This window comes from Shewanella psychromarinicola (genome assembly GCF_003855155.1).
Lineage (GTDB): Bacteria > Pseudomonadota > Gammaproteobacteria > Enterobacterales > Shewanellaceae > Shewanella > Shewanella psychromarinicola.
In genome coordinates, this window is the sequence record NZ_CP034073.1 from 4,671,391 (window position 1) to 4,786,733 (window position 115,343).

Genomic DNA, 115,343 nt, shown 5'->3' on the forward strand with positions numbered 1-115,343 from the left:
TTGGTAAGAAATCACGCGTAAATTGGGAATAGTGTATTTAACAAATCGTGACAGCGTTGACCTGAGCATGCCAGATGTCAATAAAATGGCTGGTTGTCCTACCATTTCTTGCTTCTGTGCAGCGTCTAATAATGACTGTTGCATACGCTCTGCAAGACCCGGTTCAATATTAGGACCTTCACCGCCGGTCGCCTGCATAGACTTATGCAACATCTGTTCCAACTCTGGCGCCAATGTAATGACGGGGATTTCAAGTTCTGGTCCAGAGATTTCTTGCACTATCATACGTTTTAGCGCAATCCGCACTGCTGCGGTTAATACTTCGGTGTCATTACTCTTGGTGCCGTATTCTAACAAGGTTTGCACTATGGTGCGTAAATCACGTACCGATACCCCTTCATTGAGTAGGTTTTGCATCACTTTAACCACAGATCCCAGCGGCATAATATCGGGAACAAAACCATCGACTAATTTAGGTGAGTTTTTGCCCAACATGTCTATTAACTGCTGCACTTCTTCATAACCTAACAGCTTGGCCGCATTATTACTGAGTAATTGGCTGATATGTGTCGCCACAACCGTTGCGGTATCGACGACGGTATAGCCTAATGTTTGTGCCTGTTCACGTTGCTCTGGGGCTATCCATACCGCCTCTAAACCAAAAGCGGGGTCGTGAGTTTCAATGCCATCAAGCTTACCGTAAACTTGGCCTGGATTAATCGCTAACTCGCAATCATGTCTCACTTCTGCCTCACCGACCACCACGCCCATTAACGAAATGCGATACGCATTAGGGGATAAATCCAAATTGTCACGAATATGCACCGCTGGCACTAAAAAACCTAACTCTTGTGACAATTTCTTACGTACGCCTTTGATCCTGCCTAATAATTCACCACCTTGAGACTTGTCGACTAATGGAATTAGGCGATAACCAACCTCAAGCCCTATGGTATCAACATGGCGTACATCGTCCCAACTTAACTCTTTAGGTTCTTTATTCTTAGTCTCAACCGGCCCTTTTGTGGCTAAGGTAAGTGCAGCTTGTTTATTGTCAACATTACGCTTGTAAACAAAGTACGCGGCAGCTGCGGTAATGGCTGCGAAAGTCAAAAACGCAAAATGAGGCATACCTGGCACAACACCCATGACAAATAATAATCCAGCAGCAATGGCTAATGATTTATGACTGTCAAACATCTGACTGAACATCATTTGGCCCATATCGCCTGACTCGTTTTGACGAGTCACCAATAAAGCCGCGGCAATGGATAATAATAAACCGGGGATCTGCGCGACTAAACCATCACCAATGGTTAATAACGTATAAATTTCTACGGCGCTAGAAAAATCGAGATCGTGCTGCACAATACCAATAATAAAGCCACCTAAGATATTGATGACTAAGATCATAATACCGGCGATAGCATCACCTTTTACAAATTTTGACGCCCCGTCCATCGCACCATAAAAGTCAGCTTCTCGGGTCACTTCTTCACGGCGAATACCGGCTTGTTCTTGGGTCAGCGTACCGGCATTTAAATCGGCATCAATGGCCATTTGCTTACCTGGCATGGCATCTAAGGTAAAGCGAGCGCTTACCTCAGAAATACGCCCCGCACCTTTGGTCACTACCGCAAAGTTAATGATGATCAAGATAAGGAATACCACTAAACCGACAGCATAGTTACCCCCAATCACCACTGAGCCGAACGCTTCGATCACTTTACCAGCGGCATCACCACCATTATGGCCTTCGAGCAATACAATCCGGGTAGAGGCAACGTTAAGGGCAAGCCTTAATAACGTAGCCACCAGTAATACGGTAGGAAATGCAGCAAAATCAAGAGGTCTATCCGTATAAATGGCAACGAGTAGTACGACTAAAGCTAAAGCAATATTGAATGAAAATAGGATGTCGAGCAAAAAAGCTGGAATGGGCAACACCACCATTCCAAGCGCCGCGAGCACGATTAAAGGCGTACCAATGCCCTTAAATGTCGACGGTCTTATTTGTTTAAATTGCCCGAAAGCGGCTTTTGCATCCATTGAGGTCAACCCTTCATGTAGTCTATTGCGAAATAATGTACTGTTATTTGACGCTAATAGACTGACGAAGCAAAAACTAAGCCAAAACTAAGACAGAGGGAGTCATTTAACGACATAAGCGAATTGAGTGGCGATTAATGCTTCAAATCATCAGGAATGGGCTGACTAAGTGGGATAGCTTTAGGACGACGACCTTTACCTTTTTGATATTGCCTAAGCTGAAATACATAGGCAAGTACTTGTGCGACCGCGGTAAATAAGCCTTCTGGCACTTGTTGATCAATCTTAGTGGTGTGGTAAATAGCACGAGCTAATGGCGGGGCCGATACAATAGCAACATTATGTTCGCGAGCAATTTCACGTATTCTAAAGGCAACGTCATCGACACCTTTGGCGATTAAAAATGGCGCAGAAGAGCGACTTACATCGTATTTTACCGCCACAGCATAATGCTCTGGGTTAACCACAATCACATCAGCGTTAGGCACTTCGGTCATCATACGCCGTTGCGCCATCTCCTGCTGCATTTGTCTAATTTTGCCTTTAACTTCAGGCTTACCTTCAGAATCTTTATACTCATCTTTAATTTCTTGCTTGGTCATTTTTAATTGTTTCTTGTGATTCCAAATTTGAAATGGCACATCAATAATAACAATCAATAACATCGAACTGCACAGTACGATAAACATCCAAATGAGCAACTCTAAAGAATGATAGACATTGCCAGGTAAGTGATCGCTAGACAGGGTCAAAATATCAATGAAATAAAATCTTAGTAGGAAGTAAGCGGATAATGCCACCACCGCAAATTTAGCAATACCTTTAGTCAGTTCAACCAATGCTTGGGTACCAAACATACGCTTAAAACCGTTCATGGGGTTTAACTTACTGCCTTTAGGCATAAAGGCTTTGACTGAAAAAGAGATCCCACCTAAAACAATATTGCCCAAAAAAGCCACAAATGCCAGTAAAGCAATAAAGCTAATTAACGGCCCAGCAAGCTCGTTCCCCACTACGCCCCATACACGAAACATGGAGTTGGTATCAAAAATTTGGTCGCGTTCCATGGTAAATAGTTGTTTCATTATGGTATGGATACCTTTGGCAATAGCCGGTCCTGTCATCGAAAATCCAACCGATGCGGCCAATAATACTGCTGCGGTACCTAATTCTTTAGAACGGGCGACTTGGCCTTTTTCACGGGCTTGTTCAAGTCGCTTCTCGGTGGGTTCTTCATCGCGTTCTTGACTACTGTCATTTTCTGCCATCTGTGCCCCCTAAAATACCACTGAGCCATCACGTTGACATTCAAGCTGCAGCACATCACACATAAGTAGTTGCGCAGCCGACCAAACTTCATCAAAATGCGCCATAATCGGTCCCAATGTTAACCACAAAATCAGCAAACCACAGACCATGGTAACTGGGAAACCAATAGAGAAAATATTCAACTGCGGCGATGCGCGAGTCATTACACCAAAGGATAAGTTAATTAATAACAAGGCAGTAATAGCTGAGATTGACATTGTCAGCGCAGCGCCAAACATGAAACCGCCCCAATCGGCAAGGGCGCGATAATTGGCGATTGATATACCTTGATTTGATATCGGAATGGTTTCAAAACTCGCCACCAGCATCCGAAACATCAATAAATGGCCGTCAACAGCCAAAAAGATAAGCGTTGCCAATAACAAAAATAAGTTACCCACTACGGGTGTTTGCGCCCCAGAACCAGGATCAACCATTGAAGCAAAACCTAAACTGGTCTGCATACCAATAATTTGCCCTGTTAACACAAAGGTTTGCATGGCCATTAAGGTCACAAAACCCATTGTCACCCCAATTAATATTTGCTGAACAATCACAAAAACGGAACTTAATGCCAGTAATTCGACATTTACAACTGGGGGTAAAATAGGTGCAACAGCCACGGTAATGGCCACGGATAACAAGAGTCGAACCCTAGCCGGCGTGGTATTTGCGCCAAAGACCACCATCACCATGAGCATGGATGAAATACGAAAAAACGGCAAAAGATAAGCAGCAATTGTTTGACTGATTTCATCAAACAAAATATCCATAACTTACCCTATCACTTGTGGAATGAGATTCACCATCTCGAAAAAGAAATCCATCATGGTTTGCACCAGCCAATGGCCTAAGTACATCAACGCGAATAACGTCATCATTAAACGCGGTAAAAAGCTTAAGGTTTGCTCGTTAATGGAGGTCGCGGCCTGAAACACCGCCACAATTAAACCGACAAATAAGCCGGGCAAAATAATCGCTGCCACGATCAGTACGATAACGGACAATGCTTCTCGAAAAACATCAACTAGCGATTCTGGAGACATAACTTTAGCGCCTTATATTCCAAAGCTGTTCGCTAAAGTCCCCATGACAAGACCCCAACCATCAACGAGTACAAACAACATAATTTTAAACGGTAATGACACGATCATCGGTGACAACATCATCATACCCATAGCCATCAAAATACTGGCGACAACCAAATCGAGGACTAAAAAGGGCACAAACAACATAAAACCTATTTGAAATGCCGTTTTAAGCTCGCTGGTGATAAATGCAGGGATCACCACACTAATAGGCGTTTGTTCTGGAGATTGAATATCTTTATATCCGGATATTTCGATGAAGGTTTGTAAATCGGTGGTCCTAACTTGCGACAGCATAAATGATTTAATAGGCTCTTTTCCAACATCATAAGCCTGAGTTAATGTTAACGTTTCATTAATATAAGGCTCTACAGCTTCAGCATAAATTTTATCGAATACCGGCGCCATAATAAAGAAAGTCATAAACAAACTAATCCCAATCAGCACTTGATTCGACGGTGTTTGCTGTAACCCTAAAGCTTGTCTTAATATCGATAACACCACAATAATACGGGTAAAGGAGGTGAGCATTATCACCATCGCAGGGATAAAACTCATTGCTGTCATTAGCAATAAAATCTGCATGGTTACCGAATATTCAGTTGTTCCATCTGCAGCTGTGGTGACCGTTAACGCAGGTAACACCCCGTCTTGTGCCATTGCTGAGGGCGATAAAACCAATGCCACTAGCGCCATTACCGCCAACACCAACACGCTTGTGTACTTATTCATTATTGCTGTTCCTTGGCTTGTTTTAGGCGACTGGCAAACGAAGAAATAGGAACATCGACGGAGGTGGCTAACTTATCAATAATATTAATTTGTTGCGAGGTCACACCAAGAAGATATTGTTGGCCGTTGACCTCCACCAGTACGACTTTCTCACGCTGGCCTATAGGGGTAACGGCAATTGTTTTAATCACACCGCCATTTGAAGGCACTAATTTAAGCCGTTTGACAATGTAAGCTAACAAAAAGATAAGCGCTAATACGGCAATTAACCCACCAACCATATTGGCTAATGTTGCGGCATTAGACACTTCAGAGGGATGAGCTAACGGGTTATTCGTTAGAGTGCTAGACACTTCAGGGGCGCTCAATGCCTCACTCATGACGCTGAGCATTAGTATCACATTAGCCACTGCTATTCCTTGTAATGTGTAACCAAATCAGCAAAGATCAACACTATCCCAACCTTTGCTATATTATTGTTTTATTTAGTTAATCGAGTTATTTAAGTTTTTTGATCCGTTCTGTCTGGCTAATAACATCCGTCAAACGGATACCAAACTTATCATTAACGACCACCACTTCACCATGGGCAATCAAGGTTCCATTGACCATCACGTCCAGTGGCTCACCCGCTACACGGTCAAGTTCGACCACCGAACCTTGATTCAGCTGAAGTAGATTACGGATGCTGATAAAACTGCGTCCCACTTCCATAGAAATGGTCACCGGAATATCTAATATGCCATCTAACTTTGCCGCTTCTTCTTTAGAAATAGGTTTGGAATCATCGACTAACTCATCAAGCTCAACTTGTTCCGCTTCTTCTATAGCCTGCTCAGCCATTGCGGCAGCCCAGTCATCGCCTGTATCTTCTGTGCTCATTTACTTCACCTTATAACTCTGAAATATCACGCGACTTGCCTTTGCGAGTCACTAATTGCAGCTCTGTTTTAACCGTTTCTGGCCGTGGGATTTTTTCACTGATTTTTACCGCTAAATTATCGCGCGATTTACCCATTTTACAACGATAAGTCGGCAAATCCTCAATTTTCATCATAATGTGTTCAGGTAATTCAATCGGGATTATATCGCCCGCTTTAAAGCCCATAACATCGCGTAATGTCACTTCATGTTCAACAACATTGACATCAATGCCCACTTTCACGTCCATGATTTCATCACGTAATGCTTGCGACCAGCGCATATCCGTATCTTGTTTATCACTTTGAACACCGGCATCGAGTAATTCACGGATTGGCTCAATCATTGAATACGGCATTGTGATATGAAAATCACCGCCACCACCGTCAACTTCGATGTGAAATGAGTTAATCACCACCACTTCGGTCGGACTGACAATGTTCGCCATCGCAGGGTTCACTTCAGAGTCGAGGTATTCAAACTCCACATCCATTACCGGCGACCATGCTTCTTTGTAATCTTCAAAAATGATTTTGAGCAATAACTGTACAATTCGACGTTCTGTTGGGGTAAATTCACGGCCTTCAATTTTGGCATGAAAACGACCATCGCCACCAAAGAAGTTATCGACAAGAATAAAGACTAATCTTGCTTCCATGGTGATTAACGCGGTGCCTTTAAGTGGACTAAAACGCACCATATTTAAACTGGTTGGCACAAATAGAGTATGCACGTACTCGCCAAACTTAAGCATTTGTACGCCATTGATCGACACTTCGGCCGCACGGCGCATCATGTTAAACATACTGATGCGTAAATGTCGTGCAAATCGTTCATTAACGATTTCAAGCGTAGGCATACGGCCACGCACAATTCGGTCTTGAGATGAGAAATCATAAGACTGCGCATCAGCACTATTTTGTTCTATTTCATCATCATCGACATCATCAACACCATGTAATAGCGCATCAATTTCATCTTGGCTTAATAAATCACTCACATCATCGCCTTAGCAGTTAATGTTTTTTTGGTTATTGGTTATTGCATTACAAAGCCAGTAAACAGGACTTTTTCAACGACTGTCCCCCCTGTTACTGGTTGCAATGTATTTTGAACATTAAGTAACGCTAACTGACGTAACTCATCTTTACCGGCTTGGGTACTCAGTTTTTGCACATCTGCGGCACTAAAAGTGGTTAATAATGCATCCTCAATCAATGGGATATGTTTTTTTATAAGCACGCTATCATCTTCGCCACGCACCATTAATTGGACTTTAATTTCAACCAGCCTCGCGCGATCAACACCCGGTAAATTAAACAGAAAAGGTCTTGGCATGCCAACATATTCAGCTCCTGCACTTACTGTTGGTGCTTTTGTTTCAGTAGCGGTATCTGCGGGAGAGGCAGGCTCGCTTGAACCCATAAAAAACCACAATCCGCCCCCAATGAGCAAAACCAACACTAAACCAATACCACCAAAGATGATCAGCTTATTGGATTTGTTACCGCCTTCTGGGACTTCGTTTAATTCTAATTCTTGTTCAGCCATCATGGTCCCAAATCAACATTGTGATTAACATTATAATTAACATTATAATTAACATTATAATTAACATTATAATTAACATTATAATTTAGCTAAATAACTCGCTATTGTTACGAAGTCATATTGTTGCCATAGGTTACCTGCTTAAGCATAATAATCTATAGCTGAATGTAAACTCCTTGATGGATTTGTCAGCAAGCTGACCTCTTGTGTTGAAATTTCATCCAATTGGCGGCCTTCCCCACTATGATCTCCTGATTGTTCATGCTGCTGTTCGCTACCGCCATCGCCTTGGGACACATGACTGTCGGTCAATTGTAATCCTTCTTGCGCAAGCATCTCACGTAATCGTGGCATAGCTTGCTCAACGATATCTCGGGTTTGCGACTGGGCAACATGAAACTGCACTTGAGTTTGATCGCCTTGGATTTGAATTTTAATCGTTAAATGTCCAAGTTCGGCTGGATCAAGCCGAATTTCAGCTTGTTGAACACCATTACTTACCATAGTGATTAACTGCTGTTTCATCACCGGAGAAAAACGCTGGATCATCTCTTGCATCTGAGCGCCAGCTTCTCCTTGCGGTCTTATCGATAACTGGAATTGCGGCACATCACTTTTATTGACCGAGGTAAAGCTATTATGATTTTGTAAGGTCTTATTATCAGTTTCACTGACATCAGCCACAGCATCTAAGCCAAAATTAGCTGGGGTTAAGTGGGTTGAAGGCTCACCGGAGGCGCGCTTTATCGCTAAGGAGTCTAATACCACTGAAAAATCAGCTTTTGCCAGTACTTTGGCATTATCAGTATCTACTTGAACATTGCTATTAATGCGATCGTTATCACCTAAAATAGTCTTGGGATCGACGTTCATCGCTGAAGTCGCTTCAACTGAAGCGGCAGAGCGACTAAGCCCAGAGCTAAAAGGACCCGTCATATCTGATTTAACGGCTGCAGAATTAAGTGCAGAGTTAACATCGGTAGCACTCGCTTTACCTTGAATCACCACGCTGGTGGCGACTGATTTATCAATTTGGTTTTGTTGTTCACTATTAAGCTTTCTGTCTATATCAGCCTCCACCATAGCTAAAATAGACTCATCAATAACCGGTGCTTGTAGATTAAAATCACTAATTAATACGTTTAAAGCTTGAGGGTCTAACGCTTGTAAATCTTTTACCGATAAATCAGCAAATGCCATTAAGTTGTCTAGTTCTTCAGCGCTAAGCTGAGAAAGAGCCTCTTTGGCATTGATAGAATCTGCCGGTAAATCAATAGTATCAGTAAATAACTCACTAACACCGACATCATTATTGGTCTTTTCAACAACAGCACTGTTTGGCGCTTCTGCCGAAAATGTTGTGTCAAAATAAACCTCAGATTGTTCGACATGTGGTAATTCTTTTCCGCCAGAGGAATGACGTTTATTGATTGAATCCGCCATATTAAGTTGAGCAAAAATCATTTCAACATCAGCATTTTCGTCTGTAGACAGCTCACTTGCGATGCCAGCATTTGCTTTCCCCGCTTCAGCATCAAACGACACCTGCGCCGTATTAGCGTTACGCCGTAAAATAAGACCGGATTCGCTCGCTTGATTAAAAGCAGATAAAAATGTTTTATTTTCAACACCTTGCACGTTTACTTTCGTGCTCGCATCGGCAGGTTTACTGCTATTGCCAAGTAAGATATTGTTCATCTGCTGCATAATCTGCTCCACTCAATTAAACAAGGTTAGGTGATATATCGTCTAAAAACAGCTAGGTCATCACCCTCTATACGACACATATTTGTCTGTTCAATTATATGTATAAGGTGATTGCAAAAGCCTCGTAATAAGCTCGCCACCGTCGCTTCACTGACGATTTTTATTTCAATTAATAATATTAAGCAATTTAAGTGCCAACACATGGTGGTTCGATGATCTTTGCATAATAGACAACCAAGCAAAACATCAGCGAACCAGCAAGCGCATCATGATATTTTGATGTGAGCAGATCGCGACTTGTCAAACTTGCCATTTCTTGCAACTAAGGCGTCTTCACGAGTTAATAGGAGCGTCAATAGTGAGTCTATTGCAAGTCGATAAATGGTCATTAACAAGGTCATTAGCAAGGTCATTAGCAAGGTCATTAGCAAGGTCATTAGCAAGGTCATTAGCAAGGTCATTAGCAAGGTCATTAGCAAGGTCATTAGCAAGGTCATTAGCAAGGTCATTAGCAAGTCGATAAATGGTCATTAACAAGATTGTTAGCAAGATCATTAGCAAGGTCATTAGCAAGGTCATTAGCAAGGTCATTAGCAAGGTCATTAGCAAGTCGATAAATGGTCATTAACAAGATTGTTAGCAAGGTCATTAGCAAGACAAAGGGTTATTTAAGTTTTCGGCGAAAATACTGTTGCATCGCAAATTCATCTGAGTTTTTTTGTTCAAGTTTAGCTTCTATTGCCATAGCCTTCTTGGCTTTTTGCTTTAATAACATGTCGACCGCTTTACGTTTTTGTTGTGTTTCTTGCCAATGAACTTGACGATAGCCAACTTGTTTTTCGGCATCTTGAACCGCGCCAACCTGCTGTGTTATTGCATTATCTACTTGACGAATAAATTGATGGAATTGATGGTATTGGTTTGCGCGTAACGTGGTTCCTGTGTGTCCTTCCATCTGTTTCATATAATCTAAGCGATAGTTGTTTAATGCATCCAGCTGACCTTGGCGTTTTTGCTTCTCAAATTGAGCCGACTTAAGCTGTAAAGCAGCTTGATCTTCGGCAGAAGTGGCTAACTTCAATACCGTCAATAGTGGATCAGTTCGAGTCATTTACGTTATCCCTGACACTGCGCGGCTATTTGAGTCAACATGACTCGACTCTCTTCAAACGTCACTGGTTCTTTAAATCCCTGACGCAAAAAGGCATTCATTGCAGGTTGTAAGCGGATCGCATTATCAATCCTAGGATCGCTGCCCTGAGAGTAGGCACCAATTGAAATAAGGTCTCGATTCTGTTGATACAGAGAATACATCTGTTTAACTCTGCGCATGGCTTCTAGGTGTTCATCACTGATCACCATGGGTGCTACGCGGCTAATCGATGCTTCCACATCGATGGCAGGATAATGACCCGAATCGGCAAGTTGACGAGATAACACAATGTGGCCATCTAAAATAGCGCGAGAAGCATCAGCAATGGGATCTTGTTGATCATCACCTTCAGTTAAAACAGTGTAAAAAGCCGTAATAGAACCTTGCCCAGCACCGCCATTACCCGCCCGTTCAACCAAACGCGGTAACTTAGCGAATACGGAAGGGGGATATCCTTTGGTTGCTGGCGGCTCTCCTACCGCAAGAGCCACTTCGCGTTGTGCTTGTGCATAACGCGTCAAACTGTCCATTAGCAACAAAACATCGTAACCTAAATCTCTGAAATACTCAGCAATACGAGTGGATGTTTCACAAGCCCGTAAGCGCATTAAGGGAGACGTATCTGCCGGTGCGGCCACAACAACTGCGCGCGCACGACCTTCTTTACCCAAAATTTCTTCAATAAATTCTTTAACTTCACGACCACGTTCGCCCACTAAACCCACCACAATAATGTCGGCTTTAGAACCTCGCGTCATCATGCCAAGCAGCACACTTTTACCCACACCAGAACCGGCAAACAAGCCCATACGCTGGCCTTTACCGACCGTTAACATCGAATTGATTGCACGAACGCCGACATCTAAAGGTTCGGTAATCGCTCGTCGAGATAATGGGTTAATATAAGGGCCATGACGTGAAGCATATTGATCAGTATTAAGCGGTCCTAAACCGTCTAATGGCAAGCCACTACCGTCTAACACTCTGCCTAATAATGATAAGCCAACATTTAATCCAGATTGTTCACCTAACGGCTTAACGCGCGCGCCGGGCAACACCCCTCTGAGTTCTTCAATAGGCATTAAGTACAGTAATGTGTCATCAAACCCGATAACCTCTGCCACCAAATCACCCACCATGGTTTCGATAGAGCATAAACTACCAATAGGTGCACGACATCCGGTCGCCTCGAGCGTTAAACCAACAACCCTAACTAACTGCCCGCTTGCCACTGGTCGCAGCGGTAATACGTGTTTATGATGCACAGCAAATTTGTTAAGTAGTCGATGTTGACGAGTGCTCATCGGTATTTCCTTGGGATAGGTCTTTCGTCTGTTGCGAAGTATCATCCGCTTTATCTGTTGGGACAGTATCAGCTTGTACACTTGTGTCGAGCGTTGCACTTGTCTGTGGATCCACAATGGGATCCGGCGCATCAATGTGTTGAGTCACCGGTTCAGCATCCGTATCAACAGTATGACTTTGGCTATTCTGGTCATTATCAGCACGGTTTGTACTGTCGATGGTGTCGGTAAGCTCAGGGGGTTGTTGATGTTCACTCAAATTATCGACTGAAGTGGTTTGATATTGTGGATGAGTTGCTTTTTGTTGTTGCACATTCTTAGCTAACTGATTCGACTGGGCGTCTAATTCACTAAACACTTGGTTAATACGTTGCTCAACACGTAAATCGACAGATGAACGCACACTTTCAATGATACAGTCACCATTTGATAATGACGGATCGATATCAATTTGCCACTGATTTTTGTCCAGTTGTTCCGCACTGTAACATTGGTTAACGATTTCAGCATCGGCTTGATTCAAGCGCAATTTAACCCGTTGTTCTTTCAGTGGCAGCGCATCAACACCTTGACGTAATGCCAATAATATATGTTCTGGATGCGTCTTAAGTTCATGGCCAATCACCGACTTGGCTAAGCTTATTGTCATTGCCAACAGTTCAGCTTCAATTTCGTTATCTAATATAGAGAGTGGCCGCTCAAATTGGTTAATAATTTGATTAAGTTGCTCAACAAGTTCATTAACTTTCGTTTGCCCGGCCTCCAATCCTTGCTGCTCGCCTTGAGCGAACCCTTGTTGGTGACCTTGCTCCAGTCCCTCTAAGCGCCCTTGCTCTAATCCTTGTTGATGGCCTTCTTGTTTGCCTTGCTCAAGCCCTTCTTGCTCCGCGGCTGCGCGAATGTCTTCAATTTGCGCCATGGTCGGTGGTGCCATGGACTTCTCGGCACCAGCAACTGGAGTAGGCGTGTGCGCCTCAGAAAACTTACCAAACATGTTTGACGGTTCTAAACTACTATCTTTAGTCATATCAGGTAATTGCCAATGCCTAAATGCTTGCTCATCATCCGTATTGAGCGTATTTTTAGGCGATTTTGATTCTGGCATAATTCATCACTTATGTTGTTGAAAACATTGTTCAAAAGCAAGGTTCAAGGACCTAGGGCGGACTGCGTCCTTCGAGGGCGCTTCGCTGCTAGATTCTATAAAATCTTAGTAGCGAAGCGTCCTAGCAGCAAAGCGTCCTAGCAGCGAAGCGTCCTAGCAGCAAAGCGTCCTAGCAGCAAAGCGTCCTAGCAGCAAAGCGTCCTAGCAGCAAAGCGTCCTAGCAGCAAAGCGTCCTAGCAGCAAAGCGTCCTAGCAGCGAAGCGTCCTAGCAGCGAAGCGTCCTAGCAGCGAAGCAGCGCTCTCGGTAATGGCTTGGATATAGATACTGAGTTATAAGAACTCGTCGCCACCAGTTCCGCCTAACATGATTTCACCGCTGTCACTGAGGCGCCGAGCAATAGCCAGAATCTCTTTTTGTGCCACTTCTACTTCACTAATACGAATTGGCCCCATGGCTTCTAAGTCGTCACGAAGTAATTCTGCTGCACGTTTAGACATATTACCCAGAATTTTCTCTTTCAAACCTTCATCAGCACCTTTAAGTGCTTTCATCAGAATATCTTGCTGCACTTCACGTAACAAGGCTTGAACGCCACGGTCATCAACGTCAATTAAGTTCTCAAATACAAACATCATGTCTTGTATTTGTTGCGCCATTTCTTCGTCAGACTCACGCATGGTTTCCATTATCTGGCTCTCAACACCCGTATCGAGATAGTTCATAATATTGGCAGCCGCTTTTAGGCCGCCCATTTTGGCTGCTTGCGTTCCACCTTGACCCGCGAATTGTTTTTCCATAATGTCATTCAACTCTTGCAAAGCCGCTGGCTGAACCTCTTCAAGGTTAGCAATACGCATCATCAAATCTAAACGGGTATTTTCTGGAAACTGGCTAAAAATCTCAGCGGCTTGATCTGGGTCTAAATATGACAACACAATGGTTTGAATTTGCGGATGTTCGTTTTGGATAATCGTCGCCACTTGGCGGGCATCCATCCATTTTAACGAATCAAGCCCTTTAGCCCCGCTGCCCATGATAATTTGTTCAATCAAGTTGCCCGCTTTATCTTCACCTAACGCCGCGGTTAACGCTTTACGGACGAATTCTTCGCTGTTAAAGCCAATTGACGAGAATTTTTGGATATCATCTAAGAATAACTTGTGAACCCCAATGACTTTATCTTGACCAAACTCATCCATCGCCGCCATCGCCATACCCACTTTTTGCACCTGCTTAGGTTCTAAGTGTTTTAAAATTGACGCCGCATCCGCTTCATTCAAACTGAGCAGTAAAATGGCAGTTTTCTCAACACCAGTAACCGAATCCAGGTCAAATCCCGTAGCTTTTTCTGCTTTTTCTACGCTTTCTTTTTTTTCATTAGCCATTGTCTTGTAACCAGTTCTTAATTACTTGCGTGGAAAGCTCTGGCTCATTGGCCACGATTGCTCTAATTGCTTTAATCATATCATCATCTTTATGCAGATTAGGTATATGAATTGACCCATCATCGGCATAACTGTATTCCGCCTCTTTAGTATTAAGCATACCTAAGGTATCGGCTGCATACTGATCTTCAATTTCAGCTAATTCATGTCCAGGATGAACATCATCGGGCATCTTAATCCCATTAGGATTGGTTAGCTTCTTCAGCATAGGTCGAACCACGGCCAGAATGAGCACTAAAATAACAATCGCACCTAAAGCCAGTCTAATCGCACGCCAAAACCAAGGCTGCTCCCACATATCCGGTTCTGGTAACGCTTCAATTAACTGATCCATAAAGGGAACCGTTACCACTTCAAGCACATCACCGCGTTGGGTGCTAAAGCCTACCGCGCCTTCTAAAAGACGACGAATATTGGTTAATTCTTGTTCTGTTCTCGGCACGCGAGTGACCTGACCATTGTCGTCCATTTGCCCAGGTTTAAAGTTAATCGCAACTGACACACTGACGCGGCGAACCACACCAATTTGCTGACGAGTGTGACTAATCGTGGTGTCTAACTCATAATTACGCGTGGCTTCTTTTGAAAAATTACCTGACACAGTTGAGCTTGTCGCCTCACCCGCCACTTGCGGAATATCGGACTCCGTCGGCGGTTGATTGCTTAACGCACCAGGAATACCGCCAGAGCTTTGACCCGATGAGTTTCGCTCAATGGTCATTTCGCTGCGAACAGCGGGTAAGTCAGGAGAATAGCGCTTTGCAGTTTGCTCTACTGCGGTAAAGTTCATATTGACATCGACTTGAGAAGTAAAGTTCTCAGGTCCTAAAATAGGCATCAATATTGATTCAATTTTTTTACGGTATTCTGCTTCTTGTTGTTGCACGAGATCTTGTTCACGACGGGCTCGAGCAGAGGTACCATCTTGACTACCAGAATTCAGTAAACGACCATTTGAGTCCGTCACCGTCACGCGAGAAGGCACCAGTCCTTGCACCGCCGAGCCAACAATATCAACAATCGCATCGATCTCTTCTTGGCCTAATCCACCACGACGAACGCTCACCACCACGGTTGCACTTGGTTTAGAGGCATTACGAGCAAAAACGTTTTGTTTTGGTAGCGCTAGAATAACTTTGGCACGACTAATACTTTTTAATTCTTCGATAGCCCGAGCCAAGTTTAATTCTTGGCTGAGTTTTAAGCGAGCTTGCTCCATGCGTTGGCTGACACCAAATCCGCTATCTTGGCTTAAGTAATCATTAGCTTGGGTGTTACTTTGAACACCTGCTCGGCTGAGTAATAACTTAACATCTTGATATTTGTCTTCAGGCACTTTCACCACATCGACATTTATTTGATAATCGATTTGATTTTTATCAAGTACATCCAAGACTTGGATCATCTCAGTTGTTTCCATTTTACCCAGTGGACGATACTCAGGCTCTTGGGCCCACATCATCACAAAAACAGCCATAGCAAGACATATCGCTAATGCCAAGATCATGATCACTTGGCGCATCATATCGGCGCCACCAATGCCGCCAAGAAGCCCAGACGGGTTCTCTTGTCGTACGCCGGTATCAGCGGTTGAATTTGAACCTACCATTAAGTCTGTGCTCACAATACTTACCTGCTATATCTGATGTTGTTATTTTATTTGATCTGCGACTAAACAGGCATATTCATGATTTCTTTATAAGCATCGACAAGTTTATTACGTACCTGCACCGTTGCTTCAAAGGCAACGCCAGCTTTTTCACGCGCAATAACCGTATCAGACAAGCTAACCGTGGTGTCACCCATATCTAAACGCGAGGCTAAACTTGACGAGGCTTGTTGTAGTTCATTGACGCTACCCACCGCCTGAGACAGCAACTGGCTGAAATCAGCACCGGTAGTGTTATTGACTTGCTGGGATAAATTAGGACGAATTGATGAACCAATAGAAGGGGCTATTTCGCCACGAAGTGACTGCATTTCTTGCATTAATGGATTTGCGCTAATCTGCACGATGTAACTCCCTTTCGTCGACTTTTTGACGACAACAATAACTGATAATAATTTATAGCAATTTAGATGCCAATATTACAATTAGTAGGCGATAGGTATAAAACAATTAGAAAACAATTAGAAAATAGGCAGGCAAAAGGCAACAATAGGCAGGCAAAAGTAACCTATTTACCATATAAAATAGGTCACTTTTTGTCTTAATTATAAAATAAAACTTTAAAATCAATCAATTAAATAAGCTTGAACAAATAATCAATTAGCACAGGCATTGGCACTAAGCAGGTAATTGGATCCCCATATCGCGCATTTTTGCCATTTTATAACGTAACGTACGAGCACTGATCCCGAGTTTTTCAGCGACCATTTTCCGACTACCCTGACATTGATTTAGGGTTTCTAAAATAATCACATGCTCTTGGGCTTTTAATTCGCCACCTAAGCCTTCTAATTCGGCAGACTTATCAGTGTCAACATATTCTGGTGCCACTAACGCCACATCGCCAGAGTCTAAAATAATATCATTAACGCCAATATCATCATTAACCCGCAATATCAGTGCCCGTTGAATAACATTGTCTAACTCTCGCACATTACCCGGCCAGCGATGGGTTAATAAACGCCGAGTAGCACCGTCATCCAGCTGTGGCACTGAGGTCATATTAAGTGCTTTAGCATGTTTAATAATTAAATGCCGCGCCAGCGGTAAAATATCGGCAGGGCGTTGATGCAGCGCAGGCCACGTTAACGGGAATACATTAATTCGGTAATATAAATCTTCTCTAAACTCACCCGAGGTGGCCAGCGCTTTAAGATCGCGGTTTGAGGTTGCCAGTACGCGAACATTCAGTTTAATGGTTTTACGGCCACCTAAACGCTCAACCTCACGTTCTTGTAACACCCGCAATAACTTAGCTTGTAACCCCAGCTCCATCTCAGATATTTCATCAAGTAATATGGTGCCACCTTGGGCTTGTTCAAACTTACCAGGGCATGCCTGATAAGCCCCAGTAAACGCGCCTTTTTCATAACCAAACAAGGTCGCTTCTAACATATTCTCGGGTATTGCAGCGCAATTAATCGCAATAAACGGCTGGTCATGGCGTTGGCTATGTTGGTGAATATAGCGCGCCAGCACTTCTTTACCTGAGCCACTCGGCCCCATGATCATTACCGATGCATCAGATACTGCCACACGCTGAGCCAGCGACAACAAGGCTAAACTTTTCTCATCGGCAACCACAGGCTTATCGTGGTTTTGCTTTAAGGGTAAATAGCGTGACACCTGATTCAACAACACTTCAGGCGCAAATGGTTTAGCAAGGTAATCCACCGCGCCTAATTTCATTGCACTAACCGCACTGTTAATAGTGGCATAAGCGGTCATTAATAATACCGGCAGTTTAGGTTGGTGCTGCTGCAAATAACCCAGCAACCCCATGCCACCAATACCGTCCATTTGCACATCGCTAATCACCATATCAAAATGGGTTACTTTTAAGGCCAAAATAGCCTCTTCAGCACTGCCAACATCAACACAGTCGTAATGGGCGAGCATTAGCGTATCGAGTAATGCCTCACGTAAATCAGCATCATCTTCAACTAATAAAATATTGGCTTCAGCCACGCATCACCTCCTGATCACTTGCTTTGCTAATGTGCGGAAAGCTCAATCGAATATGACAACCCATTCCAGGTTTACACGACAACTGTATTTGTCCGCCATGGTTATGCACTACCGACTGAACAACCGCTAAGCCCAATCCTGTACCTTGACTTTTAGTGGTAAAAAAAGGTTCAAGTATTTGTTGTTGCATTGACGGTTCGAGCCCTTTGCCATTATCGATAACATCGAGTAATAGTCCATCAGCGGTTTCACTGGCGCTGACTTTTATTTTTGTTGCGCCCGCTTCAATGCTATTCATCACCAAATTGTTCACTGCTGAACTGAGTGCATTAGCATTGGCAAGCATCAATGAATTTGAGGTGTCTTCAGCCACAAGCTGACAGTGTTTTTTATCTGCAATAGGCTCGCAATTGGCCATAACCTGTCCAATAATCTCATCCATTGTAACCGATTCAGCCATTCCCTCTTGACGTCCCTTTGCCATGAGTAACATGTCATTTACTTGACGCTCTAGCTCATTTAATCGGTCAACCAATTTAGATTGAAACTTACTTCGTGCTGAGTCTGATAATTTGGAACTGCCAAGATTAGAGGCATACAGCAAAGCCGCAGATAATGGGGTGCGCACCTGATGTGCTAATGTCGCCACCATTTTGCCTAACGCCGATAAACGTTGTAAATGAGATAAGTTTTTCTGCAATAAGCGGGTTTCGGTTAGATCGGTTAATACAATCAACTGCCCCGGCTCTGGCGCTAATGGGGTAATGGCTAATTTTACCCTGCGACCATTTTTAAGCGACACTTCATGGCCGTCATCATCTTGTGGCGCAAATGCACGATGGATAATATCAAACCAACGCGAACCTTGCAGCGGTCGCCCGAGAAGTTCGGTTGCAACAGGATTAGCAAGCGTTACCACGCCGTCGCCATCAATGATCACCACGCCAGATGGCATGGCTTGAAGAATATGCGCCATTTGATTAGACATATTAGCGGCCTTACTAGAATAAGGGCTGATAACAGGAGTAGCAATAGCCGCGCTAGAATGGGCAACGCCTTTACGAAGCACACTAGTTTTTCGTTGTAGCACTGAATAAGCGCCAATAGCAGACGATTGAATCTCTGCATCAGTTGTGATGCTAGACGAAGCTGACGCAGACAATCCAAAATCTGGATTATCTGTATGTGTTAACGCTCGTGCTGAATACATGGTCGCTCCGTCAAAAGAATAACATTTAACTAGCTTAATGCATTTACTGTGCCAAACAATTTATTTGCTGATTACTGATAAATAGTGTGTGAATACTGAAAAAATCTGAACTGACATTAACCTAACAATAAAACCTAACAATAAAAACAAAAAAACACACTCAATGGTGTGTTTTTATGATTTAGGTCAATGGTATAGTGTTGGTAATTGTTTTTAGCTATGGTTTTTAGCTATGGTTTTTAGTTATGGTTTTCAGCTATGGTTCTCAGCTATCGTTTCTAGTAATAGCGTTTAATAATAGCGTTTCTAGAAATAGCGTTTAGTTAGTCTTTACCTAAACCATATTTACGCATTTTTTCAACTAATGTGGTACGACGAATACCCAACATTTCAGCCGCTCTTGCTACAACACTGTCTTGCTGCTCAAGTGCTTGACGGATCATGTCAATTTCTAATTCCGCCAGTAAGTCTTTTAAATTAACCCCTTCAGGCGGCAATTCACTCGGAAACCGCGTTTCAGGTATTTCTACAGGCTCTTCATCACTGAATATCGACGCTAACGCATCCCGCTCTAACTGCTCTTCACTGACTTCTACACAGTATTCTGGTACATCAATATAACGATACTTATGCGGTAAATCGTTAACATCGACCAATCCGCCAGGAAACAAAATCGTTAACCGCTCAATCAAGTTCGATAATTCACGCACATTACCAGACCAATTATGTTCTTTTAGCGATTCAATGGCTCGTTGGGTGAAACGAACCTTACCACGCCCCTCATTAAATACTCGACTGACTAACTCATGAAGTAATAAGGGCACATCATCACGTCGCTCGCTTAGTGCAGGCATCTCAATTGGGAACACATTGAGTCGATAATATAAATCTTCACGAAATGAGTTGTCTATAATCATGGTTTCAAGATCGCGATGCGTCGCCGCAATAATGCGAACATCAGCGGCAATCGTTTTGCTACCACCCACACGTTCAAAAACGCGCTCTTGTAATACCCGTAATAATTTCACTTGCATTTGCAGTGGCATATCACCTACTTCATCTAGAAATAGCGTGCCACCTTCAGCTAATTCAAAACGGCCTTTACGGGCTGATATAGCACCTGTAAAAGAGCCCTTTTCATGGCCGAATAATTCGCTTTCAAGTAACTCAGCAGGGATAGCACCACAATTAACCGGAATAAATGGCCCATCACGTCGTTCAGATAAATAATGGATATTACGCGCCACCACTTCTTTACCTGTACCCGATTGACCCAGCACGATGACGGTCGCATCAGAACTTGACACCTGGTTAATCAAATGGCGAACTTTAGCAATGCCTTCACTGCGGCCCACTAAGCTGCGAAATAACTTGGTTTGATTACCACTGGTTAAGGTGTGTTGTCTTTTTGCTTGGCCAAACACTTGACAGAAATGCAGCAGCTCAGTCAATTGTGGATAATTTATCGGTTCTTCGATAGTCCCGAGCAGATTTGATAAACTTGCATCGGTATCACCCAGTAACAACATAGGTTGCCAAGGCACAATGGCGGCAATATTTTTGATCCTGTCTGAGACAATGTCATCCGTCAAAATAACAACGGCGCGATAGCGAGATTGCTCGATTAAGGTTGTAAAAGATTCATTAGAGACAATTTCACACTGCTCGCCTAAAAATTCGAAAATGCAGCACAAACGAGTCACGCGCTCTGATGGGGTACCGACAATTAAAATACTTTGTTCTATTTGCATCATTCAGAAGGCCAAAAGCTCTTGTTATAGGTATTTATTCGGGATGATTATGCCGCACACAGCAACAAAAACCAAAGTACATTGTTGCCATAAATACTGACAACAATACTGGCAAAAATTACAACACTGGGGCTATTCTAGCATTTTTCCTAAAACAGGATCGTTAATCTGTTAAATACAGTTAAGAAAAACGAACTCGGTCATAAATATTGTATTATCAGCTCAGCATAAGCAAGCATCAGTGACATTTTATCTACAACAGATAGCATTTTCAGCTAAGAGTGATGATTTTTTAGCCAAAATTAATTTTAGACCACGTTAAAATAACCAATATGATAAACATAAACCCACTAAACGTTAACGCGTTCATTTTTCCCACACAACAAAAAAGACGCTAAGCGTCTTTTTTAGTTTGATGCAGCATTATAGCCATTTTTAACTGGCTTCAGAGGTTAACTCATGCATGTCTTGCGGAATGGCATCCCAGCCTTCTTTAATTGTTCTGAGTAAAGCAGAAACCTCTTCGAGCATATCCACATCATTAGCCACATTAGCCTCAGATAATCGTCTCAACATATATTCATAAAGTGAGTCTAGATTAGCAGATATTTCGGTGCCAGCATCCATATCTAAGCTACCACTCAGTCCAGCAATAATACTAATTGCTTTACCGATATTTTCTCCTTTTTGCGCATGACTTTTCTGCTGAATGGCATATTTAGCTTGTGCAATACGCTGCAATGCGCCTTCAAACATCATTTGTATAATGCGATGCGGTGAAGCCACCGCAATTTCGCTTTCTAGCGAAACTTTTCGATATGACCGTAGCGAGCTTCTCATAAATACCTACCTATCTGAATCTATACTTTTATAAACATCAAGTTGACGTTGGTTTTTCTTTCCTAGATGTATCTCAGAATGCAAACTATTCATGACTAACTTTGCTTTCACCTCAAGACTCAATGTCAGCTCTAATTGGTGTTCCAAATAATCTCTTTGCGTAAACGAATAGTCGGCAATCAAAACATTCAATAAGTTTTGACGCTTAACAACCAATTCTTGCAAATTTAATACCAACTCATCAAACTCTTCTAGGTCATTTTTGCTTTTTAACCTGTTCAATACCGTCTTGCATTGTTCGCTAATGGCATCCAAATTATCAATTAACACTTGTTGTTCTGTGGTCGTCATATAATTGTCAACTCGCTGTTCTCTTTTAAACAGATTGATTAAACCGGTAGCATTCGATTAAACATTGGATTAATCATTTTGTCTCACAAGCCCAGGGAGAGAATCCAATCGCGATTGTAAATTGTCACTTTGGGTGCTCAATTGACCGACAATCAAATCCATATAGTTATACTGTTTAAATAAGCGGTCTTCAAATGCTGACATTTTTCGGGCAAATGCTTCTCGCTGATCGCTCAAGCGATCTAAGCGATTATCAAGGGAGGTATCACGGCTATCAATAATAGATCCAGTGCCAACATACGAATCAAGGTAACCGTCTAACTTTGCCGCCACCCCGGTATCTTCAGTGGTAAACATTTCTTTAATGCCAGCAACATTATTTTTCAACGCTTCGGTTAAAATATCATCATTAATTTCTAAAGTGCCGCTGCGCGTCGTGGTAATGCCGATGGAGGCCAGAGACAAATTACCATTAGAGGTAGAAAATGCCGATGAAATCACCCCTCTTAACTGGCTTTGGATCCCGCGAGGCAAGGAGTCTCCTTGTAAAGCTGCCGCTTGCTCGGTAGCGGCATTATAACTGGTCAAATCAGCAATAGTTTTTGACATGGCATTATATGACTCAACAAATGCTTTTATACCTGTTTTGACTGAACTGGTGCTTTGGGCAACCGTCAATGTGGTTAACTTAGCAATATCGGCATCTTTTAGATTAAGGGTCACCCCATCAATCGCATTATCAACGGTATTACTACTGGAGGTGAGTTTTAAGCCATCGATATAGATAATCGAATCTTTAGCGGGTTGTAGTTCGGTCATGACAAAAGTATCGGCAAGCACTGTGCCCGCGCCAGTATCGGTTGCGGTGACACTCATATTATTAGCGGTGCCGGTTTTGTTAGAGGTGAGGACTAACTGGGCGCCGGCATCACTGTTCACTATGGTGGCGGTCACGCCAACATTGTCGTCAGCAGCATTTATTTTAGTCACCAGCGATTGCAGGGTATCGTCTGTGGTCACCGCAATATCAAAGCTTTCACCATCAACGGCAAAGTTTAACGAGCCTTCATCTAAAGGCGCAGTTACATCAGTTACGGCTAAAGAGCCAACTTTTTGACTTTGGGCTAGTTGCTCAACGGCAACATTATAGCTGCCTGACACAGCATCATTACTCACAGAGGCACTTAAATAAGTACTTTGTGAAAGTTTCACGCTCTGACTGTCGAATGAATCTGTTTTGGACAGAAAACTTAAGCTATCTTGAAATTCCGACAACACGCTTTTTAATGAGCCCAAGGCTGATATTTCAGCAGTAATGGCACCCTCTGTGGAGTCAAATCGTGCCACCTTAGGAGCCTGCTCTGAGGTAACTAAAGCGGATACAATACCGTTAATGTCAAGACCCGATCCCAGTCCAACCGATGTTAACCCCATATTTACCTCAATTTATCTCATAAAAAGCGTAGTCAAATTTTCAAGTTAATTAGCGAATAAGCGAATTAGCTATCATTTAGGCTTGAGTTTTCAGCAACAAGCCCTTTACATCTTGCAATTTTTGCGCCAACTCCAAAGCTTCTTCGCTGGGAATTTGGCGTATAATGTCACCGGTGTCAATATCCATCACTTTAACAATCGCGGAGCCGGAATCTTCGTCAACCGAAAATGCGAGGCCTTTATTCATTAATGTCACCACCTCAGACAACTGCTCAACCACTTCAGCCAATACTTCAGCCTCGGATTGTTGGTCTTTATCCGCAACGGATTGTTCAGTTTCAATTACCGTTTCAGTTTCCGCCTTGGCCAGCGCCACTTTGTCGGCTTCTGCAACATAAGTGTTTTTTTCAACCGTTAACGGCGCAGCAACACTTGTATCAGAGGTATCAGATGTAGCATCTAATCCGGTTTCATGTCTATTGAGTGCAACTACAGGCCTATTTGTTGCAGAGGGGCTTACAGGTGAATGTGTAATACCCAGTAAATTATTATCCATAACATCCTCTCTCATCATTGTACTCCCTCTAACGTGTTTCACGTTGGGACTACTTGGTCAACAAAGCAACATTACCCCTTCACAAGAGTTACCACCCTATATAGCTCTATTAATTTATGTGCATATGTAATTTATATGCGTAAGTAACAAAAAGGAAGATCCAACAGTGTGAATCTTCCTTTTCCATTTGACGCTATGTTACTGATCCACTCAGTCAATTACTATCAAGCTGCTATTCACTCACTGAGTGATTAAAGTAGCGACAATGCCACTTGTGGTAACTGATTCGCCTGCGCAAGCATTGAAGATGAGGCTTGCGATAGAATTTGCTGCTTACTGAGTTCAGCACTTTCTGAGGCAAAGTCGACATCTTGAATACGGCTACGTGCGTCAGACACGTTATTTTGAATACTACTTAAGTTATTAAGAGTAAAGTCCATGCGGTTTTGCACAGCACCTAACTCGGCGCGCTGACTATCAATCCCAGCAATGGCGCCATCAATAATGTCAATGGCACTTTGCGCGCCGGATGCAGTACCAATATCAACCGTGCTAACACCCGCAAATACACCTGCCGCTTCACCGGTTATTTCAGCTGGACCAGCTGTACCTGTTAGCGTAAAGCTGTCAGCTGAACTTAATGTAATGGCACCTGCCGCGGTTGCTACAACACCGGCGGTGGTTACGTCAGTAGCTGCTGATGCTGTACCGTCTGCAGCAACGTTCTTTAACTCCAATGCACCTGATGTATTTGATGCCAGCGATGTAAAGTTAATATCGGCACCGGTAGAACTGGTGATAGTCAGGGTACCGTTATCCAAATTTGCAGTTACGCCAGTATCACCAGAGGTATCATTTATCGCGGTTGCAAGTGCTTCATTAGAGCTAATACCGGTTAAATCTAAAGAAGCTGTTTTCCCTGCACCACCATCAACATTCATGATTAACGAAGTATCAAATGAAGCAGTTAAATTAGCCTGAACATTGGTTTGAGCAGAAGCGGTTACGCCCGTTCCGGCTTGGTTGATTTTGGCAACCAGCTCAGTGGCAGTATCTTCATCTACTGACGTTATTTTCGTAGCGCTAGTACCTTGAGTAATAGTTAACTCTTCACCCGTTGAACCATTGGTGCCAGCCGCGGCGGCAACAAGCCCTCCACCAAATAGACTACCTTTTGCATCACTTTGATATGCCCCAATACTGGTGGCAGATACCGATTTTAGTGACACATTAATGGTTTGGTTGGCTTCAGAACCGACTTGAAATGCTTGCGTACCATAAGAGCCATCGAGTAAGTTTTGGCCACCAAATGAGGTAGTTTCAGCAATACGGGTTAACTCAGCTTGTAATGAATTCACTTCTTTTTGCATAGCTGCACGGTCATCAGATGAGTTTGAACCGTTGGCAGACTGCAAAGACAAGTCACGCATCCGCTGTAAAATGTTGGTTGACTCACCCATGGCACCTTCGGCGGTTTGTGCAATCGAAATACCATCGTTAGCGTTACGCATGGCCACACCAATACCATTAATTTGGCTGGTCATACGATTGGCAATTTGCATACCGGCAGCATCATCTTTGGCGCTGTTGATGCGTAGACCTGAAGCAAGGCGTTCCATCGATGTAGAAGTAGCACTTTGCGCTTGATTTAAATTGCCCTGGGCTTTCATTGAAGTGACGTTAGTATTTACTGAAATAGCCATGATTTAATTCCTCGTATTCCTGACTGTAGACATTGCCTGTCTGTATTAAGCCAGGCGGATCATATTGGTTACACTTATGCTAACGGCAATAAACGGAGGAACTTTAGTTTTTTTGACAACATTTTTATTTTACAGTAACAAAAAGAAAATAGGCCCCTTAACAAAGGGGCCTATTTAACTATAGAAAATACTATTTTACTCATTAACCACCGAGTAAAGATAACGCGACCTGTGGCAATTGATTGGCCTGCGCCAACATAGACGATGAGGCTTGCGATAGAATTTGCTGCTTACTGAGTTCAGCACTTTCTGAAGCAAAGTCAACATCTTGAATACGACTACGCGCATCGGTGACGTTATTTTGAATACTACTCAGATTGTTAATGGTAAAGTCCATTCGGTTTTGCACTGCACCTAAGCCAGCACGAGAACTGTCAATCCCGGCAATGGCGCCATCAATGATGTCAATGGCACTTTGCGCGCCGGATGCAGTACCTATATTAACTGTGCTAACACCCGCAAATACACCTGCCGCTTCACCGGTTATTTCAGCTGGACCCGCTGTACCTGTTAGCGTAAAGCTGTCAGCTGAACTTAATGTAATGGCACCTGCCGCGGTTGCTACAACACCGGCGGTGGTTACGTCAGTAGCTGCTGATGCTGTACCGTCTGCAGCAACGTTCTTTAACTCCAATGCACCTGTTGTATTTGATGCCAGCGATGTGAAGTTAATATCGGCACCGGTAGAACTGGTGATAGTCAGGGTACCGTTATCCAAATTTGCAGTTACGCCAGTATCACCAGAGGTATCATTTATCGCGGTTGCAAGGTCAGCGTTAGAGCTAATACCGGTTAAATTTAAAGACGCTGTTTTCCCGCTACCACCATCAACATTCATGATTAACGAAGTATCAAATGCAGCAGTTAAATTAGCTTGGACTGTCGTTTCAGCAGAAGCGGTTACGCCCGTTCCGGCTTGGTTAATTTTGGAGACCAACTCAGTGGCAGTATCTTCATCTACTGACACTATATTCGTAGTGCTAGTACCTTGAGTAATGGTTAACGTTTCACCCGTTGAACCATTTGTGCCAGCCGCGGCGGCAACAAGCCCTCCACCAAATAGACTACCTGCAGCGTTACTTTGATACGCCCCAATACTGGTGGCAGATACCGATTTCAGTGACACATCAATGGTTTGATTGGCATCAGAACCGACCTGAAATGACTGAGTACCATAAGAACCATCGAGTAAATTCTGGCCACCAAATGAGGTAGTTTCAGCAATACGGGTTAACTCAGCTTGTAATGAATTCACTTCTTTTTGCATAGCTGCACGGTCATCAGATGAGTTTGAACCGTTGGCAGATTGCAATGATAAGTCACGCATCCGTTGCAATATATTGGTCGACTCATTCATGGCGCCTTCAGCAGTTTGTGCAATCGAAATACCATCGTTGGCATTACGAATGGCGACGCCAATACCGTTAATCTGACTGGTCATACGATTGGCGATTTGCATACCAGCAGCATCATCTTTAGCGCTGTTGATGCGCAGACCTGACGCTAAACGCTCCATGGAGGTTGAAGTAGCGGTTTGCGCTTTATTTAAATTGCCCTGGGCTTTCATGGATGTAACGTTGGTATTAACTGAAATAGCCATAATATTGAATCCTCTTCTTAGTTGAACGCCAAGACTCGGAGCTTGGCTAAACGGTTAATCATGCAAACTGTTTAAGGTGTATGAACTTATCGATAGATACTGACTTAAGGCCAAGCAAAACTGACCAAGCATAAGAACCTATCTACATTATGTTTATATATAATCAAATAAACTGGTCGAGCTGATTTTACTGAACACACTCGATACGGCATTGAGCGCTAATTGTTGCTTTTCAAATTCGGTAATGGCCGAGGCAAGATCTAAATCTTCTAGTCTTGATAATGCCGAGGTGTTAATCAATTTTTCATCAGTATGATTGTCGCTATACTGTTGCAGCGCTTTAAGGCTGTTGCCCGTAACGCTGCGTTGCTGACTCATTTGATTGACGCCACTATCAATGTTATTCAATAGTTGTGCCAACTCTGATTTACCGGCAGGGGTTTGGGCGTCATCGCCGCTTTCAAATAATGCGATAGCCTTGCTGAAGGTCTCGAAAATACTGACTTGTGGCTGTTCTTTAATGCTGAAACTATCGTTTGCTTTAGGCTCGCCGTCTATTTTGACTGCCATGCCGTTAACGCTGACCGGCACAGATGCATCAAAAGCCGTTACCGTAGTAACCGGGGGGGCCGCGCTGTCGGTTACTGAAACATTAAGCCCGCCTGCACCGTCGTCGGCGAAGCTAAAGCTATAAGAACCAGTAGTATAGGTTGTCGAGTCAGTAACCTTGGCGCTAGTTACGACAAAATCACCTTGCTGGGTTGACGAATAATTGACGCCGTAATCGCCCATGGCATTGGCGGCGTTCATAAATGCCGCATCGCCTGACACATTGGTATTAACTTGCACCCCTGCGGCAATATTGCTTTTACGAGTACCTGAGTCACCGCTGTACACCACTTGATCGTTATTATCCAAAGCAAACGGCGTACTGTTGGTTTTATTACCGGCAAAGATATAATTACCTGATTCATCTTTGGTGTTGGCAATGGACATTAATTGCTCAAGACTTTGACGCATGTCATCGGCAATCACTTGCCGCTCGGCAGTCGTCATGCTGCCGTTGGCGCCGCGGAGCACTAACTCTTTCATGCTGCCAGCCAAGGTATCGGCTTGGCCTAACTGGCTTTCGGCTTGTTGAATATGACTGGTGGCGTAATCAATGTTTTTTACAAACTGGTCTACCAAAGCATTTTTTTGCTTTAAGTTATCAATACCAATGGCAGCGACAGGGTCATCGCCGGCGGTGTTAACCCTTTTGCCGCTGGAAATTTGCGCCATGATGGTGTTGGTGGCAGATTGTTTTTCTAAAATGCTATTGGTGTTTTGTTGAAACATTTGTCCGGTAGAAATTCTCATGATTTATCTCCTAGCGAACCGAGCTGAATAAAGTATCGAAAATGGTTTGGGCTGTTGTCATAATTCTGGCGGAGGCTTGATAAGATTGTTGGAAGCGCATTAAGTTTGCGGCTTCTTCATCAAGGTTGACACCTGACTCACTTTGAACACGGTTGCTAGCTTGTTGATATATGGCCGTGGCGGAGCTAACGCGCACTTCAGCAGATTTAGTTTGGCTGCCGATATCGAGTTTAGTATTTTCAAATACGCTGGTTAATGTGCCCGTGCCGTTATTCATTAGTTTGCTATTTGATAAGCTCGCCATTGCTACCGCATTGCTGTTGTCACCTTCGGCCAATGACAAATCAAACGTAAAGCTGTCGGCGGTAGCGGTACCATTACGGGTAATATCGAAATCCATACCAAAAGCGTTGATATTGTTATTTGTGATAGCGCCTGTGCCTAATGAGGCACCAGCGGCATTAAAAGATTCATATGTGTTCGCAGCAGTATCAAGTTGGAAGGTAATAGATGATCCGATACCTTGAAAGCCACCAGCAGATGAATCCATGCTATTTAAGCTAATGGCCGTGTTACCTGAGTTAGCAGTGGCCGATGTTAAGGTCGGCCCTGCGGCGGCAATGCCTTTAGGGTCGGTCATCACCACTTTTAAGCCTGCAGCGCCACCCGCAGTTGGGCGAATTTCAAACTTGTCGCCATCGGCCATTGCGCCACTGGCAATGTTAATGCTAAAACCTGCACCGCCAGTAAGTTGACTGCCTGATAATACCAACGGTGACACTTTGCCGGTTTGAGTATCTTTCAGTTGGTAGTTATTTGTTGCCGAGATAAAGCTCAACTCATAACTGCCACCCGATAACGCGCCAACATCATCAATATTGACTGACACTCCTGTTGCAGTGCCTTTATTGGTTGAAAACGCCCCTACCCGGCTTAATGCCATTAACGGATCGTTAATATCAGTAAAAATGTTACTGCCAACCTCACCATTTAAATCAATTCCTTTTGATTGCATTCCATTAAAGGTGTCTGCCACCCCAAGTGCTAATTGGCCAAGTTCAGTACTGGCGGGTATTAAGGTGTCGTCCCGAAAAGAAAATAATGCGCCTAATTGGCCGCCCAATTTAGACGGATCGACATTAAGGGTTTTATCGCCAATGGAGGCATTAATGCGCGGCTCATTGGGATAAGGGTCGCCGGCACTCATGCCCATCGACATTGACACTTCACCCGACACCAACATCATTGAGCCGCCAAGCATAATGGACTTGGCACCTGTGTCTAACGGGATCACATTGACCTGGGCATATTCGCTCAGTTCTAGAATGAGAGCACCTTGCTTGTCTAGCACTTGGCTGTCTTGATCTTGAGATTTCATCAACTCTACATTGAGGCTGCCTAGCTCTTTACCAATCTCATTAATACGAGTAGTAATGGCTTCAATTTGGCTATTGGTTTGTTTCACCTGGCCATCAAGTTGTGATTGCATTTGATTTAGGCCATTGGCCAACTGCTGCGCCGAACTAAGGCTGCTACTGCGAATACCAAGGTCGCTGGGTAAATCGGCGACACTATTAATGCTGGCAAAAAAGTTATTCAAATTTTCGGGCACCATTTGGCCCACTTGAGCATAAATTTGGTCTAGTTCGCTTAACTTACTGTAAGAGGTTTCAGCCGCGCTCATACTAGTTTGGCCAATCCGTAACTCACGTGCGGCAAATTCGTTATAAACACGTTTAACATCGGACACATACGTGCCGGTGCCATAAAAATTATTGCCCAAGTGTTGAGATTGTGATGACGCCTGAGTCGCGACTTGCCTGTTATAACCTTCAGTATTGGCATTAGCGATGTTATTACTGGTGACGCCTAATTGTGCTTGGGATGCTTGAATACCTGTGCGAGCGATATTGAGTAAGTCAATCGACATTATTGAGTCTCCACAGGTAATACAGATTTAAGGCCTTCTTTTACCGACTTCATCACATTGATGACTTTATCGGCATATTGAGGGTCGGTGGCGTAGCCGGCTTTTTGCAACGCTTTAATAAATTGAGTCGGCTCAGCGGCCACTTTGCGCGCATCTTGATAACGATCGCCTTGGCTAATAAACGACACAAAGTCATTAAAGCTCTGCTCAAGGTTGTCATACATTCTGAAATCCGCTTTTTGTTGCACCGCAATGCCCTTTTCAAATTCCAATGTATTGACTGAGGTTTTCTCACCTTGCCAACGTTTGTCTGCTTTGATATTAAATAAGTTATGACTCATGGTGCCGTCGTTACGACGTACCACTTTTTGGCCCCAACCCGTTTCTAACGCGGATTGAGCAATTAACACTTCTGCAGAGGTTCCCAAAGATTTAGCCGCTTTTTCAGCGTGGGGATATAACACTGAGATAAAATGCTCAGGGCTGGTAAATTGACTCACCATAATGCCTTTATCTTTTGGCACAGTAACATCTGCCTGCGGCAAACCTTTGCCTGCTTGCGCTGCTTGACTGGCTAATTGTTCACCGCGTAACACACTCGCTAATTGCTCACGGTCTAACACACTGGATAACGGTTTAGCCTCTAACGCATTAGAAAGCTGGGTCGACATAGGTCGCATAGATTCGGCGTTATCTATAACAGAATGGGCAATAACAGAATGGCCGATAATAGAATGCGATGCTGCTATTTGATCTTTTGGCGCAATGGCATCAAGGGTGTCGTTATCTAATGCCGTTGGCGGCGCTGCAAACATACTCGGATTAACTTTATAATCGCTATTGCCACGCAATACCGATGCTGGCGTAACGGCGCTATCTTCAGGGTCTAGTTGCTGCATCATCATCTCAGCTAGCCCTAACATGCCTTTATTTGATAGATCGACCGACATTTGCTCATCGCGCATTTTTTCAAAAAACGCGGTGGTTTCACTGTTCATTGGACTGTCTGACTTAAACGCGGCATTGGCATCTCGCATGCTTTTCATTAGCATTTGAATAAAAATACCTTCAAATTGCTTAGCCGCTTCTTTAAGTGCCCCCTTCTCGTCTTTCTGGGCCTGGACGCGAAGTGAATCTAGTCCTCCTAGATCCAAAAAGTTCGATGAAGCTGACAACTTATCCATAGTCATTCCGACAATTATTAGATGATGATAAGTTCACCATGCAAAGCGCCTGCCATTTTTAACGCTTCGAGTATGGCAAGGACATCAGATGGGGCTGCGCCCACTAAATTCACGGCTCTGACGAGTTCATCAAGTGTGGTGCCTGGGTTAAACATAAACATGCGACGATCTTTTTCTGACACGTCAATCGTACTGTTGGCGGTAACAACCGTATCCCCGCCCGCTAATGCGTTAGGTTGTGACACTTGGGTGGCTTCGGCAATGGTGACTGTTAATCCGCCGTGGGTCACCGCGGCTGGCAATAACTTAACGTTTTGGCCAACCACTATGGTGCCAGTACGTGAGTTAACAATCACTTTGGCAGATTCTTCTGCCGGTATAACGTCGATGTTTTCTAATACCGATAAAAATGACACTCGCTGTGATGCATCCCGTGGCGCACTCACTTGAATAGAGGTGGCATCAATGGCCTTGGCCATATCGGGGCCGAGTAAATTATTAATCGCATCTGCGGTGCGTTTAGCGGTAGAAAAATCAGCACGACGTAAATTGAAGGTAAGGTAATCACCGCTGGCAAAGGGACTGACCACGCTGCGCTCGACAATGGCACCACTGGGAATGCGGCCGACCGTTGGGGTATTTTGGATCACCAATGAGCCATCAAGCCCTTCAGCGCTAAAACCACTGACAATTAAGCTGCCCTGAGCAATGGCATAGACATTGTCGTCCACCCCTTTTAGGAAGGTTTGTAATAAGGTGCCGCCACGTAAACTTTTTGCTTGGCCTAAACTGGACACAGTAATGTCAAGTTTTTGACCCGGTTTAATAAAGGCTGGCATTTCTGCATGCACCGCAACGACAGCGATGTTTTTTGAGCTAGCACGAACCGAATCAGGTAAATTGATGCCGAAGTTTTTCAGCATGGTGCTAAATGTTTGTTCGGTATAACGGGTACTTTCCCCCGTACCAGGCAAACCGACCACCAGCCCATAACCGACTAATTGGTTACTTCGCACCCCTTGAATACTGGCGATGTCTTTAATCCGCTCTGCATGTACAGAGGCGGTTAACATCAATATCGACGCGACTAACGATACAGTCGCAACAATCAGTTTAGTTTTCATCCATTACTCCTTAAAAAGGCCACCACTCACTCATAAAGAATGAACTCAGCCAACCGACTTTTTGGGCATCAGCAAACGTACCTGTGCCGCTATACTGAATGCGAGCGTTAGCCACTCGTGTCGAATCGATAGTATTATCTGGGTTAATGTCTTCGCTGCGGATCATCCCTGTGATGCGAATAAATTCATCACCGTTATTGATCGAAATCCATTTTTCGCCACGGATCACTAAGTTGCCGTTACTGAGCACCTGAATGACATTGGCTGAAATACTGCCATTTAAACTGTTTGATTGGTCAGCATCAGACTCGCGCTTGGTATTCATGCTGTCGCCGTAACCCAAATCAATTGGGACGCCGCTTATGGAAATGTTTTTGCCGCCGGCATATATTGGTTCAACGCTTAAATCAGTGTCTTTTTTGATTTCGTTATTGGCGCTTTTCGATGCTTGGGTTGATTCTTTTAAGGTCACCGTAATAATGTCACCGACGCGATGAGCACGAATATCGGAATACAAGCTTGATGCTTGGCTATCAAGATAAATAGATCCCGTTGCCGCCACTTGTGTCGGTATCGTATCTGGGTATACCGGCGCATAAAATGGGTCATCTTCAATGGGTTTCTTGGGCGTAGAACTACAGCCAATTAATAACACCACTGACGCTAACGCAATGTATTTAATCATCTTAACGCCTTAGAGATTCTGATTAATATAAGACAGCATTTGATCAACCGCCGAGATCACTTTGGAGTTCATCTCGTAAATACGTTGTCCTTGAATAAGGTTGACCAATTCCTCAGTCACATTCACGTTAGAGGTTTCCAGTGCCCCTTGGCGAATAGAACCTAAACCGTCTTGGGATGCCGTACCTTGGATAGGCGTGCCACTGGCACCCGTTTCGGTATACAAGTTTTGTCCTAAGGGATCTAAACCTGACGGATTAATAAAATCGGTCATGGTTAACTGGCCAATCACCTGACTAGCAGCAGTACCTGGCGTTTGCACAGACACTTCACCCGATGCGGATACGGTAATACTGGAGGAATCATCGGGAATAGTGATCGGCGGCTGAACCACATAGCCTGAACCTGGGGTAACAATCTGACCGGTATCATCCAAGCTAAACTGACCATTACGGGTATAAGCAGCAGTACCATCTGGCATTTGCACTTCAAAAAAGCCTGAACCTTCAATCATTAAATCTAATGAGTTATCGGTGGTGAGCATGTTGCCTTGGGTAAACATTTTTTGGGTAGCAACCACCTTAGTACCAGCACCAATATTTAAGCCATTGGGTAACTTGCTGTTGTCTGAGCTAATGCCACCGGCTTGATTAACGGTTTGATAAAGTAGGTCTTCAAATACCGCACGGCTTTTCTTAAATCCGACAGTACTGGCGTTAGCCACGTTATTAGAAATAACCGCAATGTTGGTTTGCTGGGCATCTACACCTGTTTTACTTATCCATAACGCTGGATGCATAATAATTACTCCTAACTAGATTCTCATCAAAGAAGCTGACGCCTTATCAATTTCTTCAGCGTTCTTCATCATTTTGACTTGCATTTCATATCGACGTTGAATATCGATCATGGCGACCATTTCTTGCACTGAATTGACATTACTGCCTTCAACTGCGCCACTGACAACTTCAACCCCGGGGTCCTTTGGCGCATCGCCACCGGCAATAAGGCGGAACAAACCATCTTCGCCGCGCATCATGTTCTCGTTACCAGGATTAACTAATTTAATCCTCGCCACTTCTTCGACCACTTCGGCCGTCGCCCCTTGAGGCCTAACTGAAATAATACCGTTGGCCGAAATTTCTACTTTCTCAATTGGGATAGGCAACACAATAGGACCGGAATTGCCCATCACTGGACGATTGCTGCTATTTAACAGCAAACCGGTACTGTCAAATTTCAAACTGCCTGCACGGGTGTAAGCTTCTGAACCGTCAGCCGCTTGTACGGCAACCCAGCCATCGCCTTTAACTGCGATATCAAGGTCGCGACCAGTGGTTTGAATGGGACCGCCGTTAAAGTTACTGCCGGGGCTTTCCATCATCGCAAATACTCGCGTAGGCAAGCCTTCACCAAAGGCCTGCATTGAACGGGCTTGGACCATGTCTGCTTTAAATCCATCAGTATTGGCGTTGGCAAGATTGTTAGCACTTACTGCTAAGGCATTCATACCTTGCTTTGCGCCACTCATGGCAATATAAAGAAATTTGTCCATTTGTTGCTCCGTCAAACTTTCTGCAAAAACAATTTATATACACAGAATAAGCAAGCATCATGCCAATGAGTTTTAAGGCGGATTATGGAGATGTAATAGATTGAATAGATTGAATCAGTTAAGAATTAACATTAACGAATAACTCATGAGTGTCAAAAAAGCATCAAATAACACCAGGGGATAATAACGAGGACTAATAATGAGGACTAATAATGAAGGGGTAAAGGCAAGGTGTTGCCGTAAACGGCAACACCTATCATGGCGTGTGGTTAACTTAGCGGATCTGTAATATGGTTTGGTTTAAGGTATTGTTCACTTCAAGGGTACGCGAGTTAGCTTGGAAGTTACGCTGAGCCGAGATTAAATCCACCAGCTCGGTGGTTAACTCAACGTTTGACTGTTCAAGCGCAGAAGATTTTATATCACCAAAGGTACCACTATTGGCCTCTCCCGCTAATGCTGCACCTGATTCGATACTGGCTTTCCAAGACGTGTTACCCACTTGAGTGAGTCCTTGCTCATTGGCAAAACGCACTAATGCCACCCGTGATAATGGCACCGTTGAGCCATTACTGTAGCTTGCGGTCACTAAACCATCAGCGCCAATACCTACGTTAGTCAATCGGCCAACGGTAATACCATCTTGGGCTAATTTAGTCACTTCAAACGGAGAAGCATACTGGGTTGGATTATCAAACTTTATATTAAGAGTTTGAGTACCATCGGCCTCAGGGCCTAAAGTATTTGCACCCGCAGTGCCTAATGACTCAGTGGTAATCGAAGCGGGGTTGCTGCTTATATTCGCACCTACTGAGTTAAAGGTAAGCACTGCACCTGACCATGTTCCTACTCCATCCGGGTTAGTCGCTTCTGCCAATGCATTACCATCTTTGTTACCATCATCATCAGTATCTGTTTCATAACTGCCAGCAACAGTCGTGTCAACAGGCTTTCCATCAACCGCATAAAAGGCCACCCAATTACTTTCGCCAGTATATGACCCCTGCTCAGGCTTAATAAAGTAACTGGTCATAATATGTGACTCACCTAGCGAATCATAAATCGTCACCGAGGTGGAATTATTAAAGGTGTCAGAATCTTTAGGATTAAAGTTAGCTGGGTCTAATGCTGTCTCACCCACATTAAGATTCATCTGTATTTCAACTGTTGACGATTTTACTGGGCTGCCCGCTTTATCTGGGATCTCAATGGGTTTGGTGGTGGTTAAGCTCACCGACGTTGAATTACCATCTGCATCCACGGGAAAACCTTGTAAAAAGTTACCTGCTGAGTCAACCATGTAATTGCCTGAATCAACTTTAAATGCACCCGCGCGAGTAAATGATTGATCTTTAGTGCCTAATTCTGACGAGGTAACAAAGAAACCCCCACCACTTATCGCCATATCTAGCGAGTTACTGGTAAATTGCAAGCTACCTTGATGAAACTGTTGCGCAACTTGTGAGGTGGTGGCACCGCCGCCCACTGCGGTTTTACCGTTGGAAAAAATAGAATTAGCATACACGTCGGCAAACTCTGTTCGAGACTCTTTAAAGCCAATAGTATTCACGTTGGCGATGTTATTCGCGGTGGTATTTAAGTCTTTTTGCGCGGCAGCAATACCACTCAGTGCGATATTAAATGACATGTTTCACCTCTCACAATTAATTCATTTATGATGACAGCCAACTGTTTGTTGATGGCCGTATTATGTTTCAGATACTGCGAGTACGTCAGATAACTTAATTCCACCTACTCCACGCAAATTCAAAATAGCGCCTGTCGCCACAGTGCCCAATGACACACTGGTAACATGGGCATAAGTCGATACGGCTAAATCTTCCGACGTTCCGTCCACTTTACCGCTAGCCTTAATGGCGTAATTACCGGCTTCTGCGGGTTGGCCATCTGAATCTAAACCATCCCACGTCACATCAACATTGCCGCCTTTACTGCCATCAATATTAAAGCTCTTAATCAGCTGACCCGACTCATCTTCAATTCTGACCGAAATAGATTCGATGGTTGATGGCGTACTGATCACCCCTTTAATTTCCGAGTTTTCAGTAGAAATAGCCCCAGTATCAGAAGGAATAAGCACTTTACGGCCCACTAAACCAGAAGCTTGCAATGCTTGGCTAGAACTCATCACAGTATTGAGGTTAAGAATTTCATCATTAAGATTTGAAATACCATCGACTGTGGAAAATGATGCCATTTGGGCAATCATTTGATCATTATCAACCGGTTTAAAGGGATCTTGCATCGACAACTGTTGACTGAGTAAAGCAAAGAAATCATCTTGCTTTAACATCTGATCTTTTGCTTCAGGTATCGCACTTTCTTCAGGTAAGCGAATTCCGTCAAGAAAAGGATTACCTTTGGTCGTGGTGGTCGTATTTGCCTGCACAGAATTTTTGGTTGTAGCACTTGTGTTTGAAGCACTACTGGACTGTTGCGGTAAAGACTGACTGTAAGAGTTAACGAGGCTCATTGTTACCTCCTTGAATAATCATGCTATTTACCCATCCTTAACGTCTGTTGCAACATAGACTTAGTTGCATCAGCCACCTGAACGTTCATTTGATAAGAGCGTGATGCAGAAATCATATCGGCCATTTCTTCCATCACATTGACATTAGGTTTGTAAATAAAACCATCACCATCCGCCATTGGATGGTCTGGCGAGTATTCTTTTAATAATGGTTTGTTACTTTCGACAATGCCTTTAACGCTGACGCCAGGCGAACTGTCTTGCTGGCTATTGGCTTTTAGCATTTCGGCCTCAAAAACAGGATGACGTGCACGATAGGTTTTATCGACACTGCTTGACACCGAATCAGCATTGGCAATATTACTGGCGGTTGTATTCAAACGCACTGACTGCGCTGACATACCCGAACCAGACACATTGAAAATATTAAATAAACTCATGGTTAGTCACCTCTCAATGCTTTGCGCATGCCAGTAAATTTGCTCTCAAGAAAGCCTAATGACATTTGATATTCGAGCGAATTTTGCATAAATGCTGCTTGTTCTTTCTGGGTATCGACGGTATTACCATCGCCAGTATCGGCCTGATTTGGCATTCGATATTGAACATGTTGTTGACTTAACGCCGTTAAATCAAAATGTTTGTCTGTGGTTTGACTCATACTCAAGCCTTGTTGATGCGAGCTTGCCGATTTCATGGCGGCAGCAAAATTAACATCTTGAGCTTTATAATGAGGAGTATTGGCATTGGCGATATTACTTGAAATTACTTCTGCTCTTTGAGCTCGAATGCCCAAAGAATATTGGTGAACACCTAATGCATTATCGAAATTAATCGCCATAAAATTGCCTCCATCAGCTAACTGATAGTAATAAAGCAAGGGTTATGCCAACAATTTAATTTTTAAACGAATAAAAGACAAAAACAAACATGCCGACGAATGCCGGCATGATAAATAGCTTAACTTGTTATTTTATCTATATTTTCTTTTGGTAATAAATACCAGGATTACAGCGAACCATAGTAAACTCATCACTTAAGCCTGCTAGAGATTCTGACGCACCCAAGAATAAAATACCTTTGGGATTAAGTGCGGCAGCAAATTGCCGCAAAATTTTAGTCTTTGCCTCTGGCCCAAAATAAATCAATACATTACGGCAAAAAATAATATCGTACTTACCTAATAAGCTATAACTTTCAAGTAAATTATGTGCTCTAAAGTTAACTAAACGCTTAACATTATCTTTCACTGTCATGTTGCCCGACGGTAAAGCATCAAAAAACTGACGTTTACGCTCTTCAGACAAGCCACGAGCCAGCGCTAAACCATCATATTCAGCATTCTTACAGCGCTCTAACATTGATGGTGACAAGTCCGTTGCCTGAATCGTCGCGCCGCCCGGTAAAGCACCGGGTTTACGCTGTTGATATTCCAACACTGTCATCGACAAAGAGTAAGGTTCTTGCCCAGAAGAACATGCCGCAGACCATATTTTTAACGGTCTGCCAAGCTTACTGTATTCAGGCAATAGAGTATTATTAAGTAATTCAAACGGATAACGGTCTCGAAACCATAAGGTTTCATTGGTGGTCATTGCATCTATCACTTCAGCACGCAGCTGACGTTCTATCGGTTTCATCGACTTTTTAACCACCTCAGACAAAGAAGGTAAATTATGCTTCCCCATCAACGGCGCTAAACGACTGCGGACTAAATATTGTTTATTCTCACCTAACACAATACCGCTATGCTGCTCTAAAAACAGCCTAAATTGATTGTACTCTGCTTCAGCAAGTGATTTATCTGTCACATTAACTTCCTAATATGTGGCCAATGAGCTAAGCCTCTAATATTGTTCAATATTAGAGGCTTATAAACTCAAATGTTTGTTAACCGCTGAGGCTAATTCATCGGGGTTAAACTTAGCAATAAAATCGTTAGCACCTACTTTTTCTACCATTGCTTGGTTAAACACACCACTTAATGATGTGTGTAGAACTACTTTTATGTTCTTTAATTTTGGATCATCACGAATTTCAGCAGTTAAAGTATAACCGTCCATTTCTGGCATTTCGATATCTGAAATAATCAGCGGGATCTCAACTGAGACATCATCCATTTCAGCGGCAATATTTTTCAGCATGATCAACGCTTCTTTACCATCTTTAGCGGTATCGATTTGCAGATTTAACGACTCTAACGAACGAATAATTTGTTTGCGTGCCACCGTAGAATCATCAATAACCATAATATGATAATGCTGTTCTTTATCGATAGTTAACGTCTCACTGACTTCTTTACTGATAGAGGTCTTAACAGGTGAAATTTCATCAAGAATTTTTTCAACATCCAAAATTTCAACCAGCTCACCTTCAATCTCAGTCACAGCCGTTAAATATGAAGAACGTCCTGAACCTTGGGGCGGCGGCAAAATAGATTCCCAATTCATATTGATGATACGCTCAACAGAACTGACCAAAAAGCCTTGAACACTGCGGTTATATTCGGAAATGATAACAAAGCAATTTTCAGTTGATGTCAGTGGACGCCCACCGGTTGCTGCACTTAAATCGATAATAGAAATGGTTTCCCCACGAATATGCGCAACACCTTTAACATAGGGGTTTAGCTTAGGTAGCCTTGTCAGTGGAGGACATTGTAATACCTCTTTTACTTTAAATACGTTAATACCAAAGCGTTGACGACCGTTAAGCTTAAACAGTAACAGCTCTAATCTGTTTTGTCCGACAAGCTGGGTACGTTTATTTACTGATTCTAAAATGCTCGACATAACACAGCCTTGTAGTTAACTGTTACTCAAAAGGATAAAATTGTTGGTTAACATTATAGTGAACCTTGGTTTAATATAATACGCTTGCTAGCTATTTTAACCTCAACCTGGATAAGAGAGGGGATAAATCGTTAAAAATGGGTTTATTTCAAGTCTGCAATATCAAACATGCCATGTGTTTTGCTAATAAAGGTGCACTCACATGTTAACAATAGTGTTAGTCGCCGCGCCAATAGCGGGCCTATTGTGAGTCGATACAAGGTGAATAGCCGAACAAAGGGCCATTTGATAACCGTTACTGTCTCTAATTTACCCCCAATTTACCCCCAATTGAGGTTTTCATCAGACGAACATGACACATTCTGGGCAAACCATCAGCAGCCTAGCAAATACCTATCAAATTATTGAATTAAAAGTGGGCATGCAACTTGCTTTAACTTTTACTAAGTTAACACTTACAGTGAACTGACACTTTTTTGACGAAAGGGAAATGTTATTATCATGCCCTCACCTCATTTTTAGCTTATTGCGTATGCAGAGATTACTCGCATATTTTTCGTTCTCCAAAGTATAGGTGCATTCTGGCAACACAAGCTAGGATCTTCATTATGAAAGTATTTTTTTTATGTTTTTTGTGCTCAATGACGCTTTCTTTGCCAGCATTTGCTAGCGAAGAGATAGTAACACCTAAACTATCGGCCATTTATACGTTAGCTAAAGAGGTGGTCGCAAAAAAAATTGATGCCGACGCCAACGCTAAGGTGCAAATTACCCCACAAAATCTTGAAGGTCGTCTTAGTCCACCGCGCTGCTATCCACCGATTAATGCCGAACTCGCCAGTGAAAGAGCCATTAGTCGAAATAACATGGTAAAACTAAGTTGTATCAGCCCAGACTATGACTATCCATGGCAAATGTATCTCTCTGTTCGAGTTGAAATACAATACCCTGTCGTGGTGGCTAACCAGCTACTGTCTCCAGACCAAATTATTGCTCCACATCACTTAAACATCATGTATGTTGACCAATATAGTTTAAGAGGCCACTTTTTTTCTGATACCCACACATTAATCGGTTCGCGAGTGAAACGTCGCGTGGCAAAAGACTCACCTGTATTGAGTAATAACCTGTGTTTTGTGTGCAAAGGTGACTCGGTTTCCATCTACGCTAGAACCGCTAATGTTCAAATAAAAACCCTTGGTGAAGCACTGCGTGACGGCAATCTTGATGACGTCATCAGGGTGAAAAACAGTAACACGAGTAAACAATTTGATGCGGTGGTGGTTGGGGTTGGCGAAGTTGAAGTAAGAATGTAAACTAGGACTAAAGTTTTTTCCAACAGTGCCGATAATCTGTTTGAAGAACCTAATACATTACGCTGGAGCCTCCAATGGCAATTGACATTAAGCATAACACTGCGGCTAATACCCAAATGCGCACTGCACGTGACACGCAGTCTGCTAAGCAATCTAATACTGCTGTGGCTCAAAAATCCGCGGCACCGGTTAAAGCCGATTCCGTTAGCATCACCGCTCAAGCTCACCAGCTTCAGAGCGCGCAAGCAAAAATGGAAGCGACACCTGAAGTTGACCAAAAAAAGGTCGCAGAAATTAAGCTCGCTATCTCTGAAGGACGCTATAAAGTCGACCCAGAAAAGCTTGCTGCGAATATTGCCAGCTTTGAAGCAGAGCTAAGCAGTCTATCGTTTGACAAAGAGTAGCCGTTAAACGTTACTCTTTAATTTGTTTTAACGACACACAGATAATAGGTGCTAACTTGCATCATAGATAAGTGTCAGTTAACAAAACCAATGAGTAATTTATGACAGAGCTAAATGAAGAGCTAAATAAACAACCAAGCGAACAACCAAACGATGAGCTACGTGCACTGTTAGAGACCCAAAATCAGACCTTAGCACAGCTAAAACTGCTTATTGTTGAAGAAAAAGCCGCATTAACAAACCAAGATGCCGACAAACTACTGACGCTTTCCAAAGACAAAACCCAGTGCTTAATCAATATGAAAGCGACTGACGAAAAACTGGCTCAACACCCCCAGCACGCCCTGCTTACCACAGCTCCTGGACTGGTACAAAAAGTCGCCCAGGCCAAATCTATTCTCGCAGAATGCAAAGACATTAATAGCCAGAATGCCAGCTTAATTGAACACAATATCGCCAGCCTAAATCGATTTGCCCAAGCATTGCAAGCCAGCCGTAATGCATCAAGTTTAACCTACAATGACAAAGGCAAAACCTCCACCATTTCAACACTCGGTAATGATTTTACAGCCTAATAAAGCCTAGAGAGCAACAGCCTAGAGCGCTGCTAGGACGCTTCGCGGCTAGAGGCTATAAAATCTGAGCAACAGCCTAGAGCGCTTCGCTGCTAGGACGCTTCGCGGCTAGAGACTATAAAATCTGAGCCGCATCCGATAACAAGCGAATAAACGGAAAAAATAAAGCGGAAGGCATAGAGGCTATAAAGTCTTAACAGCGAAGCTGTTCTTAGCAGGACGTAGTCCGCCCTAGCAGCGAAGCGACCCTAGCTGGACGTAGTCCGCCCTAGCAGCGAAGCGACCCTAGCTGGACGTAGTCCGCCCTAGCAGCGAAGCGACCCTAGCAGGACGTAGTCCGCCCTAGCAGCGAAGCGATACTAGCAGGACGTAGTCCGCCCTAGCAGCGAAGCGATACTAGCAGGACGTAGTCCGCCCTAGAACCTAGCAGGTGAGTTACTGAGCTAGCATTGCCTGGCGTAAACTTTGTTGCGCAGACTCTTCACCTAACCAAATGTTAAGTAATACCTGACGAAAAGCCTCTCCAGCAATATCACCTTGAACTTGACCATTTTTAATGCTGCTCACGCCCTTGCCTTTTTGGGTCACAAAAGTAAATTGATCCCCGTCGACAACGTCGTAAGCAAATTGTTGAGTGAAATGTTCAATCTCTTTGGCAATAAAATGGGTGTCATTGTCGGTAGCAGTCTCAAAACCTTTCGTAATGCCGTCACGCATTCTCTCTGAGGTGGCCATCGAAGAAGTAATGGTTAATTGGATTACCGCTATAGGCTGAGCGAGCACATCTTCAAGCGTATAAACTTTGGTAGGTAAGTACAAACTGGCTACATAAATATCCATAAAAAATTTACTGCGCACGCCCGCACCATTTAATATTAATGGTTGCTCTGCAACATTCATTTGCTCAGCAACATCAACATCGGCAATCATTCTTGCTTGCACCAACAACGGCAGCGTCAACACTAAACAGCCAATTAAAGCTAATAACTTCATCTAAACTCTCTAAAAAAAAACAATATAAATAACCACTGTATAAACCATTACAACATGAACGACTGCAATATCAGCCATTCATCCCATTAATTTGCTCAATTATTAGCTCAATTATTAGCTTAAGTACGCTTAGATTAACGACTCATAAACTAACCACGAACGCCTAACTTATATTGGCCATTTTGTTGAAACATCAACGCTTGCTTGTGCTTTGGCGCCATTAAAATAGGACCATCATCAAAAAATAAAAAACTCTTCCAATTGCGCACGAACACACACCAGCGCGTTTCAATGATTTGGTACTTTTCATAGCAAAAATATACAACCGTATCATCAGGCCATTGAATATGTTTAGTAATCGCTTCAGGCATCGCAATATCATCAGAGTCCCACGCCGATTGCCAATGATCCGTTGCAGTCCAAGCATCTTGCTTTGCTGGCCAATCACCTTTCTCGAATAGTTCCGCACGGCTGCTTTTATTGCTTATCCACTTATCCCACACTTCCATGGCACTTTTATCGGTCAGTGGTTTAATCAAGGCCTTATCATCATCTGACACAGGCAAATCTTTATGGTTAAAAATCCACTTACGCTTATAAAGATCAAACGGAATATATGAATATGACAAACAATTGCTCCTAGCAACTAAAAATGAAACGCAATTATAGCGCTAAAGCGGATCAGACTGCGATAGCAACAGAGATAAATGATCTGCCAATTTACCAAAAAAAATTATCAAAAAAGATAATCAAAAAAAATGCCAATCGAAAAGATAATCAAAAAATTAATCAAGGATCATAGCCGCCATAACCAACACGTGGCGAAAGGTAAACGCGATGTATTTCCCAGTCGGCACAGCCAATCAGCTAACCTAATAGCAATAGCAAAAGGAATCGATAACGCGGATAAAGGCCGCGGTGGCATTGCATCACCAAACGCGCAGCGCGCTGTTGTTATACAGCGCGGCACTGAAAAATCTTTTTAAGCCGCCAGTGTCAGGATTGTAGTCACCATTGATGATTACGGTGCACCATAGCAAGCTAGTGTGTTATGCATGGCGGTAATACAATACTTCATGATGTCAATCACCAGCAAATCGTGAGGTCATAATCACCTGTCGATAGACAGAGATTTAAGCAAGAGTCAGTATCACAGCAAACAAACACCTATGCCCTCTTAGATATTGAACATGTTAGAGCTGCGTTGGGGATGACTACGGCGCATTTGTTAGGGACTGATGCGCAAGTGTCTAAGATTGACAGAATAGAGCAGCGCTCGGCAGATGAGAGTCGAGAGCCAGTAGAAAGCACGAGCAGTTTTAACTTAAGTCTTTGATTGTTGGAGTGTCACCATGTTCCATTACAGAACCTATGCCATTATCACTAGCAGTGATATCCGAATACATTTTGCTAGTGCCAATGATTTGATGATTAGCCGCTTTGAGATGGAAATAGGGCTTAGCATTTTTAGCGGTTACTTTGGAAAATTTTGATTCATCTTGGGAATTATTTTGAACTGACCCGATACCATTGCTTGCACCACTTTTTGCACTGTATAGCTCACTAGTAAGAAGACCTCTACATTTCCAGCCTTCAGAACAAACTTAAATTGATCATTGCTGCTTTTGCTTAACTCATACCATCCAGACATAAATTAACTCCTTTATAGTTATGATAACGAGCAAACCTAGACTCTTTTTAACACCAATATGATTTTAGCCCTTCACTTAATAATAGCTTTATTAATTTCGGTGTATTTTTATTTTAGCACTGGTATTCAAGCCCAAATCAAAATTATATTTTTACTTTTTATCATTACCTTAAGCTAATTTACTGTTCAGGGAAGTATATAAACAACTTTTAACCAGCATGTTGTTATTCGGGCCATTGTTATCAGTAATGGGAGTCGTTATTGGTGTAATGTGTGGGATGAACTAACGATAACGTGCTTAACACCCAGGGTAACCGCACGAGTGCTTGTTTTTTGAACGCTACGTTTAACCTGCAAACAAAAAACAAAAAATCATCCAAGCTATGAAGACTTTATGAACCATAATAATTCATTAAATAAACTAATTCTGTTCAAAAAACGTTCGCGATCTCGCCCTGGCTTAACACCGTCTCCAAGTTTAATGAGTTTATTGAACGGCAATGAATTTTTTATATGAGGTCATAGGATAAGATTTAACACATGTTAATGTCTTAGAGTGTACTTAGCGTCTCTTGTAAGCTGTCGTTTTTGGCATGCCCATTGAGCAATGTTGTCATGTTTTAGTTTTAATAGAAAATGATTAACAATGCAGCTCAATGTCCATGATCGGATACAAACTATCGAAAAAGCGAAGCTTTAAAGAATACTTTAATAAACAGGGTGTTAGCATAAGTATTTAACTTTTAGCCACTTCAGTTCGGCCTGTTTCTAACACTTTCTTAAGTAGGATGTTTTCATCCATGTCCTTTTTCTTCCCTTAGATGCAACGCGACCTTTTAGAGGTTATTTCCTGAGCACATTAAGTGCTATCTGACGTAGTATTCCTATATTTTTTACACTATGACCTTTGTAAATTTAGAGTGCGTCTTCATTCATGGTCAGATCTAGCACCCAATGCAAGCTATTTTATACAACCCAATGTTGACGAACGGCTTCGGGAAACTTGTCTTCAATCAGCTTTGCTGAACTAATGTTATAATGGTATTCCAAGCTAGCTTCTTGTCCTTTTTCTTGACGATAACTCATGCTTATCTCAATCGTTTTTAATCTAGCCCAATCAGAAAAATCCTTGTTGAGTTGTTAGCCAATAAAACCTGACTACTTCTGGCTTCGATCCTCCCACGATTATTCTCTATCTTTAGGTTGGATGGCTCAGTACTTCAAAAATATTTAAACATCTCCGTTATCACTTTATTGAAAGATTTTTGATTACCTTTCACAGCAAGAAAATAGGCGCATTTTTGAGTAATGATTGTTTTAGTTCTTTCTTTTTAGCAACCCATCGCATCAATAGAAACGAGAGCACCTTTAATATCATGTAACTTAAGAAATTAGGGGGATTACGCTAATTTCAATAGATTTTTTTTCGGTCCTTAATCTAATATGTTATTTTGAACAAAATAGAACTTTCTTGGGGAAGCTAAAAATGAGTATAAAGAGTAATATGGCCAGAGCCGAGGCATTATTTCGTCAAAAAGAGTATGCTGAGTCACTCTCCTTGTGTACAAAAATTATTGAGAAAAAACCAAAACTGGCTAATGCCATCCATTTAACTGCCTTGAATTATTATGCACTTGGACAATTTGCACCTGCGATAGCAGAATTTCAAAAAGCCATTGCGATTAACAGCCAGCTTTCATCATTCCATAGTAACTTAGGCAATGTTTATCTAGACCAAGAGAGTTTTGTTGAAGCGAGTCGGTGTTTCGAAAAAGCACTTAATCTTGAACCACTTTTACCTGAACCTAACTACAATCTTGCTATCTGTCTGCACAACCAGCGCAACTACTCATTAGCAGAAAACTTTTGCAAGAAAGCCATCCTGCAAGATGCCACAAATTCTGACTTCTACCTTCATTTAGGTGTCATCTACTATGATCAAGGTCAGTTTGACAATGCCGCTAAGGCGCTAGTTAAAGCACTTGAAGTAGAGAATAAGCACAAGAAAGGAAGAACACACCTCGACGCCTATTGGCAATTATTCAGCTTACATCTCAGTCAACACCGCTACCAAGATGCACTTGAAGTTGCCGATCTTGGCATACAAAGCCAGCAACTTTCAGAGCAACAACTCTGCACTTTGCTCATCGGCAAGGCCATCATCTATTTTCTATTTAACCATTTAGATGAAGCCAAGCACACATTACAGCTGAGCGAAATCATTCATCAGTTTCCCTCACAGCCAAAATACTTGAAAAATTTCAGTGTATTTCACCATTACATTAAAAATCTTATAGCACTGTATGAGAGCGGCGAATATAAAGATTGTTATAACCTTGTTAACGACGCCACAAAAATGTACTTCATCTCTGAAAGTCATGGATTCGCGCCCAACCGAACATCAATTCAATACAAAGACCAAAACTATGAAGTCAATTCTCTTTTCATAATGGGCGCTAAGGTTATTCACTTTGTTACCGAGGAAGAAAATAAATACCAAGTGAGTCTTGTATCATTACTACAAGACCTTGCTCCAGGTTCCAAAGTGGTGGTTGCATTTGGGGAAATTGATTGCCGACCGGACGAAGGAATTTACAGCTATAGTTTGAAATCAAAACGAGATTACAAGGACGTGATTGATGATATGCTGTCAAAATATGTGAATGCACTAAAAAATCTTGCAGACTCTTTTGACATTGAAATTATTCTCTACGGCGTACCAGCTCCACACCCTCAAAGCATTGAGATATTACCGCCGTCTGAGCAACAACGGTTCAAAGATATCGTTGCTTACTATAACCTTGCGCTTGCAAATGCATGTCAGTCTTTAAACATCAAGCTACTCGACGTATATGCGCTAACGAACAAGGATGGACAAAGTAACCTACAGCACCATATCGATAACTATCATCTATCGCCTAAAACGGTACCTACACTGTTCAATCTACAGAGTCAATAATCTTGAATTGTTTTAATCAATAGGCCGTTGCTGTGAAGTATAAGAAAGAAGCAATACAACATCATCGGTATTTACAAAAGATTCGAAGATATCACTCATATATATCATTTCTTAATATACATACTCATAAACTATGAAGAATGGACGTTAATATCTATGATTTGAATCAAACAGTTGAAAAGGAGTTTTTATAAAAAGCTAAAAATAAAATTCTAAAAAAGGGTGTTCCTATGGCGGTATAGTATTTTCATATTCAGTAAACTACTGATAAACAAGAGTGGAAAGCCTTATATGGTCTCCCCACAGGTGAGCTATGGCGAGATTAACCAGAATTGACCAAAGTTAACCAATCTATATATATCAACACCTTATATCATTATTTCGTTTTTTGACATTAACCAAAATTACTGTAAATTAGTCTAAATTAACCCCCGCGGTGGCACAGGGGCGGCACAGGGAAAGACTTTTTTTGAGGCTAAGTGATTATGAGTGTTGATATTCCTTTTACAAAACGTAGTTTAGAACAGCTCGAGAACCCCCTCAAACGCTACCGAATTCACGATTCTGGCCAAAAAAGCTCGGTTAAAGGCTTGATTTTAGATATTTTGCCATCAGGGAAAAAGATTTTTCGTTTTCGCCGCAAGCACTTAGGTCGTGATGTAACAGTCTCCCTAGGAAATTTCCCTACTATCACTATCGAGAATGCTAGAAAACTGGCACTCAAACATGCTTCTGACCTGTCTCAAGGTCAAAACCCTAACGAAGTAAAACGCGAGAAAAAACAGCAAGCTGATCGTGAACGAGCATTGTCTATGTCAGTGCAACAACTGTTTGATGCGTTCGAAGTTGAGTTTGAATTAAAGATTAAGTCTGGTCAGCGGCGTATAAAGTCTTTGCAAGATATCCGCTCACTTTGGCGCAGTCATTTACAAAAGCTTGTCGGTCATTTGGCTATAGATAATATCTCAGTCCAAGAAGCTAATAATTTACTCAAATTGATTCTAACCAAAAATTCGGTTGCGGTACGCAATAAAAGTTTGTCGTTAATAAAGTCGATGTATGCTGATCAAGACATCAACCCGTTTATAAAGATAAAAAAGCTGGCAGATACCAAGCGTGAGCGAATTCTTAGTCAATTGGAAGTCAAGGAATTACTAGACGCCCTCAAATTCGAAGAGCCAATTTATAGCGATGTAGTCATGGCGCTATTGTTGACAGGTCAGCGTAAAAGCTGTGTTTTTAGCATGGAGTGGAAAGAGATAGATCATCAGCGCGGCATTTGGCTTATTCCAACTTCTAAGATGAAAATCAAAAAGCCTCATGCAGTGCCATTAACGATTGAGATGATGGATATTCTAAAACGTAGAAGCATTGAAGCTAAACAAGGCGAGAAATATGTTTTTCCTGCTAATCGTAGTCAAAGTGGCCACATTACCGAAAAGTCTGGCAAAGGCAGCTTCTGGTGGCGTATAACCGAACGTGCTGGTTTGCGTAGTGAGACAAAAGGCGAGAGTGTCACCATTCACGATTTAAGACGAACCATAGCCAGTTGGAGTGTAATGCGAGGTGGTAACATTCAAATCACTAGTAAACTATTAGGCCACAGTGATATCAGCATCACCGCCAGCACCTATGCCCATTTAGATGTTGAGCAAGTGAGGGCAGAGCTTGGCATTACTACGGCGCAGTTGTTGGGGACTGACATGCAAGAGTCGAAAGTGGATAGGTTAGTGAAGGAAGTAGAACAGCTTTCAGAGGAGGAGAGGCGAGAGCTGTTAACCAGACTAAATCCATATACTGTATAAGTTGATTCAACAATCAACGTCATCAAAAATACAGCGTTGACTTACAACATTAGAACCTAAATTTTCATTTCTGGAAGCTTCATGGTAGCTATATGGTTCATCAGCAAATTTACTTTCAACATCAGATTTACATTCGTTGAGAAATAGATCGGCCTCTTCTAACAAAAGCAAACTATCTTCATCTAAAAACTGATCTTTGTATGATTTAATTGCTGACTCTAGATCTGAAAAGTAATCATCTGGCTCTTCACCGCTCCAATCTTGGAAGTAATTATCAACTTCATTGAAGAGCTTAGGAATTGACTCGTCTTTAATTCTTTCAAAAACAGTTTTTCTCTCATTTTCTGTCAACAATGAATTGATTTTACTTTTAAAAATACCTGAATCAAATTGCTGTATCGCAATCAAGGACATTTGTTTTGCAGCTGCTAGTCTAAGCTCCTCTTTTAGCAACCCCAAGGAATTTAATTTTAATAATACTTTCAAGTCACTACAGTGGCTTAAGCTAGAGTATACCATTAATTTATCTACATATTTGGGGGTTGTTATTACTAACTCTTGAAGGAAGTTGAAATCACACTTTTCTGATAAGAAATAGGATAATCTAATGTTGTTAATAAAGATTTTTCTATCTAGTTTTATCATGCGAGATATTAAACCAGTATAGTAATCTTTAGGTACAATAATCTTTACGCCTTCAATGTTGGTAATACCACAGCTAACTTCACTAAAAACTTTTAATAAATCGGCTCCTAAAAGATATTCATTTAAGAACTCTCTGTCAGAAGAAAACTTGTTAGCTAAAGCATCTTGTATTGTAGGGTGTTTGAACTTCCAATAGTATTGATTTTCTTTCATGTATTCAGTTGTAAAGCTTCCTTTAAGAAACTTAAATGCTTTAGCAGTATTATGAAAAGAACTTCCTAGTCTATTGATATAATCTGGATCTACTGCATTAAGTTTCATGGGAGTTTCAACCTCGCCACCATTCATGAACAATACAGTCAAAGCGGCCTTACTGTGAACATCAAGATTATTTATTGTATCAGCTAAAAAATCCATAGGATTACTGATGAATCTAGTAATGCTCAAAGTATCTAAACTCAAATTTGATGTAAAATGTTTGTCACCTAATCTTCGTGCTACTTCAGGAGAAAAATAATTACTCTCTACTATCATCTTCAAAAATGGTTTTAGCTTAGTTTTATATATTTTACTTTGATTCCCAAGTTTAATATGGTTGTATAATATTTGTTCTCGTTCATCTCTAGATATATTCTCTACGTAGATTGTAACCTGTGAGTTTCTTAATACGGGAGCTGCATGTTCTTTAAGATGTTCTTTTGCTTCTCTATATATGTATGTTCTAGATGTGAATATTATCTTTGTCCCTTTTTTTATCGCCGTGTTTAAATGGCTAAGAGTCGTATTCCAGTTATTAGCTTTAGAAAATTCTAACTGTGTTGCACCAAAAACATCATCCACCCAAAAAACCTGATTTATCTCGTGTGGGTTCCAATGTTTTTTAAACTCTTCAGGTGAATTTATTTTAATTGCTCTTGATTGCCATCTATCAATAGAAGAAAGAATAAGCGATGCTGCAATGGTTGACTTACCTGAAGCTGGATCTCCTAACAATAATACAAAATTATTTTCAGTTAATGCATTTACACTTTTTCTATATGCATCTGTAATAACAAATTTTGCAATTTCGCCTCCCATCGAAGACAAAATTTCATTTGCTTGAGCATATACCCTTTCATCAACAATCTGAGATAAATCTCCTAATCCATAAACCCTAGGTACTAGCATTCTGAGCGTTGGTGATTCTGTAATTTTCTGACTCAGCCATTGTCCAGTAAATACTCTACAAATTTTAACTCCATTAATGGCTTGAAAAGCTGCAATTATTTTAGTTTCAGCATCAGCTGAAACTTTAGCATTTGTAAAAATCAAGTAATTATCGCATAGTCCCTTATTTGCTAAGGTCTCTACCTTACTCAATTCATCTTTAACATGACTAAGGCTAAAGTTTGCATCTGGCTTGATGGTATGTTTGCACTGGACTGTATATGAACCACTAAAACTCTCATTCTCAACATTATTCCAAATGCCATAGAATGCTAAATCTCTACCGCCATCATTAACTTCTGAAAAACTCTGAACTGTTTGCCCTAACAAATTGGATAATACAGTTGAACATAATTGTTGAAATGCCTTCCAACCAATCGTATGCAGTTCGTACGTAATATCAGAGGCTTGTACAGTTGACATATTTATTACCTCAAAGTTTTTCATTAATGCTTTTTATGCCATTGTATAGTTTTATTAACTGGTTGGCTGACATATCCAAAATTGGCTCATACATGAATGAGTTTAAATGTATGTTTTCTGGAGTTATAATATTTACTTGCTCTAACAGCTGAATTGACTCTATTTCATCAACATGGTCTTTTACGAATTTGTTAAATAACTCTGCTGTTTGATTTGTTTCAATTGAGCCTACAAACTCTTCATTGTTTATCTTAATAATCATATAATTTTCTGCTAAGAGTCTAATTGCAATAGCAATGATAATCTTATGCTCCAATTCAGCACTATCATTTTCTGTATCAACTATAAGTTGGCTTTCTTGTAGAAGTAAATCATAAACTGTTTGGTTTGGGTTTTGAAGTTCAACAGCACTTTTGTCTGCAAAAATATTCTGGTAGATAGATTGCAAATCAATAACTTTAATGTCACTTGTTTCTGGTTTGAGGTGAAGCAATGCTGTTAACTTCTCGTAGCAGCCTTGGTTTCCACAATATTCAGCAAGGTTTCTAGCGAAAGGAATGCAGGCTAATACACACTTTGGGTCTCGATGTAACTGACTTTTCCAATACTTTAATACGTCTTTTTGATATTTTTCCCGAGCAAGCTGGATGCCTTCTGTATTTTTAGTTGTAAATAAACGTTTTTCACCATAAATTCCAACGCGACTACAAATCGTACGATGAAAATCGAAGTTATGAGTTAAGAATAAGATATTGAATTTTTCGAGGTCAGCAAGTTCTTTAAGATATTCAATAATTGCGTATTTGTTCTTGTAGTCAAAGGAATCAGCTATGTCATCAATGATTAGAAGAACATCTACAGGGTGAGTTTTTCTAGCTTCAATCTCAAATAGAATATTTAAAAGATATAATGCTCTACGCTCTCCTTGGCTGAGGACGTCTAGTAGCTGTTTTTCATTGACGCGCTTTTGTTCTCGCCCATCATCAAAGTTAAAAGCGATTGATGGTACTGCGCTATGCAGGATTACATCTTCTTGATTTTCAACTGAAACTTTAAATGGAACGTTAAAGCGTTGATTAAATATGTGTACAACTCTTTCCCAAGACGTTTTTTCTGTATTAGCTTGAGTTGTTATGCCTAAAATTATTTCTTGATTGGTAGCGTATGTCTCAAGTAACTCTTTACACTGTTCAATTTGAGAGGCTACGTAAGACTGCCATAATTTTTTCTGTAAGGCCTTGTAGTCTGCAAGCTCAGGTATAATACCTTTATTATCATCGAGATAGGCTCTAAAGCGTTTTGTGTCAGCATTTCCACCTAGCTTCTTATCGACTGCTTCAAACTTTTTAGATAACTCGACATCACCAAGAACCTTTTCTTGCTCGTTATTGATAAGATCTTGCAATTGAGCATGAGAGTTTAATTCTTGTTTTTCACCATTTACATTAAGGTTTACGGTGTGTGAAGCACTAAAAAAACCAGTATCATTTAGACTCTTAGATATTGTATGAGCATTTTGGTGATTAAATTCTTTCGACAAAATGGGTGAGTTCTCAACTAGCTTGTCATAGGTTTCTATATAGTCGTTGAGTTCGGTACTGATAGTGCCTGATTTTAATAGAGTTAGCGTTTTATCATTAAATAATTCTTGGTACTTTATGTCACTGTAGTGGGGAGTAGTATCAGTGCAAAGCTCTTCAATCAACTGATATATTTCTTTTTCTTGTCTTCCAAAGTCCTGACAAAGCATAGAAAGGGCTGATTGTTTACGTCCTGAAATACCAGAGAGTTTACGGATTGCGATTTCCAAGTCGCTTTTTTTTGTTTCGATTACTTTTACCGCACTCTCATATTGTTCTTTCAATGTATCGTTGACTAACAGAAGAGACATTTGCTTTGAACTATAGCTTTCTTCATAAGGCTTGATAACTAGTATATCATCAGGAACAATGGCTTGTTCGTCAGCAAGTATTTCGACTTTAGTTTCTCTATCTGGAAAAATAATATCTTGGCTTGATTTTCCATTGGCGAGATCATCGAATGTTCTTGCAAGTGAGCTTTTCATAAAGCCATTAGGTGCATAAATAGAGTAAACACCTTTATTTTTATGTTCGATTTTTAAATTAAAATCATATTCCAATTTTCTAATGCCGTAACAATTTTCCAAACGAACACTTAGACTATCCATTACTTGCTCCAAATTAATATTTTATTTTATTGGTTCCTGAGCACGCCTTCTCTTTTTGCTTAATAACTTCTTCACTACTATTTTGCATTGCTTTCAGGATCATCAAATTACACTCTTTTTGCTTTAACTCTTGCGCAGTTTTATGTTCTGGCTCATTAATGTAAGCAATCATCGGTTTGTAGCTAAGAGAAGCATTACAGTACATGTTGGATTGCTTTCTGCCTTTCTGGTTTAAGTTATCCTTGCTCGAAAGCTGAGTGCACAGTTCCGTAAACATAGCTTTGGCCTGCTGAGTGCATTTCGATAATTTGAACGAATATTGCTCAAAATCGGCACAAACGCTTTTTAGTCGTATCTTCCATAGCTGGTGCTGAAAGCGAATTTCAGTGCCGTGATAGATTAGGCTTTTGGTGGTAACGGTAGTGTTCATCGAATCCAGATAGTGATCAGCTATGTTGTTGGTAGCTGCTTGAATGTATACAGCGAATAGCTGTGATAGTGGATCCATTACTCGTCCTTAAGTATATGTTGCATATATATTTATAGAGTCGATACTACTCTTTTAAATGAGCGATTAATAGCCAGTGAATATCAAAACATTCTTAGTGTTTCTCTATAAAGATGATCAATCTCAATTTGTTTGCAAATGGGATTGCTCACATCAACATCTAATCGCTGTTTGCCTCATATAATGTTTAGACAAATCTATTTCGTTCATCCTCGGAGGATTATCTTTATCTTCAGGCCGAAGGTTGATAGTGATCGAATTCGGAATACTCTCCGATTTTGTCACTAGGGTTGTACAGTTATTGACAGAACTCCAAGTTAACTGCGTTTGGTGCTTAGCTAATGTGATAGTCCATTCATGTACACGAGTGATGATCTCAACACCTAAAGCCACAATGCCTTTTAACTGCACGATAAGCTCGTCACCGTATCGATTAGCTTTATAGATACTAGGTTCAATATAATCTTGAGCTGAATTACGGGAATGCTTAGATAATACCTCGCTTCTATCAATATCTGTGCCCGCATTGATTTCCGCATTAGCATCTTGGGATTTTTCTGGATTTCCAGAAATCACATTAGTGTTCAAACCCTGATGAAACGTAGCATTTCCGGCATTTGTAACAGTTACATCTAACGGGTTTAAAACAGATTGAACGTCTGCATCCTTAGTCTTTTCATAGGCATTGCGGCAATTATCATCAGAGATTTGGTGTGAACGCTTTTGTTTTTTATGTTCGTACAGCGGTCTAATTAGCTGATCTTCTCGCTTACAAAAAACGCCCCCCATTAGCTCAGTGTAACGACCCCAATCGGAGTCATCTGCTGCTTGCCTAATATCTTCCACCCATTCAAGACTTTCATCAGTTATTTTACTTAACCGTCTTAATTCACGCCAAGGCGTTACACCTACCCCACCAATTTGTTGAAACTGGCGAATGCCCCAACAAGAAGCCCATACTCGAATACGTGTGGCTGCGGTGACAGACTCAGTACCATAAAGGTCATGTTCAATCCCCTCGCCGTCTATCCCTTTAGCGACATATTTAGCAATATATCCCGTTGCAGAGCCTTTCTTCGGATCAATATATTCAACCTTAAAACGACGCTCTTTTGCACCTTGCTCATCACCATCTTCTTGTAAGCAATATTCTTGAAATGTTTTCACTAATGCTTCTTGCTGCTCGGTCTGAACAAATAACAACAAATGCCAATGCGGTGTGCCGTCATGGTGTGGTTCGGCCACTCTAAAACCAAACGGAGTAATTTTGTCACGGTTAAGTGATGCTCTAATACGCTGAAAAGTTCGGTTTAGGTAATCTTGACCATCTAAAGGTGTTTCGCCTTGCCACTTAGGGTTTTCGGCACCAGATTTAGCAAAGCAACGGTGATATTTAGACGGTGTGGTCATTGTCAGAAATACAGCAGCGTAGCCCATTTTTGTCGAGTAATCTTCAAAACCACGAATACGAACCATCAATTCAGCTTTACGGATTTTGGGATTAGACACATTAAGGTCTGATAATTCGGCAAGGCTAACACTGAAATCAAGCTCATTCGTCGCTAAGGTATTTTCCAGTAATTCACGATTACTTTGCCATTGAGACTTATAATTTTCGACGGTTATGTTACTGGCATAAATACCACGATGACGACTCACTTGGTTTAACAGCCGTGAAATAGTTTCGATTTGCCTATTGTGAAGTCGTCTTAGTTTTGGTTTCCACCATGACTCATCACAAGCACGTTTGATCACACCCATGACTTTTGAATACTCTTCATTGGTCAGGCAATCATGCTCAAGGTTATTTAACGCGGTATCCGTTAACGGGTGCGGCTTTATTTGATAGCAAGTAACATAACGCAATATTGCAGAGTAAGTTTTGAACAAACTTTGTGAATTAACCCGTGATGCTATTTTTGCACATTGCCGAGCATGGTGTTTAGACATTGCCTTAAAATCACGATCATCAACACTAACACAACTCATTCGGTTACTGCTGTGGCCTAATACTTTGCTAATTGCAGTAGTTGTCCTCAATAGGTACAAATTTGCTTCTATGTGATTAGAAAAACGTTCGTAACGATGCATAAGTGCATTTTTATGAATTTGTGGTAAGCCATATAATCGCCTAACAATAAAATGTGCATTATCCAGCTCTACTCTAGTCATTAGATTGACCTCTACGCAGCTTTAACCACTCAACCCCACGTTGACTTATAGAGCAACATTGCCATTTTAGGCCAGCAATATAACGGGTTCTTTCAATTAAAAAGCCATTAGCCTTTAACTTAAACAATGTTCGTTTTTGAAAATGTCCTGTATATGAGTCATAACCGACCATCTTTCCTAGGTCGGGACAAATCTCAATACAGATTTCAATATGGTTATCTTGCGTTAACCACTCAATGAATATGACTTGTTCATCAGTAAAGGCGGCCATTATTTGCCACCTTCGTTTATAGTTGAAGTTTGCGTTACGTTAACGAGTTCAGGGGTCGTTAACGGGTACATGGCAGTATTTTCCTCATCGGTACTTGTTAACGGGTCGTCATCGTTAAAAACCTTGAACATACTGTTGGTTGCTTCAATCGTTGCACAGAGATAAGAAAGCTGTGCAACTATGATGAGGCTTGCAATACTGAAGCTAAAAAAATTACAGAGTATGCTCATAAATCCTCCCGTTAACGAAATTTTCAATATCGCTTTGACGGTACATCACACGACGACCAACTTTGATAAAGCTGAGAGGATAGCGGCCAGTACAGCGCCAGACGGATAAGGTTCCTATGGTGACTCCTAAAAAGTCAGAAACCTGAGAGGGGGTAAGTAGTGAATTCATGTTAACTCCGATTAGTTTGTGTTTGTCGGAGTGAACAATATGATCAGAAGGTTGGTGTGTATTCACGTTACAGGGTGTAAAAGTACCTCCACAGAGTGTGGAGGTGTAATTAAGTAGGTTTTATGAGGCTTTTAAATCATTTAAGTTGAAATGTGGATTAGAAAGATGAGTAAATTATCGGTTTTAGTTAGACACGGCTAATCGTGCCGTTTTCTCATATTTTCTAATCCACGTTTCGATGGTTCTTGGTGCTTGATAATCACTTGTAAAACGGTATCCGATAGATTCGCCGTACTCAGCAATACGAGAAACGGTTATTTGCGAGGCTTGATGTGGGTTTTTGAAGTCACCTTCAAGGTACAGCTTAATTGCGAAGGCTTTAACTTTGTCTGACTTTTCAAATCGCTTGTTTCTACCTGACTTACCAGCTGTTGAAGAGGCTTCAATATGGCCTATAGCTTTCAGAACTTTTTCCCTCATAGAAACCATTTCAGATTCTTGATGTGTTATCAGTTCTTTAATTAGATTATCTGCAAAAATATTGGCTTGGTCAGGTAAACCAGCTAGTTGACAAGCTAGAATACTTTTGAAAATACCAAAAAGATTTTCAGTTAACTCAGTTGGCAGTTTACCTAAGAGTTTTGATTTAATGGCTATAAAATTTGGAGTAATTAATTCATTAGCATTAGGGATAAAAATGTTAGCAATTTCTTTTAGTGAATTAGCATTAGTCACCATTTTTGCTTTTTCTGGTTGATTAACACCTCCCAATAAATTAAGAAAAAACTTAATTAAACTACTCCATAAATTACACCCAACTTTTTGGATAACATCTAAAACAGTTAACCCATTAGGGTCTTTAGCAAATGCCTTAATTATTTCATCTTCTGTTGCGTTTTTGGGTGCTATAGAGTCGTATGCCTTGACAGCATTTATAAAATCCATAAGAGAAGTGACTATTGTTTCAAGCTCTATAGGTAAACTGTCTTGTTCAAGATCTGCTGCAAAGTCGTTAGACGAAGAGCTTGTCAGCATCTCGACTAAAGAGTGTCTGTCTATTGGTAGGGGAAAAGATGGATTTTCTTGGCTCATTACAGACGACTTCTATTTAATCTATAAATAGGGAAATCTATTATAAATAGAGCGAAAAGTCTACAACTGAGGTTAACTGAGTGAAATGGACATTATTCGAAATGGTTATAACAAAAAGTGCTAAAAAAGCACATTCCTGTGGTGGCACAGGGGCGGCACAGGATTTGAGAAAATCTGTAACCTATTGAATTTAAAACACAAATAGCTCTACTTGGTCTCCCCACAGGGACTCGAACCCCGATCGGCCGCTTAGGAGGCGGCTGCTCTATCCTGTTGAGCTATAGAGAGACTCAGTGATTATACTGAGTTTAGAGTCGAATTAAACCTTTTAAATTTAATTGCTTGATTAATAACCAACTAATTCTTAACCATCCCTTTTGTTCTGGTCTATTTATTCAGCATCTATTTGTTAACGAGCTATTTATTAACGAGCTATGTCTTAACTCTCTATTTATTAAAAGTCTCTTTGTTAAAAGTCACTTCTCTTAGACTTTAATGCTTATTGGCCTAATTCTTAATGGCAATGTCATTCAGTTGAATGTTATCTGCACTGTCTATGCCCTCAAGCATTGCCGTTGAACTGTCTTCGGTGACTTGTTCGATGACCACAGTGGCACGACTTTTAGTGGCGATGGCGCGCATAGAATTAAATCTATCTGGGATATTTTTTTGCAGTACGATTTGGAATTTATCACCCATTTTAACGCCGTTTTTTCGTCCTAAATTAATGATAATGCGGTCCCCTTGCCTGGCGACAATTTGGCCTAATAATGGCCGACAGTTTAATTGTTTATCCAGTGATATCACGCTTTGTTGAAAAATATCACTGATAGCCTGACCATAAGATGAACGCCAAAAACGTTGGTTAGCAGGTGATACTGTTTCTTGTCTTTCAAATTCCCAAGGCGCTGATGTTGCGAAAGACTCTGTCCATACCTTTTCACCACTGATGCCATGGTAAAGGGTTAATTTAAAGATAAATTGCCTTAGCGGATCATCATCGATCAACCCCATATAACTGCTTTGCACGGGCTCGGTGGAGATATCAATAATTTCGGGTTGCAGCACATATTGGCTGTCGGTGATTTCACCTAACCAACTGGGTATGCGATAACCTTTAAAGTTAACCAACTGATTGGTGTTATCAATTTTTTCATCGGCATGTAATCGTACAAAACTGTATCGCGATTGCGCGTTGATAACCTTGCCTAATTGTTCGGTGATCCGTTGCTCAAAGTGTGCTAATTGGCCATAACGTAGCTGTTCGCGCTCTTGCAAATAGGATTGCGGCAACATAATGGCGGCTTTGAGGGATTGGCTTTTACATTGTCCATCGAATGCTTGTTCACTGAGATCAAGCTGTAAAACCACTGTAATCATGTGTTCACTGATCATTTCACTCATTAATTCAACGTTATTAGCCGATCCCATGCGCTGAATTTGAAAGCTATCTTGAGTGAGTCGCCCTTGATTGACTTGTTGTTCGCTGGAAAAGTTAACCCCGGCTTTTAAACTGGCATAGTTTAATGCCTGACTGATGGCCTCTTCGCGGGCTTTATCAATATCGCCATTAACAATTTTAGCCTTGCCAGTAACTTCCATTTGCTCTGCCAATACCGACGGAGAAACACACAAGGCACTCAGCCATAGCATGGCTATTGCAGCAAGATGACTGAAGCTTTTAATTCGGTTAACAGGGCGGTGTCGGATCAACATACTTTGTCCTAATGTCAAAAAATCGTCAATTTTGCACAATTGTGTAAATTAAGCTTACTCTATGTTTATTTAAAGCAAGAATTATGCCGACTACCTATATTGGTGGGTATTCTCTATGTTGTTCAATTACAGTAAAGCTTTTAGCGCATTTGCCGATATAAGGGTACAAATAATAAAGAGTAAACAATTGACCTTAGTTATCGATGACAAAGGCGATTAAATGACTCATTTATATTAAGACTTGCAGCATGATTTGTTAGAGGAATTATTATGATTAACAGGCTTTTTATCCCCACTGTCATGCTGGCGTCGTTATCGTTAGCGGCATGTACCCAAACGCCTAATGCTGCCAGTAACCTTGCCTTTAGTAACAATGGTAACTATATCAAAGTGGCTGATGAAGATGAGGTTTATCGGGATAAGCTCACTTATGATATTCAAGCCGCAGGATTATCACCTAAAGGCCAGGTGAATGTATGGGCAGAAAAACTGGTCAACGAATTAGTGTTACAAAATGACGTATTACGCCCTGATCAACCACTGTTAATTACCACGCCGGTAATGACCAGCGATTTAAATGTAACCAATGAGTTAGCATTACAGTTACAGCAAGGATTACTCACAGCGTTTCACGCTCATGAATTTAATTTAGTCGATTTAAACGTGGCGACTAATTTACGCGCAACCGAACAAGGCGAGTTTATGCTGAGCCGAAATTGGGAGCTATTGCGAACAGATTTGCCCGTGTCACACGTATTAGTGTCAACCATGACCCTAACACCTGAAGGGATTGTATTTAACGCCCGAGTGGTAAATATAACCAATAATAGGGTCCTTTCTGCGGTGCAGTCATTTGTGACGGCATCGAGCTTGTCAGGTTATTTGCAGCCTTCTGAAATAATCGAGTCGCGCGATGGTTTGCTGTATCGCCACCAAAAACGAGGCGACAGTCGTTACACCGTATTAGGAGATAAGCAATGAAATCTATGATGTTAGTTATGTTATTGCTGCTAACGGGCTGTATGAGCCATGGTAAAAATGTTCAGTTGGAAAACCCCGCGCCGGCTGCGTTTCCAACCTTAACCGCTATTGGGTATGCACCACTGGCAACGCAGCCCAGCAAGGAGCCATCACACCGTATTTTAATGGCGATGCAGGCATCAAAAATTGCCGCCTACCGTGAGTTAGCGGAACAAGTTTATGGCCAACAAATATCTGCTAGCAGTAACGTTAGTGAGTGGTTATTAACTGATGACAAGGTTAAGTCCAGTGTTAGCGGCATTATCCGCGGCGCAAAGGTGGTAAAGACCTACCCTGCAGGTGAATTTTATGTCACTGAACTCGAACTGGATTTTAAACAAGTATGGCAATTGTACGCGCAACAAAATCGCCCTACACGCTTGAAAAATGTGACTTACTTTTAAGGTTCAGCTTCAAGCTTAAGATCCAAGATTTAGACTTCGGACTTTAGCGTTAAGCGTTATTAGTTATGATAGGTAACTAGTGATTGTTGATTGACAGACATTAAGCCAAAATCGTCTACGAAATAGTAATAAAAATGCCGCTGATATTCGATATCAGCGGCATTTTTTGTTTTTATGTTTGAGCCGACTTTGCGAGGTTTTTAACACCACAATGAAGATTTAATCTGTCTTTTAGCGAGTGTGGTTGGAATTAAAATTTAACCCCGAACACTAAGCCGAATGCCGCTTGATTCTCTATATCGTCAGTAAGATCAGGATTGCTTAATTCCATTTCACCACCAAAATAATAACCAGCATAAACATTAAGGCTGACATTGTTGGTAGCTTGCCATCCGGTGCGCAAAAATCCGACCCACTCAGTCACTTCGATAGTTTGATCATCATCGGCAATTAAAAAACGCTCGGTGCGACGTGAACTGCCAACACCAAAACTTAAGTCACGATTGTATTGATAACTTAACTCCAAACCTGCTGGGCCACTAAAACCGGCTTGGAACGGGTTAGCGAGTACCCACTTATCGCTTATCTGCCAGCGAACCGCTAAATAAGGAATGGTACGCACTTCTGAAATATCATTTAAATACGCAACCCCAAGGCCGAGCATATTGCCGGAGTCGAAACGATACATTCCCGATGCGACCACACCGTAACTTTGCGCATTTGACGCTGAGGCGGTGTCGGCATAAGCATATTGCAGTTTAGGCGCGACTAAAAACATCCAATGATTATCAGGACGATAAGATAATGATAAACCGCCACTGTACTGATTTATGCTCGACCAAGGTTGAGCACTGCTGCGTAGCTGGGTATTTTGGTTTATGCGCCAATCATAATCGAGGTTATCGTAGCCAAGGTTGGCACCGATAGACCACTGACGATTGAGTGGCATGCTTGCTGAAAAGCTGGTTTTCCATGCATCTCGCTGTAATTCATTTGGGTTGGTATTATCGGCCCCAACATTAGCGGTGGCGGTTGATGTACGAGCCACTGTGAATGAAAACGGTGAACGATCTGGTGCGGCAATCGCTTGCTGGCTTAACAGCAGGCCAGATGCACACATTATTGATAATAATGATAATTTTAGTGATTTAAACCCGATTACCTTAACATCATCTAGCTTAGCGTTATAACGTGTCATATCAATCTGCTTCCCTTCAAATAATAAGATAAACTCAATATTACTTTGGCTTAGTTGCTGTACTAATACTGTGATCTGGCCAATTAAGTTCAATTTTAAGTTGAGTTTATTTTAAGCCGACTTTATGAGCCCGTAAAAACATGTCGGCTGTGTCGTGTAAGTACTGCTGTCTGGTGAGCAGTAGGTCGCCTATTTCTAGGCCTAACTCCAAGCGTAATTTTAGTTCGCCAAATAACATCAAACACAATCTTACCGCGCTTTCATGAGGATTTTCAAACAGATATACCCCATGCTCATTGACTTTTATTAAATAGTTTCTGATCAAGCCTAATATATGCTTTGGGCCCGCGTCATAAAATAGTTTAGACACTTCAGGATGCGTATCGGATTGAGCTACGCAGGTTTTAAATACAGTCATGGCTTCATTGCTGACAATCATCTCACCAAATTGCAGAGCAAACAGCAAAATAACTCGTTGAGGTTGGCTTGCATCAATTAAAGCATTGTTAGTGAGTTGATGCACAACACATTTAGACTCAATCGCGGAAACGAATAAATCATCTTTGCAACCAAAGTGAGAATACACGGTTTGCTTTGACACTCCGGCATGCTTTGCCACTTCATCCATGCTGGTATGAGGAAAACCCTGATGACAAAAAAGTGTAATGGCAGACTCGAGTATCTGAGCCCGCTTTTGCTCACTGCAGCTCAAATGAATCTGTCCGTCGTTATTAAGCGATATAAGATCTTTTGTCATGATTTTTCCGTAAGTTAGCCATTAAGCCATATCGTGTGTCTGCGTACTGCTCACTATTTAGTGTCATAGTAACCAAAAATAGACTGGACAGTCTAGTTTTATAAAATTAGACTACCGAATCTAGTTAACATTTAAATTACATCTTGCGGTTGTTGTTAATGCATTCACTTATTGATATTAACCTCTGCTCAGAAGACAAATCAACATTGACACAATCTGTTGCTTTTCAAGGAATAAACTTATGTACGCGTCAAAGACATTCACCCCATTTATTCGATACTGGGCGCTAGGTTTAAGCTTAATAGTGTTAAGCGGTTGTGGCTCTGAGGTAAAAGAACATTCGCAAACAATTGAGTATCAAACGGTATTGTCACAGACCTTAGTGCTAAATGACCATTATCAGTACATGCAAACCTATACTGGTACCATTCGCTCGGCAAATACCACCGGGATTGGTTTTGAGCTGGCGGGTAAGCTCAATAATATCCTGGTCGACAGCGGCGATACGGTGACAAAAGGCCAAACATTAGCGCAGCTTGATACCGATTTATTAACTGCAGAAAAACAACAGCTACAAGCCAGTTTATTACAAACCCAAGCGGATATAGATTTAGCCAAAAATACCTTAGTACGCACTCAAAAGTTGAAGCTACAAAACTATGTTTCTGAGCAGCAACTCGATGAAACCCAGCAACAAGTTATTAGCTTACAAGCCAACCAGAAACGTATAGAAGCAAGCTTAAGAGCCACTACGTTGAAACTTGAAAAATCAACATTACTTGCCCCGTTCAGTGGAAAAATCAGTCAACGTTTTCATAATGTCGGCGAAGTTATTGCATTAGGCAGTCCGGTTTTTACCTTAATCGGTAACAGTCAGCCGTTAGCTTATATTGGTGTGCCGATTGATATTGCTCAGCAATTAACCACCCAACAAATGGTGGATGTCCGTGTAGGCAAACAAACCTTTAGCGCTGAAATTGCGGGGATCAGTGCCGAAGTCAATACCATTAGCCGCACGGTTCAATTACGGATCCTTTTGCTTGATTCAGCCAGAGTGATCAATGGCGAAATAGCCTATCTCGCTTATCAACAAGATGTGCAACAACCCGGTTACTGGGTGCCCATGTCGGCATTAACTGATGGCGTGCGCGGCTTATGGAACGTATTTTTATTAGCCAAAGCAGAGCAAGATTACTATCTAATTGAACGCCGGGATGTAGATATTATCTATACCAATGAACAACAAGCGTATATTCAGGGCGCCATTCAAGCAACAGATATGATTGTGTCGCAAGGATTGCATAAATTGGTGGTAAGCCAAAAAGTCACCCTTGCTCAAACTGAGCACGAGGGGGCGTTATGATTAAAGCATTTTTAGAAAATGGCCGCCTAACAAGCTTATTTATTGCGTTATTAATTGTGGCTGGGTTAGGTGCTATTTCAAGCTTGCCACGCACCGAAGATCCGCATATAACCAATCGATTTTCATCGGTTATCACTCAGTACCCAGGGGCATCCGCTGAGCGCGTTGAGGCACTCGTCACCGAAGTCATCGAAAATCAATTACGCCGTTTAGAAGATTTAAAGCTCGTCCAGTCGACTTCTCGCCCAGGGATTTCGGTGATTCAATTAGAATTAAAAGACACTGTCACCGAGACCGATCCGGTGTGGTCTCGAGCACGCGATCTTATCGCCGACAGTAAATTCTTGCTGCCTGTAGAAGCACAAAATAGTGTGCTAGATGATCAACTCGGTTATGCCAACACTGCTATTTTAGGGCTTGTTTGGGCAGATAGCAGCCCGGTAAGAGCCGATATTTTGAATCGTTACGCCAAAGAATTACAAAGCCGGTTAAGGCTGCTCAGCGGCACTGACTTTGTCAAACTGTATGGTGCACCTGAAGAAGAAATTTTAGTTGAGTTAGATGGCAATAAAATCAATCAATTGCATCTTACTCCTGCCGCAATTGCGGCAATTTTAAATAATGCCGATAGCAAAATTTCAGCCGGTGAAATCAACAATAGTCAATTTAGAGCTTTAGTTGAGGTTTCTGGCGAATTAGACTCACAAAACCGTATCCGCCAAGTGCCATTAAAAGTAGACGATTACGGTCAAATTATTCGCTTAGGTGATGTGGCCAACATTACTCGCCAAGCTAAAACCCCCGCGTCGAGTATCGCGTTAATCGACAGCCGACAAGGCGTATTAGTGTCTGCGCGCATGTTGAATAATAATCGAGTCGATGTGTGGCAACAGCACGTGAGCAAGACCATAGATGCGTTTTCAACTAACTTGCCGGCTAATATTAAGGTGCAATGGTTATTTGACCAACAAAGCTATACCAGTGACCGATTAGGCGGCTTGGTGATTAACCTGTTACAGGGGTTTGTGATTATTTTAGCAGTATTGATGCTCACATTAGGACTTCGCAATGCGATGATTGTGGCTATATCACTGCCACTAACGGCACTCTTTACCCTCACCTGTATGAAATATACCGGACTGCCTATTCACCAAATGTCGGTGACCGGTTTGGTGGTTGCGCTGGGCATTATGGTCGATAATGCGATTGTGATTGTTGATGCGATAGCCCAACGTCGTCAACAAGGTATGAGTAAACTTGAAGCTGTGTCTAAAACGCTACACCATTTATGGTTACCCTTGGCGGGTTCGACCATTACCACCATGCTAGCCTTTGCACCTATTGTATTAATGCCAGGGGCTGCGGGTGAGTTTGTGGGTGGTATTGCGATCTCAGTGATGTTTGCGTTGCTGGGTTCATACATTATTTCTCATACCATTATTGCAGGACTTGCGGGTCGATTCAGTCGCAGTGAAAAACCAACGGCTTGGTATCAGCAAGGCATGGCGTTTCCGCGGATAAGCCGTGCGTATATCGCCAGTTTACAGTTTGCGTTAACTCGGCCAATACTGACCGCCATCGTTATTGGTATATTGCCTATGGCAGGCTTTTTTGCCGCAGGGAAAATGACTGAACAATTTTTCCCACCCTCTGATCGCGATATGTTTCAAATAGAAGTCTATTTGGCGCCTCATGTCAGTATCGAGAACACCCTCGAACAGGTCAAACAGATTGATCATAAACTGCAACAAATTGAAGAAATTATAGAGGCCACTTGGGTTGTTGGCGGCAATACACCCTCTTTTTATTACAACTTAACTCAGCGGCAACAAGGGGCAACCAATTACGCCCAAGCAATGATTAAAGTGACCGATTTTGCCGCGGCAAATCGATTGATTTTACAATTGCAAAAAGAGTTAGATGCGCAATTTCCACAAGCACAAATATTAGTCCTTAAACTTGAACAAGGCCCGCCCTTTAACGCCCCTGTTGAACTGCGTATTTACGGCCCTAATCTTGATACCCTGAAAATATTGGGTGAAGAAGTGCGCGGGATCTTCGCCGCGACCCCCGATGTCATTCACACCCGGGCAACGCTCAGTTCAGGTGCGCCAAAAGTGTGGTTACAGGTCAATGAAGACGCCAGCTTAATGAGCGGGTTAAGCCTGACCGATATTGCCAATCAAATTCAAATGGCGACCACAGGTATTATTGGTGGCAGTATTTTAGAACAAACGGAATCGCTGCCAATTCGCGTTCGTTTAGGTGATAACAGCCGTGAACAAGCGACTCGCTTAGCTGAAATAAATCTGGTTTCCCCTTCGGGCTCAGGTATACCGTTATCCGCTTTATCTTATAACGAAATCAATGTTAGTCGGGGGGCAATACCGCGCAGAAACGGCGAACGAGTCAATACCATCGAGGCTTATATCACCAGTGGTGTATTGCCAGCTCAGGTATTAACCGACGTCAAAGATGCTATCGATAAGTTAACCATTCCGACGGGATATCATATTGAAATAGGTGGTGAAAGCGCCAAACGTAATGAAGCTGTGGGTAATTTATTATCCAACATTGTGGTGGTGGTGACCTTGTTACTCACCACTGTCGTGTTGTCATTTAACTCGTTTAGATTAACGGCAATCATTCTACTGAGTGCATTTCAATCGGCCGGTTTAGGTTTACTGTCGGTGTATATCTTTGGTTATCCGTTTGGTTTTACCGTGATAATCGGGTTACTAGGGGTAATGGGCTTAGCCATTAATGCGGCGATTGTTATTTTGGCTGAACTGGAAGATGTTCCTCAAGCCCGAAATGGACATATACCGTTAATCATAAGTACCGTGAGCACTTGTGGGCGTCATATTGGCTCCACGACCATCACCACCATAGGCGGTTTTTTACCGTTAATCATTGCCGGTGGTGGATTTTGGCCACCGTTTGCCATTGCGATTGCCGGCGGCACATTATTGGCCACCATGCTGTCACTGATTTGGGTACCGGTAATGTATACCTTATTAATGAAGCCCAAAAAACAGTATATATTTCAAGACCAAAATCGTGTAACGGAATAAGTTTATTTGTGAACTACCCCGCGAATTTCGCTTCGCTCTGATCACGGGGGTTTCTCGACGAATTCGATAAAATATTAATATCTATCCGTGTCACACTTTATGCTAAATACCCGATAATCAGTACACTTTCAATGTAGATTACGTTGCAGGGATCATATCTATTCTAGATTAATCATCAATATAATTATAAGAAAGAGTATATGAATTATAAAAACTGGCCTATATCAAAACAAATAGCCTCTCTTGTCATATTGTTATCTATCATTATCTTTAGCGCCATGTCTTGGTTTTCCTATCTATCGGCAACCACTGTATTACATGACAAAGCGATTCAAGCCATCAAGTCGCAAATGCAGAGTAATGCTCATTTAATTGAACTGCAGTACAACAGTATGCAGTCCTTAGCCAGACGAAATGCCGATATTCTTCGCACCTTATATCCAGGAACATTCTCAATAGAAGATCGCAGCGTTGAAGTGTTAGGGGTTAAGACTCCTGTACTGGTCCATGATAATGAGCAAGTTAATAATTCAAACAATAACGTCGATCGTTTTTCACAACTTACCGGCGGAGTTGCCACGATATTTGCTCGCGATAATGATGATTTTGTTCGCGTGTCAACATCGCTGAAAAAAACAGACGGTAAGCGTGCATTAGGCACTTATTTGGGTGTCAATCACCCAGGTTATCAGGGGTTGATTAACGGTGAAGAATTTGAAGGTTATGCCAAGCTTTTTGGCAAAGACTACATGACCATTTATCGTCCGTTAAAAGATGAAAGCGGTAAAGTCAACGCTATCCTTTTTATCGGTTTTGATATCACCCAATCGGTTGAACAAATTCAAAGCTCGCTTAAACAGCTGACACTTGAAGAATCAGGCTCTTATGCCATTATCCGTAATGCCGATAATTACGTGATCTCTCATCGTGAATTAAACACCCAAGCGCCTTTTGATGAAGCATTGTTTGATGGTCTATCACTTGAAAAGGCCCTTACGGATAGAGGCAGCTGGGTTTACACCTCATTGTCTGATCAACAGATGTATTCTCATTCAGTCAATATTCCCGGTTGGAATTGGACTTTGGTCGGTTTTGTTCCCGAAAAACAATTAAGTAATGAAAGCGTAGCAATGTTAAAAACCAACGCAATATTGGCGTTACTTGGGATAGTGTTTATTTCCATTTTATTGTTTACTGTGATTAATCGTGCCATGAAGCCATTAAAGCTCCTACAGGGCCAAATCGCTAAATTAGGCCAAGGCGATCTTTCGCAAAGTTTTGTCCAATGCCCCGAAGACAGTCGCAATGAAGTTGACCACATCACTATAAGTGTCACCAAAATGGCGGCTAATTTAGCTGAATTAATTGAGTTATTAAAACAGTCTGTCATCAGCTTAGAAACCCAAGCAAACCTTAGTCAAGAAACGTCAAAATTGAATGGTAATGAGGCAAAGGCACTGTTAAACCAAACAGAGCAAATTGCGACCGCTATCGAAGAAATGTCTTCTTCGATTAAAGATGTGGCACAAAATGCCAGTCAAGGAGCCCAACAAGCGCAAGAAATTGATAGCGCATCCGCTCAAGGACATGCTCAGTTAACCCAAGAGGTTACCGCGCTTCAATCCTTGAGTGAGCAACTCATTCAAAGTCAAAAAAATATTGAAAGTGTCAGCAATGAGAGCCAAGCTATTAGTCTAGTGACAGAGGTCATTAATGGTATTGCAGAACAAACTAACTTACTCGCCTTGAATGCCGCGATTGAAGCCGCCAGAGCGGGTGAACAAGGCCGTGGTTTTGCGGTTGTTGCTGATGAAGTACGCTCACTGGCACAAAGAACGCAGCGTTCAATTAGTGAAATAAGCTCGACTATCAGCACATTACAACAGCAAGTAAAATACACCGCCACACAAATGAACCAATGCCAGCAATTGGGGGCATCGTCAGCTGAACAAGCTAATACTGTTAATAACCAACTCAGTCAGATTAATCAGAATATCGGCGAAATGGCAATATTTTCATCCAGTATAGCCGGCGCCACCAAACAGCAAAGCACAGTGGCAGATGAGGTGTCTCACAACTTACATACCATCGCTACGCTGGCACAAAATAGTGATGAACGAGCCACAAAAGCGGTGAGTGATGCAGAGCAATTAACCGCGCTTGCGGTCAGTATCAAACAACAGATAGCTGTATTTAATCTCAGTTAGGGATCGTAAATTAATAAAATACCGCCATTTGCACATATTGACTTGCTATAGGTGCGCTACTGACGCATAAAATCGTCATGTTATATGCTCAGAGTTCAAGTATGAGATTACAGACTTGAACTCTGAGTCATTCAACGCCGTTTATTTGTCTCTCATCCCGTTTATTCTCCAGCCCTTTCCCCCGCTATCATCGCTTAACTGACTTGCTATAGACACATTATTGACGACCAAACTGTCATTGATAACAGGAATGACTCTGGCTATCTCATGGTAAAGCCTAGGCATGTGTTAACCATAGTGGCCCATCAACAGTCTATCTACGTTGAGTTTTAGTTTTAGTTTTAGTTTTACGCCCAATAAAAAACCGCTTTATAACTAAAGCGGTTTTTTTATCGAACGATATAACTTTAGAGTTCGTTATTACGATCCATATTTTCAGTATTTTCAAGCCATAACGCATTGATAATACCGAATGCACACGCTAACAACACCCCTAAAATCCACGCAAAATACCACATAGACGTTGCTCCTTAATTTAGTAAAGTGAGTTTTTATTGTTTTCAATAAACTCACGATTTAAGCGGCCGAACATCTTGTAATAAGTCCAAATAGTATAACTTAATACTGTCGGTACGAAGATAATAGCGGCAACTGTCATCACTTTAAGTGACATTTGACTGGCGGTAGCATCCCACATGGTTAAGCTGACATTAGGCTCTAATGATGAAGGCATAACAAATGGGAACATCGCAGCACCACAAGTAAAAATCACACAAGCCACAGCAAGCGAACTAAACAAGAACGCAAATCCACTGCGATTGAAGTGACTGGCTAAAATCACTAATATTGGCATTAGCAAGCCTAATACCGGAAACAACATCGTAAGAGGATATTTATCATAGTTAGTTAACCAAGCACCCGCTTCAATCGCAACCGTTTTGGTGGCAGGGTTGGACGGACCAGCAAGGTCAAGTGTTGAGGTAACCACATATCCATCAATACCGTTAATTAACCAAACGCCTGCGGCAGCAAATAGGACGAATAATAGACCACCAAAAACTTGCGATACCTTAACACTGCGGACTCTTAATTCGCCTTCAGTCTTCATTTGTAACCATGAAGCCCCTTGCATCACAAACATCGATACACTGATAAGACCGGCTAATAAACCAAACGGATTTAATAAGCCCAGTAGTCCGCCATGGTAAGTGGCACGTAAATATTCATCAAAGTTAAATGGCACACCTTGAAGCAAGTTACCAAATGCCACGCCAATGATTAACGGTGGCACAAAACTGCCGACAAATAATGCCCTGTCCCAAGACTTGCGCCATCTTGGGTCTTCAATTTTAGAGCGATAATCAAAGCCGACTGGGCGCAAAAATAATGCAAAAAGCACTAGCATCATTGCCACATAAAAGCCCGAAAACGATACTGCGTAAACCATAGGCCAAGCAGCAAACAAGGCACCAGCCGCGGTTACTAACCATACTTGGTTACCGTCCCAATGTGGCGCGATGGTGTTAATCATAAGACGGCGATCGGTATCGTCTTTACCAATAATCGGTAATAACATGCCCACGCCCATGTCAAATCCATCGGTGACAGCAAAACCAACAAGTAGCACGCCAATTAGTGCCCACCAGACAAATCTTAATACTTCATAATCAAACATAATCAGGTCCTCCGCTTAAGCATCTTGGGTTTCGAAATGGTAACGACCAGTTTTTAAGCTGCTTGGGCCAAGGCGAGCAAACTTAAACATCAAGTAAGCTTCTATTACCAACAGAATGGTATAGAACACCGTAATTGAAATAATACTAAACCACAGATCCGTCGTCGTTAAACTTGACGCCGACATAAAGGTGGGTAGTACTTCAGAAATGGTCCAAGGTTGACGACCAAATTCTGACACAAACCAACCACATTCAATGGCAACCCAAGGAAGTGGCAAACTGTAAAGCGCAGCACGCAGTAGCCATTTTTTCTCGGCAATTTGGTGACGAGTGCTTTGCCAGAAGGCGGCAGCAAACACTAATAACATAATCACCCCAGCGCCAACCATGATACGGAAGGTCCAAAACATCGGCGCCACAGTAGGAATAGAGTCATAAGACGCTGCTATAATTTGCTCTTCGGTAGCATCAACCACTTTATCGGTATAACGCTTAAGCAAGAAGCCATAACCTAAATCAACTTTAGTTGCTTCAAATTGCGCTCTAACCTCTGCCGATTTATCGCCTGCACGTAGTTTTTCAAGCAGTGCATACGCCACCATACCGTTACGAATACGCACTTCGTGATCGCTTACAAGCTCCTTAATACCCGTCACTTCTGTATCTAAAGAGCGAGTGGCAATAATACCCATCGCATAGGGGATTTTAATGGCGTAATCGGTTTCCATGGTCTCTTGATTAGGCAATCCTACCAAGGTAAAGGCTGCTGGTGCAGGCTCAGTTTCCCACTCAGCTTCAATCGCTGCCAATTTTACCCGCTGTACTTCACCCACTTCATAGCCTGACTCATCGCCTAACACGATGACCGATAAAATAGATGCCATACCAAAGCTTGCTGCAATAGCAAATGAGCGACGAGCAAAAGGTAAATCACGGCCTTTCAATATGTAGTATGCGCTAATAGATAACACAAACATGGCACCGGCAACATAACCAGATGCGACAGTGTGGACAAACTTAACTTGTGCAACAGGGTTAAACACCAGAGCGGCAAAATCGGTCATTTCCATTCGCATGGTTTCATAATTAAACACCGAACCCACAGGGTTTTGCATCCAACCATTGGCGATCAATATCCATAAGGCTGACATATTAGAGGCGATGGCAACGAGCCAAGTGACTGCTAAATGTTGGCGCTTGCTGAAACGATCCCAACCAAAAAAGAACATCCCGACTAACGTCGACTCAAGGAAGAATGCCATTAAACCTTCAATGGCAAGTGGGGCACCAAAGATATCCCCGACATAATGAGAATAATATGACCAGTTTGTGCCAAACTGGAACTCCATTGCGAGCCCCGTCGTCACACCTATTGCAAAGTTAATCCCAAACAATTTTCCCCAAAATTTAGTCATGTCTTTATAGACTTGCTTATTGGTCATCACATACAGTGATTCCATAATGGCAAGGATAAAGGCTAAACCTAGAGTGAGTGGAACAAATAGAAAATGATACATGGCTGTAAACGCAAATTGATAACGCGATAGCTCAACGACCTCTTCGATAATCATTGGCGACTCCTTACTTCAGTACGACCAAATACGACACAGCAACACCCGGCTGCCATAATGATGATGTATACCTGAAAACGGTATTATTGAAGCAGTAGACAACTCACCAAAGTGTTCAAAATGATAAATTAACCTGTTTGCCTATGTTTTCAAGCCCAATCTTTAACGCCCTTTATCTTACGCCATAGGCTTTAGATTGATCATCTTTTTTACTCAATAATGTGACAAACATAAGATTTTTTGCATGAATATTTTTTTGACTTAAAAAATCAGTCCGTTAGCGAAAATACCACTCTTATTTTTAATCCTTTTTTTGTCAGATTGATCACACTTTTAAACAAAATTGCCGCATTAAATTTGATGATATTAACGCATCTATTCCTCTCCTCTATTTGAGATATTGACAAAAACCGCTTAATTGCTAGGAATGTAAAATGCGTTTATGGATACCATGATAAAATGCATCACTCATTCGCATTGTTAATTAAAGTGATTAAATTAACAATTATCTAATATTGAGTCAAATAATTTAATATTGATAATAATAGTAAAAATAAAAATAATTATAATTAACATGGCTTTATACAAAATAAAGTTAACATAAAAAAATAACTTAAAATATATTGATTAGATTAACTAATGACAAATATAATTTTTATTAGTTTGAGAGAAAATTTGAGCAACTGTATAATTTAGACACAGTTAAGAAAACGAACGTGGTTGTACGATGGGTCGTCGTCTTAATTCCAGTGACCTAACCTAAAGAGAATGTGCTATGACTCAGTTTTACCAACATATTGCCAAGTTATACAAACGTGTTTTTGTTGAAATGTATATGGCTCATGAAATGAAATAAGCTTAACTATTTAATTTGATGTTTTGTTAGCGCAAAATATTATCTGCTCGTTGAAGTTGTTTTTTTAGCCACCTTGGCAACAGCAGCTTATTAACCCCATCCTTGTGATGGGGTTATTATTGGCTAAAATCAGAGAGGCTCATTGTCGAAGATCGCAGTGGGAGTAGCGTTGACTAGGCAAATAATCTGCTTGAAAACATCATGACTTGCGGTAACTGATCCTGCGTTGTATACCCAAACCACTTCAATATGCTCGTTTCAGCGCTCCCGTAGGATAACTGAAACAGGCAGTGATTGAAGAGAATGGTGACGCCTTACCGAGAGCGTCGCTTCGCGACTGATAGATTCTAGGAACTCGCAAGCTCGCCAGAGGGCGGTGCTTCGCTCCTTCTAGGTTTTAGGTTTTAGGCCCTAGGTTTTAGGTCCTAGGATCTAGAAGCGTAGCGTCCTCGAAGGCCGCAGGTCGTCCTAGCAGCAGGCGCTCTATTCCTAGACCCTAGCAGCGAAGCGACCCTAGACCGCTCTATCCGTGAGCGCAGCGTTCGCTTGTTATCGCTTGTTATCGTTTCCTAGCAGGACGAAGTCCGCCCTAGAACCTAGAAGCGTAGCGTCCTTGAAGACCGCAGGTCGTCCTAGCAGCCGCAGGCGCTCTATTCCTAGACCCTTGATCCCCACCTTTTACCTATCAGCGCTTTCGAGTGAAAGAGTTCATGAGCTTAATATGATGAGTATAATAATCACTACTGCTTAACCAATTTTCGCTCGAGCATTACGGAACATACGCATCCATGGGCTGTCTTCACCCCAGTTATCAGGGTGCCATGAGTTGGCAACGGTTCTAAACACACGCTCAGGGTGCGGCATCATAATCGTCACACGGCCATCAGTAGTACAAATACCGGTTAAGCCATTGGCTGAACCATTGGGATTTTCTGGGTACTGAGTGGCAATTTGACCATGACCATCAACGTAACGTAATGCAATAGTGCCCGATGCTTCAGCATTGGCTAACGCTTGGGCATTAGCAAATTCAACTAAGCCTTCACCATGGGATACCGCGATAGGCATACGAGAACCTACCATGCCATCAAAAAATACCGATGGATTTTGTTGCACTTCAACTAAACTGAATCGTGCTTCAAAACGCTCTGAGCGGTTACGCACAAAACGCGGCCAATGCTCACTGCCTGGAATGATTTCTTTCAAGTTAGATAACATCTGACAGCCATTACACACACCAAGGGCAATGCTTGAGTCACGCTCGAAGAAACGACTAAACTCATCACGAGCGCGATCATTGAACAAAATTGATTTTGCCCAACCTTCACCAGCACCTAACACGTCACCATAAGAGAACCCACCACAAGCCACAAGGCCTTGGAACTCTTCAAGGCTAATTCGCCCAGATAAGATGTCTGACATATGCACGTCACGCGTCTCAAAACCGGCACGGTCAAAAGCGGCTGCCATTTCAACATGAGAGTTAACACCCTGCTCACGTAAAATAGCCATTTTAGGGGCAGCGCCTTTAAGAATATAAGGTGCAGCAACATCTTCACTTGGATTAAAGCCTAATTTAACCGTTAAACCGGGTGCATCAGCTTGTTGTTTAAGTTCATACTCTTCACGGGCGCATTCTGGGTTGTCACGCAGTGCTTGCATACGGTAGGTGGTTTCTGACCACAAGGTACGCAGCGCCGTACGGCTATCAGCAAATATCACTCGCTCACCATCGTGAATGCTAATCTTGTCTGCCGCTTGTAGGCCACCAATGTGATGACACGTTACGCCTTTAGCTTCAAATTGCGCGGCAATGGCTTTGGCATCAGTTACACTGACTTGAATAACCGCACCAAGTTCTTCGTTAAATAAACGTTCTAAATCAGTACCATTCAAGCTGGCTAAATCAATCACTAAGCCGGTATTACCCGCAAATGCCATTTCCACTAAGGTGGTAAATAAGCCGCCATCACTACGATCGTGATAAGCCATCACAGCTTGCTCAGCTACTAATTTCTGCATCACTTCAAAGAAACCCGCTAAGTTGGCGGTGTTATCTAATGTTGGCGCTATATCACCTAGCTCACTGTAAACCTGCGCTAAACAAGAACCGCCTAGACGGTTTTGGCCATTGCTTAAGTCGAGCATTAATAATGCACTGTCACCTTTATCACTGCGAAGCTGTGGCGTTACCGTTTTACGAATGTCTTGCACCACACCAAAAGCGGTGATCACTAACGACATAGGTGATGTAACGGATTTGTGAGTACCATTATCTTCCCATGCGGTTTTCATTGACATAGAGTCTTTACCGACAGGAATCGTAATACCGAGTTCGGGACAAAGGTCTTCACCAATCGCTTTAACCGCTTGGTATAAACCTGCATCTTCGCCTGGATGACCCGCTGGCGACATCCAATTAGCTGAAAGCTTAATGCGCTTGAACGAGCCGATATCAGTACCAGCAATGTTCATAATCGATTCGGCAACTGCCATGCGGGCAGAGGCGTCAAAGTCGAGTAAGGCTAGTGGCGTACGCTCCCCCATCGACATCGCTTCGCCGCAGTAACTGTCATAACTTGATGCCGTTACCGCGCAATCGGCAACGGGCACTTGCCATGGGCCAACCATTTGGTCGCGGTTAACTAAGCCAGTCACAGAGCGATCACCAATGGTGATAAGGAAGGTTTTGTCTGCCACGGTTGGCAAGGTTAAAATGCGCTTAACCGCATCTTTTAGCTCAATCTTAGTTTGATCTAACGCAGGTGATATTGCTTTTGTAGACACTACATCACGGCTCATTTTAGGCGCTTTACCTAATAACACTTCAAGCGGTAAATCAATCGGCTTGTTGTTAAAGTGGCTGTCGGCAAGCGTTAAATGCATCTCTGCAGTCGCTTCACCAACTACCGCAAATGGAGCACGTTCACGGGCACAAATATCAGCAAACTGTTGTAAGTTCTCTGGCGCGACCGATAATACATAACGCTCTTGTGATTCATTACACCAAATTTCAAGCGGGCTCATGCCTGGCTCGTCAGAAGGAACATTACGTAAATTGAATACCCCGCCGCGATCGGCGTCATTAACTAACTCAGGGAACGCATTTGATAATCCACCCGCGCCCACGTCGTGAATAAATTGAATCGGGTTGGTGTCACCTAACTGCCAGCAACGATCAATCACTTCCTGACAACGACGCTCCATTTCTGGATTTTCACGTTGTACAGAAGCAAAATCTAAATCTTCGTTAGACTGACCTGATGCCATTGAAGATGCAGCGCCGCCGCCTAAACCTATGTTCATTGCTGGTCCGCCAAGCACAATTAGCTTAGCGCCAATGGTGATTTCGCCCTTTTGAACATGATCTTCACGGATATTACCTAAGCCACCAGCAATCATAATCGGCTTGTGATAACCGCGCACTTCAACCCCATTGTGGCTAGAGACTAATTGCTCGTAAGTACGGAAATAACCGTTAATAGCAGGACGACCAAATTCATTATTAAATGCCGCGCCACCTAGTGGGCCTTCAAGCATAATTTCAAGTGGGGTGACGATACGATCTGGCTTACCGTAATCCCCTTCCCATGGGTGCACAAACCCAGGGATTTTTAAGTTAGATACCGTAAATCCGGATAAGCCTGCTTTAGGTTTAGAGCCTCGGCCGGTAGCGCCTTCATCGCGGATTTCACCACCTGAACCGGTAGCAGCACCTGGATATGGACTAATGGCAGTAGGATGATTGTGAGTTTCAACTTTCATCAATATATGCATTGGTTCTGTGTGATAGTTGTAAACACCATCGGGATCAGGGAAAAAACGACCCGCAACCGAACCCGTCATCACCGCGGCATTATCTTTGTAGGCTGATAATACATAATCTGGGGTCACTTCAAAGGTGTTCTTAATCATTTTGAACAAGGATTTTGGCTGTACTTCGCCATCGATGGTCCAATCAGCATTAAAAATTTTATGACGACAATGTTCTGAGTTTGCTTGAGCAAACATCATTAACTCGATGTCATTAGGGTTACGCTTTAACCGAACAAAATTTTCAATTAAATAGTCAATTTCATCATCAGCTAGTGCCAGGCCTAAGTTAATGTTTGCCTCTACAAGTGCGCGGCGCCCTTCAGCAAGAATATTGACACTGCTAAATTTTGCCGGTTGTGTATGGGAAAATAACACTTCTGCGGCTTCAAACGCAGGCAGCATGACTTCAACCATGCGGTCATGCAATAAGCCTTGCAGCTGTTTTTGTTGCTCTAGGGTTAACGTTGGTGATTCAACATAATAAGCAATACCACGCTCAAGACGGTTAACTTTGCCTAAACCACAATTATGGGCAATATCGGTTGCTTTAGATGACCAAGGAGAAATAGTACCAGGACGGGGAGTAACAAATAACAGGGTACCTTGTGGAGCATGGGACTCAATTGCCGGCCCGTAGGTAAGAATGGTTTCTAACTGTAGACGCTCATTTTCATCTAGTGGTTCACTCAAATTGGCTAAATGAACATATTCAGCATAAATTTGAGATACTGGAAGCGCTGCAGTTTGGCACGCCTCCATGAGTTTTTGAACTCTAAATGCAGATAGTGCTGGGGCTCCGCGAATGATCTCAATCACGTCTATTCACCTTATAATATAATAGCAGGGTCAGAATTGGCGCTATTATAGGGAATTGCACACTACAAATCACCTTTAAGCACCGGTGAAAACAGTGTTTCCTGATAGGGAAAATATCCCATTCAAGTAATGCTAAAATGAATAACATAAACACTTTACCTTTTAACAAAAAACGACCACCAAATGCTGCTTATTTGCTCAACTATAGGCGTTTAGGAAAACACCTGATAAAGTAAGCAAAAAAGACGCTATCTCCCCTACATATTTAAAGGCTATTCAATCGGTATTACATTTGTTTCTTACGTATTACTCTCGTGACATTAACGAAACAACTTAAGATAACCAATTAATAAATATGATCAAAACCTTACTCATCATTTTACTTTGCGGGATACTATCTGCCTGTCAACCTGTTGATATTCATAAAGTTGATATTGCAGCACCTGCACCTAAGCGTACCGTATTAAAGGTAGGGACACTCTATGGCCCACAGATTTATCTTAATTCAGAATTGGGTGAAAGCGGATTCGATTTTGAAATGGCGCAGCGTTTTGCTGATTATTTAGCCCTCCCCCTAGAGATGATCCCGTACACCAATCGCAAACAATTATTTGCCGCATTAAAAGAAAATAAAATTGATATTATCGCTGCTGGTATTGCTAAAACGCCAAACCGCGGTCAACAATTTAAACTCGGACCTAGCTTATATAAAGTCAATCAAGTGTTGGTTTATAAGGAAGGCACCCCGGAGCCTAAGGACATTAGCACTCTGTCGGGTGAAATTACCGTCATGGCTAACTCATCTTCAGTCAATACCTTAACCAAACTACAGAAAGACTATCCGGAGTTGATGTGGAACCAAGTCAACAACAAAGATAATGAAGAGCTGTTTGCATTAATTGCCAACGGTGAACTGATCTACACCATTTCAGATTCAAATAGCTTATTGATCAACCAGCGATTTTTACCCGAATTACGCGCAGGAATGATTTTAGAAGAAAAAGTCGAAGTGGTGTGGCTATTGCCGCCGAAAAACAGCGATCGTTTAATGAGTCAATTACTGGCTTTTTGGCATAAAGAAAGACGTGCGGGTACGCTTGAGCATTTAAACGAAAAATATTTTGGCCATGTAAAACGTTTTGACTATGTCGATACGCGTGCTTTTATCCGCGCAATTGACAATATTCTCCCCGAATACCGCAGTTTTTTCGAACAGTATTCCGGCGAGTTAGATTGGCGTAAATTAGCGGCCGCCAGTTATCAAGAATCACACTGGAACCCTAGAGCGCGTTCTCCTACTGGGGTTAGAGGTATGATGATGCTGACCCAACCTACAGCCGCTTATGTCGGTGTTGATGATCGCTTAGATGCAGAGCAAAGCATACGTGGTGGCGCATTTTATTTAAAAGATATGATAGAGAGATTGCCAGACACTATTCCTGAAGCTCAACGAATTTGGTTCGCAATGGCTTCTTATAATATCGGTTTAGGCCATGTTGAAGATGCGCGGCGATTAACAGAGTCAATGGGAATGGATCCCAGTGCATGGCGTGATGTTAAAAAAGTATTACCTTTGCTACAACAATCTAAATATTACAAGCAGACGCGCTATGGCTATGCCCGTGGCAGTGAAGCGGTTCATTATGTCGACAGTATCCGTCGCTATTATGACACCTTAGTCTGGGTCGATAATCAAACTAAAAAGTTAGAGGTTATTGAAGATACTGAACAAATTAACGTCATTGCAGAAGAAATCTCAACCGATGTTCATATATCGGCAGACTGATAAATGTGCGCAACCGTTTTTCGTCATAATCCTGACGGATAATCGTCACTAATATAGGGTATTATAGGCAGAATATATCGTTAGAAAGCATACTGCTAAAATGTGTTATTTATCAGTACCTCGGTGAAGTTAGCCAATATTAAGGGATCAGGTTTATGAGAAGAAGAGCTATAAGCAATACCATGTCACGTCGTCGAGTCATGCTTAAAGTACACAAAAACCGCATTCGAAATCGTATACGCGCCCATTTTTTACTGACACAAATTGAAGAATAATTCCATATTAGCCCCATAAAAGCATGCCACTTAATCAGTCGACTTTCTCGCTAACTGTTTGAGTGCTTTTTTTTCTGCACGGCGGCGCTTAAAAAATGCACTTAATTGCTGCCCACATTGATCTGCTAGCACGCCAGAAGTAACGTCAAGTTGATGATTAAATGCTGGATGTGCGAATAAATCGATCACGCTACCTGCTGCACCCGTTTTTAAATCATCTGCACCATAAACTATCCGTGCAATTCGACTGTGGATCATCGCACCGGCGCACATAGTACAAGGCTCTAACGTGACATATAAAGTGGTGTCGAGCATACGATAGTTCTCTAACACCTTGCCTGCTTGGCGAATACATTCCATTTCGGCATGAGCCGTTGGATCATGATTTACAATACTTAAATTACAGCCACTGGCAATTAACACATCGTCTTTAACCAACACGGCACCAACAGGTACTTCGCCTTCTCGCTCAGCTTGCTCGGCAAGTTGCATCGCTAAACGCATCCACTTTTCATCAATGGCGCGCTGAAGCTGATCCGATTTCTCATTGTGCGCATTAGAAAGTGGGCAAGTATCGCTGGAAACGTGTTTTTTTGGGGTATCTGTCACTCTATAAAACCTAGGTAATTGTCATACGCGGCTATTCTAGCAAATAAAAAAGACGCCGCAGCGTCTTTTTTTACTTCAAACTAGGTGTAACCCTACTGGGTTATTCCCATTCAATTGTAGCAGGTGGCTTACCTGAAATATCATAAACAACGCGTGAAATACCGTCGACTTCATTGATAATTCGGTTTGAAACATGGCCTAAGAAATCATAGGGTAAATGTGCCCAATGCGCGGTCATAAAGTCTATGGTTTCCACGGCGCGAAGCGATACAACCCAATCATATTTACGGCAATCACCCATTACGCCAACAGAACGAACCGGTAAAAATACAGTAAAAGCTTGACTGACTTTGTTATATAAATCTGCTTTATGCAATTCTTCAATGAAGATGGCATCTGCACTGCGCAATAAATCACAATACTCTTTTTTCACTTCACCCAATACGCGCACGCCTAAACCAGGCCCAGGGAATGGATGGCGATAAAGCATATTATAAGGCAGGCCTAACTCTAAACCAATTTTACGCACTTCATCTTTAAATAATTCACGTAATGGTTCAACTAAGCCCATCTTCATATCATCTGGTAATCCGCCCACATTGTGGTGCGACTTAATCACATGCGCTTTACCGGTTGCACTGCCCGCTGATTCAATCACGTCAGGGTAAATAGTGCCTTGTGCTAACCATTTAGCATTAGCGCATTTCTTTGATTCTTCGTCGAAGATTTCAACAAACACCCGACCAATAATTTTACGCTTAGCTTCAGGATCTGCTTCGCCGGCCATCGCATCTAAGAAACGATTTTCAGCATCTATATGAACAATATTAAGTCCAAAGTGATCGCCAAACATGTCTAATACTTGGTCAGCTTCATTTAACCGTAATAAGCCGTTATCAACAAACACACACGTTAGCTTGTCGCCAATAGCGCGGTGAAGCAACATAGCCACAACCGATGAATCTACGCCGCCAGACAGACCAAGAATAACTTCATCATCACCAATTTGCTTTTTTAAACGCTCAATAGCATCTTCAATAATTGATGAGGGTTTCCAATTGGCTTTACAACCACAAATGTCTAAAGCGAAATGCTCTAGCATGCGTTGGCCTTGGCGAGTATGAGTGACTTCAGGGTGGAACTGCACACCGTAAAAACCTTTCTCTTCATTGGCCATAGCAGCAAAAGGACATGTTGCCGTGGTCGCAACTGTGACAAACCCTTCTGGGATCACCGACACTTTGTCACCATGACTCATCCACACATCAAGTAATGGCTTGCCTTCAGCACTGACGGCATCTTCAATACTTTTAAATAAAGTTGATGTGGTTTGCAGCTCAATTTGGGCATAGCCAAACTCGCCTTCACCAATACCTTTAATCACTTTACCACCAAGCTGTTCTGACATAGTTTGCATGCCGTAACAAATACCTAATACCGGTACACCTGCAGTAAATACATATTCAGGGGCGCGAGGTGAATTATCTGCAATGACGCTTTCAGGACCACCCGCTAAAATAATACCATTTGGGGCAAACTCACGAATTTGCGCTTCGCTCACATCCCAGGCCCATAACTCACAATACACACCAATTTCACGGATACGACGCGCAATAAGCTGAGTGTACTGAGAACCAAAATCGAGGATTAGAATCTTATGATCATGAATATTACTCATGGGTAACCTTTACATATTGATTAAGTGTAATACCCCACATCAAATCGATGTGGGCAAATTAACGTTAATAACAGGAGGGCGACAGTTGTTACCCTCACAGAAATTATGAACCAGAACGATAGTTTGGTGCTTCTTTGGTAATGGTTACGTCATGCACATGCGACTCACCCATTCCTGCAGACGTCACTTTCACAAACTGTGCTTTTTCATTTAACTCTTTAATGGTGGCGCAACCCGTTAAGCCCATGCATGAGCGTAAGCCGCCCATGTGCTGATGGATAATTTCTTTCAACTTACCTTTGTACGGTACGCGACCTTCAATACCTTCAGGGACTAATTTGTCAGCAGCGTTATCGCTTTGGAAGTAACGGTCAGATGAACCTTGGGTCTGGCCCATTGCACCAAGTGACCCCATGCCACGGTAAGACTTGTAAGCACGGCCTTGGTAAAGTTCAGTTTCACCCGGCGCCTCATCAGTACCGGCAAACATCGAACCGGCCATGATGCATGATGCACCCGCGGCTAATGCTTTAGCTAAGTCACCAGAGAAACGAATGCCGCCATCTGCGATCACTGGAATACCTAATGCCAGTACTGCTTCTGCAGCATCTGATACGGCGGTAATTTGCGGTACGCCGACACCCGTCACAATACGAGTAGTACAAATTGAGCCAGGGCCGATACCCACTTTAACCGCGTTAACACCCGCTTCAACTAACGCTAGTGCGCCTGAAGCTGTTGCTACGTTGCCGCCGACAATTTGTAAATCAGGGTATTTGGCTCGAGTGTCGCGAATACGTTGTAATACGCCTTCTGAGTGACCATGTGATGAGTCTATCAATAACACATCAACACCGGCTTTAACGAGGGCATCGACACGCTCTTCATTACCAGGGCCTGCACCAACCGCAGCACCGACACGTAAACGACCTAATTCGTCTTTACATGCGTTTGGCTTGCGCTCAGCTTTTTCAAAATCTTTAACGGTGACTAAGCCTTTGAGTTTAAAATTGTTGTCTACCACTAAGACTTTTTCAATACGATGAGAATGCATTAATTTTTGCACTTCATCTAACTTAGTGCCTTCAGTCACGGTAACCAAACGATCTTTGGGGGTCATCATGTCGGCGACGGTTTTGCTCCAATCGGTGACAAAACGTACATCACGGCCAGTAATAATACCCACAAGTTCGTGCGCTTCATTGACCACTGGGTAACCGGCAAAACCATTACGTTCAGTTAATAAACGTAAATTAGTTAAGCTTGTTGTAGGCGTGACGGTGACGGGATCTTGAACAATACCGGCTTCATAACTTTTAACTTTACGAACTTCTTCGGCTTGTTGCTCAATACTCATGTTTTTATGAATAAACCCTAAACCACCTTCTTGCGCCATCGCGATAGCAAGGCGAGATTCAGTCACAGTGTCCATAGCCGCAGACACAAGTGGAATATTTAATTCGATTTTAGTCGTTAAACGAGTTTTAAGAACCGCGGTATTTGGGAGTACGGTCGAGTGGGCAGGCACTAACAAAACATCATCAAAAGTGAGTGCATCTTTCAGTAAACGTAGCATGGCAACATCTCCCTAGTTAAGTAGGATTTGAGGTAAATATTGCGGCGAGATTATACCTTGCATATTGCAGTTGGTAAATGGAAAATAGATTTTTATTAACGTTAGAATGAGAATATTCATGAGTGCCACAAAAAACAATGTTTACAGCGTGTCGCAATTGAATAGCGAAGTTAAGCATATTCTTGAAGGTCAAGTCGGTAAAATATGGTTAAACGGTGAAATATCAAACTTTTCGTCACCCAGCTCTGGCCATTGGTACCTCACCTTAAAAGACGCTCATTCACAAATTCGCTGTGCGATGTTTAAAGGCCGTAATCAATCGGTACGCTTTAAACCTATTAATGGCCAGCAAATATTGGTTAAAGGTGCTATCAGTGTTTACGAGCCCCGTGGCGACTATCAATTACTGCTTGAGTCCATGCAGCCAGCGGGTGATGGATTACTGGCACAAGAATTTGAAGCATTAAAGCTAAAATTAGCCGCTGAAGGCTTATTTGCATTAGAAACTAAACGCCCTATCCCAGACAATATTCAACGTATTGGTGTTATTACGTCGGCAACGGGGGCTGCACTGCGGGATATTTTACATGTATTAGCACGTCGAGATCCCTCTATCGAAGTGATTGTTTACCCCACTCAGGTACAGGGCGCAGCAGCTTATCAATTAATTTGCCAAGCTATTGTCACCGCTAATCAACGCATGGAAGTCGATGTGTTGTTACTGGCTCGTGGAGGAGGGTCATTAGAAGATTTATGGTGTTTTAATCACCAAGATCTTGCCCATGCAATATACAACAGTGCACTGCCGGTCATCAGCGCTGTAGGACACGAAATTGATACCACTATCAGCGATTATGTTGCCGATGTTCGCGCACCGACCCCCTCTGCTGGCGCTGAACTATTATCAAAAGATAAAGGCAATAAGGCAGAAAAGTTAGCGCTATTATTATCGCGTTTACAACAGGGCATGAAACATTACCAATTGCAGCAGTATGGACGATTAACTCAGCTATCACATCAACTGCAACGCCATGAACCTCAACGCAAACTGCAGCAATTTGAACAACGTTTTGACGAAATGCAAATGCGCCTAGAAAACACCTTACAGCATAAACTCAGTCGCTTAACCTTACGCCACCAGCAATTACATAATCGCTTACAGCAGCGTTCACCCATTAATACCCTAAAGCTGGAAACTAATCGATTGTCATACCTCAATACACGCTTAATGGATGCGATACAGCACAAATTGACCCAATCAGAACAAAAGCTGTCTAACACCGCACATCAGCTTGATACCGTGAGTCCGTTAGCCACATTAAGTCGTGGCTATTCGATTACCAAAGACAATAATGGCAAAGTATTATTTGATGGCGCTAGTGTAAAATCTGGGGATGAAATTCAGACCCAACTTGCCCGAGGTCACATCGCCTCGGTAGTTAAATAACCTCAACTCGGGATAAGTGACGGTTATCAAATAGTGAGGTGATGACTTACGCTACGTCAATTGCTAACTCAAGCCATCGCAAGCCAAAACATAGCACCACGGTTCAGCCTAACGTCAGCCATAATCATAAAAAAGGGCACTAAGTGATTATCTCACTTAGTGCTCTTTTTGTATTCAGTGATATAAACCGAATACTTATTATTCATCGACTGACTACTGACTAATAGTTATTAACCCATTGGCGTTAGTACAATTTCAACGCGACGATTTTGCGAGCGACCTTGCTCGGAAGCATTACTCGCGATCGGGCTTGATTCGCCCATGCCAGTAGATGACACTCGTGAGCCACTGACTTTTTGACTGGTAAGATACTGCGCAACTTCGCTTGCTCGTACTTGTGATAAACGTAAATTGTAAGAATCAGAACCCGAGCTGTCGGTATAACCAATCACATTTAAGCGGGTGTCATCGTATTCTTTTGCCACTAATACCACACTGTTTAATACTGATTTAGCCCGTCCACTTAATACCGTTTGATCAACTCCAAAGGTCACTTCATTAGGCATATTCAATACAATAGTGTCACCGTTGCGGGTCACACTGACGCCAGTGGATTTTAACTGTTTACGCAACTCAGCTTCTTGCACATCCATGTAATATCCAAAACCGCCACCAACGGCAGCACCAGATGCTGCACCAATCAAAGCACCTTTACCGCGGTCGCTTTTGCTTGATGACAGAACACCAATGACAGCGCCTGAAAGGGCGCCAATCATGGCGCCATTAGTGGCTTTAGAATTTTCTGATTCGCCTGTATAAGGATTAGGTAATTGGCAACCTGACAACAACAGCACCGAACCAATTAATGAACTGCATAACAATGATGCATTTAACTTTACTAACATACACACTCCTAAATACTTATCCCTGATGAATAAGCAAAAACTGCCAAAATCAAGAAATGATGAAATTAAAAAAAGATGACGTAATAATATAATTATCATAACGTACATAAGCTTAAACTTGACGTTATTATTTATTAATCGAACGTTGACGCAATCTCGCAAATCCCGCAAGCAAGCCTACACTTAACCAAGACAACGCCCCACCTGAATGTTCAGTTTCGATATACACCTCTTCGACATAAACCAGATCACGATCGCTGCTTTCAAGTGGCAGAGCGTATAGTGCATTGGATTCATCACTGCTGATTGTCGCAACAGGATCGGCATAACCTAATTCATATAAATCGATCAATACATCGTAATGATCAGTTTGATAACCATTGGCCAATGTCGTAAGCACTTCATAATCATCATTGCTAGCGTCTGCATTTAAGGTGAATACATCCGTCGAGTAATAATGGATCCACGGTCCACCATCTTGGCTTAAATATAATTCGGCAAATACATCGGCCTGAATGTCACCCGAGCTGCTATTAATGTCTGCATCAAAAGTCACACTAAATGTTTGATAAAAGCCATCGTAATCGTAGTCATCATATAAGCGAGAATCGGCAGCATAGAATGAAAAATCGTAGTAAACAACTTGGTTTTGCAGAGCTAATGCCCGCTGTTGTTGGTTTGCTGCAGTGGCAGCGACTTTTTGATTTTTGGCCATCACCTGTTCACGGGTGACTTTTTTAGTCACATTGTCGGCGCTGCTTAACAACTTAGCTTGCTCATGCAACGCATCCACCCTAGCCAATTTATCGGCTTCATATTCGGGTGTTTGGAGATTAATGACTCTTGCCTGACTGTATGTACCCAAAGCTTGTTCAGATAACCGCTCAGCGCCATGTACTGCTGGCGAACTTAACCAAAGCGCACTGGCAACACACAAACTTAGCCCCCATTTCACTTGGGTATTCAGTATCGATACGTTAGCTGTTTTCGCAGTATTATGTTTCATGTTCATTCCTCACAGTCTTGATATTAAGGCCATTAAAACCTACTCAAAATGAACATAAGCTGAACATAAGCTGATTATAACAACGAGGCTGACTACCTTGAAAAACACCGACCGATTAACGCCCCTACCATAAACCGATACAGCTAAGGCTCGGTATAACCTAAAAACCATTCAGTTAATGTTCATCTGCTGGAACGTATACTGCACTGGCAAATTATCCAAGAATTTAACTTTATCTATACTTGTAGAGACTTTTCTCAATTAGGTTACGTTAAGTAGATGTTTCTATATCGAAAGAGATCTTTTACACTGGCAACAATGAGGTTATTAGGGATCACAATATGCAGCGTATGCTCAACGTAAATGCCATCATGTTAAGCCTGATGTTAGCGATACTTTCACTGACGTGTTCAGTTTCGTCTTACGCTTCTGTTTTATCTTATTCCACAGACGTTAACTTCTCCCCCGGCCTCAACAATAGTCGTCAGAACAATAATCAACATAATAATCTGGTGGTCACTAGCGCCCGGCAAGCCGTACAGATAGCTCAACGTCGCTATTCGGGCAAAGTGTTAAAAGTACAATCAGCTAACGTCAATGGACACCCGGGTTATCGGATTAAATTACTCACCAATGATGGGGTGATTTTTTATGTGTCAGTGGATGCTACTAATGGCGCGGTCACAAGGAACTAACCCATGAGATTATTACTCGTCGAAGACGATTTAGCTTTGCAAGATAACATCAAACGCCATCTTATCGAGGCGCAATATACCGTTGATGTCGCCAGTGATGGTGAAGAAGGTTTATTTCAGGCTCAAGAATATCAATATGATGTGGCGATTATCGACGTAGGCTTACCCAAGCTCGATGGCTTATCATTAATCAGCCTGTTACGTCAGCAAAACATCAGCTACCCGATTATCATTTTAACCGCTCGAGACAGTTGGCAAGATAAAGTGGTTGGTTTAGATGCCGGCGCAGATGATTACTTAAGTAAACCCTTTCAGCTAGAAGAACTTGTCGCCCGTGTTAATGCCTTAATTAGACGTTCGGCAGGTAAAGCCAGCCCAGTAATCCACAACGGGCCATTTAGTATTAATACCCGCAGTTTTGAAATTAAAAAGCACTTGCAAGTGATTAATTTAAGTGGCTCAGAATATAAGTTGTTTGAATATCTGATGTTACATCCGGGATCTGTGCATTCAAAAAGCAGTTTAATCGAACATATTTATGATCAAGATTTTGATTTAGACTCCAACGTGATTGAAGTTTTCATTCGTCGGTTACGTAAAAAACTCGACCCAGATAATCAATACCAATTGATTGAAACCTTGCGTGGTCAAGGCTATCGTCTGCGCCAATTAGACCAAGATGCATAACCTACTGAGTTCGCTTAAAGTTCGCATTGTTGTCAGTGCCTTATTGCTGATTTTGGTGTTGCTGCCCATTATTGGCATTACCCTTAACAATGCCTTTGAGACACAGGTAAATGTTGCCGCCAAAAACCAGTTAAAGGCGTATGTTTACTCTGTTTTAGCCATGGCAGAAGTGGAAGATAATGAGTTACAAATGCCGTCACATTTACTTGAAAATCAGTTCAATGTGATTGGTTCTGGCCTTTATGCGTTGATCACCACCAAAGACAATCAATTACTGTGGACTTCCAATTCATTTCTCGGTCTCAACACACCCATTAACTTGCCTAAACCCGCGACGGGCAGAAGCACGTTCGACTCGATAATGATTAATGATAAACCTCTGTTGATATATAGTTTTAGCGTCAGTTTTGCCACTAGCGAACAGCCCTTTACCATGACGCTGCACATTATAAAAAACAAACAAGAATACCTGCAACAAATCCAAAAGTTCTCCAATACCTTGTGGACTTGGTTACTGATCTTAACCGCCTTATTGGTCATAGTGCAGCTAAGTTGGTTATTGTGGACTCTAAAGCCTTTAGGTCAGTTTAGCCAAGAACTCACTGCAGTAGAACAAGGCACGTCGATGCAGCTGAGCACCCACTACCCTGTGGAACTGCAAAAAGTAGCCAAACAATTAAACACCTTATTACAAACCGAACAAAATCAACGTAAACGCTACCGTAATGCCTTAGCTGATTTAGCCCACAGTTTAAAAACACCTTTAGCGGTCATTCAAACCCAAGCCGATTTAAGCGAAGCATCACTCGAACAAATTAATCGCATCAACCAGATTATTGCCTATCAACTCAGGCGGGCACAAAGTGCCGCTGGTAGCGGTTGGCATATAGGGATCAGTGTTGACAGCATTGCCGTCAGGTTAGTCAGAACGTTAAGTAAGATTTACCAACATCGAAATCTTACCATCGAGTATCATCCAAACAAACAAGCCCGTTTTAAAGGCGATGAAGCAGACTTAACCGAAATGCTCGGCAATGTGCTCGACAATGCCTGTAAAGCCGCTAAAACAAGGGTAACACTCACCCTTAAACAGCAAGACAATCAGCTGTGGATGACCATTGAAGATGATGGTGAGGGTATTCCTGAAGAAAAACAGCAACATATTTTTGAGCGTGGGATCCGTGCAGACACTTATGCCCAAGGTCACGGGATCGGACTGGCCATCGTCAGAGATCTTGTCGACAGTTACCATGGCAACTTAACCGTCGGTCAATCAGCGTCATTACAGGGGGCCAAGTTCGAGTTTACCTTTGAACAGTAAAAATCGGCTTTAGGCTGCGCGGTAAATTAACTACCCACTCTGTGAATTTCAATTATCCGCTTTCAGCTTATGTTCATCTTCAAGCCGTTATTATCGAGTTAACAGTCATCAATGACACTGGAGATAACATGAAAAAAGCCATTCACGCACCCGCTCAGGCGCTACTTGCCTTAGTGTTGGTCTTTATGCCATTAACGAGTGTGCAAGCGGCGCAGCCAACCAATACATACACTTACCCCGCCGAAGAGGGTGTGGTCAGTGATGCAGAGTTGGCTCAAATGCTCGCGCCCATTGCGCTATATCCAGACAGCTTATTAACCCACATCTTAATTGCGTCAACCTATCCGTTAGAAATAGTGCAAGCTAAGCGTTGGTCATCAAACCAAGGTGATCGCGACACTAACCAAATCATGACCGACGTAGAGTCGCAAGACTGGGACCCAAGCGTCAAAGCCTTGGTGGCATTTCCAAATGTATTACAACGTTTAAATGATGATTTAGCTTGGACACAAAACATTGGCGATGCCTTTTTACAAGATGAAGGCCGCATGTTAGACACCATTCAATCCCTAAGACAGCAAGCTGATGAAGCCAATAACTTGGCTGACCTTGAGCAAGTGAAAGTCTCGCGGGTTGAGCGCCGGATCATTATTGAATCGGCTCGCCCAGAAATTGTGTATGTGCCTTATTACGATAGCCGTATTGTTTACGGCAACTGGCGCTGGAACCGTTACCCACCCGTTTATTGGCATGCGCCTGCATATGTGAATTATCGCCCTAACCACAGTGCCATTTTTTGGGACAGCGGAGTGCGGATTAGTTTTAACTTCTTTTTTAGTAGCTTTCATTGGCATGACCGCCGCGTGATTGCGGTACCAGTGCGTCCACACTATCGTTACTACACACCACGTAAAATAACCTACAGCCATGGTGCACAGCATTGGCAACATAAGCCTAAGCATCGCAAAGGCGTCGCCTATCGCAGCCAAGTGATCAGCAAACGTTACAATGGCCATTATGAAAAACATAACCAGAAAGTAAGTTATTCTCATGAGCCTAAACGTCAGCGAGCTAATGAGTCTCGTCATTACTCAACCAAGGTTAACGATCAGCGTAAACAGATAAACCATAATAGCAAACAGGACCAGCGTAGCCATAACTTAGCGGTAAGAGGCGTTAACCGTAATGAGCCACTTGAACACAGAAGTACTCAGCTAAAGCGCGAGTTAAGTCAGCAGCGCCCGACGGCACAGGGTAAATCGTTTGATCGTAAAGGCGAGCCAACAAAATCCCACTACAGCCGTCAACGCGACGTGACTCAAACAGCCCGTAAATATAATGCGAAACCCGTGGCTAATGTGACAAATAAACCACGCACTCAAGCATTACAACAAGCTCAACGTAATACCCGAGTTGAAAAAGCGCGTCAGCCACAAGTTAACGCCATGCGCCATCAGCAAAAGCAAGCTAAACAAACACGCAGAAGCGAACCGCAAAGCCAGCAAGATCGTTCAACAACGAGAGCGGCGCCTCAACACGCTTCACGCTCGAAGAGTCAGCAACGAGATAATTCATCATCACGCCATGCAAGCCAATCAAAGGACAGTAAACACTCAAGAGAAAGACAGTAGGTCAATAAACACTCGCGAAAAAACAGCATGAGTAGTATCCCCCTCTCATGTTGTTTTTTGAGTGAATCAGTGCGGCAGAGGAGACTCAGGTTAAACCTGAGTGTGAGCGTGCGGTAATACAATGCACACATTTAGTCCATGAGGTTCTACCCGATTAAAGGTTAGCTCACCATGATGCAAACTGATAATATGCTGGCAAATAAACAAGCCTAAACCGGCTCCTTGTGAGGCATTTTCATCAACACGATAAAATCGGTTTTTTGCTAAATTGATTTCTTCATCAGACATACCGCGACCTTGATCCATCACACAAACCATCGTCTGCTGATCATCTTCAGAAACCTTAATGGCAATTAATGATTCTAGAGGGCTGTATTTGCAGGCGTTTTCGATGATGTTTTTCAGTACCAATTCGAGGTAAAATTGATCGGCATTAATGGTCATCTCGGGGGGAATAACGATATGCCATTCGTAATCAGCAATCACGTGTAATAGCTGATTAATCACGTTCTCCATAATATTTTGCAGCTTACAATCGGTTATATTTAACGCCTCAATGGCATCAACACGCGACAACAGCAACAGTTGCTCCACGGTATGGCTTATACGATTAACGCCTTCGCTCATGGCCTGAATATAAGGCAAAGCCTCTTGCTGTACTGCATCGTCGGCCCCCGTTAACACATCACGTAATCCATCACTGTGCAATTTAATAATCGCCAAAGGGGTTTTTAATTCGTGGGCAGCATCTGCGCTAAAACGGCGTTCACGGATCATGGTGTCAGCAATGCGTAATAAGTAGCTGTTTAATGCATATTGCGTTGAAATTAATTCCTTCGGTAATTTGATATCAATGGGGGTGAGATCTTGAACCGCACGATTATCTATATGGCGCTCTAATAACTTCACCGGTTTAAATAAATAATAGGTTAGCAGCAACATAAAAAACATTATGATGGGGGTAATGATTAATGGCGATCGCCAAGTGTTACTGATGATTAATGATACTAACTCTTGGCGAACATCATCCCGTTGCGCTGTAACTATCCATACTTGATTAGGTTTAGAGAACAGACTGTAAACATGCCATTTATCGCCTTGAATAATTTTGATGGCATAACCTGGGGTAAAGCCTGTCAGTAGCTGTTTACCTGAACTATCAGAATAAGCCAGCAACGCCCCCGTTGCAGACAATAATTGAAATGAGAGCTTATGTTCATAGGATAATGTTTCAGGGTTAGTTTGATCTGCAAAGGTTTCGATATTGGAATCATCGACATGAAACAAGATTGGCGCGGAGATCAGTTGTGCCAGTTGCTCTTCGGTCAGCTGATCTACATAAAACTGTTCAAGCATTTTGGCTGTTTGAACCATTTGCGCGTCAAATAATTCTTCCACTTCATAGATAGAATCTCGCGTGCTTAATAGACTCGAAAATGTGACGGTTAATATAATACCTACCAACATAAGCAAGCTTGATAATAGTCGCAGCGAAAACATAACATCCTTATGATATTGACATAATCTTACTATTTTTAATGGTTTAGCTTAACGTGTAAATTATACAATTTCCGTTAAAATGTAACCAATCCCGCGCACGGTTTTAATCAATTCAGTGGCCGTTTTTTTACGTAGATGATGAATATGGACTTCAATCGAGTTGCTGCCCACCTCATCCCAGCCATACGTTAATTGTTCGAGTTGACTGCGAGTTAACACTCTCCCAGCTGACTGAGCAAACTCTAACAAGAGTTGATATTCACGCCGAGACAATGAAATTAATTGATCACGAAAATGCACTTCACAGCGGGTAAAATCAATCGCTAACGCCCCATAACTGAATTGATTATGATCTAAACCATGCTGACGACGAATGATCGCTTTGAGCCTGGCAATTAATTCCCTTATATCAAAGGGCTTACTTAAATAATCATCAGCGCCAATGTCTAAACACATCAAGCGCGTGTCAAAATCCGTGTTGGCGGTCAACACAATAATCGGTAATGAAATACCGTTTCTACGCCACAATTTTAATAAATCAGCACCATTACCATCGGGCAAACCAAGATCCAAAATAATCGCACTAAAATCTTCATTCTCTAACGCTACCTGCGCCTGCTTATAGGACGGTAAATGATCGACTTGAATACCCTCTTTGGCAACGCCCATCATTAAGCCTTGCGCTAACAGCCTATTATCCTCAACTAACAATACCCGCATTGATTGTCCTTATTATTTACCGAAACACCTTAAAATCGACACCTTGTTGCTGTAAAAAGGCTTCAGCATCAGGTCCTTTTAGCATCGACATGGTGGCTAACATTCCCGCCATGACACAATTGGGCGCCAGCACTGTGACAGATAATGGCGCCTGTTCAACCGGGTAACCATTGTTAGGATTAATAATATGTCCATAACGCTTACCAGCAATCTCAATATAGCGACGGGTATGGCCACTGGTGGCTAATGCACCTTGGCGAATGGTTAATAATGCTGCAGCGTTATCGAGCTTCTGCGGATTTTCAATGCCCACTTGCCAGCCATCATCCTTGCTAATAGGGCAAGCAATATCACCACCAAAATTGACTAGCACCGACGTTTTTGGCCAACGTTGAGCCAATAATTGCGCGGTGCGATCGACCGCATATTCTTTGCCAATACCGCCAAAGTCGACACTCATACCTGCAGGCATAAAAACCGTCGTATCAGTCAATTCAATATGAGCAAAACCGACATGATGCAAGGCATCATCGATATCAGTTTGGCTAGGCACACGATGGCTGCCGTCAAAGCGCCATAATGCCATTAATGGGCAAGCACTAATATCAAACGCCGCCTCACTTAATTGAAAACATTGCTGAGCGAACGTTAATAAATGAAGCGTTTCGGCATCAATCGGTGTCGTTTCACCTTGAGCATGGTTTAACTGCCACACCATATTACCCTCAATAAAACGACTAAATTTATGTTCGATACGCTTTGCCTCATCATAAGCGAGATTTAGCATTTGCCTAGCAATGTGCTCGTCATTAACCGCCATTAACAATTCACACGGACTTGCCATGGCGTTAAATGAACCTAAAAAGCCCCAAGGACGAGGCTGTAAGCTCATCACAGTTGGGGCTTTTGACACTTTAGTTAGTGGTTTAAGCAAGTTAAATCACTCTGTTTATTGATGATACTCTCATCTTAAAACGAATAACTCACTTGGGCTATGATTGCTTTCACCGCAGGGAATAAATCGTAATTTTGCAACTGACCAGGTATCTCTGTGCCATTATTTTCAGGATTTTGCTGATAATACTCAAGACGATAACTTAATTCATGGCCACCCGATAAACGCTGACCGAACTTAAGCCCAATAGTATAAGCCGTCATATCACCAATACGATAATCAGCACTGGCATACTCAGGTATGGCATCGCCGCTCATCAAAAAGGGTTGATAAAACTCAGCCGCTTGCTGCTGGTAATAACGCAAATGCAATTGTCCGTACATGCTTGGACTAAAATAGTATCGATAATGAGTTTCTAAAGTCTGTGACTGAATATCCCAATCATCCGTACTATAACGATATGAAAAATCGACTACACCAGAATCCAAGGCGCCTTTAGTGAGTAAAAACACACTGTGCTTAAGACGTGAGTCAGGACGATTCTCGTAGCGGTAAGCTTGGGTTTTACCGTTGATATCGACTTCACTGAGAATTTTATACGGGTCAGTCATGTAACCTGACACACTGGATAAACCGTAGTTAGCCTGCATCAACCAATTACGATTAATAATCTGTGTCACGCCAAACATGATATCGCTAGTTTGTTTGGTATCATCGCCCGCTAAACGCGTTTGATCAAAGGCGGCTTGATAATCGGCATCGTTGCCATAATCACCACGAAACACCATTTCTGACATTGCCACTGGGCGTCCACCGACAGGATCAACCACATCATTGGTAAATGCACCCGATAACGACAACGTGGTGTTATTTTTATTAAAGCTACGCTCAAGGCCACCGTTAATGCCCATCGATAGGTAATCGAACTCTTTGGAGCCATAAACGCCTATATTACCGGTCCAATCTTGATTAATCACTTCTTGCCAATTCGCACTCAGCTGAACACGAGTATCATGAAAAGTATCATCAAGCGGTGTATCACCTGTGGCAACGGTATATTGGCCGTCACCAGATGGACGAGTAAAGGTTTGGCTTTCGCTTTGTGCAACCGCACCTGAGGCGGATGCGCCGGTCAAACTGTCGACCACAATTTTCATGTCCAATAGCGAACTGTCACCAAACGCTTTTTGCACATTACCAATCGCTTCAGCAGCTTGAACTCTATCTTGCTCACCATAATACATAATGGCGGCGTCGACTTTCCAATCATCATTCACAGCACCAGACTCTGCCGAATCTGCAGCACTGACCTGTTGGCTCAATAAACTACAACTTGCTAACGCCAATGCACTGGCAATACTTTGCTTAGATGTTAGTTGCATCCACAACCTCCGCCAGCTAATGAACGACCACCACTGGTGCCTTCTTTACTAAAATAAATATGATCATCTAACGCGAGATCGAGCTTTTCGCTGTTTAAGGCCATGTCTGCACGGGCTAATTGATCTTTCTCCCAAGGTTGTACACCTAGGCTCGAACACCCTACCAGGCTGCTCACGACAGCGATAACAGCAACTGTCTTGGCTAATTGTTGACACCACGGTTTTGTCATATGATTACTCCTGTAACAACATTTGGATTTCTTGTTCATATGCGGGAATATTTTGTTGATAAAATCCCACGTGGCTTTGCACTAATTCACCTTTGCGATTAAACAAAAAGCTACTTGGCATACCTTGTAATTCAAAGGCGTGCGCAACATCACCCTCTGGATCAAAACGAAGATTAAATTGTGCCGGCAGCTTACTCAAAAACTCATGAGCTAATGCGCTATCAACATCAAGATTAATCGCTACCACCTCTAAACCTTGCTGTTGATATTTAGCCTGCATTGCATTCATCCAAGGAAATGATTTACGGCATGGGCCACACCATGATGCCCAAAAATCGACATAAACCACTTTGCCAGCAAACTCTTGCAAACTAACGCTTGCGCCTTGTTGATTCAATACATTGTGTTCTAATGAGGGAGCCGCTTGAGTTTGGGTGTTAACACCTAACCCTACAGCTAAACTTAACGCTATAAACTTGATTTTACGAAAATGAGAAAATAACCCAATTGACATCATATTTTCACCTAATGAACAGATTGCCCACAACATAGGCTACCAATCTTAAGATTTACTTAAGCAATGGCAACATATCTTATGGGCAGCTTTTGTGGCTTCTTTCTATTAGGTTATGATTATTGACGTAGAACAACTGCAGGTCATAAGCCCCGCCTTGATAACATCACTACAAACTACTGCAACATGGATCGTTAACGATCAACAGGCACTAATACTAGCCACCAATCATTTTAGACACTAGGCCTTTATCGTTTCCCGACTCAGCCACTAAAATCCCCGCTAAATGTAAACCAATAAAAGGAACAAAATACCAAAGTGCTAGCTTGTGAATTGTTTCAACCTGATCTTCTATCGCTTCAGGGCCAAACTTGAGCAACAGGCCGAGGATCACAGATAGCGCAACACCTGCATAAAATACCCAATACACCCATGCTTGAAACTTTTGTTTTGTGGTCGCTTGGCGCGAGAAAGGTGATGGATAGTGCAGACCAAATTTAGCCATATAAACAAAACGAGCCAGCAAAAATACGCCCACTGCATAACCAAAGTAAATATGCCATTGGAACATCACTCCGCGAATACTTTTAGCAATGCTCACCGATTGGCTATCCGTAATAATAAGATCTATTTTGGCTAGGCCTTGATGAATAATGGCGGCCATGTGGTTTTTCTCCATCCAGCCAAGCCTCAATAATATGGTTAACAACATGACCATCATGGTCAAGGCTAGTCCCCAATGGAGTAAACGGTGTAGCAGTGGATAAGTAGTCTGTGTTTGCATGGAAAACCTCGATAGGATTATGATGATGGCGCCATTATAACGTCCAAATCTTAACAATCACTTATGAATGGCATTAATCGAAAGATAAACTAAAACATGACATTATTGCGAAAAAAGAACATTGAAGGGAGTCACAGGTGACGCATATTTTTAACCAAAGCCGACAAGCGGCATTATTCCTTGCAGGTCTTGGAACCTCATTAGGTGGACTTTATACTTTGTTTCCTCAATGGGCCGTCGAAAATCTTAACCAACTAACCTATGTGGTCGACAATACGATATTTATTCAGCATTGGGGATTTATGGTATTAATGCTCGGATGCAGTTTTTTTATTGCCATGGTCCGTTCAACTTGGATAAAACCACTGTTTTGCATTGCGCTAATTGAAAAGCTGTTTTTTATTAGCCTAGTATTGAGCAATGCCAATCAATCTTTTGTCGATGGCTTTTGGTTATCAATGATAATGGACAGTATTATATGTGCTTACATAGCCGCTTATTTATGGTTTTGCCGAGCCACTGCTGATTTAACGTCTTAAGCTAAGCAAACTTAATTTAGCCGATACTATCTGGCGGTGCCGCGACATCGCATTTTTTGCAACTGAGAACCATACCCAATTTCTGTTGCCGACCGGCAACAGTTGTTACCCTCAGGCGAACGGTCCACGGCGGATTATGGCGCACATGTTGAAAATGGCCGCAGTCCAATTCTGCCACCCAATGATGCTCTTCATCCAAATGATAACCGATAATTTTTTGCTGCATATTGGTTAGCCCAATGGTTAATGTATTACATTGCGACACAATGGATTATATTTCTGCTGGCTCAATAAATAGCCCATACCATGTCGATAACACCCACAAAAAAGCCTGAACGAGTCAGGCTTTTTGAGCAATAAATAACTTAACTACATGCTAGATTACTTAACCTTAGCGCGGGTTATTTAGTACGATCGCGAATATGGCTCATTGCACGCTTACGACGACGCTCTTGACCTACGGTTAATTTCACCGTTTTACCTTCAAACGGGTTAGCACCCTCATGGAAACGTAACTGAATGGGCGTACCGACAACTTTTAATGAACGACGGAAGTAATTCATCATATAACGCTTATACGAATCAGGTAGCTTCTTAACTTGGTTACCGTGGATAACAACAATCGGAGGGTTATAACCGCCAGCGTGAGCATATTTCAATTTCACACGGCGACCATTAACCAATGGTGGCTGGTGATCATCTTGAGACATTTGCATAACGCGAGTTAGCATTGAAGTACTCACACGACGTGTCGCACTGTCGTATGCTTCTTCAATTGACTCATATAAATGGCCAACACCGGTGCCATGTAACGCCGAAATAAAGTGGATACGCGCAAAATCGATAAAGCCTAAACGGCGATCAAGTTCACTTTTAACACGGTCTTTGATTTTTTGATCAATACCATCCCACTTGTTTATGGCAATAACCAATGCACGACCTGCGTTTAAGGTAAAGCCTAATAAACCCAGATCTTGCTCTGCAATCCCTTCACGCGCATCGATCACTAACAATACTACGTTAGCATCTTCAACCGCTTTTAAGGTTTTAATCACCGAGAATTTCTCGATAACTTCATTGACTTTACTGCGGCGACGAACACCTGCTGTATCAATTAACACGTACTCTCTACCTTCACGCGACATTGGAATATAAATACTGTCACGGGTGGTTCCGGGTTCGTCATAAACTACGACACGCTCTTCACCTAAAATACGGTTGATCAACGTTGATTTACCTACGTTAGGCTTACCAATAATGGCAAGCTTAATCGGTAAGTTTTGTAGGCGTTCTTGTTCCGCTTCAGCTTCTTCTTCAGTATATTCACGCTCAACTTGTTCGCCTTCTTCGTCTAATTCACGAACAATACCCATAGCTTCAGCATAAGGCGTTAACGCATAGTCGATCATGTTGGTGACACCACGGCCTTGTGCCGCAGCCATTTGATATACTTCGCCTAAACCAAGAGACCAAAACTCACCACAAGCTGAATCAGCATCAATACCATCAACTTTGTTGGCAACAACAAAGGTCACCTTGTCGCGGCTACGTAAATGCTGAGCAATCGCTAAATCAGCAGCGGTAAGACCGGAACGGGCATCGGTCATAAATAATACAACATCGGCTTCTTCGATCGCAGCCAATGACTGTTCAGCCATTTTAGTTTCGATCCCCTCTTCAGTGCCATCAATACCGCCAGTATCAACAACGATAAACTCGTAGCCAGCTAAAAATGCACGGCCGTATTTACGGTCACGTGTTAAGCCAGGGAAATCAGCGACTAACGCATCACGAGTACGAGTAAGACGGTTAAATAATGTCGATTTGCCGACATTCGGTCGCCCAACAAGGGCCACAACAGGGATCATGATTTTGCCTCTAAAAAACTTTTCAATAAAAAGCCCCCGGAACGCTTCCAGGGGCTCTAGTAAGGATATTATACCTTAATTAACGCAACAATAGTGCTAGGACTTATTCCGCATCTGTTTCGGTATCTTCCTCAAGATTCTTTTGCTCTTGTTTGTTCAAACTCACAATGGCGACTTTGCCGCTGCGACCTTGAACATAAATTTTGTCATCCACCACTAAAGGTTGGCCATATAAGCCATCGCTGTCAACTTCAATGCGGCCAACAACCTCACCGCTAATACGGTCGATAAAATGCAAGTAACCTTCGAAGTCACCGACAACAATATAGTTATCTATTACTGCTGGAGCCGTTAACTGACGATTTTTAAGCTCAGAATTACTCCATAGCTCTAAACCATTACGGCGATCGACTGAGTAAATACGGCTATGATCGTCCACTAAAAACAGGCTGATACCTGCTGCGGCCAAATCATTAAAGCTTGAGTATTTACGCGACCAAACTACGCGACCATTGCGAAGCTCCATAGAGACTAAATTACCATTGTAACTAGCAACATACAGATTCTCACCCAATATTAATGGCGTCATATCAATATCGGCCATACGGGTAAACTCATTGGCACCGGTCGGACTAAAAACGGTTTGTTCCCACGCTGCTTGACCATTACTTTTAACAACAACAGCTATTTTGCCATCTGCAGAACCTAAAAAGAAACCGCCCGCTTCATAAACCGCAGAACCCGTACCCCGTAAAGTGAGGTTTGGCAGTTGCATCTCATAGCTCCATAACTTTTCGCCGTTATCGACATTAAATGCTTCAAATGTGCCTTTACTGGTATTCACTGCGACAACATCTTCTGCCACTGTGGGTGCCGATAATAATTCGCCATTAGCTTGCGTAGACCACACAACGTCACCCGTTGCCTCATCAAGCGCGACTAATAAGCCCGTTTCGCCACCAATAAACACTTTACTGCGTGCCGCAGTAACACCCGCAGCTAAACGAATGCCTTTAGTTTTGGTTCCAAGCTGCTGTTCGAAGACATCATTAAAGTCTTGCTTCCAAAGCTCATCACCACTTGTTTCGTCAAAAGCGACAACTATACCGTTGCGATCAGCAACAAACACTTTGCCATAACGGACGCTGGGACGAAGTTGCGAATAATAATCGCCGACGCCATCACCAACACTGGTATCCCAAATAATTTCAGGAAACACCGTTGCTTGTATATCAACTAATTCACTAACAGGCTCTTCTTCAACATCACTTGAAGAACAAGCAGACATAAGAGCAACACTTAACCCAACGGCAAGTAAATTTTTGCACCACGACTTCATCGGCTAAGTTCCTTATGCCTTATTTAGATTATCTAACTTCATGGTCAGCGCTGGACTGGTTAACGCACCACCATTATCCACTGCTGCTTGATAAGCTAATTTGGCTTTATCCAAGTCACCTTGACGCACTAAAAAGTCACCTTTTAATTCTTCACGTTGAGAAGCAAATGCTTTATCAGTCACTTGATCTAACGTGGCTAACGCCATGCCTACATTATTTTGCTCAGCTTGAATACGCGCTAAACGGATCATCGCGACCATGCCCAAACCAGCACCAGGTTGCGCCGCAATCACTTTGGTAAATGAAACTTCTGCTTTAGCCAAATCACCCGCTTCAACTGCCGATTTTGCTATTATCAATTCGAGTAGCGCTTGATAACCTTGCTGATCATGTTCTGATGCAAAGCTTTCTGCCTGAACCAATAATGCAGCAGGATTATTCACCTGTGTCACGATAGACTGAAATGACTCTGAAGCTTCTTCAGCCGCCGTCACTTGCATGTCTGAATAAGTATTCCATCCATATAAGCCACCAAGGCCTACCACGGCACCCACGACAATCGAGGTACCATAATCTTTCCAGAACTGCTTGATAGCATCTACTTGTTGTTCTTCTGTGCTATAAATTTCCACTGGCACTTCCCCTTTTAAATCAGTTCTGCAATTTTAGTTACGAGTTCACTACGCGTAACCAATTGTTGTTCGTTGTTAGTTCGTAATGGCTTAATAGCGACTTGATTACTGGCCAATTCATTTTCACCAATAATTAACGCAAACTGAGCACCGCTTTTATCGGCACGCTTCATTTGCTTTTTAACGTTACCGCCACCGCAATGACTCATGACTTTAAGCCTTGGTAAATGTTGACGCAACTCTTGAGCCACTTTAATGGCTTCTACTACGCAGTTATCGCCCATTGCTGTGACATAAACATCCACTTCAGCGGCAATGTCACTGGTTAACTCGAGCGTTTCAAGCAATAGTACAATCCGCTCAAGACCCATAGCAAAACCAACAGCGGGGGTATCTTTACCACCAAGTTGACCGACTAAACCGTCGTAACGTCCACCTGCCAATACCGTACCTTGCGAGCCCAAACTAGTGGTAACCCATTCAAATACAGTACGGTTATAGTAATCTAAACCACGGACTAAACGCGGATTGATGGTGTATTGGATGCCAACAGCGTCTAAGAGTTCACACAAAGTTGAAAAATGTGTCTTTGATTCTTCACCAAGGTATTCCATCAATACTGGTGCATCGCTTAAAATAGCCTGCACTTGTTGCGATTTACTGTCTAGCACACGTAATGGATTTGAATACATCCGACGTTGGCTATCTTCATCTAATTTGTCTTTGTGTTGCTCTAAAAAAGCAATTAACGCATCGCGGTAAGCAGCACGCTCAGCGGGATCGCCTAGGGTATTAAGCTCCAGCGCAACATGTTCTTTAATGCCTAACTGGTCCCATAAACGGGCAGATAACATTAATACTTCAGCATCAACATCGGCGCTGCCGATCCCGAAAACTTCAACACCAAACTGATGAAATTGACGATAACGACCTTTTTGTGGACGCTCATGACGAAACATGGGTCCCATATACCATAAACGTTGTTCTTGGTTATACAGAAGGCCGTGCTCATTACCCGCGCGAACGGTTGAGGCGGTGCCTTCAGGGCGTAAGGTTAAGCTGTCATTGTTACGATCGCCAAAAGTGTACATTTCTTTTTCAACAATATCGGTCACTTCACCAATAGAGCGTTTAAAAAGATCAGTACTTTCAACAATAGGAGTGCGAATTTCGCTATAACCAAATGCACTAACTGATGAGCGCAATACGGCTTCGACTTTTTGCCATAAAGGACTTTGCGTTGGCAGAATATCATTCATACCGCGAATAGCTTGGATTTGCTTTGCCACTGTTAACTTGCCCAATTCTTGAATTAGCTTGCACTAATAAAATGTAAATATACCCTCAACATAGACAACACTTAGGTTGTCATGCACAGGATTAATGATTATTCAGTTTTGTCGGTGATCGCGATGCGATTTGCCATCATGCTTGCTTTAGCACGGATTTTGGCTTCTAAGCCATCGATAATATTTTTATTGTCAAAGCGCTCTTTTTGACGCACTCCGCCATCATAATAACCGCTCTTTGCATGGCCGCCAGTTAAGCCAATATCTGACACCAGTGCTTCACCTGGACCATTAACCACGCAACCAATAATGGACACGTCCATTGCAGTGGTAATGTCTTCAAGACGACGCTCAAGTTCATTGACGGTACTAATCACATCAAATTCTTGGCGCGAACAAGAAGGACAAGCAATAAAGTTAATCCCACGGCTACGAATGCGTAAAGACTTTAAAATATCAAAGCCCACTTTAATTTCTTCAACGGGATCGGCCGCTAACGAAATACGTATGGTATCACCGATGCCTTCTGCCAATAACAGACCCAAACCGACCGCTGATTTGACTGAGCCTGCGCGCAGGCCGCCAGCTTCGGTAATGCCTAAATGCAAGGGTTGACGAATTTGTTTCGCCAGTAAGCGGTATGATGCAACAGCAAGGAAAACATCTGAGGCTTTAACGCTGACTTTAAATTGATCAAAATTTAAACGGTCTAAAATATCTACATGACGCATTGCTGATTCTAATAAGGCTTCAGCCGTTGGCTCGCGATATTTGTCCATTAAATCTTTTTCAAGCGATCCACCATTCACTCCAATACGGATTGGAATGTTGTTATCGCGCGCGCACTCAACAACACTGCGAATACGTTGTTCATTACCAATATTACCCGGGTTAATACGTAAGCAATCTGCACCGTATTCTGCCACTTTAAGGGCAATACGATAGTCAAAATGAATGTCGGCCACTAAGGGAACATTCACTGACTGTTTAATCATTTTAAAGGCTTCAGCTGCGTCCATCGTCGGTACAGAAATACGCACAATATCAGCACCGACTTTTTCTAACGCCCGGATTTGCGCAACGGTTGCTTCAACATCGTTGGTATTAGTGTTCGTCATCGATTGCACAGCAATCGGCGCACCATCACCAATAGGCACATTGCCCACATATATACGTGTAGATGGTCTGCGAATAATTGGGGATTCGTTATACATGCGAATATGCTCTATTGCTATGCTAAAGCATTATGACGCTTTAGGCAGGGTTAATCTTGCTACTCGGCCGTCGGAAAACGCAGCTAAACTGACGTTATTACCATCGAGACTGATACTGGCTACTTGAGGCGCACCCAGGATCACTTTAAAAGGTTTTGTACCACGGACTTCTATTCTTTGTGCCGCATTTTTCACACCATCAACCATCACTTTGCCATTGGCATCAGTTACGTTAACCCAACAGTCACCCGAAAGTTCAATCGTTAACACACTCTCAGAACTTGATACGCTCGTCTCTGTTATGGTTGACGATGGCGTACTCGGTTGAGTTAATGCCTGAGTTGAGCTCGCCGCGTTTTGCGCTGTTTGGATAAGATTATCTTCAGCTTCGATCGCAGCCCTGCTAGCTGCATCAGTTGAACTATCGATGCCTTCAGTCACATAATCTGACTCACTGGTGGTGTTTTCAGCTTGCGATTGTCCAGATTCACTGCGAATGATTTGCTGCGGATCAAGCATGCTACTTTCCGCGGCAATTTCTTCAACGGTTGGCTGTGATAAATCAACATTTGTCAGTAACGATGATTTTTGGACCCACCATAACACCAGCATCGCTATTAATATGGCAACAATAAGGTAAGTCACTAAATTAAGCCGACTATTGCGAGCTTGATGGATCGTCTTACGTGAAAAACTTTGCATTACCGGTGCCACGATTTCAGGCACTTGACGGCTTAAACATTGCTGTATTACAGCCATGTCGGCGCTAACAAAACGAGCATAATTCTTAATATAGCCTCTCACATAAGTGATAGAAGCTATATTAATAAAAATATCATTTTCAAGATCATCGATGATCTTGGGACGTAAATGCAATTGGGTTGCAACGGTCTCAATCGAGATCCCCTTTGCTTCGCGAGCCGCTTTTAAAATGGTGCCGGCTGTCACTACGTCTTTTAACAAATCCGCTTTTTCTGCGTCTTGTTCTACTTCGAATTCATTAGTCATTAATTCAAGTTAGCTCTATAATTTTTGGCTTGTGGAGATGCAGGAAACTTCGCAATTAATAAAATGCCAAATCGTTTTACGGCCTCTACATCGTTCGCCGCCCGCTCAATCTTAATCCCTAAGGCTAAACTTTCTGCTGATTCACTAGCAACTCGATGGTATCTTGCGAGTTGTTCGCGCGCATTGCCGTAGTCAGCATCTTCCATGGCTAACTCGGTTAGTTCTAACAACGTTACTTGCCGTCTTTTATCATACTTTAACGCCATATTAAAATACTGTCGCGCTTTTTCTTTATCACCTGCTTTGCGACTGCACACCCCTAAGTTTTCATAACTCGATGCTGTGCGGGTATATTTAGGTGTTTCAATCGCAGCAAGAAACATTTTCTCAGATTCGACAAATTTATTTTGTTGACACAAAAACACCCCAAAGTTATTCCGCGCATCACCAGTGACATCACTAAAGCTAATGGCCTTTTCGTATGATGCTTCGGTTCGCTCTAAATCACCTACGGTTTGGTAATAATAAGCCATTGCCATATGAACTTCGCTGGTATTGGGTGCATATTCAACTGCTTTATTTAAATTATACTTAGCTTGTTCGCTATTACCACGATTTAGATAAGTAAGTCCGAGATGCATACGCTCTCTAGCGGCCCCCTGCTTATCAAACTGACGTTCAGCTACAGGGATATCAGTACCACTGTAGGTACGCTCAGTCACACAAGCAGTGACAGACAAAGCCAATAAGGTAATCAGACCAACCTTTTGCATTCCGTGCATCATTTATAAGCCTATTATCTATGTAAACAACGAGTTATTCCATTGTGACTGAAATCTGATTCTGTTGCATTTGTTTTTTTGCTAAACGCTTTGTTCTATCACGAATATCACCCGCTAACTGGCCACAAGCAGCATCAATATCATCCCCACGGGTTTTACGCACAATAACGGTGAGGCCATGTTCTATCAATACTTTAGAAAAACGGTCTATGCGTGAGTTAGATGAACGGCCGTAAGGAGAACCAGGATACGGGTTAAACGGAATTAAGTTAATCTTACATGGAGTATCTTTCATTAACGTTGCAAGTTCATGCGCTTGGTCTGTGCTGTCATTAATATGATCAAGCATCACATATTCAACCGTTACGCGGCCGCGATTTGCATTAGACTTTGCTAAATAACGACGAATGCCCGCTAAAAATTCTTGTAATGGATATTTTTTGTTAACCGGAACCAACACATCGCGCAGTTCATCATTAGGGGCGTGGATACTAACCGCTAATGCCACATCAATAACGTCACCGAGTTTATCAAGCGCAGGTACCACACCAGAGGTTGATAAGGTCACGCGACGTTTAGATAAACTAAAGCCAAAATCATCAAGCATAATATCCATCGCAGGGATCACATTGGCAAGGTTAAGCAAAGGCTCACCCATACCCATCATCACTACGTTAGAAATGGGTCTATCGCCGGTGTCTTTATGGAAACCTAAAAATTGCGATACTCTCCAGACTTGACCGACGATCTCCGATACCGTTAAGTTACGGTTAAAACCTTGCTGACCAGTAGAGCAGAAAGTACATTCTAAAGCGCAACCCACTTGCGACGACACGCATAACGTCGCGCGGTCCTCTTCTGGAATATATACCGTTTCGACTTCTTGACCCTGACCAACATTGATCGCAAATTTAATGGTGCCATCAGCAGACTCTTGAAAATTAGCAATTTCAGGCGCAACAATTTCATATTTCGCAGCCAATTTTCCACGTAGAACTTTGTTTATGTTGTTCATTTTTTCAAAATCAGTGACCCCAAAGTGATAAATCCACTTCATTAACTGATCGGCACGAAACGGTTTTTCGCCCATTTCACTGAACAACGCACGTAGTCCTTTACGATTAAAATCTAATAAATTGATTTTTTTTACACTCATCTGCCTAACCTCAAAACACCAAAACCTGTAACAGGGCGGCGAATTATACAGTTAGCATCACGTTTTAGCCAGTATCTCGAGCATCGAGTTTACTCAATATATCTAGTATCGTGTTCGTGTCGTGTTTTAGCCACTGTCGCGAGTCCATCGAGTTGACTCAATATCGCTATTGTCGTGTTCGTGTCGTGTTTTAGCCACTGTCGCGAGTGCATCGAGTTTACTCAATATCGCTATTGTCGTGTTCATGTCGTGTTTTAGCCACTGTCGCGAGTCCATCAAGTTTACTCAATATCGCTATTGTCGTGTTCGTGTCGTGTTTTAGCCTCTGTCGCGAGTCCATCGAGTTGACTCTGTATCGCTAGTATAGTGTTTTAGTTACTGTAGAGAGTGAATCGGATGTTTACTCAGTATCGCTATTGTCGTGTTCATGTCGTGTTTTAGCCACTGTAGCGAGTGCATCGGATGTTATGATAGAATTGATACAGTTTATTTAGTCTACCTCGAGGAAGTTTCTACTTACATTTATGTTAACTCTTTTTTTGATTGTCTTTTTTGCTATTTTCATTTCATTTCTATGCAGTATTTTTGAAGCAGTCCTCTTATCTGTTACTCCAAGTTATATCGAAACCCTCAAAGAAACTCACCCCTTTATTGCTGCACGCCTCGATAAGCAAAAGCAAAATATTGATTCTCCATTAGTCTCTATCTTAACGATAAATACCATCTCACATACCATGGGGGCTTCTGTTGCTGGTGCAAAGGCGGCCATCATATTTGGTAGTGAAATGCTTGGCGTATTCTCTGCTGTTCTGACTTTTTTAATTTTATTCTTCTCAGAAATCATTCCTAAAACCTTAGGGGCTAATTACTGGCGCAAATTGGCTCCATCGGTATCACTATGTTTATATTGGATGGAAAAGATGACGATGCCTTTAATTTGGATGACTCAAAAAGTCACCAATCTCTTCGGCAAAGGCGAAAAAGGTCAATACATTCGTCAAGAACTCAGCGCAATGACCCAAATGGGGAAAGACAGTGGCGAATTAAGTGAGCAAGAATCACAGATGTTAACGCAAATGTTGTCGATGAAAGACATGCACGTCAGTGACATCATGACCCCCCGCACAGTGATTTTTAAATTACCAACTCACATCACTAATGAGCAATTTATCGACCAGTATTTGTCCAGTACTTTTACCCGGATCCCGATTTATCAAGGTGATCGTGACAATGTGATTGGTTATGTCAATCGTAATGATATTATACTTCAGTCTCGCCAAGCCCCAGATACTGAAATTGGAGAGCATTTAAAAAATTTACTCGTCGTCCCCTCTTCCGTAAGAGTATTGCCGCTGTTTCAATTAATGATCAATCGTAGTTCAAAAATCGCCTTGGTGGTTGATGAATACGGTTCAAGCGAAGGCATTGTGACGATTGAAGATATCATCGAAACCTTAATTGGTTTAGAAATCGTTGACTCAAAGGATTTAACGCCCAATATGCAAGCATTGGCGCGCAAACTTTGGCAACGACGGATAAAAAGTAAAGGTTTAGTCATATACGATGAAAATAATATGGGTTAATTGAGCCTCCGTTATTGGCTATAAAATCAGACTAACCAATTATTAACATTCAATTTATAGCCTTTTTTATACCAACTGAATGATGTATATTCAAATTTATCTTAATCATTAACAATGTTAACAGCAATTCGATTAACTAATTGTTAAAAAAGGTGTTTTACCATTGTTAACCCACTAAACTTGTTGTGATCACGGGGCTAATAGTCAATCCTGCGTTAGCCTCAATCCATACCATAGTACAGTGTAAATATGTCGCATTATTATCTATAACCTCATCTCTGGACAATCCTTAAGATAATAAACCGTTCTCAAATCGCTTTTTGTCCCGCGATCGAAGTGGCATTGACTTGCAACAACAGCGCTATTATCGCCTTTACTCGCAAAACAAAAGGCAAGGTTAATAAACCAGACAACACGCTAATTTATATCACTTTATCTTACTTATACCAGAATTGAAGTTAAGTACGATCAATAAAAGACTCTTAGGTATTCTGTTTCTGCGTTACATGGCAACTCTTGCGCCAACAAGCTTAAATTGAAAGACCAGGGGAAACGCTGAGTGATTACATATTTAATGAAATGGGTATAATATACCGACATTAAATTGAGGGAAAAAATGCCAAATATTTATCGTTTATCTATTGCTCACATTAATGACACTCATTCTAACTTCGAACCTAGTCCAGTCCATTTTAGCCTGACAGCCCAACAGCACACTTATAAACTAGAAGCCCATTCTGGTGGCTATGCGCGTTTAGGTTATCAAATAGAACAGGCAAGACAGCAAGCCGCGGCCCAGCAAACTCCATTTCTATTTTTACATGGCGGCGATAGCTTTCAAGGCACTTTATATTTTAGAGAGTTTAAAGGTGCAGCCAATGCCCATTTACTAAACCTGCTAAAGCCCGATGCTATGGTCATAGGTAATCATGAAATCGATGCGGGTAACAGCCCTGTTCAAGCGTTTTTAAATCGTATCGATTTTCCGATATTAGCCGGTAATATGGATTTAAGTCAGGAAGACCGCCAGAAAACAGGCCGACTTTATGGCCATCCAATGCTATACGACTTTGATGACTCAACTGAAACGGCCAAAGTATTAATTAAGCCGTTTTATGATACCAAGCTAGCGATAATTGGCATCACTCTTGATCAAATGCGCTTAATTGCCAGACCGGATCCTGATACCCACTTTGTCAATGCCATCGAGACCACGGAGCGAACAATACAACGCTTGCACCAACAAGGTATTCATCACATTATCGTCCTGAGCCATTTAGGCTTAGATCAAGATAGGGAACTGGCCGCAAAAGTTGATGGCATAAGCCTGATTGTAGGTGGTCACTCGCATACGCTCCAAGGCGAGCTGAGTGATATTGGCCTGAGTAATATCCCTTATGGCGAAACAATTAATTCAACGCCGATTTTACATGCCGGTAAATATGCTGAAACGGTTGGTTTAGCTGAAATATGTTTTGACCAACAAGGTAAGGTTGTCGAACTGTTGGGTAACAATTACTTTATGCTCGATAACAAGATTACCGTAACCACAAAACAAGGCACTGTTGCTGACAGTCATACTTCAGCGGCATTAATTGAACAACTTTTTAGTCACCCTTGTATTAAAGATGCCCAACATGATGAAGAGATCCACTCGGTCATTCACACCCAATATAGACCATCATTAGACGCAATAGAAAATCAAATTCTAACCCATATCCCGCGCGATTTTGTCCATACTCGCCTGCCCAGTAAACATTTTCCTCACGGCAGTGAAATTGCGCCTTGGGTCAGTAGAAGCATGTATAAAGCCGCAAAAAATATTGAACCGAATATTGATTTTGCCCTCCATAATGCTGGCGGTGTTAGACAGTCGTTGAATAAAGGCCAATTGTCATTAGCGGATGTAGTAGGACGGATTTTACCTTTTGATTTACCCCTGACCTTGTACCAAATCCAAGGGAAATATGTCATTGAAGCGCTTGAGTCTTCAATTAACTCGGCAACCAATAATGGTATTATGGGTACTGGCGCAGGTAGTTTTCCTTATCCTTACGGATTGCGTTACTTCTATGATGGTAAGCAAATTAAAGGGCAACGGATCACCCAAGTCGAAATTTACAAACAAGATCAATGGCAAACCCTTGATCCTAAAAAGCTGTATCTCGGGGTATCAAGTTCTTATACCGCTGCGGGTAAAGAAGGATATGAGGCATTGTTGCTGGCACATTGGCAACAATCGATAACGGATCAAACATTACCAGAAGCGTTTATCGATTTTGTCAGTCAATATGGACACCTCATTAACGGACTACTATTGGCCAATGTACATTATATTAGCCACCGCGATTAAACCAGCATGCCTAACAGCTGGGAGACCGCAATAATTCGTAGTAGATCACAGACCTCAGTGAACAGAGATGGTTAAATAGCATAAAGTTGAGCGAATCTCGTTATCCATTATCATCTGTAGATAAAAAATAGGAATACATACATGAAAGCTAAATTAATCGCATTTGCAGCAGCGGCCACCTTGGCTATAGGTGTATCTTCAGCATGGGCACAAGGCGCTTTACATCAAGCTGAAGTTCTCGACACCATGAATGGCGGTGGTTATACCTATGTTCAGTTAAAAGAAGCTGACAAAACATACTGGGCAGCAGGTCCGCAAACTGAAGTAAGCAAAGGTGACAAGGTCGAAGTGTCAGAGCAAATGTGGATGAGTGACTTTAAAAGCTCAAGCCTCAACAGAACATTTGATAAAATCATGTTTGTTGGTGATATTAATAAAAAATAGTACGTTTTATTGCTAAAACCTTACATAATTGACCAATCTTATCGATTGGTCTTTTTTATGCAAAATTCATTTCCTCATCCTTATCAAATCGTGGATTTTTCTGCGTCAAATGCAACTCAAATCAGTCAATTGTACCATTGTGCCGTGCAAGGTATTATTCATCCAAGATACCCAAAATTAAAACTCAATGCATGGTCCTCAGCACCCCGTTCCGCTAAATTTTGGCAACTAAGATACAAACGAAATAAAGCATGGTTAGCGCTTGATAACCAGCACGTTATTGGCTTTATTAGTGTGGAAACACACTTTAAATATCAAGGTTACATAGACTGCTTATATGTGCACCCCAACTACCAACACCAAGGCATCGCCAGCGCCTTATACAGTCACTTACAGCATTGGGCAATACAGCAACAATATTCCAACCTCAGTGTTGATGCATCATGCTTATCTAAGCCCTTGTTTGAAACCATGGGCTTTATCTTGCAACACACAAGCTATCAGCAAAAACGCGGTCAAACCTTTACCGGCTTTTACATGAAAAAACCTATTCTAAAAGCCTAGGTGCTAGGACGCTTCGCGGCTAGATCCTATAACAGCGGTAGAACTAGAGCTAGAACGATAACTGCACGCCATTGCGTGGCCTCAAAAAGGGCGCTAACGAGCGAACGCTTTGACCGCTTTATTTAGCAGCGTAGCGATCTAGCAGGACGCAGTCCGCCCTAGCCTCTAGGCTGTTACGCTTGTTATCGCTCTTCCCTGCTTTATTTAGCAGCGTAGCGATCTAGCAGGACGCAGTCCGCCCTAGCCTCTAGCCTCTAGGCTGTTATCGCTTGTCATCGCTTGTTACCCGCTTCAACGCTTTAACAGCGGTTGTAGCATTTCTTCCAATCCATTGAGTTTCACTTCATACATTAATGCGAGTTGCTCACCGAGCTTGCCCTCTGGAAAACCTTTAGAATGAAACCAGACCAAATACGGTTCAGGTAAATGCAATAATTTACGTCCAGCATATTTACCAAATGGCATGGTTTGATTAATCGCTTCTAACAATTGCTGCTCATTCATCACTATGGCTCCAGGCCTTTGATTATCAATAAGGTTATTGTATTACCCATCACATTAACTATTTTATCAGCTCAGAGTCATTTTCAAAACTGCTTTAGGCTACGCCAAATCAACAGATAATGGATCTGTTTGCTATAGCGGGCCGTAAAGGCACCAGCAACGGAATAGCATAACTGACGGATGTCGAGTTAATGGCCATTCATGTCAAATCAGCACCAAGTTCACTTCAAAAACAAGCTCAAGTGACAATATCGAGCATTAATAAAGCGACTAATAAAGCCACTGCTAAAGTAAATGCTAAAGTTAAATACCCTATTTGACCTCAATTCTGGTTAATAAACGCTTATCAAACAGCCCTTAGCTTAAAAATAACCCATTTAGCTGCATCATCAAGTTATATCAATTAGCTATATTAAAATCATCCTATAGTCATTTAATGTATATAAATTGGTTATCTCGTTGCTGCCAATATTAAAACGGTGTCAGCACACTGGATTGTTAACCGTATTTAACTGGCGTAAGTCATTATTAAATTTAACCTTTAAGTAACATTGACGCATGTAAACTAGCGCCGTCAATTTTCTGTCTAAACACTCAACACAGTCAAATAACCGCCCAGATGACATTAATAAAAAACTGTCAAAAATCAACTAATTGACTAAACCCGCATCCATAATTACAGTGAGTTATCAATTACATTTAACGATGTAAGTTAAT

At 42.2% G+C, this 115,343-nt stretch carries 101 protein-coding genes and 1 tRNA gene (1 of these 102 running past the window's edge); 22 read left to right on the forward strand and 80 right to left on the reverse strand.

Going from position 1 to position 115,343, the window contains the following annotated elements:
- From flhA to EGC80_RS20460, 39 genes are all read right to left on the reverse strand, one after another.
- Positions 1 to 2,049, reverse strand: partial view of a flagellar biosynthesis protein FlhA gene (gene flhA / locus EGC80_RS20270; protein WP_124011923.1) — the 5' portion only. The gene continues 51 nt to the left of window position 1, outside the view; only the first 2,049 of its 2,100 coding nucleotides appear in the window; its start codon is at positions 2,047 to 2,049; its stop codon lies beyond the left edge, outside the window.
- Positions 2,050 to 2,183: 134 nt separating this feature from the next.
- Entirely contained in the window at positions 2,184 to 3,317 is a 1,134-nt protein-coding gene (flhB, locus tag EGC80_RS20275) for a flagellar biosynthesis protein FlhB (RefSeq protein ID WP_124011924.1), read from the reverse strand.
- 9 nt (positions 3,318 to 3,326) lie between these two features.
- A complete protein-coding gene (fliR, locus tag EGC80_RS20280; RefSeq protein ID WP_124011925.1) occupies positions 3,327 to 4,130 on the reverse strand; it encodes a flagellar biosynthetic protein FliR in 804 nt (267 codons plus the stop codon).
- Positions 4,131 to 4,133: 3 nt separating this feature from the next.
- A complete protein-coding gene (fliQ, locus tag EGC80_RS20285) occupies positions 4,134 to 4,403 on the reverse strand; it encodes a flagellar biosynthesis protein FliQ (RefSeq protein WP_101032327.1) in 270 nt (89 codons plus the stop codon).
- 12 nt (positions 4,404 to 4,415) lie between these two features.
- Positions 4,416 to 5,177, reverse strand: a complete 762-nt coding sequence (gene fliP, locus EGC80_RS20290; RefSeq protein WP_164839508.1) for a flagellar type III secretion system pore protein FliP — start codon at positions 5,175 to 5,177, stop codon at positions 4,416 to 4,418.
- Entirely contained in the window at positions 5,177 to 5,557 is a 381-nt protein-coding gene (gene fliO, locus EGC80_RS20295) for a flagellar biosynthetic protein FliO (RefSeq protein WP_372491445.1), read from the reverse strand. The genes fliP and fliO overlap by 1 nt, the downstream gene beginning before the upstream one ends.
- A 118-nt stretch (positions 5,558 to 5,675) precedes the next feature.
- Entirely contained in the window at positions 5,676 to 6,059 is a 384-nt protein-coding gene (gene fliN, locus EGC80_RS20300; RefSeq protein ID WP_101032328.1) for a flagellar motor switch protein FliN, read from the reverse strand.
- 10 nt (positions 6,060 to 6,069) lie between these two features.
- The gene (gene fliM / locus EGC80_RS20305; protein WP_124011926.1) at positions 6,070 to 7,098 is read right to left on the reverse strand and encodes a flagellar motor switch protein FliM; all 1,029 of its coding nucleotides are present in this window, start codon (positions 7,096 to 7,098) and stop codon (positions 6,070 to 6,072) included.
- A gap of 38 nt (positions 7,099 to 7,136) precedes the next feature.
- Complete coding sequence (fliL, locus tag EGC80_RS20310; RefSeq protein WP_124011927.1) at positions 7,137 to 7,652, reverse strand: flagellar basal body-associated protein FliL; 516 nt, start codon at positions 7,650 to 7,652, stop codon at positions 7,137 to 7,139.
- 138 nt (positions 7,653 to 7,790) lie between these two features.
- On the reverse strand, positions 7,791 to 9,356 hold the full coding sequence (locus EGC80_RS20315; RefSeq protein ID WP_124011928.1) for a flagellar hook-length control protein FliK: 1,566 nt from the start codon (positions 9,354 to 9,356) through the stop codon (positions 7,791 to 7,793).
- Positions 9,357 to 9,689: 333 nt separating this feature from the next.
- Complete coding sequence (locus EGC80_RS20320; protein ID WP_206191817.1) at positions 9,690 to 9,959, reverse strand: hypothetical protein; 270 nt, start codon at positions 9,957 to 9,959, stop codon at positions 9,690 to 9,692.
- Positions 9,960 to 10,020: 61 nt separating this feature from the next.
- Positions 10,021 to 10,467 carry a flagellar export protein FliJ gene (gene fliJ, locus EGC80_RS20325; RefSeq protein WP_101032332.1) on the reverse strand — a complete coding sequence of 149 codons (447 nt, stop codon included), beginning with the start codon at positions 10,465 to 10,467 and terminating at the stop codon, positions 10,021 to 10,023.
- Positions 10,468 to 10,472: 5 nt separating this feature from the next.
- Positions 10,473 to 11,813 (reverse strand): flagellar protein export ATPase FliI, encoded by a 1,341-nt coding sequence (fliI, locus tag EGC80_RS20330; protein WP_101032333.1) that lies wholly within the window; start codon positions 11,811 to 11,813, stop codon positions 10,473 to 10,475.
- Positions 11,785 to 12,918, reverse strand: a complete 1,134-nt coding sequence (fliH, locus tag EGC80_RS20335; RefSeq protein WP_124011929.1) for a flagellar assembly protein FliH — start codon at positions 12,916 to 12,918, stop codon at positions 11,785 to 11,787. Before fliH ends, fliI begins: the two co-directional genes overlap by 29 nt.
- A gap of 330 nt (positions 12,919 to 13,248) precedes the next feature.
- Entirely contained in the window at positions 13,249 to 14,304 is a 1,056-nt protein-coding gene (fliG, locus tag EGC80_RS20340; RefSeq protein WP_101032335.1) for a flagellar motor switch protein FliG, read from the reverse strand.
- The gene (fliF, locus tag EGC80_RS20345) at positions 14,297 to 15,973 is read right to left on the reverse strand and encodes a flagellar basal-body MS-ring/collar protein FliF (RefSeq protein WP_164839581.1); all 1,677 of its coding nucleotides are present in this window, start codon (positions 15,971 to 15,973) and stop codon (positions 14,297 to 14,299) included. Before fliF ends, fliG begins: the two co-directional genes overlap by 8 nt.
- 62 nt (positions 15,974 to 16,035) lie before the next feature.
- Entirely contained in the window at positions 16,036 to 16,377 is a 342-nt protein-coding gene (gene fliE / locus EGC80_RS20350; RefSeq protein WP_124011931.1) for a flagellar hook-basal body complex protein FliE, read from the reverse strand.
- Between the two features lie 274 nt (positions 16,378 to 16,651).
- On the reverse strand, positions 16,652 to 18,001 hold the full coding sequence (locus tag EGC80_RS20355) for a sigma-54-dependent transcriptional regulator (protein WP_101032338.1): 1,350 nt from the start codon (positions 17,999 to 18,001) through the stop codon (positions 16,652 to 16,654).
- Positions 17,994 to 19,211: a sensor histidine kinase gene (locus EGC80_RS20360; RefSeq protein ID WP_233768556.1), complete on the reverse strand. Its 1,218-nt coding sequence runs from the start codon at positions 19,209 to 19,211 to the stop codon at positions 17,994 to 17,996. The genes EGC80_RS20355 and EGC80_RS20360 overlap by 8 nt, the downstream gene beginning before the upstream one ends.
- Before the next feature lie 323 nt (positions 19,212 to 19,534).
- Positions 19,535 to 20,965 (reverse strand): sigma-54 dependent transcriptional regulator, encoded by a 1,431-nt coding sequence (locus EGC80_RS20365; RefSeq protein ID WP_124011932.1) that lies wholly within the window; start codon positions 20,963 to 20,965, stop codon positions 19,535 to 19,537.
- Between the two features lie 432 nt (positions 20,966 to 21,397).
- Positions 21,398 to 21,802, reverse strand: a complete 405-nt coding sequence (fliS, locus tag EGC80_RS20370; protein ID WP_124011933.1) for a flagellar export chaperone FliS — start codon at positions 21,800 to 21,802, stop codon at positions 21,398 to 21,400.
- Positions 21,803 to 21,808: 6 nt separating this feature from the next.
- Entirely contained in the window at positions 21,809 to 22,153 is a 345-nt protein-coding gene (locus tag EGC80_RS20375) for a flagella biosynthesis chaperone for FliD, FliT (protein ID WP_124011934.1), read from the reverse strand.
- A gap of 69 nt (positions 22,154 to 22,222) precedes the next feature.
- Positions 22,223 to 23,587: a flagellar filament capping protein FliD gene (fliD, locus tag EGC80_RS20380; protein ID WP_124011935.1), complete on the reverse strand. Its 1,365-nt coding sequence runs from the start codon at positions 23,585 to 23,587 to the stop codon at positions 22,223 to 22,225.
- A gap of 76 nt (positions 23,588 to 23,663) precedes the next feature.
- Positions 23,664 to 24,161, reverse strand: coding sequence for a flagellar protein FlaG (locus tag EGC80_RS20385; protein WP_233768557.1), 498 nt, complete (start codon positions 24,159 to 24,161; stop codon positions 23,664 to 23,666).
- A gap of 233 nt (positions 24,162 to 24,394) precedes the next feature.
- Entirely contained in the window at positions 24,395 to 25,846 is a 1,452-nt protein-coding gene (locus EGC80_RS20390) for a flagellin N-terminal helical domain-containing protein (protein WP_124011936.1), read from the reverse strand.
- Between the two features lie 202 nt (positions 25,847 to 26,048).
- A complete protein-coding gene (locus EGC80_RS20395) occupies positions 26,049 to 27,506 on the reverse strand; it encodes a flagellin N-terminal helical domain-containing protein (protein WP_124011937.1) in 1,458 nt (485 codons plus the stop codon).
- Positions 27,507 to 27,659: 153 nt separating this feature from the next.
- Complete coding sequence (gene flgL, locus EGC80_RS20400; RefSeq protein WP_124011938.1) at positions 27,660 to 28,865, reverse strand: flagellar hook-associated protein FlgL; 1,206 nt, start codon at positions 28,863 to 28,865, stop codon at positions 27,660 to 27,662.
- 10 nt (positions 28,866 to 28,875) lie between these two features.
- On the reverse strand, positions 28,876 to 30,795 hold the full coding sequence (gene flgK / locus EGC80_RS20405) for a flagellar hook-associated protein FlgK (RefSeq protein ID WP_124011939.1): 1,920 nt from the start codon (positions 30,793 to 30,795) through the stop codon (positions 28,876 to 28,878).
- Entirely contained in the window at positions 30,795 to 31,979 is a 1,185-nt protein-coding gene (gene flgJ, locus EGC80_RS20410) for a flagellar assembly peptidoglycan hydrolase FlgJ (protein WP_164839509.1), read from the reverse strand. Before flgJ ends, flgK begins: the two co-directional genes overlap by 1 nt.
- A 17-nt stretch (positions 31,980 to 31,996) precedes the next feature.
- Complete coding sequence (locus tag EGC80_RS20415; protein WP_124011941.1) at positions 31,997 to 33,103, reverse strand: flagellar basal body P-ring protein FlgI; 1,107 nt, start codon at positions 33,101 to 33,103, stop codon at positions 31,997 to 31,999.
- 10 nt (positions 33,104 to 33,113) lie between these two features.
- The gene (gene flgH / locus EGC80_RS20420) at positions 33,114 to 33,788 is read right to left on the reverse strand and encodes a flagellar basal body L-ring protein FlgH (RefSeq protein ID WP_124011942.1); all 675 of its coding nucleotides are present in this window, start codon (positions 33,786 to 33,788) and stop codon (positions 33,114 to 33,116) included.
- 9 nt (positions 33,789 to 33,797) lie between these two features.
- The gene (flgG, locus tag EGC80_RS20425) at positions 33,798 to 34,586 is read right to left on the reverse strand and encodes a flagellar basal-body rod protein FlgG (RefSeq protein ID WP_101032351.1); all 789 of its coding nucleotides are present in this window, start codon (positions 34,584 to 34,586) and stop codon (positions 33,798 to 33,800) included.
- 15 nt (positions 34,587 to 34,601) lie between these two features.
- Positions 34,602 to 35,342 carry a flagellar basal-body rod protein FlgF gene (gene flgF / locus EGC80_RS20430; protein ID WP_124011943.1) on the reverse strand — a complete coding sequence of 247 codons (741 nt, stop codon included), beginning with the start codon at positions 35,340 to 35,342 and terminating at the stop codon, positions 34,602 to 34,604.
- Positions 35,343 to 35,616: 274 nt separating this feature from the next.
- Positions 35,617 to 36,990, reverse strand: coding sequence for a flagellar hook protein FlgE (gene flgE, locus EGC80_RS20435; protein ID WP_124011944.1), 1,374 nt, complete (start codon positions 36,988 to 36,990; stop codon positions 35,617 to 35,619).
- 60 nt (positions 36,991 to 37,050) lie between these two features.
- On the reverse strand, positions 37,051 to 37,836 hold the full coding sequence (gene flgD, locus EGC80_RS20440) for a flagellar hook assembly protein FlgD (protein WP_124011945.1): 786 nt from the start codon (positions 37,834 to 37,836) through the stop codon (positions 37,051 to 37,053).
- A 23-nt stretch (positions 37,837 to 37,859) separates the two neighbouring features.
- Positions 37,860 to 38,276: a flagellar basal body rod protein FlgC gene (gene flgC / locus EGC80_RS20445; protein WP_101032355.1), complete on the reverse strand. Its 417-nt coding sequence runs from the start codon at positions 38,274 to 38,276 to the stop codon at positions 37,860 to 37,862.
- Positions 38,277 to 38,278: 2 nt separating this feature from the next.
- Positions 38,279 to 38,677, reverse strand: a complete 399-nt coding sequence (gene flgB / locus EGC80_RS20450) for a flagellar basal body rod protein FlgB (RefSeq protein WP_124011946.1) — start codon at positions 38,675 to 38,677, stop codon at positions 38,279 to 38,281.
- Positions 38,678 to 38,813: 136 nt separating this feature from the next.
- Positions 38,814 to 39,647 (reverse strand): CheR family methyltransferase, encoded by an 834-nt coding sequence (locus tag EGC80_RS20455; protein WP_124011947.1) that lies wholly within the window; start codon positions 39,645 to 39,647, stop codon positions 38,814 to 38,816.
- A 60-nt stretch (positions 39,648 to 39,707) separates the two neighbouring features.
- Entirely contained in the window at positions 39,708 to 40,628 is a 921-nt protein-coding gene (locus tag EGC80_RS20460) for a chemotaxis protein CheV (protein WP_101032358.1), read from the reverse strand.
- A gap of 608 nt (positions 40,629 to 41,236) precedes the next feature.
- Here EGC80_RS20460 and flgA point away from each other — a divergent pair.
- The 3 genes from flgA (at position 41,237) to EGC80_RS20475 (ending at position 42,923) form a co-directional block, all read left to right on the forward strand.
- Complete coding sequence (gene flgA, locus EGC80_RS20465; RefSeq protein WP_124011948.1) at positions 41,237 to 41,944, forward strand: flagellar basal body P-ring formation chaperone FlgA; 708 nt, start codon at positions 41,237 to 41,239, stop codon at positions 41,942 to 41,944.
- A gap of 74 nt (positions 41,945 to 42,018) precedes the next feature.
- On the forward strand, positions 42,019 to 42,348 hold the full coding sequence (gene flgM, locus EGC80_RS20470) for a flagellar biosynthesis anti-sigma factor FlgM (protein WP_124011949.1): 330 nt from the start codon (positions 42,019 to 42,021) through the stop codon (positions 42,346 to 42,348).
- A gap of 101 nt (positions 42,349 to 42,449) precedes the next feature.
- The gene (locus EGC80_RS20475; protein WP_124011950.1) at positions 42,450 to 42,923 is read left to right on the forward strand and encodes a flagella synthesis protein FlgN; all 474 of its coding nucleotides are present in this window, start codon (positions 42,450 to 42,452) and stop codon (positions 42,921 to 42,923) included.
- A 435-nt stretch (positions 42,924 to 43,358) separates the two neighbouring features.
- On the opposite strand, the gene EGC80_RS20480 is transcribed toward EGC80_RS20475, so the two are convergent.
- Together EGC80_RS20480 and EGC80_RS20485 are read right to left on the reverse strand one after the other, a co-directional pair.
- Positions 43,359 to 43,916, reverse strand: a complete 558-nt coding sequence (locus EGC80_RS20480; RefSeq protein ID WP_124011951.1) for a chalcone isomerase family protein — start codon at positions 43,914 to 43,916, stop codon at positions 43,359 to 43,361.
- Between the two features lie 149 nt (positions 43,917 to 44,065).
- A complete protein-coding gene (locus EGC80_RS20485; protein WP_124011952.1) occupies positions 44,066 to 44,545 on the reverse strand; it encodes a DUF2947 domain-containing protein in 480 nt (159 codons plus the stop codon).
- A gap of 129 nt (positions 44,546 to 44,674) precedes the next feature.
- Here EGC80_RS20485 and EGC80_RS20490 point away from each other — a divergent pair, with 129 nt between their 5' ends.
- Positions 44,675 to 44,902, forward strand: coding sequence for a hypothetical protein (locus EGC80_RS20490; RefSeq protein WP_124011953.1), 228 nt, complete (start codon positions 44,675 to 44,677; stop codon positions 44,900 to 44,902).
- 333 nt (positions 44,903 to 45,235) lie between these two features.
- On the opposite strand, the gene EGC80_RS23090 is transcribed toward EGC80_RS20490, so the two are convergent.
- Entirely contained in the window at positions 45,236 to 45,442 is a 207-nt protein-coding gene (locus EGC80_RS23090; RefSeq protein ID WP_443729201.1) for a YegP family protein, read from the reverse strand.
- A 1,629-nt stretch (positions 45,443 to 47,071) separates the two neighbouring features.
- On the opposite strand from EGC80_RS23090, the gene EGC80_RS20500 reads away from it, so the two are divergent.
- Positions 47,072 to 48,526, forward strand: a complete 1,455-nt coding sequence (locus EGC80_RS20500; RefSeq protein WP_164839510.1) for a tetratricopeptide repeat protein — start codon at positions 47,072 to 47,074, stop codon at positions 48,524 to 48,526.
- Positions 48,527 to 49,011: 485 nt separating this feature from the next.
- Positions 49,012 to 50,331: a tyrosine-type recombinase/integrase gene (locus EGC80_RS20505; RefSeq protein WP_124011955.1), complete on the forward strand. Its 1,320-nt coding sequence runs from the start codon at positions 49,012 to 49,014 to the stop codon at positions 50,329 to 50,331.
- 6 nt (positions 50,332 to 50,337) lie between these two features.
- Here the strand turns inward: EGC80_RS20505 and EGC80_RS20510 are convergent, their stop codons facing one another.
- The 10 genes from EGC80_RS20510 to EGC80_RS20555 all read right to left on the reverse strand — a co-directional run bounded on the left by EGC80_RS20510 (position 50,338) and on the right by EGC80_RS20555 (position 60,951).
- Positions 50,338 to 52,605: an nSTAND3 domain-containing NTPase gene (locus EGC80_RS20510; RefSeq protein ID WP_164839511.1), complete on the reverse strand. Its 2,268-nt coding sequence runs from the start codon at positions 52,603 to 52,605 to the stop codon at positions 50,338 to 50,340.
- A 10-nt stretch (positions 52,606 to 52,615) separates the two neighbouring features.
- On the reverse strand, positions 52,616 to 54,793 hold the full coding sequence (locus tag EGC80_RS20515) for an ATP-binding protein (protein WP_124011957.1): 2,178 nt from the start codon (positions 54,791 to 54,793) through the stop codon (positions 52,616 to 52,618).
- A 13-nt stretch (positions 54,794 to 54,806) separates the two neighbouring features.
- Positions 54,807 to 55,301: a hypothetical protein gene (locus EGC80_RS20520; RefSeq protein WP_124011958.1), complete on the reverse strand. Its 495-nt coding sequence runs from the start codon at positions 55,299 to 55,301 to the stop codon at positions 54,807 to 54,809.
- A gap of 153 nt (positions 55,302 to 55,454) precedes the next feature.
- Positions 55,455 to 57,473: a replication endonuclease gene (locus EGC80_RS20525; RefSeq protein ID WP_124011959.1), complete on the reverse strand. Its 2,019-nt coding sequence runs from the start codon at positions 57,471 to 57,473 to the stop codon at positions 55,455 to 55,457.
- The gene (locus EGC80_RS20530; RefSeq protein ID WP_124011960.1) at positions 57,466 to 57,744 is read right to left on the reverse strand and encodes a hypothetical protein; all 279 of its coding nucleotides are present in this window, start codon (positions 57,742 to 57,744) and stop codon (positions 57,466 to 57,468) included. Before EGC80_RS20530 ends, EGC80_RS20525 begins: the two co-directional genes overlap by 8 nt.
- Positions 57,744 to 57,974: a hypothetical protein gene (locus tag EGC80_RS20535; protein ID WP_124011961.1), complete on the reverse strand. Its 231-nt coding sequence runs from the start codon at positions 57,972 to 57,974 to the stop codon at positions 57,744 to 57,746. The genes EGC80_RS20530 and EGC80_RS20535 overlap by 1 nt, the downstream gene beginning before the upstream one ends.
- On the reverse strand, positions 57,958 to 58,143 hold the full coding sequence (locus EGC80_RS20540; RefSeq protein ID WP_124011962.1) for a helix-turn-helix domain-containing protein: 186 nt from the start codon (positions 58,141 to 58,143) through the stop codon (positions 57,958 to 57,960). Before EGC80_RS20540 ends, EGC80_RS20535 begins: the two co-directional genes overlap by 17 nt.
- A gap of 183 nt (positions 58,144 to 58,326) precedes the next feature.
- Positions 58,327 to 59,235 carry a hypothetical protein gene (locus EGC80_RS20545; protein ID WP_124011963.1) on the reverse strand — a complete coding sequence of 303 codons (909 nt, stop codon included), beginning with the start codon at positions 59,233 to 59,235 and terminating at the stop codon, positions 58,327 to 58,329.
- A 212-nt stretch (positions 59,236 to 59,447) separates the two neighbouring features.
- Positions 59,448 to 59,523: transfer RNA gene (locus tag EGC80_RS20550), tRNA-Arg, on the reverse strand.
- 219 nt (positions 59,524 to 59,742) lie between these two features.
- The gene (locus tag EGC80_RS20555) at positions 59,743 to 60,951 is read right to left on the reverse strand and encodes a flagellar assembly protein FlgT (protein ID WP_124011964.1); all 1,209 of its coding nucleotides are present in this window, start codon (positions 60,949 to 60,951) and stop codon (positions 59,743 to 59,745) included.
- A 270-nt stretch (positions 60,952 to 61,221) separates the two neighbouring features.
- Here EGC80_RS20555 and EGC80_RS20560 point away from each other — a divergent pair, with 270 nt between their 5' ends.
- Entirely contained in the window at positions 61,222 to 61,932 is a 711-nt protein-coding gene (locus EGC80_RS20560; RefSeq protein ID WP_124011965.1) for a FlgO family outer membrane protein, read from the forward strand.
- On the forward strand, positions 61,929 to 62,375 hold the full coding sequence (locus EGC80_RS20565; RefSeq protein ID WP_124011966.1) for an LPP20 family lipoprotein: 447 nt from the start codon (positions 61,929 to 61,931) through the stop codon (positions 62,373 to 62,375). Before EGC80_RS20560 ends, EGC80_RS20565 begins: the two co-directional genes overlap by 4 nt.
- 250 nt (positions 62,376 to 62,625) lie before the next feature.
- Here the strand turns inward: EGC80_RS20565 and EGC80_RS20570 are convergent, their stop codons facing one another.
- The gene (locus EGC80_RS20570) at positions 62,626 to 63,573 is read right to left on the reverse strand and encodes an autotransporter outer membrane beta-barrel domain-containing protein (protein WP_124011967.1); all 948 of its coding nucleotides are present in this window, start codon (positions 63,571 to 63,573) and stop codon (positions 62,626 to 62,628) included.
- Positions 63,574 to 63,679: 106 nt separating this feature from the next.
- Positions 63,680 to 64,330, reverse strand: coding sequence for a TetR/AcrR family transcriptional regulator (locus tag EGC80_RS20575; RefSeq protein WP_101032372.1), 651 nt, complete (start codon positions 64,328 to 64,330; stop codon positions 63,680 to 63,682).
- Between the two features lie 241 nt (positions 64,331 to 64,571).
- Here EGC80_RS20575 and EGC80_RS20580 point away from each other — a divergent pair, with 241 nt between their 5' ends.
- From EGC80_RS20580 to EGC80_RS20590, 3 genes are all read left to right on the forward strand, one after another.
- The gene (locus EGC80_RS20580; RefSeq protein ID WP_124011968.1) at positions 64,572 to 65,693 is read left to right on the forward strand and encodes an efflux RND transporter periplasmic adaptor subunit; all 1,122 of its coding nucleotides are present in this window, start codon (positions 64,572 to 64,574) and stop codon (positions 65,691 to 65,693) included.
- Positions 65,690 to 68,767, forward strand: a complete 3,078-nt coding sequence (locus tag EGC80_RS20585; protein ID WP_124011969.1) for an efflux RND transporter permease subunit — start codon at positions 65,690 to 65,692, stop codon at positions 68,765 to 68,767. The genes EGC80_RS20580 and EGC80_RS20585 overlap by 4 nt, the downstream gene beginning before the upstream one ends.
- 200 nt (positions 68,768 to 68,967) lie before the next feature.
- Positions 68,968 to 70,974, forward strand: a complete 2,007-nt coding sequence (locus EGC80_RS20590; RefSeq protein ID WP_124011970.1) for a methyl-accepting chemotaxis protein — start codon at positions 68,968 to 68,970, stop codon at positions 70,972 to 70,974.
- A gap of 407 nt (positions 70,975 to 71,381) precedes the next feature.
- Here EGC80_RS20590 and cydX read toward each other — a convergent pair whose 3' ends face one another.
- The 4 genes from cydX to purL form a co-directional block, all read right to left on the reverse strand.
- Positions 71,382 to 71,492, reverse strand: a complete 111-nt coding sequence (cydX, locus tag EGC80_RS20595) for a cytochrome bd-I oxidase subunit CydX (protein ID WP_101032376.1) — start codon at positions 71,490 to 71,492, stop codon at positions 71,382 to 71,384.
- Positions 71,493 to 71,509: 17 nt separating this feature from the next.
- A complete protein-coding gene (cydB, locus tag EGC80_RS20600) occupies positions 71,510 to 72,649 on the reverse strand; it encodes a cytochrome d ubiquinol oxidase subunit II (RefSeq protein ID WP_124011971.1) in 1,140 nt (379 codons plus the stop codon).
- A 15-nt stretch (positions 72,650 to 72,664) separates the two neighbouring features.
- On the reverse strand, positions 72,665 to 74,221 hold the full coding sequence (locus EGC80_RS20605; protein ID WP_124011972.1) for a cytochrome ubiquinol oxidase subunit I: 1,557 nt from the start codon (positions 74,219 to 74,221) through the stop codon (positions 72,665 to 72,667).
- 1,603 nt (positions 74,222 to 75,824) lie between these two features.
- Positions 75,825 to 79,706, reverse strand: coding sequence for a phosphoribosylformylglycinamidine synthase (gene purL / locus EGC80_RS20610; protein WP_124012142.1), 3,882 nt, complete (start codon positions 79,704 to 79,706; stop codon positions 75,825 to 75,827).
- 358 nt (positions 79,707 to 80,064) lie between these two features.
- On the opposite strand from purL, the gene mltF reads away from it, so the two are divergent.
- Positions 80,065 to 81,495, forward strand: a complete 1,431-nt coding sequence (mltF, locus tag EGC80_RS20615) for a membrane-bound lytic murein transglycosylase MltF (protein WP_124011973.1) — start codon at positions 80,065 to 80,067, stop codon at positions 81,493 to 81,495.
- Between the two features lie 305 nt (positions 81,496 to 81,800).
- On the opposite strand, the gene tadA is transcribed toward mltF, so the two are convergent.
- From tadA to guaB, 3 genes are all read right to left on the reverse strand, one after another.
- Positions 81,801 to 82,289, reverse strand: coding sequence for a tRNA adenosine(34) deaminase TadA (gene tadA / locus EGC80_RS20620; protein WP_267898648.1), 489 nt, complete (start codon positions 82,287 to 82,289; stop codon positions 81,801 to 81,803).
- 190 nt (positions 82,290 to 82,479) lie between these two features.
- The gene (gene guaA, locus EGC80_RS20625; RefSeq protein ID WP_124011975.1) at positions 82,480 to 84,057 is read right to left on the reverse strand and encodes a glutamine-hydrolyzing GMP synthase; all 1,578 of its coding nucleotides are present in this window, start codon (positions 84,055 to 84,057) and stop codon (positions 82,480 to 82,482) included.
- Positions 84,058 to 84,160: 103 nt separating this feature from the next.
- The gene (gene guaB / locus EGC80_RS20630; RefSeq protein ID WP_101032382.1) at positions 84,161 to 85,633 is read right to left on the reverse strand and encodes an IMP dehydrogenase; all 1,473 of its coding nucleotides are present in this window, start codon (positions 85,631 to 85,633) and stop codon (positions 84,161 to 84,163) included.
- Positions 85,634 to 85,751: 118 nt separating this feature from the next.
- Between guaB and xseA the strand changes: the two genes are divergently transcribed.
- A complete protein-coding gene (gene xseA, locus EGC80_RS20635) occupies positions 85,752 to 87,080 on the forward strand; it encodes an exodeoxyribonuclease VII large subunit (protein ID WP_124011976.1) in 1,329 nt (442 codons plus the stop codon).
- A 230-nt stretch (positions 87,081 to 87,310) separates the two neighbouring features.
- Here xseA and EGC80_RS20640 read toward each other — a convergent pair whose 3' ends face one another.
- Entirely contained in the window at positions 87,311 to 87,985 is a 675-nt protein-coding gene (locus EGC80_RS20640; protein WP_124011977.1) for an OmpA family protein, read from the reverse strand.
- Between the two features lie 127 nt (positions 87,986 to 88,112).
- Positions 88,113 to 88,991, reverse strand: a complete 879-nt coding sequence (locus EGC80_RS20645; RefSeq protein WP_164839512.1) for a choice-of-anchor H family protein — start codon at positions 88,989 to 88,991, stop codon at positions 88,113 to 88,115.
- Positions 88,992 to 89,332: 341 nt separating this feature from the next.
- Between EGC80_RS20645 and EGC80_RS20650 the strand changes: the two genes are divergently transcribed.
- From EGC80_RS20650 to EGC80_RS20665, 4 genes are all read left to right on the forward strand, one after another.
- Positions 89,333 to 89,686: a PepSY domain-containing protein gene (locus EGC80_RS20650; protein ID WP_233768558.1), complete on the forward strand. Its 354-nt coding sequence runs from the start codon at positions 89,333 to 89,335 to the stop codon at positions 89,684 to 89,686.
- 3 nt (positions 89,687 to 89,689) lie between these two features.
- The gene (locus EGC80_RS20655) at positions 89,690 to 90,373 is read left to right on the forward strand and encodes a response regulator transcription factor (RefSeq protein ID WP_124011979.1); all 684 of its coding nucleotides are present in this window, start codon (positions 89,690 to 89,692) and stop codon (positions 90,371 to 90,373) included.
- A complete protein-coding gene (locus tag EGC80_RS20660) occupies positions 90,366 to 91,694 on the forward strand; it encodes an ATP-binding protein (RefSeq protein ID WP_124011980.1) in 1,329 nt (442 codons plus the stop codon). The genes EGC80_RS20655 and EGC80_RS20660 overlap by 8 nt, the downstream gene beginning before the upstream one ends.
- Before the next feature lie 128 nt (positions 91,695 to 91,822).
- Positions 91,823 to 93,325: a DUF3300 domain-containing protein gene (locus tag EGC80_RS20665; protein WP_124011981.1), complete on the forward strand. Its 1,503-nt coding sequence runs from the start codon at positions 91,823 to 91,825 to the stop codon at positions 93,323 to 93,325.
- A 90-nt stretch (positions 93,326 to 93,415) separates the two neighbouring features.
- Here the strand turns inward: EGC80_RS20665 and EGC80_RS20670 are convergent, their stop codons facing one another.
- From EGC80_RS20670 to EGC80_RS20700, 7 genes are all read right to left on the reverse strand, one after another.
- Complete coding sequence (locus EGC80_RS20670) at positions 93,416 to 94,792, reverse strand: ATP-binding protein (RefSeq protein ID WP_325049218.1); 1,377 nt, start codon at positions 94,790 to 94,792, stop codon at positions 93,416 to 93,418.
- A 93-nt stretch (positions 94,793 to 94,885) separates the two neighbouring features.
- Positions 94,886 to 95,545: a response regulator gene (locus tag EGC80_RS20675; RefSeq protein ID WP_124011983.1), complete on the reverse strand. Its 660-nt coding sequence runs from the start codon at positions 95,543 to 95,545 to the stop codon at positions 94,886 to 94,888.
- 16 nt (positions 95,546 to 95,561) lie between these two features.
- Positions 95,562 to 96,437 carry an FAD:protein FMN transferase gene (locus EGC80_RS20680; protein ID WP_124012144.1) on the reverse strand — a complete coding sequence of 292 codons (876 nt, stop codon included), beginning with the start codon at positions 96,435 to 96,437 and terminating at the stop codon, positions 95,562 to 95,564.
- 77 nt (positions 96,438 to 96,514) lie between these two features.
- Positions 96,515 to 97,822 carry a DUF3570 domain-containing protein gene (locus EGC80_RS20685; RefSeq protein ID WP_124011984.1) on the reverse strand — a complete coding sequence of 436 codons (1,308 nt, stop codon included), beginning with the start codon at positions 97,820 to 97,822 and terminating at the stop codon, positions 96,515 to 96,517.
- Positions 97,813 to 98,052, reverse strand: a complete 240-nt coding sequence (locus EGC80_RS20690; RefSeq protein WP_164839513.1) for a DUF4266 domain-containing protein — start codon at positions 98,050 to 98,052, stop codon at positions 97,813 to 97,815. Before EGC80_RS20690 ends, EGC80_RS20685 begins: the two co-directional genes overlap by 10 nt.
- Positions 98,053 to 98,056: 4 nt before the next feature.
- Positions 98,057 to 98,569, reverse strand: a complete 513-nt coding sequence (locus EGC80_RS20695) for a TlpA disulfide reductase family protein (RefSeq protein ID WP_232772063.1) — start codon at positions 98,567 to 98,569, stop codon at positions 98,057 to 98,059.
- A gap of 214 nt (positions 98,570 to 98,783) precedes the next feature.
- Positions 98,784 to 99,350: a cytochrome b/b6 domain-containing protein gene (locus EGC80_RS20700; RefSeq protein ID WP_124011986.1), complete on the reverse strand. Its 567-nt coding sequence runs from the start codon at positions 99,348 to 99,350 to the stop codon at positions 98,784 to 98,786.
- A 137-nt stretch (positions 99,351 to 99,487) separates the two neighbouring features.
- Between EGC80_RS20700 and EGC80_RS20705 the strand changes: the two genes are divergently transcribed.
- A complete protein-coding gene (locus EGC80_RS20705; protein WP_124011987.1) occupies positions 99,488 to 99,889 on the forward strand; it encodes a hypothetical protein in 402 nt (133 codons plus the stop codon).
- A gap of 16 nt (positions 99,890 to 99,905) precedes the next feature.
- On the opposite strand, the gene EGC80_RS20710 is transcribed toward EGC80_RS20705, so the two are convergent.
- The 9 genes from EGC80_RS20710 to EGC80_RS20750 form a co-directional block, all read right to left on the reverse strand.
- Positions 99,906 to 100,115: a DUF3565 domain-containing protein gene (locus tag EGC80_RS20710; RefSeq protein WP_124011988.1), complete on the reverse strand. Its 210-nt coding sequence runs from the start codon at positions 100,113 to 100,115 to the stop codon at positions 99,906 to 99,908.
- 175 nt (positions 100,116 to 100,290) lie between these two features.
- Positions 100,291 to 101,757, reverse strand: coding sequence for a ribosome biogenesis GTPase Der (gene der, locus EGC80_RS20715; protein WP_101032395.1), 1,467 nt, complete (start codon positions 101,755 to 101,757; stop codon positions 100,291 to 100,293).
- A 103-nt stretch (positions 101,758 to 101,860) separates the two neighbouring features.
- Positions 101,861 to 103,096, reverse strand: a complete 1,236-nt coding sequence (gene bamB / locus EGC80_RS20720) for an outer membrane protein assembly factor BamB (RefSeq protein ID WP_124011989.1) — start codon at positions 103,094 to 103,096, stop codon at positions 101,861 to 101,863.
- A 12-nt stretch (positions 103,097 to 103,108) separates the two neighbouring features.
- Entirely contained in the window at positions 103,109 to 103,729 is a 621-nt protein-coding gene (locus tag EGC80_RS20725) for a tetratricopeptide repeat protein (protein WP_101032397.1), read from the reverse strand.
- Between the two features lie 14 nt (positions 103,730 to 103,743).
- Entirely contained in the window at positions 103,744 to 105,018 is a 1,275-nt protein-coding gene (gene hisS / locus EGC80_RS20730; RefSeq protein ID WP_101032398.1) for a histidine--tRNA ligase, read from the reverse strand.
- Between the two features lie 98 nt (positions 105,019 to 105,116).
- Positions 105,117 to 106,232 carry a flavodoxin-dependent (E)-4-hydroxy-3-methylbut-2-enyl-diphosphate synthase gene (gene ispG, locus EGC80_RS20735; protein ID WP_101032399.1) on the reverse strand — a complete coding sequence of 372 codons (1,116 nt, stop codon included), beginning with the start codon at positions 106,230 to 106,232 and terminating at the stop codon, positions 105,117 to 105,119.
- 30 nt (positions 106,233 to 106,262) lie between these two features.
- Complete coding sequence (locus EGC80_RS20740; RefSeq protein WP_124011990.1) at positions 106,263 to 107,240, reverse strand: RodZ domain-containing protein; 978 nt, start codon at positions 107,238 to 107,240, stop codon at positions 106,263 to 106,265.
- Positions 107,240 to 108,025: a type IV pilus biogenesis/stability protein PilW gene (gene pilW, locus EGC80_RS20745; RefSeq protein WP_101032401.1), complete on the reverse strand. Its 786-nt coding sequence runs from the start codon at positions 108,023 to 108,025 to the stop codon at positions 107,240 to 107,242. The genes EGC80_RS20740 and pilW overlap by 1 nt, the downstream gene beginning before the upstream one ends.
- A gap of 31 nt (positions 108,026 to 108,056) precedes the next feature.
- Complete coding sequence (locus tag EGC80_RS20750; protein ID WP_124011991.1) at positions 108,057 to 109,178, reverse strand: bifunctional tRNA (adenosine(37)-C2)-methyltransferase TrmG/ribosomal RNA large subunit methyltransferase RlmN; 1,122 nt, start codon at positions 109,176 to 109,178, stop codon at positions 108,057 to 108,059.
- A 524-nt stretch (positions 109,179 to 109,702) separates the two neighbouring features.
- Here EGC80_RS20750 and EGC80_RS20755 point away from each other — a divergent pair.
- From EGC80_RS20755 to EGC80_RS20770, 4 genes are all read left to right on the forward strand, one after another.
- The gene (locus EGC80_RS20755; protein WP_124011992.1) at positions 109,703 to 110,761 is read left to right on the forward strand and encodes a hemolysin family protein; all 1,059 of its coding nucleotides are present in this window, start codon (positions 109,703 to 109,705) and stop codon (positions 110,759 to 110,761) included.
- A 616-nt stretch (positions 110,762 to 111,377) separates the two neighbouring features.
- Positions 111,378 to 113,114, forward strand: a complete 1,737-nt coding sequence (locus tag EGC80_RS20760) for a bifunctional metallophosphatase/5'-nucleotidase (RefSeq protein WP_124011993.1) — start codon at positions 111,378 to 111,380, stop codon at positions 113,112 to 113,114.
- A 141-nt stretch (positions 113,115 to 113,255) separates the two neighbouring features.
- Positions 113,256 to 113,558 carry an NrfJ gene (locus EGC80_RS20765; RefSeq protein ID WP_101032405.1) on the forward strand — a complete coding sequence of 101 codons (303 nt, stop codon included), beginning with the start codon at positions 113,256 to 113,258 and terminating at the stop codon, positions 113,556 to 113,558.
- A gap of 57 nt (positions 113,559 to 113,615) precedes the next feature.
- Positions 113,616 to 114,122, forward strand: coding sequence for a GNAT family N-acetyltransferase (locus EGC80_RS20770; protein ID WP_124011994.1), 507 nt, complete (start codon positions 113,616 to 113,618; stop codon positions 114,120 to 114,122).
- A gap of 291 nt (positions 114,123 to 114,413) precedes the next feature.
- Here the strand turns inward: EGC80_RS20770 and EGC80_RS20775 are convergent, their stop codons facing one another.
- Complete coding sequence (locus tag EGC80_RS20775; protein ID WP_101032407.1) at positions 114,414 to 114,626, reverse strand: DUF3820 family protein; 213 nt, start codon at positions 114,624 to 114,626, stop codon at positions 114,414 to 114,416.
- Positions 114,627 to 115,343 lie beyond the last annotated feature (717 nt).

What these genes read in the sequence shown, in the direction of transcription:
- EGC80_RS20775 (WP_101032407.1), bottom strand. Translation starts at nt 114,626, where the DNA reads ATGAATGAGCAGCAATTGTTAGAAGCGATTAATCAAACCATGCCATTT.
- EGC80_RS20650 (WP_233768558.1), top strand. Translation starts at nt 89,333, where the DNA reads ATGCAGCGTATGCTCAACGTAAATGCCATCATGTTAAGCCTGATGTTA.
- flgD (WP_124011945.1), bottom strand. Translation starts at nt 37,836, where the DNA reads ATGAGCCTCGTTAACTCTTACAGTCAGTCTTTACCGCAACAGTCCAGT.
- EGC80_RS20360 (WP_233768556.1), bottom strand. Translation starts at nt 19,211, where the DNA reads ATGTATTCAGCACGAGCGTTAACACATACAGATAATCCAGATTTTGGA.
- guaB (WP_101032382.1), bottom strand. Translation starts at nt 85,633, where the DNA reads ATGCTACGTTTACTGAAAGATGCACTCACTTTTGATGATGTTTTGTTA.
- flgA (WP_124011948.1), top strand. Translation starts at nt 41,237, where the DNA reads ATGAAAGTATTTTTTTTATGTTTTTTGTGCTCAATGACGCTTTCTTTG.
- fliJ (WP_101032332.1), bottom strand. Translation starts at nt 10,467, where the DNA reads ATGACTCGAACTGATCCACTATTGACGGTATTGAAGTTAGCCACTTCT.
- flgK (WP_124011939.1), bottom strand. Translation starts at nt 30,795, where the DNA reads ATGTCGATTGACTTACTCAATATCGCTCGCACAGGTATTCAAGCATCC.
- EGC80_RS20520 (WP_124011958.1), bottom strand. Translation starts at nt 55,301, where the DNA reads ATGGATCCACTATCACAGCTATTCGCTGTATACATTCAAGCAGCTACC.
- EGC80_RS20500 (WP_164839510.1), top strand. Translation starts at nt 47,072, where the DNA reads ATGGCCAGAGCCGAGGCATTATTTCGTCAAAAAGAGTATGCTGAGTCA.
- pilW (WP_101032401.1), bottom strand. Translation starts at nt 108,025, where the DNA reads ATGATGCACGGAATGCAAAAGGTTGGTCTGATTACCTTATTGGCTTTG.
- bamB (WP_124011989.1), bottom strand. Translation starts at nt 103,096, where the DNA reads ATGAAGTCGTGGTGCAAAAATTTACTTGCCGTTGGGTTAAGTGTTGCT.
- fliS (WP_124011933.1), bottom strand. Translation starts at nt 21,802, where the DNA reads ATGAGAAGCTCGCTACGGTCATATCGAAAAGTTTCGCTAGAAAGCGAA.
- EGC80_RS20690 (WP_164839513.1), bottom strand. Translation starts at nt 98,052, where the DNA reads ATGACAAAACCGTGGTGTCAACAATTAGCCAAGACAGTTGCTGTTATC.
- EGC80_RS20560 (WP_124011965.1), top strand. Translation starts at nt 61,222, where the DNA reads ATGATTAACAGGCTTTTTATCCCCACTGTCATGCTGGCGTCGTTATCG.
- EGC80_RS20460 (WP_101032358.1), bottom strand. Translation starts at nt 40,628, where the DNA reads ATGTCGAGCATTTTAGAATCAGTAAATAAACGTACCCAGCTTGTCGGA.
- EGC80_RS20665 (WP_124011981.1), top strand. Translation starts at nt 91,823, where the DNA reads ATGAAAAAAGCCATTCACGCACCCGCTCAGGCGCTACTTGCCTTAGTG.
- fliI (WP_101032333.1), bottom strand. Translation starts at nt 11,813, where the DNA reads ATGAGCACTCGTCAACATCGACTACTTAACAAATTTGCTGTGCATCAT.
- EGC80_RS20320 (WP_206191817.1), bottom strand. Translation starts at nt 9,959, where the DNA reads ATGACCTTGCTAATGACCTTGCTAATGACCTTGCTAATGACCTTGCTA.
- EGC80_RS20390 (WP_124011936.1), bottom strand. Translation starts at nt 25,846, where the DNA reads ATGGCTATTTCAGTAAATACTAACGTCACTTCAATGAAAGCCCAGGGC.
- flgF (WP_124011943.1), bottom strand. Translation starts at nt 35,342, where the DNA reads ATGGACAAATTTCTTTATATTGCCATGAGTGGCGCAAAGCAAGGTATG.
- fliH (WP_124011929.1), bottom strand. Translation starts at nt 12,918, where the DNA reads ATGCCAGAATCAAAATCGCCTAAAAATACGCTCAATACGGATGATGAG.
- EGC80_RS20525 (WP_124011959.1), bottom strand. Translation starts at nt 57,473, where the DNA reads ATGACTAGAGTAGAGCTGGATAATGCACATTTTATTGTTAGGCGATTA.
- EGC80_RS20575 (WP_101032372.1), bottom strand. Translation starts at nt 64,330, where the DNA reads ATGACAAAAGATCTTATATCGCTTAATAACGACGGACAGATTCATTTG.
- EGC80_RS20545 (WP_124011963.1), bottom strand. Translation starts at nt 59,235, where the DNA reads ATGAGCCAAGAAAATCCATCTTTTCCCCTACCAATAGACAGACACTCT.
- flgC (WP_101032355.1), bottom strand. Translation starts at nt 38,276, where the DNA reads ATGAGTTTATTTAATATTTTCAATGTGTCTGGTTCGGGTATGTCAGCG.
- fliP (WP_164839508.1), bottom strand. Translation starts at nt 5,177, where the DNA reads ATGAATAAGTACACAAGCGTGTTGGTGTTGGCGGTAATGGCGCTAGTG.
- EGC80_RS20510 (WP_164839511.1), bottom strand. Translation starts at nt 52,605, where the DNA reads ATGTCAACTGTACAAGCCTCTGATATTACGTACGAACTGCATACGATT.
- EGC80_RS20750 (WP_124011991.1), bottom strand. Translation starts at nt 109,178, where the DNA reads ATGAGTGTAAAAAAAATCAATTTATTAGATTTTAATCGTAAAGGACTA.
- EGC80_RS20685 (WP_124011984.1), bottom strand. Translation starts at nt 97,822, where the DNA reads ATGCAACTAACATCTAAGCAAAGTATTGCCAGTGCATTGGCGTTAGCA.
- EGC80_RS20590 (WP_124011970.1), top strand. Translation starts at nt 68,968, where the DNA reads ATGAATTATAAAAACTGGCCTATATCAAAACAAATAGCCTCTCTTGTC.
- EGC80_RS20695 (WP_232772063.1), bottom strand. Translation starts at nt 98,569, where the DNA reads ATGATGTCAATTGGGTTATTTTCTCATTTTCGTAAAATCAAGTTTATA.
- EGC80_RS20670 (WP_325049218.1), bottom strand. Translation starts at nt 94,792, where the DNA reads ATGTTGGTAGGTATTATATTAACCGTCACATTTTCGAGTCTATTAAGC.
- fliQ (WP_101032327.1), bottom strand. Translation starts at nt 4,403, where the DNA reads ATGTCTCCAGAATCGCTAGTTGATGTTTTTCGAGAAGCATTGTCCGTT.
- EGC80_RS20535 (WP_124011961.1), bottom strand. Translation starts at nt 57,974, where the DNA reads ATGAGCATACTCTGTAATTTTTTTAGCTTCAGTATTGCAAGCCTCATC.
- EGC80_RS20605 (WP_124011972.1), bottom strand. Translation starts at nt 74,221, where the DNA reads ATGATTATCGAAGAGGTCGTTGAGCTATCGCGTTATCAATTTGCGTTT.
- EGC80_RS20585 (WP_124011969.1), top strand. Translation starts at nt 65,690, where the DNA reads ATGATTAAAGCATTTTTAGAAAATGGCCGCCTAACAAGCTTATTTATT.
- EGC80_RS20515 (WP_124011957.1), bottom strand. Translation starts at nt 54,793, where the DNA reads ATGGATAGTCTAAGTGTTCGTTTGGAAAATTGTTACGGCATTAGAAAA.
- EGC80_RS20415 (WP_124011941.1), bottom strand. Translation starts at nt 33,103, where the DNA reads ATGAAAACTAAACTGATTGTTGCGACTGTATCGTTAGTCGCGTCGATA.
- EGC80_RS20475 (WP_124011950.1), top strand. Translation starts at nt 42,450, where the DNA reads ATGACAGAGCTAAATGAAGAGCTAAATAAACAACCAAGCGAACAACCA.
- guaA (WP_124011975.1), bottom strand. Translation starts at nt 84,057, where the DNA reads ATGAGTAATATTCATGATCATAAGATTCTAATCCTCGATTTTGGTTCT.
- flgM (WP_124011949.1), top strand. Translation starts at nt 42,019, where the DNA reads ATGGCAATTGACATTAAGCATAACACTGCGGCTAATACCCAAATGCGC.
- fliF (WP_164839581.1), bottom strand. Translation starts at nt 15,973, where the DNA reads ATGGTAGGTTCAAATTCAACCGCTGATACCGGCGTACGACAAGAGAAC.
- fliD (WP_124011935.1), bottom strand. Translation starts at nt 23,587, where the DNA reads ATGGGGTTAACATCGGTTGGACTGGGATCGGGTCTTGACATTAACGGT.
- EGC80_RS20655 (WP_124011979.1), top strand. Translation starts at nt 89,690, where the DNA reads ATGAGATTATTACTCGTCGAAGACGATTTAGCTTTGCAAGATAACATC.
- fliN (WP_101032328.1), bottom strand. Translation starts at nt 6,059, where the DNA reads ATGAGCACAGAAGATACAGGCGATGACTGGGCTGCCGCAATGGCTGAG.
- der (WP_101032395.1), bottom strand. Translation starts at nt 101,757, where the DNA reads ATGATCCCTGTTGTGGCCCTTGTTGGGCGACCGAATGTCGGCAAATCG.
- fliO (WP_372491445.1), bottom strand. Translation starts at nt 5,557, where the DNA reads ATGAGTGAGGCATTGAGCGCCCCTGAAGTGTCTAGCACTCTAACGAAT.
- EGC80_RS20640 (WP_124011977.1), bottom strand. Translation starts at nt 87,985, where the DNA reads ATGTTAGTAAAGTTAAATGCATCATTGTTATGCAGTTCATTAATTGGT.
- cydB (WP_124011971.1), bottom strand. Translation starts at nt 72,649, where the DNA reads ATGTTTGATTATGAAGTATTAAGATTTGTCTGGTGGGCACTAATTGGC.
- EGC80_RS20490 (WP_124011953.1), top strand. Translation starts at nt 44,675, where the DNA reads ATGCCAATCGAAAAGATAATCAAAAAATTAATCAAGGATCATAGCCGC.
- EGC80_RS20680 (WP_124012144.1), bottom strand. Translation starts at nt 96,437, where the DNA reads ATGAGCTTACAGCCTCGTCCTTGGGGCTTTTTAGGTTCATTTAACGCC.
- EGC80_RS20755 (WP_124011992.1), top strand. Translation starts at nt 109,703, where the DNA reads ATGTTAACTCTTTTTTTGATTGTCTTTTTTGCTATTTTCATTTCATTT.
- EGC80_RS20660 (WP_124011980.1), top strand. Translation starts at nt 90,366, where the DNA reads ATGCATAACCTACTGAGTTCGCTTAAAGTTCGCATTGTTGTCAGTGCC.
- flgB (WP_124011946.1), bottom strand. Translation starts at nt 38,677, where the DNA reads ATGGCGATTAATTTCGATAATGCATTAGGTGTTCACCAATATTCTTTG.
- EGC80_RS20565 (WP_124011966.1), top strand. Translation starts at nt 61,929, where the DNA reads ATGAAATCTATGATGTTAGTTATGTTATTGCTGCTAACGGGCTGTATG.
- mltF (WP_124011973.1), top strand. Translation starts at nt 80,065, where the DNA reads ATGATCAAAACCTTACTCATCATTTTACTTTGCGGGATACTATCTGCC.
- EGC80_RS20570 (WP_124011967.1), bottom strand. Translation starts at nt 63,573, where the DNA reads ATGACACGTTATAACGCTAAGCTAGATGATGTTAAGGTAATCGGGTTT.
- EGC80_RS20710 (WP_124011988.1), bottom strand. Translation starts at nt 100,115, where the DNA reads ATGCAGCAAAAAATTATCGGTTATCATTTGGATGAAGAGCATCATTGG.
- cydX (WP_101032376.1), bottom strand. Translation starts at nt 71,492, where the DNA reads ATGTGGTATTTTGCGTGGATTTTAGGGGTGTTGTTAGCGTGTGCATTC.
- xseA (WP_124011976.1), top strand. Translation starts at nt 85,752, where the DNA reads ATGAGTGCCACAAAAAACAATGTTTACAGCGTGTCGCAATTGAATAGC.
- flgG (WP_101032351.1), bottom strand. Translation starts at nt 34,586, where the DNA reads ATGCATCCAGCGTTATGGATAAGTAAAACAGGTGTAGATGCCCAGCAA.
- EGC80_RS20365 (WP_124011932.1), bottom strand. Translation starts at nt 20,965, where the DNA reads ATGATGCAAATAGAACAAAGTATTTTAATTGTCGGTACCCCATCAGAG.
- flgJ (WP_164839509.1), bottom strand. Translation starts at nt 31,979, where the DNA reads ATGGATAAGTTGTCAGCTTCATCGAACTTTTTGGATCTAGGAGGACTA.
- EGC80_RS20385 (WP_233768557.1), bottom strand. Translation starts at nt 24,161, where the DNA reads ATGATGAGAGAGGATGTTATGGATAATAATTTACTGGGTATTACACAT.
- EGC80_RS20480 (WP_124011951.1), bottom strand. Translation starts at nt 43,916, where the DNA reads ATGAAGTTATTAGCTTTAATTGGCTGTTTAGTGTTGACGCTGCCGTTG.
- fliG (WP_101032335.1), bottom strand. Translation starts at nt 14,304, where the DNA reads ATGGCTAATGAAAAAAAAGAAAGCGTAGAAAAAGCAGAAAAAGCTACG.
- EGC80_RS20740 (WP_124011990.1), bottom strand. Translation starts at nt 107,240, where the DNA reads ATGACTAATGAATTCGAAGTAGAACAAGACGCAGAAAAAGCGGATTTG.
- EGC80_RS20375 (WP_124011934.1), bottom strand. Translation starts at nt 22,153, where the DNA reads ATGACGACCACAGAACAACAAGTGTTAATTGATAATTTGGATGCCATT.
- EGC80_RS20505 (WP_124011955.1), top strand. Translation starts at nt 49,012, where the DNA reads ATGAGTGTTGATATTCCTTTTACAAAACGTAGTTTAGAACAGCTCGAG.
- EGC80_RS20540 (WP_124011962.1), bottom strand. Translation starts at nt 58,143, where the DNA reads ATGAATTCACTACTTACCCCCTCTCAGGTTTCTGACTTTTTAGGAGTC.
- EGC80_RS20315 (WP_124011928.1), bottom strand. Translation starts at nt 9,356, where the DNA reads ATGCAGCAGATGAACAATATCTTACTTGGCAATAGCAGTAAACCTGCC.
- ispG (WP_101032399.1), bottom strand. Translation starts at nt 106,232, where the DNA reads ATGTATAACGAATCCCCAATTATTCGCAGACCATCTACACGTATATAT.
- EGC80_RS20770 (WP_124011994.1), top strand. Translation starts at nt 113,616, where the DNA reads ATGCAAAATTCATTTCCTCATCCTTATCAAATCGTGGATTTTTCTGCG.
- flhB (WP_124011924.1), bottom strand. Translation starts at nt 3,317, where the DNA reads ATGGCAGAAAATGACAGTAGTCAAGAACGCGATGAAGAACCCACCGAG.
- flgE (WP_124011944.1), bottom strand. Translation starts at nt 36,990, where the DNA reads ATGTCATTTAATATCGCACTGAGTGGTATTGCTGCCGCGCAAAAAGAC.
- flgH (WP_124011942.1), bottom strand. Translation starts at nt 33,788, where the DNA reads ATGATTAAATACATTGCGTTAGCGTCAGTGGTGTTATTAATTGGCTGT.
- fliL (WP_124011927.1), bottom strand. Translation starts at nt 7,652, where the DNA reads ATGATGGCTGAACAAGAATTAGAATTAAACGAAGTCCCAGAAGGCGGT.
- EGC80_RS20580 (WP_124011968.1), top strand. Translation starts at nt 64,572, where the DNA reads ATGTACGCGTCAAAGACATTCACCCCATTTATTCGATACTGGGCGCTA.
- fliR (WP_124011925.1), bottom strand. Translation starts at nt 4,130, where the DNA reads ATGGATATTTTGTTTGATGAAATCAGTCAAACAATTGCTGCTTATCTT.
- flgL (WP_124011938.1), bottom strand. Translation starts at nt 28,865, where the DNA reads ATGAGAATTTCTACCGGACAAATGTTTCAACAAAACACCAATAGCATT.
- EGC80_RS20700 (WP_124011986.1), bottom strand. Translation starts at nt 99,350, where the DNA reads ATGCAAACACAGACTACTTATCCACTGCTACACCGTTTACTCCATTGG.
- EGC80_RS20765 (WP_101032405.1), top strand. Translation starts at nt 113,256, where the DNA reads ATGAAAGCTAAATTAATCGCATTTGCAGCAGCGGCCACCTTGGCTATA.
- EGC80_RS20555 (WP_124011964.1), bottom strand. Translation starts at nt 60,951, where the DNA reads ATGTTGATCCGACACCGCCCTGTTAACCGAATTAAAAGCTTCAGTCAT.
- EGC80_RS20395 (WP_124011937.1), bottom strand. Translation starts at nt 27,506, where the DNA reads ATGGCTATTTCAGTTAATACCAACGTTACATCCATGAAAGCCCAGGGC.
- EGC80_RS20645 (WP_164839512.1), bottom strand. Translation starts at nt 88,991, where the DNA reads ATGAAACATAATACTGCGAAAACAGCTAACGTATCGATACTGAATACC.
- EGC80_RS20760 (WP_124011993.1), top strand. Translation starts at nt 111,378, where the DNA reads ATGCCAAATATTTATCGTTTATCTATTGCTCACATTAATGACACTCAT.
- EGC80_RS20530 (WP_124011960.1), bottom strand. Translation starts at nt 57,744, where the DNA reads ATGGCCGCCTTTACTGATGAACAAGTCATATTCATTGAGTGGTTAACG.
- EGC80_RS20675 (WP_124011983.1), bottom strand. Translation starts at nt 95,545, where the DNA reads ATGCGGGTATTGTTAGTTGAGGATAATAGGCTGTTAGCGCAAGGCTTA.